Origin of the sequence: Bradyrhizobium canariense (assembly GCF_900105125.1) — a bacterium.
GTDB classification, from domain to species: Bacteria; Pseudomonadota; Alphaproteobacteria; order Rhizobiales; family Xanthobacteraceae; genus Bradyrhizobium; species Bradyrhizobium canariense_A.
This window is the reverse complement of the sequence record NZ_LT629750.1, coordinates 6,073,238-6,186,478: the sequence shown is the minus strand read 5'-3', so window position 1 is coordinate 6,186,478 and position 113,241 is coordinate 6,073,238. Positions and strand designations below refer to the sequence as shown.

The window sequence follows — 113,241 nt, the reverse complement described above, 5'->3', positions numbered from 1 at the left end:
GCCGCGGCGCTTGGGCGCGTCCGGGGCATCGATCGTCGCGGCCGGCGACATCTTTTTAGTTTTTTGTACCATTTCGCAATAAATCCCTTGACCCGATTTATATTATGCGGAATGGTATAAAAATCAACCCTGGCTCGAATTTCTGAATTGGCGCGCGACGCAAAGCCGGATTTCGCTTTTTCCGATCGCGCACTGCCCGAGCCAAACCGCCAAGGAGGCACACATGGACCTGTATTTTTCCCCGCTCGCCTGCTCGATGGCGACCCGCATTGCGCTGTATGAAGCCGGCGCCGAGGCCAGATATCTTGAGGTCGATCCGAAAACCAAAATCGTGCAGAACGACGGTTCGGATTTTCGCGAGGTGAACCCGCTCGGCCTGGTGCCGACGCTGCGCACCGATGACGGGCTGGTGCTCACCGAAAATGCCGCGATCCTGCAATATGTCGCGGATCATTTTCCTCAAGCCGGCATCGCCACCGGACCCGGCATGGAACGCAGCCGGCTGCATCAGTGGCTGTGCTTCATCGGCACCGAGCTGCACAAGGGATTATTCGTGCCGGTGCTCGACAAGAAGGCACCGCCAGAAGTGAAATCCTATGTGCTCGGCAGGAACCTGTCGCGGCTCGACTATCTCGAGAACTACCTCAAAGGCCGTGAATTCCTGCTCGACCATTTCAGCGTCGCTGATGCTTACCTCGTGACCGTCATCAACTGGACCATGGCGACGCCGCCGATCGAGCTTGCGAAATGGCCTGTCGTAAAAGCCTATTACGAGCGCCTGCGCGCACGCCCCAGCATCGCCAGGGCGATCGGCGAGGAGTTCGAACTGTATAAGGCCGAGCTCGCCCGCCACAAGGCGGCGGCTTAGGCCTAAGCGGAGGATTTCGCGAGCGGCTTGCTTTCTTCTCCCCCTCCCCCTTGCGGGGAGGGGTCGGGGGTGGGCGTTAACGGGTGATATCTCGCTTGTGGCTACCGCCCTCCCCCGCAAGGGGGAGGGAGCCCGCGTCTCATCTCAAATTCAAAACGGGCTCTCGCCCAGCCCCGGCACGTTCGCCGGCCTTGGGCCTGGCGCGGGCCAGTGAAAGCGGCGATCTTTTTCAGCAATCTCGATGTCGTTGATGCTGGCTTCGCGCCGGCGCATCAGGCCGTGCTCGTCAAACTCCCATTGCTCATTGCCGTAGGAGCGATGCCACTGCCCAGCGGCGTCGTGCCATTCGTACTGAAAGCGCACCGCGATGTGATTGCCGTCGAACGCCCAGAGATCCTTGATCAGGCGATAGTCTTTTTCCTTCTCCCATTTGCGGGTGAGGAAGGCGACGATTGCGGCGCGGCCCTGGAAAAACTCCGAGCGATTGCGCCAGCGGCTATCCTCAGTATAGGCCAGCGCCACGCGCTCGGGATCGCACGAGTTCCAGGCATCTTCGGCCATGCGGGCTTTCTGGGCGGCGGTCTCTCTGGTGAACGGCGGAAGCGGCGGACGCGACATGGTGACCTCCGGATTTTGATAATCTACCGCGAGTGTATCGCCGTGGTGCGGCGAGTCGAGGGCATCCCGCCTATCGGCCGATAACTATAGCGTTTCAAGCGAAGTGGGCACCGGTTCGCGTGAAGAAAACGCGTCAAACAAAAGCCTAGATCAGATCGGCCTTCATCAGCAGCCGCAGCGATTTCGGTATCGGCTGCGCCCTCCCCTCGCTGATAAAGGCGACGCGCACCTGCGCTTTGACCAGCACGTTGTCGCCGCGCCGGACCTCCTGCGCGAGCGTGATCGAGGCCCCCTTCACCGCGATCGGCCATGTCACGATCTCGAGCACGTCGTCCATGCGCGCGGGCTTCAGATAATCGATCTGCATCGAGCGCACCACGAAGGCGAAGCCCGGTGTCTCCTCCTGCGCCTCGGCAAACAGCGTGTGCTGATCCGCGCCCATCAACCGCAGATGATTGGTACGTCCACGCTCCATGAAACGCAGATAATTGGCGTGGTAGACGATGCCGGAAAACACTGGTTTGACGATATCGCAACAGAATAAAAACGACCTGATTTCACTGGGGCGCTGGAAGGCCATAGCATGAACGAGGGGTAGATTTAACTTTGCCCTTCCATGGCGAGTCGCAGGGACTTTGGGATGCGCCGTGCTTTTTCGCCTGAGATAGCCGTAGTTCCTCCGATTCGTCGTTCGCGGCTCGGCCTCTCGGTTTCTGTGAGTTCATCTGCGACGGCCCCGTTTGCCGCAGGGGCGAGTGGTGGATTTCCAGCAGAAACTGGCAGCGAAGCGAACTTCTGGACGGGATGGCTGGCCCCGGCCCTTGAAATGTTCACCCTGCGTTCCCACTACTAAGTGCTGCATTCATAAGGTGGGGACACGGAATGAGGCAGCTTGAAGTCGAGAATCAACTTCGCGACGTAGTCAGCCGCATCATCGTTCAAGTCGAGTTGGCGACCTCCCAGGGTCGAACCGACATCAACTTGGCGCTGGAGGACGCGTTCATCCCCATCCTGAAGTCAGTATATAACCTCCCGCATCTCACCAATCTGAACCGGAAGCAGAAAAACTTCCCCGGCATCGATCTCGGCGACGATCACGATCGGGTGGCATTCCAGATCACTTCGACGACCACGCTGGAAAAGGTGAAGTTCACAGTTCAGCAGTTCATGGACCGCGCCTACTACAACACGTTCGACGAACTGTTCATCCTCATGCTCGGGAAGAAGCAGTCGTCCTACAGCCAGGCATCGGTGAATGGGCTGCTTACTGACCAGTTCGCCTTCAACTGCAAGAAGCACATCATCGACCTCGGTGACATTCTCGGTCAGGTGACCGCTCTGCGGCTCGCGGCGCAGGAGCGAGTGCTGTCAGAGTTCAAGCGCATCCTGGGCGAAGTCGACGCGTACATCAGCTTCAGTTCGGAGAGCATTGCGGCACCGACGGCCATCACGTCCAACCTACAGATGATCAAGCTCCCCGAAGCGGTTTACGTGGCCGAGCTGACCATCGACGACAAGAAGGTGATCGCGCAGGGGAAGGCGAAGCTCAACTACGGGGGAAAGGCGCGGAGCAGGAAATCGGTCGTCAAGATGGCGCTACTACTGAATGACGTGGAGACAGATGCGTGGGTCTGCCACGACAACAAGCTCTTCTCGTTCCACGACATAGAACAGTGCGGCCTGATCAGCGTGGTGGACGCGGGCTCGGTGGAGCGGCTGAACGTATCCGACTTGGCCGAGTCCCCCGAATTGGACAACGTGAACATCCTGAAGCAGCTTCTCTCGGCCGAAACGCGGGAGCAGTTGAAGCAGCGCCACGTGCGCATGCACAACAAGGACGGGTTCTTCTTCTTCGGACCGACCGAGGAGGGACAGCTTGAGCGGAGGGAGACTTGGATCGGGAAAAGGACCGCGATCCGCCGCGTGTTCGAGGTCAAGTACCAGCGCAAGGATCCGTCCAAGGTCGCGCACCAGAAGCATTTCTCGTTCGACCTGACGTTCACGAAGCTGGGGGACGACTGGTATGCGCAGATCGTGCCGAGTTGGTACTATTCTTATGACGGCTACCGCCAATCGCGCTGGCACGATGAACTGTTGTCGGCGCAGAAGCGTCTTGAGCACAATGCAACCGTCCGAAACATGGTTCGTTTCGTGGCCTATTTCCTGTCCGGCGCCAGCAAGAACGAGGACGAGGACCACGGGCTGCGCTTCCTATCCCTCGTTGAATTCAACGTGCAGGACGCCGACGAGGCAGAGCCAGTAGGTGACGACGATGAAGACGATACCAAAGTGGCGGGAGGAACGGCGGCATGAAACTCACGACGCTACCTGAACCGCTGCTCGAATTCGGTACCGGCACGCACGTCTGCCCCCGAACGGGAATCGAGCACTTGGGCGTCTACGACAAGCGAGACGAGTTGCGTCGAACCGAACTGCGGATCGGCGTGGTCGGACGCGGAGAAGGAATCGACCTCTTGGACGATTGGCTCGAGAGGTGCCGGGATGGAATTGAGCGCAAGGAGGGGTCCAAGCTGCTGAACCTGTTTCGGGGCTTCGGCGGCATCAATCAGGACTACGGATTCCTGACGAGGATCATCAACTCTCCGCAGTACACCCGCACCATCAAGAAGTCGGATATCTCGGCAGTAGTTAAGCTCGCGTCCCGGGCGGAGCGAGTGGAGAAGGCCGTTGAACTCTACTACGAGCAGATTCGCTTCCTCGCCGAGAACAGATCGGTGGACGTGATCGTCTGCGTGATGCCGAACGAAATGTTCGACTCCATCACGACGACCTCGGAGAGCGACGACGATAATTCGGGGGATAGCGAGCTTGAGCACAACTTCAGACGCATCCTGAAGGCCAAGAGCATGCACCTCGGCACCCCGCTGCAATTGGTGCGCGAGAAGACCATCCTCATTACCAAGCAGGCGGGAGATCAGCAGGACCCAGCCACGAAAGCATGGAACTTCGTCACGGCGCTCTACTACAAGGGCAACAAGACAATTCCTTGGCGGCTCGTCGAGGACACGGCGAAGCTCCGGTCGTGCTACATCGGCATCGGTTTCTACAAGAGCCGCGACGGAGAGACGGTATCGTCGAGCTTGGCGCAGGTCTTCGACGAGTTCGGCCACGGGATCATTCTTCGCGGTACGCCAGTGTCGATCGACAAGAAGAACCGTCACGCGTACCTGAGCGAGGATCAGGCCTACGAGTTGCTGCGCGACGCGCTGGACGAGTATGACCGAGCGCTTGAGCACATGCCGGCTCGGATCGTGATCCACAAGTCGAGCCAATTCCGCGAGAGCGAGCGCAAGGGTTTTCTCAGGGCGCTCGACGAGAAGGGCATCCGGGCGAAGGACTTCGTCGCGATAACGGACACGGATATCAGGCTGTTCGGTAACAAAGATTATCCGCCAAAGCGCGGGACGCTGATGACAATTTCTGAAACTGAGGGAGTGCTCTACACTCGAGGTACCGTCGACTTCTACAAGACATATCCCGGCATGTATGTCCCGGCCCCGCTAAAGATCACGGCGTACGAGCAAGATTCCTCCCTTGAGAGCCTTTGCGATGAGATACTGGGACTGACCAAGATGAACTGGAACAACACTCAGATGGATGGTCGTCTGCCCATCACACTGGAATGCGCGCGGAAGATCGGAGACATCATGAAATACGTCAGCCCGACTGAGAAGCCGCAGGTCAGCTATAGCTTCTACATGTAGCGATTCCGGAGGCTCCAGGCGGCCCCTCTTCCGCTCGGACTCCTTGCGTCCGCTTCCGATAGGGCCGCGTGGGCATCCGGCAGGGTTGCAGCGTACGATACCATCCACGGCAATAGAGACAACCGAACGCCCACATCAAGCTAAGCTTATGAGTCACTTTGACGAACTACCGCGTCGTGACCGAAATCACGAGATCGAGGACGAGGCGATTGCGGCCTTCCAGATGCGACTTACCCACAGCGGCGCTTTCATTTTGCAGGCACCGGACCGCAAGGACTACGGGACCGACTGCCAGATCGAGGCGATGGCTGATGGGCAGGCCACCAATGCCCGGGTCCACGTCCAACTTAAAGGAACCGAGAGTGCACTGAACGCTGACGGTTCGCTCAGTGTGGAGGTGCGCCGTACTAACCTCAACTACCTGCTTATGCAGCCCTACAGCGTTTACGTCGCGTATCACGCGCCGACGGGCTCCTTACGCATCCGCACGGCGGAAAGCGTTGCTCGTCAATATGAACATGGCACGACGAACTGGACCGACCAGCAGTCAGTGACAGTCTCTTTCGTTGAAGAGCTGACAGTCGAGCGCCTTGGCCAGCTCGCGGATCTCGCCCGTTCCGGGGCGAAGTCGTCACGCGATCGGCGCGTAGAGCAAGTCAGCATGGCCGCGGCGGAACTGTCTAATCACGTTCTGAAGTCTCCGCCGGAAGTTCACGTTCCCGAGGAGCCGGCCCTGGCGCGCAAGCTGCTTGTGCAACTCTACGAGAAGAACGCAGACGAGGCGATTAGCGCCGGCTTCGCTAAGTTCGCGGCCGTTCTTGGCACCGGCAGTGACGAAATGGGCATTTGTTACATGTCCGAGATCAACCTAGGCATGGACGGCATGAGCCGCCGCCCAGAGCGGATCAAGGAGGCCATCAGCTTTTTCCGGACAAGGCTCGCCGACGATCATCCCCAGCGCGGCGACCGACACTACACGATCGGAAACGCCTTCCACGCTCTCCGTAATGAGCAGGAAGCAAGGCGCGCTTTCGAAACCGCGCTGGCCGACCCGGCGCTCGCTGCGTCACCCGAACTGGCGGCTCAGATCCACAAAAACCTTGGCTCCAGTTACGCGCTGCTCGGTGACCATGAACAGGCGGTGGATCACTACCGCGAAGCTTTACGGTTGAATTCCGACCTTGCGGAGGTCCACAACGCGCTGGGCACCCACTATGTCCGCCTGGGCAAATACGAGGACGCCTTGCGTCATCTCGACCAGGTCGTCTTCTCGGATCAAAAGCAGGGCCGGATCTCTGCGGTCACCGGCTGGCGCGCCAACGTCCTTTTCAACCTTGGCGACGGCCGTGCAGCGTTTCGCGAAATCAATGGCCTGGTGGCTCAGGCCGATCGCCACCGTTGGATTTGGCCCTGGTGTCGCCGTCTGGTCGCTGGCTCTGGGCGCGCGAGTGTGGACAACGCCCGCCAAGCCGCGCCTTTCTGGCAACGTTATGTAAGGGCGAACCCCGAGGACCCCGCCGCGAGGTGGGAGCTTCTCATGACAATGTTCTATCTGCGCGGCCGAGGGGAGAACATCGGAAAGAGCTACGGCGAGTTCCGCGAGGAATTTGATCGCCACATTGTCCACATCGACTCCGAGAACGCCGCGCTGCCTTGGGATCGTCTGGGCCACTGGGCGCAGGATGAGGAGGACTGGGCGGAGGCGGAGCGCTGTTTTCGTAAGGCCTATGAATTGGCGGGCGGCGATTACGGCTATTGCCTGGCGATTGCCCTCAAAGCTCTGGAGCGGTTCGATGAGAGCGTGCCGCTACTGCTGGAGCAGGCCCAGATCGTTCAACCGGACGCCATGAGCTGGTTTCAGCTGGCTGCGGCTTACGCCAGCCTCGATAGATGGAGAGAGGCGATCGAGGCCTACGAAAAGGCGCTTGCGCTCGATCCAGACTATGCTGTTGCGATGTTCGATCTTGGTGGCGCTCACTGGAACAGCGGTGACGCGGCAACGGCAGCGAAGGTTTGGACGGCGGCGATGGAGCGTTTCCCTGACCACGAACTCAGCGCCAAGCTTCAGTGCGATTTCTCGTTCTTGTTTGGTAATCCAGCGGCCGGCCAACCCGGCGATGGCGCTCGTTAGAAGGGGAAGTCTCGCGGTGGGACCGTTCCCGACTCATGCGCGTCACTATCGCCCATTCACGCGCATCCAGCCTTCCCGGTGTGGGTCGACAGAAACGACGGCGTGGTCTGTCAGTCCGCGAGTCTCGGCGAAGCGCCTCGCTTGCTCGGCATCCTGCGTCGCGTGGACGAGCTCGCCTGCATCGTCAAAAACGCCGTGACACAGGAAGCGTCCGGGGTTGTTGGGATCGATCGAACCCAAGATCCGGTCGGCCATGTTCCAGCCTGAGAAGAAGGTTGCCGTACCCGTCCCGCCGGCGATACCGCTGCTGACCACGCCTATGAGGTTGCCGGTCTCGTTGAACACCGGGCCGCCGCTCATGCCGCCCGGCCATTCGGCTGCGACTCTGATTACCGGCCAGGGGCGGCCGCGCGCCCCGTCCGCCGGCTCCACGTCCGTGATCTCACCGAAGGACCCATATAGGTATTGGGAGATCGGCCGTTCCTCGCGGCCCTCTTCGTCGAGGTTCGGGAAGCCGAGTGCGAGCACGCGCTCGCCGCGCACAGGCCGCCACCGCCGCAGATCGAGCGGCCAGTACGGAGTGCCCTCGGAGGATTGCGTCGCAGGGCGGATTCTCAACACGACCAGTTCCGTCAGATTCCGAAGACGCGGCGTCTGGAACGGCGGGGCCTCGACGCCGCAGAAGGCATACGATCCAGCCAGTGGTCGCCAAGCGTCCGCGCGTAGTCCGATCAGGCCGAACCCTGTTCCTTCGACCTCGAGCGCTGCAAGCCGCAGCCCCGGTCGAAGCGCCGCCCCGGTACCGGCTTCGTCAACCTCGAAGAGATCCTCCAGGACGTGGAATGCGGTGAGACAGCGGGACCATGGGTCGATACGAAAGGTGGTGCCGTGGCCGACCGGGCGGTCGTCGGATCGCCTCGGATCGAAGCCGAACAGCGGCAAGACCCTGGCGCGGATGTCTGGGGCCTGGACGAGAAAGAGCCCTCGCTCGTCCACCTCGCCGGCTCCGGGCTCGATCGGGAAGCTCATGCATCGGCTCCACACGCATCCGAATGGCTCGACTGCAACTGGAAACGCCAATGCGGCGGCGGCGCCTTACTGGGACAGCCAGCCCTGATGGGCGGCTCGCACCATCCCGGCCCGTGCCGCACCCGACGCAGAACGATTTGTCCGTTGCGAAGGGTCAACGCCGTTGAAGCCATTGGACGGTCAATTCCTGATGTTGCTTGCCATCCTCCCAGCTCAGGGTCACCCAATTCGTTGATGTTGGATACGAGATCAGGATTCGGCTGGGTCGATATCTGGCACCGGCCAAGGACGGATACTTGCTCAGATCAGGCGCTTCGAGCAGCAACTCGAAGCGAAAGCCCATGATGTTAATCGCGAACGCTTTAATATCATCCTGCTCGTCGGTCAGCGGCTGGAACTGAAAGCGCGGCATGTTTTCCATGATGTTGCCGCTGTTCATGGTGCAGAACAGCCCCGCCCCTGCGGGCCAATGCCGGGAGTCGTCAAGCATGTCGAGAATTGCCTCATCTCGCGAGAACGCGCCCGACAGTCGTTGTCTTCCACGTGCCAGGTTCCGGGACACGGCAGCTGCTTTGGCGGTTTTCAAAATCCAGCGTTCGAGGTCATGCCCGGATAGAATGGCGTGTCGCGACCCGGCATCGTGTTCGAGATAAGATTTGAGGGAGGCGAAGAAGTAATGTGCAGAGGCATCGAGCGGGCTAAGCGCGCTGTTGTGCTTGGTACAGAGGCATTTTGTCTGGAGAGGCGGCATGATCTTCGTTTCGCCCGCTTCCAGCCACGGAACGCCTGAGATCGAGAACTCACCGTCGCCCATCAATACGCGGCAGACGGAATCCGAAATGATATGCTCGGCCGAGATGGGGGGAACGCATGATCCCAGCTCCTTCATGTAACATTTTTCGACACGTCCCGTGGCAGGCAGCGCTTTGAGTCCAAGGACTGCGGACGGCTTGTGCCAGCCCTGCCCGTTGAAGCAACAAAGGCGCGCGGTCTTCCCCGAGCTGCATGGACACGGCCCGTTTAAGACGGCTTCCCTTTTTCGCCTCGCTTCACCCATGGCTGCGCATTGGAGATCGAAATGTGATTGGGCGTGCCCCGGCAAGCCAGGTTTTGATCATGAGATTTCTGCATAGTCAGGCTTAGCAAATTTGCAAATCTATAAACTTGCCGTTGGTTTGAAATATTGCTATATTGCTTAGTATGACTGAGCATTCAGGCGGGAAGCTAAACCACCTTGAACATACCCTCCCGGAAGGCCTATTGGTCGATGCTGGGTGGATGACGAAACATGGCTATTCGACAGGTCTGCGCAGCCAGTATGTCTCGGCTGGCTGGCTGGTTCAGCCGACGCGTGGAACTTTCAAGCGTCCGCTTGGCACTCTGACATGGCAGAAGGCCGTCATATCGCTTCAGACGCTGCTTGAGCGCCCCCTGATCGTCGGAGGGCGAACCGCGCTCGAATTGCAGGGCTTCTCGCACTACCTCCGGGCTGAAGGGCCGACCGTCGTTTATCTGTATGGTCCCACTGCTCCGCCCAGCTGGCTGTCCAAGCTTCCGCTCAAGGAACGCTTCACATTCCGCAAGAGCACAACGCTCTTCAAAGCCGATCCGGTGACGAAGGGGCTCAAGAACTTCGCCTGGAATGTCCAGAACAATACCGGCGCAGCCGCCGATGAATTCCAGGCAGGCCCATTCAAGCAGATATGGGGCCAGGGCGAATGGCCGCTCACCGTCTCATCGCCCGAGCGCGCGTTGCTCGAACTGCTCGACGAGCTGCCGAATAGCGAGAGCTTCCACCAGGCTGACATGCTTGTTGAAGGCTTGCGCAACCTCAGTCCCCGCAAGCTGCAAAAGCTGCTGGACGATTGCCGAAGCGTGAAAGTCAAAAGGCTGTTCTTCTGGTTTGCCGACCGGCACAACCATTCATGGCTGAAGCAAATAGACCGTGACAAGGTCGATTTGGGGAAAGGAAAGCGCATGCTGGTGAAAGGCGGAAGGCTCGATCCGAAATATTTGATCACCGTGCCGGAGGATCTCAGTGCCCCTATCTGAACGCTATCGGCATCAGGTTGCGCTGCTGATCGAGACCTTGCCATTCGTTGCGGCGGAAAAGGATTTTGCTCTCAAAGGCGGGACTGCGATCAATCTATTCGTGCGCGATATGCCGCGTTTGTCAGTCGATATCGACTTAACCTACCTGCCTGTCGCCGGCCGGCCGGAATCGCTGGCCGCGATCGATGCGGGCATGAAAAGAATGGCTGTCGCCATTGGCAAGAGAATTCCGGGCGTCAAGGTGAATGAGGTCGTGAACCGCGCGGAAGGCATCGTTACCAAGCTGACACTTCAAAGGGCTGGCGCTCAGATCAAGATCGAAGTCACTCCCGTCCTTCGTGGTTGCGTCTTCGATCCCGAGATGAGATCCGTGCTTCCGAACGTCGAGGAGAGCTTTGGTTTTGCAGAGACACAAGTCGTCTCGTTTTCCGACCTCTACGCGGGAAAAATCGTCGCCGCCCTTGACCGCCAACATCCTCGCGATCTTTTTGACATCCGCGATCTTCTGGCGAATGAGGGCATCAGCGACGACCTGAGGCGCGCTTTCATCGTCTATCTCATCAGCCATGACCGGCCTATTTCGGAGGTTGTGGTGCCGCGGCGAAAGGATATCCGCAAGGAATTCGAGCACGGCTTCGAGGGTATGACCTCAGATCCGGTCTCGCTGGATGAGCTATTGAAGGCACGCGAGGATTTGATCACCGAGGTATCTGGAAAAATGCCGAAGCAGCATCGAGAATTTCTGATCGGATTCAAACGCGGGAAGGCAGATTGGGCTCTGTTGGGCATCGATGGAGCAGCAGAGCTTCCCGCCGTTCGATGGAAGCAGGTCAACCTCGATAAGCTGCATGCTGCAGATCGCGAAAAGCTTGTGGCTCAGTTGATCGCAGTTCTTGAGTGACCGCCATGGCTGCTCTCACGACGTCTCAAGAATTCCTTCGCATTTCGCAAATGCTCACGAACCTGACCGTGTCGATCCCGATTGCTCTCATAACGGCATCGCGGATCGATGAAATCGAGACACGATCGGCAAATGAGCCGACGCTCGCATCTCTGAACAATGAGCTGCGAAAGAAGCTGAAGGCGGTTCAAGGTCCGCAAGACCACACGTCGATGGCGCAGGCCTACGAAGTCTACGCCGAAGCCTGTTTCTGGCTGGAAATGGCCGACCGAGGCGTGCGTCTCGACCGGACGCCGGGGACGGGACAGCTCAATCAAAAACGTCCCGATTTCGTCCACGCTCATCCGGCGGGACACGTGTACTTCGAGGTCAAAGCGCTAGAAATAGCCGACCCGTCCACGCGCCACAATCAAATCGCTTACGACGCGCTGGACAGTACAGCCGATCTTGACGCACGGGCTCGTGGGCCGGGCGTTCATTTCGGCAATCCTGTCGAAATTTCCGGACCTCTGCCTGGCACCAGCCTGGCCGAGCGCCTTGACGCAACCATCGAAAAAATCACGAACAACGTAAAGGGAGATCAAATACATTATGGGCCGACCGTGCTTGTGGTCGATCTTGGACGGTTCAATACCATGCCTTACGGCCCCTCAAGCTTGCTGCCCGTATTCTTTCACGATTGCCCGCCTGCCGAGAGCTGCGTCAGTGGGGAGCTATGGCAGATCGGGTTTGGGACTCCTGGTGAGCAACTTTTTTCGCTGCCTGAGTTCGATGGGAAAAGTAATCTTGCCGGTCACCAGACCCGAAATGGCATTTTTCGGGAGTATCCCGGGCTGATGGCCATCACCTTCGTACATCCCCGGTGGAACCAGAAGTCCGAGCTGCTCACCTTGTGGAATGTTGGATTCGACCAAAGCGTCCTAAAGAACCCTTGCGGTTTGAGCGAGTCGGATATCGATGACCTACTTTATAAGTTCTCCGACGGCGTGAACGACTCCAGCAATGAGCGAGGCTGGTATTTTCGGGTAATTCCCCTCCGGCCCTAGCTGCGGAGGCGTGTGGTGCTTGACGTTAGCAGGCTTTCCGTAAACCCAACGAGCTGCTCAAGCGTATCGATGAGTGCGACCTGAAGCGGGAGAACGTTGATGCGCGCTTGGGGCTGCTGGGCGACGGCAGCGAGAATGTGATCCCGTTCGACCACCCGAAGTTCGGTGAGCTTTACCGTTCGGAGGTTAAGAAACTCGTCAAAGCGCTCAAGATCAACCGAAAAGTGATAGAAACCCGTGCCACCTTACGTAACTTGATTGACTGCACTGTAGTGCATCCAGGTCGTAAGCGGATGGGCACGCAGTAGGGCTGTGGAGTATGCTCGGTCGCTATAGGATAAAGCAGGAGCCGTCGTCGTATAATAGCGTAGAGAACACTGGTTTGACGATGTCGCAACAGAGGCCCAGCGGATTACTTTCGTTGGGTCGCTGGACGGCTAAGGCGTGAATGAGGAGCAGATTTATCTATGCTCTTCCGTAGACACCGTGACTAAGAGATCGTCTGCGCGCCTGACCGTTGCCCTCCGAAGGCAAAGGTCACACGTTCGAATCGTGTCGGGCGCGCCAGTTTTTTCTTATTTTGTTTTGCAGCTGGATAAGCGTGCCTGGACTGAAACTCCAGGTCTGCGTCATTCGAGTACGTAAGCGACTGGATGGAAAATCGGAAGCTACACAGCTCAATAATCCTGGTGCACAAAATGCCCACTCGCGATCCCACTCGGCCGGCCGGATGTCAGTTGTTGAGGGCCCTGCAGACGGGATTTGCTCAGCTTGAGTTCTTCGCTTTTTGACCCGTTGCTGCCGTCACGGTGCCAGAACATGGCTTCCAAGTCCGCCAACGGCTCCGAGGAAGGACCGACGCGAATTACGGTTTGCTGTCTGCATAACTTACGACCTCCCGGGTAAATTTGGATAAGCACTATTTGCAGGCTTTTCACGAGGCTTTACTCTGGCTGCCCAACCCGTTTTGCGGCCAGCGGTGTCCAATCGCCGATGGGGACGAAAGCGGCCCAGTAGTAGGGGTGCCGGGTCGCTGGGTTTGCGATCATCGCCTTCTGTGCCTCGCGCAGCGCCGCTGCGCGCCCCTCGCCCTTGAGCAGGCGCTGATAGTAATCCACCATCAGCCCTTGCGTCTGGGAATCGGCCACTTTCCACAACGACACAAGTTGCGCCTCTGCTCCGGCGAGCACCAGCGCTCGGCGAAGCCCGTACACTCCCTCCCCCTCTTCTACCTGCCCCAGCCCGGTCTCGCAGGCCGAGAGCACCACCAGTTGGGTGCCACGCAAATCAAGTTGCGCGGCTTCCGCCGCGGTGAGAATGCCATCGTCGCTCTCGCCAGAGCGCCGCGCGTTGGCCCCGGCCAGGGCGAGCCCCGAACGCAGCAGCGGGTTCTCGCCCAGCGGCAGGGGCGGCGTCTCGGTGCCGAAGCTGACTGGCTGAAGGACCCCGGCCGCCACCTGTTGATCGCTCAAGAAGAACCCGTGAGTGGCCACATGCAGGATGCGCGGACCGTGCACCCCCTTGAGCTTCTCCTCGGTGGCATTGGCTCCGGTGAGCAGCTCCTGCACATCGAGCTTGAGCAGTCCTTGCAGTGCTTTGGCCTCGTCTGCGGTGCCCGCAAGCGGCGTGAACACCAGGCCGCTGCGGTCCAGATCGCCCGAGCGGTACAAGCCGATATCGCGCGGCGGACCGCTTGTGCTCTGACCGTAGTCCGGATCGGCCATCACGACGGGACTGCCGCGTGCAGGTACTGGCGCCGCCAAACTCAACAGGTCGCGACCGCTGGTGAGGTAGGTAAGTTCAGAGTGCTGCGCGACATACTCTCCGTGCTCGTCTATGAGCGCCGCGAAGGGCAGCAGGTTCAGTGCCCCGTCGGGGGACAGGAGCAGCCGATTGATGCCCGAGAGAGAAGACTGCAGCGGATTGATGAGCTTCCCGAAGAGTTTCTCTCCCACCTCCTTGTAGGAGGTGCGTGCCGGATCGCTCAGCGCGACACGGAAGTCGCTCACGAGGGTGTCGATGTCCTGCGCGGCGCCGAGGTCGATCGCCGCTGGATCGCCCTCACGCCGCAGCACATAGGCGACATAGCGCGGCGCGCCCCATTGTGTCTTCTCGTCCTTCATCTTGGGGTCAAACGGATGGAAGCGAAACCACTCCACCAGCGCTGCGTCAGCCGGCAGCCTCTGGCGCACCCTCTCGAGGGTGATCGGAGCCACCGCTTGGCGAAACGCGGTGCTGCGGGCAGAGATTTCCCCTTCCAGCCGCTCCTGCTCGCGGGCAAGAGTGTCCAGGCGCTCGCGGTACGCCGAAGCGGAGAGATTGCCCGGCCCACGGAAGGTGAGGGTCGAGAGCTGCTGCGCTACCGCGGCAAGCTCATCAAAAAGTGCCAGGTCCTTGGGGTCAACGCTGCGGCGCAGCAGAGCGACGCTGTCGGCCATCGCATCGAGCACCCGGCCTTTGTACTGCAGCACCGCCGTGAGCCCCAGCGCCTTGGCGCGTGGATCGGCCACCATTACCGAGAATGACGCGTCGAAATAGGCATCGCCGCGACGCTGCTGAAGATAAGCCCGCTTTCGCGTCTCGTCACCGCTGAGCAGGAAGCGCACGGTATTGATCTCAGAAATGCCCCGCGCACGCTCGAACAGCGGCTCGGCGTTCGCATAGGCACCCACGACCTCATTCAGTCCGGCGAGATTGTTGAGCAAGCTTGCAGTGTCGGGATGCTCGGGGCCGAGCGCCTTCTCAGTGATCGCCAGCGCACGCTGGTAGAGCGGCTCGGCCTTGGCGTAGGCGCCCATCGCAGAATACAGCGCAGCGAGATTGTTGAGCGAGAGCGCCGTGTCGGGATGCTCGGGGCCGAGCGTCTTCTCAGTGATCTCCAGCGCGCGCTGGTAGAGCGGCTCGGCCTTCGCGTAGGCGCCGGTGGCCTCGTATAGCAAGGCGAGATTGTTGAGCGAGCGGGCCGTGTCGGGATGCTCGGGGCCGAGCGCCTTCTCGCGAATCGCCAGCGCGCGCTGGTAGAGCGGCTCGGCTCTGGGGTATGCGCCGGTGGCGCGGTACAGTTCGGCTAGATTGTTGAGCGAGTTGGCGGTGGCGGAATGCTCGGGGCCGAATGCTTTCTCGTCAATGGTGAGCGCACGCTTTAAGAGCGGCTCGGCCCTGGCGTAGGCGCCGTTCGCTTGGTACAGCTCGGCAAGATTGTTAAGCGAGAGGGCGGTGTCGGGGTCCTCCGGGCCGAGCGCCTTCTCAGTGATCGCCAGCGCGCGCTCCAAGAGCGGCTCGGCTCTGGGGTATGCGCCGGTGGCGCGGTACAGTTCAGCTAAATTGTTGAGCATGCTGGCGGTGTCGATATGCTCCGGGCCGAGCGCCTTCTCAGTGATCGCCAGCGCGCGCTGGTAGAGCGGCTCGGCCTTGGCGTAAGCGCCCATCGCAGTGTACAGCGCAGCGAGATTGTTGAGCGAGACCGCCGTGTCGGGATGCTCGGGGCCGAGCCTCTTCTCAGTGATCTCCAGCGCGCGCTGGCAGAGCGGCTCGGCCTTGACGTAAGCGCCTATCGCTTGGTACAGCTCGGCGAGATTGTTCAGCGAGTCGGCGGTGTCGGCACTCTCGGGGTCGAGCGCTTCAGTGATTGACAGCGCGCGCTGCGCAAGTGGAATGGCTTGCTGGTATCGCCCCGTTGCATAGTACTGCAAGACTTGCCGGTTCAGGCGCTGCGCTTCGGCGAGGTCGCCTTGTTGCGCGTCCGCCGTGGACAGGACCCAGAGCGCGAGCACAAAGACCACAGCGATGCGCCAGTGCAAGCCCTTCATCGAGCCCCCCGTCATTTATAGTTATTATACCTATATACGGTATCATTGCCCGTATTGCTCGTGCCGCTTTTGACGAGATTGCCTGCACAATGTCGACAGTCGAGCCCCCGGCGATATCCGAGCTGTCCGCGCTCGACTATCGCCCCGGCCGGCCGCCGACACCGCCGACCGGACGCTCAGAAATCGCTCCTCGTGGCGAATGATTATAGCTAACGTGCGTGTGTCTGAATAAACTCAAACATCTTCTTTACCAGAGGATTGTTACAGTCGAACTCAGAACTGCCCTCAATCGGTTCAGAGAGTAGAATGCGATCCTCGGCCGTAAGATCATCCTCCCCGAGTCTCTTTTCGATCAGCCCCCTGAGGAAGGCACGCTCCCTAGCAACAAGCACGTGGCAACGCGCATCCACATCCCGCGAAATGGCTAATAGTAAATCAGCATCCGACAGCGCGAGCGCGGTGCGAGGGAATAGTAGCCCTGCCGCGACGACGAATATGCAGAGGCGAAGCCACGCTCCAAAATTGCGAGGATGCTCGACTAACACGTCCACCTCCTTTGGCAAGGTTTCATGCTGAAAAATGCACCTGTACGCGCATAGCGGCAAAGCCTATCCCAGCTGAGGCAGCATGTCTGGTATTCACGCCTAATCTTTTTACAACGCGGGAGGACGACCCGATCCGCTTCGAGGTTCGCGTGCGCCCTGCCGCACTGAACGCGGTCCGACCCTGGCAGAGTATCGGTGGCAGCGTTGGTGCCCAGGGAGCTTCACCGAACCCTTGGCATGGCCGACCAGAGCCGCGATCGTCACCTCGGTAAAGCCGAGATCTTTGGCGATGCTCGCGAAACTGTGGCGCAAGACGTGGGGAGTGATATCGGATACGCGATCGTGTCCCAGGGCGCGGTGTCGTCGTATGAAAGCGCGGGAAACACTGATTTGACGATGTCGCAACAGAAGCCTAACGGGTTGCTTTCATTGGGTCGCTGGACGGCTAAGGCGTGAATGAGGGCAGATTTATCGATGCCCCTCCATAGCAAGCCGCAGCGCCTTCGGGATGCGTTGCGCTTTTCCGCCTGAGATAAACGCCACGCGTACACGCGCCGTGACTAAGAGATCGTCTGCGCGCCTGCATTCCTGCAACAAGTCAATCGACGCGCCCTTCACCTCTTGCGGGACCGTGACGATGTCAAGCAGATCGTCCAAAATCGCCGGTCTTAGAAAATCGATTGTTATCGAACGGACAACGAAGGCAAAACCGGGCGCATCGTTCTCTGCTTCTTTGAGCAGCGCTTGTTGACTGGTTCCGAGCAGGCGCAAGTAATTCGTTCTGCCGCGTTCCATGAAGCGCAAAAAATTAGCGTGATAAACAATTTGGCCGGAGTCTGTATCTTCAAAATAGACGCGAACCTGCATGTGATGGCAGCCGTCGCGAATTTCGCCATCAAGAGAGGCTGTCACAAGTGCGATTCCCATTGCTGCGGTTGCGAGAACCAACTCTCTTGCACAGAGGCTCTTTTCTGAGCAAGCATCAAAATCTTGGGCTTGGCTCCTGCCGTCGTGCCGATCGGGTCGGCGAGTTGAAGACCCCACGCCCTGGAGCTCGTCGGCCGCTGCGCGTCAAAGAGAAAAGCCCACGCTTCAGGATCGTGGGGTGGGTTCGAGCGCCAGAGGAGCCTCAGCTGATTGAGACGCTACCGCGCCGTTAAAGCGCCGTATGGCGCTTGAGCTTCGGCGCCTCCACCCGGGCGACGCCCGCGCTAACCGACCGCCTAACCTCTAGGAACCTTTGTCTTTTCCCCTCGCGGGGCTCGTGTACAAATTGTTGTTGCTTCTCGGCGAGAGACCCCCTATATCTATCTCATCGATTGCAGTGAGATAAATGAAGATCATCGCCCTTCCTATGCTTCGTCCCGGTGTCGACCCCATCCTTGCGGGCCGTCTTTCTGGTCAACGCGCCTTCGTCGCGGCGCTCGAACAGTTTCCCGAATTGGCGGAGGCCGCCATCGTCCTCCTCGACTTCGGTGGCGTTGAGCTCGCCACATCCTCCTATCTCAGCGAGGTGCTGGTGCCGCTGCGCGATCATCTGCGGCTCCGCCGTCAGCCGGGCTACACGGTCGCCGCCAACTTGAATGAAAAAGTCCGCGAAGAAATCGAAGAGATGTTGCGGCGCTCGGGTGACGCCTTCATGACCTGCACCACGGATGGAGCAGGGACGATCTCCGGCGTTCAGCTCTGCGGGCGGCTCGATGAGAAGCTGCAGGAAACCTTGAAGCTCGTAAGCCGCAGGCGCGAGACCACCGCGGCGCAACTGCACGAAGAAACCCGTTCGGTCGATGCCGTAGGTGCGACCGCCTGGAATAACCGCCTCGCATCCTTGGCATCGAAAAGCCTCGTGGTGGAGATCTTGCAGGGCCGTACCAAGAAGTACCGGCCTGTTCTGGAGGTTGCCTGATGGGGCTGGATTTTATTCGCACCGCGGCGCCGGGCTTCAATCGCGTGCTCGACCGCCGCCTCGTCGAACTGAATTCGCCGACGCTGTTCAGCCGTGACGTGCCGGTGTTCTCGCGCACCGCGCGCGCCGACATGCGTGACGATGTCGCGGTGACGCTCGGCGAAAAAGTCATGCTGCGTGTGATCAATAACAAGGTGATCGTGCAGCGGCTGAACGCTGTCATCGCCGAGTGTCCCAACGCGCCAGCCGAACTTGTTGCGATCCTGCGCTCGGGCGCGGGCATCGCCGAAGGCGAGATTACGTCCGTTCAGCCCATCAGCCAAACCTTGGAGGTAGGCATTTGCGAGTAACCGCCCGTCCGCAGGAACAGCCGGTCACCCCAAACCTCCGCCGACAACGTCGCCGCTGGGATGAGGGCGAAGCGTTGCCGATGGCCCTGGGCTGTCTCGACTGTCCCGACCTTGGCACCTGCGGCGGCATCCGCAAACGGCAAGCCGCTTTCTCCTGTCTTGATGATTGCTGCGGCAATCCCGACACCTGCGACGGTATGTGTCCCAATAATCCGATCGGCTTTCGGGACCGCATGCGTGAGATCAAAGGCTTTGAGCTCGATAATATTCCGCGGGCCTCCCCTTGTCCGGCCCCGGAACTGCCCGCCTACATTCCTTACATCTATCACGGTAACCGCCGTGCCAAGCCGCTCGACATCGAGGCGGTAGCGTTGCCGCTTCGCTGCTTCCACCGTCCGGACGGGTGGCTGCGTTTTGCCAGCCACGCCGAGGTCGAAGCAACGTTCGGCATTGGCCCGCACACGCGCATCGTGCTGATCGGAAGCGGCCGCGATAAGTCCATCGAAGCATGGTGGAAACTCAGTGAACGGCGCATCCCGATCCTCGCGGGACTGCGCGCTCTTGGCGTCGCCCTGATCACGGGACCGAACTACTCCATGTTCACGGACGAGGTGCGCTATAACGACATGCACGCGATGAAGCGCATCGGCACGGCCTGGCAGGAGATCATCGCTGCCGGCGTTCCCGGGGGGTATCACCTCAATGCCCGAACACCGAAAGATTACCAGCGTCTCGCCGCGTTCATCGCCGAGCGGTCGGAAGTGACCGACGTCGCATTCGAGTTCAAGACCGGGGCGTCCTGGCGGAAGCGGCTGCCGTTTCACGTTCATGAGTTGACGCAGCTTCCCAGCCGTGCCGGGCGGTCGCTCAATCTCACCATGATCGGCGGCCTGACGGTGTTGCCGGCCTTAGCCCCCGCTTTCAATCGTGTGACCTACATCGATACGTCGGCGTTCATGGCCGCGATGCACCGGCAACGCCTCTATCTTAACAACGAAGGCAAGATGAAGAAGCTGAGCGAACTTACGCTGATCGGCCAGCCGGTCGACAGTCTCCTGGTCGAGAATATCGCCACCATGCGGGCGCGCATCGAAAGCCTGCTTCCCTAACGGGCCGTTCGCCATGATTGACACCCGATATCAATGGGTCGCCGAACTCGAGAGATTGAGCCCGATCATCAAGACGTATGATCTGACAAACACGACCCTGAAAAAGAACACTGTTTACGTCGACCGGACATCGAACCAGTCGGATCGCACCCGCGATAAAGATGCTTTCAATGTCGCTAATTCACCGCCGCACAATGCCATCATCGTCGACGCGGTAGCGGCGTTGCAAGGGAAGATGCCGGATGACGCGATCCGCAGCCTGCTCGGTGAACTGACTAGCAAGAAGACGTATGGCGCGTTCAGCGAACTCGTCGCTTACAAATGGTTGAACGATGCAGGCCTGCCGTTCACGGCACAGGCGCCGATGACGGGGGCCGACGTTGTCAACCCAAATGGCACCGCCGCCGACGGCCAAACGACGTTCCCTTCCGGCAAAATCGCAAACCTCGACATCAAGGGGTTCGGCTTTGTCGAGCATAAAACCGAGATCTTGCAGAAGCGATTGGCCGACGAATTTCCCAAAGACGTGGTTCAGTTCGGTGGCGATTGGAGCTTATCGATCGACACGCTTCAGGATCTGCTCGACTATAAGGGCTTTTCCAGTCTGGTGGCCGAGCTTCAAAGCTCCGGTCAGGCCAAGCGCGGCGCATTGGAGTTCAGCGTTCAGAAGAAGCAGCGCATGAATGTTTCTACCCGCTCGATCAATCTCACGACAATGGCGCAGTTGAATGAAGGCTATCCCTATCGTTTCACCGGCCAATTCACGCGACACCGCCCGTTCTTCCTTGTCTTCATAATCCATCCGTGGTTTGGCGGTGGTCAGCTCAATAAGAATTTCGCTGGTACCACAGACCACGTCGCCAAGACGCTTGCGGCGGGGGCGTTTCAGTCGTTCGTCAACGATATGACGCTAGTCGAAGGCATCACGCACGCGGAGGCGTCGGCGCTTCTGTCGGGCTTAGTGTTCCTCAACGGCTGGCCCGCGACGGGTACTGACGCGCCGCCGTCGAAGCCGTTCTGCCGCGTGTATCTCAATGGCGGTGCAAAACATCCGCTTGAGGTCTCGGATTTTGACCCGTTCATAAAGGCGTTCGGTGACGGCATGCTTGTTGAGCGCATCGACCCACCGCCGCAGCCAAGATCCTGGCGCGGACTAGCCGCGGGGCTGCTCCTCGTTGTCGCAGCCGTAGCGGTTCTCCACTATCTCGCGGCTCAACATCAGTGACGCGTGTCCGAGCCCGGCATCATTGGCTGGCACCGCACGGCGGCGAGAAATCCTTTGAACGGCGCCTTTTGGGCAAGGCGGGCGGTTTTCAACTCAGGTTGCGGGCCGCTGATGAGCAATGCGTGATCGCCCGAACGAAACCGCAAATCGGCATTCAAATGGGCAAGACCGAGAAACAGGTCGCGAAAGCCGTTTCCGTGGCCGGACTTGCGCCCATAACGCGATACGTTTTCCTGAAGCGCGGTGTGCATGGCAAGGCCATGGTCGGTGAGGTCCGCAAATTCCTCGTCTTCGCGCAAGGTCGCAAGAATCCCATAGCCCGCGTCGGCCGCAACAAATTCAAAGGAAGAAGCGCGGGCCTGGAAGGCAAGAATGCCTGTCGATGACGCGCCAGAATGCTCGTGAATGTTGGATTCCATCTCACGCAGCGCTGCCGTCAAGCTTTGCGCGACGGGCTTGACGAGGCCCGACGTTTCGGCCGCCATTCGTGCGGCGATCAGAAAGCGGTTTCGCTGCAGATCGTCGGCCTCCACGCGCGGATCGAAGGTCGTGCGCATGAATCCGCGTGTCCGTGTCTCATCGAGCCAAATGTTCTGATGGCTCACGAGCGCGGAGCGAAGATCCAGCTGTGTGATGGAATCGAGCCACGGCGTTTGCAAGAGAGGGCCCGTCCGGCCGGTGCTGGCCTCCATCATCAGCTCAATCAGCGGGCACACGTCGTTCGGCGCGTAGCGAACCTGCGGAGCTCCTTTGAGCCGGCCACGTCCATGGGCGCCCACGAGGTCGTCAACGACATCAAAGGTCAGATTGGCGCGCGGCAAAGGTTGGCTGGCAAAGTGCACAAAACGCTCAGAATGGAAGGTAAATATCCCAAAATAGGCGGGTATAATATGCGAGTCGCGTCCCAAGCCGCGAGTCCATTTGGACGGTTGTGCTCAACCAAATGCAGGCCCGCCGGCGCCCGTAAGCAGGAAATCCAGACTTAAGATATCCTTAGCATCGAAGAATCTTGGGGGGACTTTGACAGTTGCCACGGTAGCGGCGCCGGCCATATGGCGCACCGAAAAGACCGTTCTGGTTTCCGGGCATACGGTGCACGGGCAACGGCCCAGCCCGGTCTCGGACGGGTTTGTGGCTCCGGCCATGCCGCCAGCCATCCGCGTCCGGCCAGAGGCGCTTGCAGCAGCGATGGGGCGAACGCTCACGCTACGTCGGGCGCCTGATGCGATGCTTGCCCAATGGGCCCGCTCGCAGCTCCTGCAAATAGAATATCTCGTGCGGGATGGATCTTCCTTCGCGCTCTCGCCGGACATCATGGCGCTTGGCGATGCGGACCGGTCCGGCTTTGCTGGACGCGTTGGCGCTGGCGTGACCGACGTTATGATGAATGCTCTCGGATACGTCTGGCGCGACAACGGCGTCGCATTACCCGGTAGCGCCAATCCGCACGCCGACTTCATCTATGCTGGCGGCGCCGTCGCCGCCCATGGCGTGGTGCTAGCCGAGGCCCACGGTTCTTTTGCGCTAGCGGTGACGAGCGCCGACATGAAGCGAGAGGCCAAGCAAAAGTATTTTCGCCAAGTGAAACCGCACATCGGCCAATTATGCGCGCATGGAAAGGTCGTGCACGGCTACTCCGTGGCTTTCGGCTCTAATCCTGTTTCCTCCGACACGTTCTTACATATCGCCGAGACAGAGATAGCAAAGAAAAAGTCGAAGCCCGCTCCGCCGCCTGCCGTTTCCCAGGCGGGTGCGGGGTCTGCGCCTGCCTCCGTTGTTTTCGCCGCGCATCGGTCGAACTTCTTATTGATGGGCGCTCCGCAGATCGTCGCGTGGATTGACTGGCTCCGGGGTGCTGGCAATCGACCCGACGACGAGATCGTCACAACATTTCTGACGTTCGGACTTGGCGGCCGGCGGTTCTGGGTTGCTGCCGAAAGTCTGTTTCCCTTCGTCCGGCCCTGGCTGCTGCTGGACGAGTTCGAATCCGTCGCCGGCCGATTGCCGCCAAGCGAGTACGGTCACTGGTTCCGGCGGCTTCAGGGTAGTTTTTTCAATGTGTTCGCGATGGAGGAAGTTGCCGCGAAGTCATTCCTCTCTCTTCTTTCCGGAATGATAGGCGGCCAGGCGGCCCCGTTTCCCAGAGTTGTTGATCTACCAGCGACCGAGCCGTTCGGCCTAGTTCCGGGATTTGACAGCCCTTCGCGCGATGATGGATCACGGTATCCGTTCGTGCTCTTTCGGGATGGATTGGCGCTGCTTTCGAGGCTCACGAGGACCTCGGCACCCGACCGGTTCACGTGGTCGCCGCGGCATGGATTCGGTTGACACTTCGCCCACGCGGCTCGGGCCTTGCGGCTTCGATCCCTACTTGAGCCGCGCTACCGCGCTCCAAAGCTTTGATACGGTGCCTACAAAAGGCTGGGTTTGGCGAGCCGCCGGAATTCACGCGGCGCGCGTTTGACGTTTACTTCGAACGCTGGCGACCAACTTTCACCGGCGCAGGTTTCCACGCTCGGGTGAACTCACGCGTAGCACGATCATATGTCGCGAAGTCATTCACCGCATTGGCCACCACCAACGCGCCCGTGATCGTTGCCAGCAATTGCGAGGCCTCATCCGACGAGAGGCCCTCCTGCACGAGCTTCTCATGACACATCTTGAAGAACTTCTTTACTTCCGCTGACACTTCCGACGGCAGATCCATGGTTGATGCACCGAGCACGGCGCATGGACACATGCGATCCTCTGAGTGCAGAGTCCCTCGGAACGCTTTCACCCAAACCTTCACCGGGTTTGGCTCCTTCTGGAGCTCCCGTTCGATCAAATCCGCCGTCTGTGCGGTATAGCGCTGGATGACGGCAGCCGCGAGATTCTCCTTGGTCGGGAAATGATAGTGGACACTAGAACTCTTGACGCCCACGTCGACTGCAATCTCTCGAAAACTGAAACCGCTGAATCCGCCCTTCCGCATTCGCCGCTCGGCGGCGTCCATGATGGCGGCGGCGACGTCACTCATTGGGTCTGCTCCCGTGGCTACCTCTCGATAGGTAGGGCTTAAAGAGACCAAAAACAATGCCCGTCAGTCTATCTATCGATAGGGCACAATGCTATGCAAGATAGCGAACGTCTGTCGCAAGCCTAATCTTCGGGTCCTTGGCCGGGCTTCGGCCCGTCGATCGCGGAAGACATCCCCTCCCTCGGCACGAATCTCAGGCAAGCTGGGTAATCAAGATGTTCTCGGTGATCTTCGAAGTCCATCCCAAGAAAGAACAATTCGACCTTTACCTCGCTCTTGCGAAAGACTTGAGGCCGATCCTGCAGGCCATCGACGGGTTCGTCGACAACGAGCGCTTCGAAAGCGCGCGCCGGCCGGGGTGGATCCTGTCGCATTCCACGTGGCGAGACGAAAAGTCCGTTGTGAGATGGCGCACCGTAGCCAAGCACCACGAGACTCAACAGCGCGGCCGCGACGACGTCTTTCAAGATTATCATTTGCGGGTTGGCGAAATCGTGGCGGATACGGCGCCTCCCGACGGCGTGCCTCTGGTTGAACAGCGTTTGGACGAGACGGAGGTCGGCGCCGGGAAATTTGCAACGCTTACCGAGGTTTTGCCGGCACCGACTAGATCGGGATCGCTGGCTCTGTCGGAGCTCGCTGACCGCTTGTCGCTCGATCGAAGGCACCCGGCCCTGATCGACCACGACGTTTTCTCAAGCATCTACAATGCGGGAAAGCTTGCATTGTTGGCGAGCTGGCGCGACCGCAACTCCGCTGAGCAGTTTGAACCACAGCTCCCTACCGAGGCCAACGCTGTTCGTCATCGCGTCGTGCGCATCGTGCGTGACTACGGCATGTTCGATCGACGTGAAAGCCCACAATATTATCCTGACGTTCCGCGTGGCCTGATGACGCACCGATAGGTTCCGTCGGAGGAAGGTCGGCAATCCGTCCGCCGCCCGTCACGACGTTGTTCCTCTCTATCGATAGATCAGGCTTGACGCATCCAGTTTCCAGAGTTAATTCTCGGAAGCTCATCAATCTATCGATAGGTAGAATAACCGGGAGAGTTGCCATGCGTTTTCAGGACAAGGTCGCGATCGTTACAGGAGGCAGTTCGGGCATCGGCAAGGAAGTGGCGACCCGATTTGTCGCTGAAGGTGGATCTGTCGTCATCATCGGACGCGATGCCGCCAAAGCTGAAGCCGCAGCCAAGCAAATCGACGCGACCGGAAAGCGTGCTATCGCCCATGTGGGCGACATTTCCCTGCCGGCGACCGGACAAGCAGCGGTGAAGGCAGCGCTTGATCGCTTTGGCCGCCTAGACGTCCTGTTCAACAACGCCGGCATCTTCGGGCCGAAGCCATTCCTCGACGTCACCGAAGATGAATACGATCGTTTCCTGAACATCATCCTCAAGGGCAAGTTTTTCATCGCACAGGCGGCCGCCAAGACCATGAAGGCTGCGGGCCGCGGCGGCGCGATCGTGCAAACTGGCTCCATGTGGGGCCTGCAGGCGATCGGCGCCACGCCGTCATCGGCCTATTCAGCGGCCAATGGTGGCGTCCATGCGCTGGTCAAGAACCTCGCGATCGAGCTGGCGCCCGACAAGATCCGCGTGAATGCGATCGCGCCCGGCGTGATCGAGACCCCGGTCTTCAGCACATTCCTGACGCCGGAGCAGGTGAAGACCGTTTTGCCGACCTTCAATGCGATGCACCCTCTTGGCCGCAACGGTCAGCCCGCAGACGCGGCCGAAGCGCTCCTGTTCCTTGCCTCGGATCAGGCGAGCTTCATCACCGGGGTCATCCTTCCGGTCGACGGCGGCATCATGGCTGGCAGGCAGTGATCGCCTGCGGTCGGGGCAACATCCGACCTTAGTGATCCGTCCCGCGCTCGACCCGCGCGGGACCGCCTTCCTCTTCACGCCCCTCCCTTCCGTTTCCAGCGCAGCCTCATCACGAACGGAGAATCCCAGTGGGTATAAACGTTCAAAAGAAGCTCTTCACGCCCGTGCAAATCGGGCCGATCACACTGAAACACCGTGTCGTCATGCCGCCGATAAGCCGGCTACGGGCGCAGCCAGGGACGGGCATTCCGAGCGACTTGCAGCTCGATTATTATACGCAGCGTGCGTCTGACGGCGGGCTGATGATCACGGAAGCGACAGCGATCGCGGCGTCCGCGCGAGGCTACTATCACGCGCCCGGTCTCTACGCCGACGAGCACGTGGCAGGCTGGAAACGCATCACGGATGCAGTTCACGCCAAGGGCGCATACTTCTTCACCCAGCTTTGGCATGCCGGCCGCACGACACATGTCTCGATCACGGGATCGCAACCGGTCACGGCGTCCGTCGATCCGACCTACTGGGCTGATCCGAGCATCGTCGTCGATACGCCTGATGGGTTTCGCCAGACGTCGCCGCATCGCGCGCTGGAGACGGCGGAAATCGCCAGCATCCTCGATCAATATCGCGCCGCCGCGCGCAACGCCAAGAAAGCGGGTTTCGATGGTGTCGAGCTGATGGCGGCCAACGGCCACCTGATAGATCAGTTTCTGCAGAACAACACCAACAAGCGGAGCGACCAATACGGCGGTACGGTCGAGAATCGAATGCGTCTTCTGGTCGAAGTCGTCCAGACGTTGAGCGAAGTCTGGGGCGCGGATCGGGTCGGGGTTCGGCTCGCGCCAAGCGGGACGTTCAATGGCATGGGCGACAGCAATCCCCGTGCGCTGTTCCGCTCGGTGGCAGAGCGGCTCGACGGCTTCGGGCTCGCGTATCTTCACCTCATCGAACCGCGGGTGAAGGGCGGTGAGACCATTGCCGAAGCGCAGGCGCCGGTCGCAGCCCAAGAATTGAGCAAGATCTTCAAGGGACCAGTCATCGCAGCCGGTGGATTCAATCCGGAGACGGCCGAGGCAAGCGTGGTCAATGGCGATGCGAGCCTAATCGCCTTCGGCCGTCACTTCATCGCGAATCCCGACTTGCCCAGGAGGATCGAACTCGGCTTGCGGCTGAACCCATATGACCGCAGCACCTTCTATGGCTACACCGCGCGCGGCTACACCGACTATCCCACCTACGAAACGTCCTTACAGGCTCTGCTTCCCACTTCCTGATTGAGCCTTCGAAAGCCCTGCCGATCGTCTGCGCGTCGGCAGGACCTCTTGTCGCTGATCTACATAGCCAAGCTCATCGCGCAGGTCGCGGAACAGCGGAATGGATGGTTTCGTGCTCAGGAATGGCGAAAATAGCCTCGGTATTGCAGCGGGACAGCTGCAGACTGATGCTATGCCACCGTCTCCGACGGCTCGGTTCTCTGGCCGGAAGCTGCGCATGTTGCTTTGTTGTGCCGGCGCGCCCTTTCTCATCATGCTCGACACCAACATTGTCGCGGTCTCGCTGCCATCCATTGCGCGCGACCTGCACGGCGGATTCACCGATGTCGAATGGGTTGTCAGCGCCTATATCCTTCCGTTCGCGGCACTGCTGATGCCAGCAGGCGCCTTGGCCGACCGTCTTGGGCGGCGGCGCATGCTGCTTATCGGGCTGTCGATCTTCACATTCGCCTCTTTTCTCTGCGGTGCGGCACCTAATCTCGCTACGCTAAACGGCGCGCGCGCATTGCAGGCGGTCGGCGCCGCGCTCCAGCTGACTTCGTCGCTGGCCGTTGTCGCACACGGATTCGAACCTCACGAACGAGACCGCGTCTACGCGATCTGGGGCACCGTAATGGGTATGGCACCGCCTCTCGGTCCGATCCTCGGCGGCCTCGTTACGTCCTATTTGGGATGGCGATGGGCGTTTTACATCAATTTGCCGTTGGGCGCCGGATTGATCGTCCTCGCCCTGACATCGGTCGCGGAATCTCGCGACCCGAAAGCGTCAGGCTTGGACTATCCAGGAATCATCCTCTTTGGCGCCGGTCTTTTCAGCGTCGTGTGGGCTCTGATCGATGCAAATAGCATCGGCTGGGAGAGTGCGCCGACAATCATCAGATTAGCAGTGGGCACGGTCCTGCTTGTGGCGTTCGTTTTTGCCGAACGCAAACACCCACGCCCGATGATCGACCTGTCGATATTCCGCGATCCGACCGTCACCGGAGCAGCCGTCGCTATGCTGGGTTACGCGACCGCAGCACAAGTCATGATGACGATCCTTCCGCTCTATCTCCAGGATGCGTTTGTGCTTTCGCCGGCGATCGCAGGTCTCGCAATGATACCTTTCGCATTGCCGCTGCTGATCGGTCCCAGCGTGGGCGGCAGGCTCGCGACGCGCATGTCCAGCCGTGCGATCCTGAGCTTCGGTCTCGGATTGGTCGCGCTTGGCAATGCGATCGCGGCAGCAGCCGTGCTGTCGGACCTCGCATATTGGACGGCTGCGATCGGCATGTTCATCACGGGATCCGGCGCGGGCCTGCTCAACAGCGAGACGGCGAAAGCTCAAGTCAGCTCCGTTCCGCCAGAGCGCGCCGGAATGGCCTCCGGATTGGCAAGTACGACGCGGTTCATTGGCATCGTCGCCGGTGTCGCGGGGCTGGGCGCAGTGCTCGCGGGCGTGGCCGAGGCCAACCTTCGAAGGCTTGGAAGGTCGCTCGTGCTCGATCAGAGGATCGATTGGCACGACCTGAGCCTTCGGATCGTGGGCGGCGACGCGAGCGGTGCTTTGTCTGCTTTATCAGATCCGATTCGAATCGCCCTCCAAGGCGCGGTGCACGCCAGCGTAGCAGCCGGCTTCGGTGCTGCACTCTCCGTTGCTGCGGTCGTCGCAGTTTTTGCAAGCCTGGCGAGTTGGCGGCTCATCCGGGCGGCTGGAACGCGCTCATCCTAGAGCGGGACACGCAGCTTATGTTTGCCACCGACCTGCGGGCGCCGCGCTTCGTGACAGCGTCGTCATAGGTGGCGGGGTCGATGTGCAAGTCGAGCAGGAGGTCCGGGTACGCCGACCAAAGGCAGTTCGACTGCCTCACCTGCCTGCGACAAGCCGCCGACGCTCCATCCGCTTAAGTCACCATGGACTACGAATGAAGGGTGGCGAGGTAGGCGTGGATCTGAGCTACGGCCGCGGCACCCTCGCCGACGCCGGCCGCCACGCGCTTCACCGATCCGCGCCGCACGTCTCCGATCGCAAAAACACCGGGGCTGCTGGTTGCCAACGGCAATTGCGGATCGCTACCGGTGGCAACGAAGCCCTTGTTGTCCAGGGTGATACGCCGATCGAGCCACTGGGTGTTGGGATCGGCACCGATGAACAAGAACATGTGCCGTGCGTCGACCCGGCGACTGTCGCCGCTCTCACGGCAGGTCATGTCGATGCTTTCCAGTGTACCATCTGCCGTACCCGACAATCCGGTGACGGCGGTGCGGACCCGCAAGTCGATGTTGGGCGTCGCCTTGATCCTGTCGATCAGGTAGCGGGACATGGAGGCATCGAGGCCCGACGAGCGGACAGCCAGGTGTACCTGGCGCGCGTGCGCGGCGAGGAAGACAGCCGCCTGCCCCGCAGAATTGCCTCCTCCGACGAGAACGATATCGCGGCCCTCGCACAGGGCCGCCTCGATCGTCGTCGCCCAGTACGAGACGCTGGTTGCCTCGAAGCGGTCGAGGTTTTCGATCTCTGGCCGCCGGTAACGCGCGCCCGACGCGATCACGACCGTCCGTCCACAAATTGAAACGCCATTGTCGAGTGCCACGCGGTGCAACGGTGGCTGCGAGCAATCGAGTTCGACGACCGAGACCGGCACCGCAAATTGAGCACCGAATTTCTGAGCTTGAAGAAATGCGCGCGCCGTAAGCGCCTGGCCGGAGATGCCGGTCGGAAATCCCAGATAGTTCTCGATCCTCGAGGATGCGCCCGCTTGGCCACCGAACGAGCGGCTATCGACAACCAGAACGGAGAGCCCCTCCGATGCCGCATACACGGCAACAGCGAGGCCTGCCGGGCCCGCGCCAACGACGATCACGTCGTACGTCGTTCCAGGCTTGATATCGGGAACGATTCCCAGCCCTACTCCCGCCTCAGTATCGCTGGGCCGCCGCAGCACCGTCCCGTTCGGGCAGATCAGGATCGGCAAATCGGCCGCCTGCACGCCGAGGCGCTCGACAAGGGCTTTACCTTCAGTACCACCTGCATCGATCAGCGAGTGCGGGTAGCTGTTCCGGGTAAGCAGGCCCCGAAGGCGAACCGTCGCCGGCGATCCCGCTTCTCCAAGGATGACCGAGCCAACGCTGTCCCCCTCCAACAGCGCGGCGCGCCGCAGGATGAAGGCCCGCATCATCAGTTCGCCGATGTCCGCGCTGCTGATGAGCAGAGCTCGAAGATGAGGGAGATCGAACGGATAGGCCGTGCACCCGTTCGGTCCCGCGCAGACCATGGCCAAGGAGGCATGCCCGGCAAGGTCACTTACTTCTCCGCTGAACTGACCCGGTCCGCCGGTGGCAAATATCCCCTCCCGGCCCAGACCATCCCGTCGGCTCGCAACGATGCCCCCCTCGACGACCAGCCACACGGCCATGTCCCGATCGCCGACATCGAGAAGCTTTTCGTCCGGTGCAAAACGCCGCTCAGGACCGCTCGCGAAACGAAGAGCGAACTGTATCTGAGCTGGAGTCAGCGTCGGAACGATTTGGGCCAGTCGGTCTTCCAGCAGCATACCAAGTGCCTCGCTGATGGGGATTCGGCTCGTGCGACGCCGAATCGTACGGGTCGGATTGGTCAGCCGACCCAATGGCCGCGCAGCAGCCGATTGAATGCGTCCGCCCGCTCCTCGGGAAAGAAAAGCCGCGCTCCGGGCAGTTCGACGGGCGGTCTCGCTCCTGGGATCGCTTCGGCCAGCCAGTGCGCCCATTTCACCGGAAAGTAGACATCGTCCGTGGCCCAGACGATCAGCGTCGGAGCCTTGAGCTGCCGCAATCGGGGCTCGATGGCCAAAGTGTGCTTATTGTCGAATGCGCCGACGAAACGCTCCAGATCGTGGGTACGCTGCTCGTTGCGCAGGTGTGGCCGCAGGTAGATTTCGATATCTTCGTCCGTGACGGCTTCGGGATGCTCGTAGGCCGGGCCAAGCGCCCCTGGCGAGCGATAGATCGATTTGTCGCCGAGCATTGCGTTGAGGGTTTTGCTCAGCCCGCCGGCAGAAACCATTTCCACGAACGGTTTGAATGCTTCAGGCGGCCAGTTGTCATGGGTATCGCAGTTGGTGAGCGTCAGCATCCGCACCCGATCCGGATTGAGCGCGGCGAAGATCTGGCAAATCCCTCCGCCGCTGTCGTTTCCGACCAGATCGACCTGATCTATATGCAGCGCGTCGAGCACTTCTTTCAGCATATTCGCGTTGGCGGTCACAGATACGTTCTGAGCGGCTGCGATTTCCGTGTCGCCGTGCGCAAGCAGGTCGACCGCGATGCACCGCCGAAAATCTGAAAGCGCGCCGAGCTGGTAGCGCCACATGTGCTTGTTCAGCAGCACGCCGTGCACGAAGAGAGCGACCGGTCCCGATCCCACTTCCACGTAACCGATTCGGCCTGACGGCGTGTCGACGTGGCGAACGGCCGGCGTATCCTGTTCGTTGCTCATGAGCTCCTTCTCCGCTCTATCGATAGGTAGAGAAAGGGATAACTCTGGAAATCCCTGCCGTCAACGTCTATCTATCAGTAGAGATAGGAAATGCAATGAACGAAACGGCAGAGCGCCTGATGGACCTGGCCGAGGCTCGCATCCGCGAGGCGGGCTACCGGGGCTTCAGCTTCCGCGATCTCGCAGCCGAGATCGGCATCAAGAGCGCCAGTGTCCACCACCATTTTCCGACCAAGGCGGGAATGGCCGCTGCGGTCGCGCGCCGATACGGGGATCGCTTCTTCGAACTGGTCGCGCGGCGGCATGATGAGAGCGGCGACCAGGTGATTGCGATCTATCGATCCGCGTTTCGCAGCGCGATCGAACGGGATGGCCGGATGTGTCTAGGCGGCATGCTTGGAGCTCAAGCGGGCGGTCTACCGCCCGAGATCGTGCAGGAAATCGAGATGTTCTTTCGACGCTGCATCGACGACCTTTCGAGCAGAATTGGCGGAGCGAATGCTGTGGGTCGGGCTTTCCATGTGATGGCGGCGTTGGAAGGAGGCCTGATTCTTACGCGTGCCTATCACGATATCTCTGCGTTCGATCAGGCGACTGCGGGGCTTACCGGGTCCACATTCGCAGTCGCCTGATGATCGCGCGAAAGCGTGCTGTCATGATCCCGGCTTCGGGCTGAAGCGACCTCACCATCGCCGCGGACGTTTTATCTAATCACTTCGCCCATCTATTCGCCGATCTGACAACCGCAATGGTGGAACGCTAATCGCTCGAGGAGTTTCGGCCAGGGCGAAACGTACGCAAGGTCACGGAGTAGCGCAGAACGTCCATCGGCGCGATGCTGTGCTGCCAGCTGTTCCGCACCGGGCCATGGAGCAAATACACTGATCGTGGTTGGACATGCGCGGACCGGCGCTCCCAGCCCTCCCCCGCCCTCCGACGCAGCCGCAATGTGCAAGGCGCGAGAAACGACACTGCGACGATATCTTCATACGACGGTCGGTCGCGGTGCCAGCCGATTCCAGCACCCGGCGCATACTCCGTCACCATGAACTGCTCAAACGCCTCGGCCGGCACGCCACTGATCTGGCTTGCAACGTCGGTGAGCGGCAGAAGGTAATCGGGAATGCTCGCATCGGCGCGCGGCTCCTGGCCTGCGAAGACATATCTGTGCCCGAAGGTGTATATGCGGCGATTGCCCTGATGTCCGTGAAATTCAAAGGGCTTCAGGGGCAGCTTTTTAAATCGCTGAACGAGGCTCTTTTCGTCGGCGGTCGATATTACATACGGGATATAGCGGAAACCGGCAGGCAGCTCGGGATCCCCGAACAGGTCGCCCATGCCACTGACGGGGCTGCTGGTGTATTTCTTTGCTAAAGCGCGTTTCACGGGCATCGAATCTGGAGATTCTTCTTGGAGGCTCGACTTGTGGTGAGCGGACGGCTTGCCGCAGGGCGACCGCGCCACCGATCGGCGCCGAGAGGGTCCGGGCAAGAAAGGAATGCCTGTCTCGTCAGGCTTCGACAAAATTCATTGGCCCAAGGAAGTCCATCTTGCCGACGTCAACGCCGCCGTTGCGGAGAACCGCGTACGTCATCGCAATGTGGAAGTAGACGTTCGGAATCGTTATCTGAAGCAGATAATCCTCGCCACCGATGACCTTCCCGGGAACCCACGAAAGGCTGACTTTGCGGCCTTCTGCGCCTTCGTATTGTGTCTTGCCTACGCTTTCGGCGAAATCGACAGTTTTCCGAACGCGAGCGCGCAGCTCTTTGAGGGTTTGCTCATTGTCTTCGTGCTTTGGAGGCGTCTGCCCGGAAAGCCACGCGGCGGCGGCTTTGACATAGTCGCAAGCGCTCTGCACCTGGTAGATCAAGGGCTTCATGTCGGGCGCGAGACGGCCGTTCAACAGCACACGGACGTCAAACTGCTTGGCAGCGGCAAATTGCTCGGCCTTGTCGAGCAAGACCTCTACAGTTTTCAAGGACTGGACGCACTGCGAAACGACTTGATGATACACAGGATTCTTCCTTCTGGATTTTACGCTCGTGGCGTGTTGCCGTCGTCATAGACCGGCTCATTGATTGATGTGATTTTCCCAGTCCGCTGGGACGCGCCCCTTTGGTCCAGGCGAAGGCTGGTCGAGGGGCCGAGACCGCGGCAACGCGAGACGAAGATGAGGATATCTGGGCAAACGGCGCTGCGGAAGTTGGCCTATCTTCGCGGCGCAAATTTACTCACAATCCTTGCAAGGGCGTCGCGGGTTTGGCCGACCTCCAGAGGTCGCATGCAGATTACGAAAAGAGCTTGCTTGCCTTCTTCTGGAGAGCCTCCATCGCCTCGATGTACGGAATCGGCCCATAGCTCACGCGGGCGACACCTAGTTTCGCGAGCTTGTCATTCGATGGGACGCCTTCCATGACCATGACGTTGACCGGCAGCTTCGCTTCCTCAGCAATCCGACGGATATGGTCGGCCTCGGTCAGCCCGGGAATGAAGAAGCCGGACGCGCCGGCCGACGCGTATGCCTTCGCTCTCTCCAGGGCTTCGTCGACATCGCCGCTGTTACCTAAGAACACATCGGTCCGCGCATTGATAAAGAGAGGAACGCCCTTGTGTTCGGCAGCATGTCGGATCGCCGCAATTCGCTTCGCCTGCCGATCAACGTCGTAGAGCCCTTTCCCCTTAACCACGCGGTCCTCGAAATTGATCCCGATGATTCCCAGATCAAGCAGCTTGGAGATGTTCGAGGCTAGTTTGCGATCATCGTCGCTGTAGCCGCCTTCGAAGTCGACGGTCACGGGCACGTCAACTGCCGCCACGATCCGCTCGACGATCTGCTCGGCAAGCGGAAGCGGAAGGTCCTCGCCGTCCTCATACCCCTGCGCAGTGGCGACAGACCAACTGCTCGTCGCGATCGCCTCCGCACCGGTCTCGACGATCGTTTTCGCACTGCCTGCATCCCACGCGTTATAAAGTATCACTGGCGTCCCTTTGACGTGAAGGGCCGCAAATTGTTTAGCTTTCTTGATCTGGCTCACTGTCATCCTCCGTTCAATAGATTGCACGATGGTGAAATCGCAGACAGACTTGGACTCGAAGTCTTGCTTGCGTACGCCGGCGACCGTGACCCGCCGCGCAGCACTGAGCGACGGGCCACGATCAACTGCCACGCGCCGCTGCGTAATATATCTATCGATAGATCGATGGTTTGATACGACTCTTGTCCATCTCTGTCAACCTCTATCTATCGATAGAACATCGCTTGAGTAGCTCTCTCGCCCGCCCAGAAGTCTTGCTGCCAAGGGTGATGAACGACATGGCTGCGCTGGATATTACCGCCTCCCCAGGGGTGGCAGTCCGCTCTATCGCGTCGAAGCGGTGCGCGCGATTGCCAGGCCAGATGCGATAAGAGGCCGCCTAAATCGGTGTCCTCGTAATAGACGCGGACCTGCATGTGATGGCGACCGTCGCGGATCGCGCCGTCGAGATGCGCCGTCATCGGCAGACCGATATCGGTCACTGCTCGTCCTCCGCGCTGCCAAACAATCCGAACTGCGCCGGATCGCGGGCGGGTTCAGCAAGGCCGAGATGGCGGAAGGCATGCGAGGTCAGAAGCCGACCGCGCGGCGTGCGCTGCAGATAGCCGCACTGGATGAGATACGGCTCGATGATGTCCTCGATCGCATCGCGCGGTTCGGACAGCGCCGCCGCCATGGTCTCCACGCCCACCGGACCGCCGCCGTAATTGATCGCGATGGTGGTGAGATAACGCCGGTCCATCGCATCGAGGCCGGCGGCATCGACCTCCAGCGCGCGGAGCGCGTTGTCGGCGATCTTGCGATCGATCGAGACCGCGTCCGCGGCCGAGGCGAAATCCCGCACCCGCCGCAACAACCGTCCGGCGATGCGCGGCGTACCGCGGGCGCGGCGCGCAATTTCGTTGGCGCCGTCAGGCGTCATGCCAATGTTGAGTACGCGCGCGCCGCGGGTGACGATCCTCTCCAGCTCTTCTTCGGTGTAGAAATTCAGCCGCACCGGAATTCCGAAACGGTCGCGCAGCGGATTGGTCAGGAGACCGGCGCGCGTGGTGGCCCCGACCAGCGTAAACTTTGCTAACTCGATCTTGACCGAACGCGCCGCCGGGCCTTCGCCGATGATCAAATCAAGCTGAAAATCCTCCATCGCGGGATAGAGCACTTCCTCGACCGCGGGACTGAGGCGGTGGATTTCGTCGATGAACAGCACGTCGCGTTCCTCGAGATTGGTGAGAAGTGCTGCGAGATCGCCCGCCTTGGCGATCACGGGACCGGACGTGGCGCGGAAACCGGCGCCAAGTTCACGCGCGACGATTTGCGCCAGCGTGGTCTTGCCGAGCCCGGGAGGACCGACGAACAGCACATGGTCCAGCGCCTCACCTCGCTTGCGCGCCGCCTCGATGAAGACCGAGAGATTGGCGCGCGCCTGCTGCTGTCCGACAAATTCCGACAGCAATTGCGGACGCAGCGCGGTGTCGCCGACATCGTCGGCGCGGCGCTCGGGGGCGACAATGCGGGAGGGCGTGCTCACTTCGCCAGCTCCTTCAGGCCGAGCCGGATCAGTTGCGCGGTCTCCGCATTCTCGCCGGCGCTTCGCGAGGCGGACGCAATGGCGGCGGCCGCCTGCGGCTGGCCGTAGCCGAGATTGACCAGCGCCGAAATTGCATCGGTGACCGGACGCGGCGCGCGTTGATCGTCGATCGCGCCGGAAAGATGCACCAACGCCGGGTCGACATTGGCGAAGGCCGGCGCCTTGTCCTTCAGTTCGGTGACGATACGCTCGGCGACTTTCGGGCCGACGCCCGGCGTGCGCGTCACCGCGGCCTTGTCGCGCAGCGCGATCGCGTTCGCTAGCTCCGCCGGTGGCAGGGTTGAGAGCACGGCAAGCGCCACTTTCGCGCCGACGCCCTGCACGGTCTGCAGCAAGCGAAACCATTCGCGCTCGATGTCGCTGCGAAAGCCGAACAGTTTGATCTGGTCCTCGCGCACATAGGTCTCGATCGACAGCACCGCGGCCTCGCCGGGCGACGGCAGCGTTTGCAATGTCCGCGCCGAACAGTGCACCTGATAGCCGACGCCCCCGACGTCGACGATCACGTAATCCTCCCCATAGCTGTCGATCAGGCCTTTGAGCTTGCCGATCATAGGCTCATGACCTTCATCCTGAGCGCCGCGCTGGCGCGGTGATGCGCGTGCGTGATGGCGATGGCCAAGGCGTCGGCAGCGTCGGCGGATTTCGGCTCGGCCTTCGGCAGCAGAATCTTCAACATCATCAGAATCTGATTCTTGTCGGCGTGGCCGACGCCGACCACGGTCTTCTTCACCTGGTTCGGGGCGTATTCCGCGACCGATATCCCGAATATCGCCGGCGCCAGCATCGCAACGCCTCGCGCCTGTCCGAGCTTCAGCGTGGCAACGCCGTCCTTGTTGACGAAAGTCTGTTCGACCGCAGCTTCGGCCGGCTGGAAGTCGCCGAGCACAGTGGCGAGCCCCTCATGGATCGCCAGCAGGCGGCTCGCCAGCGGCAGGTCGTCCTGTGGTTCCACCGAGCCGCAGCCGACAAAGGTCAGCCGGTTGCCGTCGATCTCGATCACGCCCCAGCCGGTGCGGCGCAGGCCCGGATCGATGCCAAGGATACGGACGGGATGGCGAATCGGCGGTGATGTCATGGGCTTTTATAACCCATGGTGAAGTCTCGAGCCTAGCGCAGGTGGTCCGCTATCAACCGCGGTGCTGGCCCTGATTCGTCATTGCGAGCGCAAGCGAAGCAATCCAGAAATCCGCCCGCGGAAACAGTCTGGATTGCTTCGTCGCTTACGCTCCTCGCAATGACGGCGTCCTACCCGCCCATCTTGGCGACCAGCGCGTCGGAAATCTCGAAATTGGCGAACACGTTCTGCACGTCGTCATGTTCGTTCAACAGGTCCATCAGCTTCAACAGCTTCTCGCCGGTCTCGTCGTCCACCGCGACCGTATTGTGCGGCTTCCAGGTCAACGCGGCCTTGCGCGCTTCGCCGAACTTGGCTTCCAGCGCCTTGGCGACGTCGCGGAAGGTCTCCTGCGACGCATAGATCTCGTGGCCGCTTTCGCTGGAGGCAACGTCGTCGGCGCCGGCCTCGATGGCCGCATCCAGCATTGCGTCGTCAGATGCGACGCTGGCGTCATATTCGATGACGCCGGTGCGATCGAACAAGAAGGCCACCGAACCGGTTTCACCCAGATTGCCGCCGGATTTGGTGAAGTAGGATCGGATATCGGAGGCTGCGCGGTTGCGGTTGTCGGTCAGTGCCTCGACGATCACGGCGACGCCGCCCGGGCCGTACCCCTCGTAGCGAATCTCGTCGTAATTATCGCCCTCGCCGCCGAGCGCTTTCTTGATCGCGCGCTCGATATTATCCTTCGGCATGTTTTCCGCGCGCGCTGCGACCACCGCCGCGCGCAGGCGCGGATTCATCGCGGGATCCGGGGTTCCAAGCTTCGCAGCTACCGTGATTTCCCGCGCCAGCTTGCCGAACAGCTTCGACTTCTGGGCGTCCTGCCGCCCCTTGCGGTGCATGATGTTCTTGAATTGGGAATGGCCGGCCATGCGAGGTCTCTTGGATTCGTCTTGGGGATGCAGGGGTGGAAAGCGCGGCCTTATAGGCCGGGATTCCGGCAAAATCAAAGATTTGCCCAAGCCTTCGGTATACCGGTAGTGCCTTCTGCCTGAGAATGAGGCAATTGTTAACCATGAGTTCACGCCGAGATGCGACGATCACGGTCGCAACGGCATCACCTTAGGGGTGCGCGAGACCGGCAAGTCCGTCCGCGTCAATGGCCGCCGCAGGCGGAAGCTTCCGCAAAGCGTACAGGCTTGATGACGCCTGCAGTCAAAAGTTCTGAACCGCGTATCGACCTGGAGAGGTCCTGCAATGCCGGTTACGCAGTTCGTGAAGTTGGACGATGCCGCCACGGTGCCATCCGATAGCGAGCGTCTGGTCGATCAGCTTTCGAACCGGATTGGCGGCCTTGGCGTCGAGCTCGCCGACGTGGCGGGAAACCTGCAGGAAGTCGCGGGCCGCGTCTCCAGCCAATCCGATCGTTTCCGGCATCTGCAGAAGACTGCGGAGACGATGGTTTCCGCCAATCACGACATCGCCACAGCGTCGGGCGCGGTGCAGTCCGCCACATCGGCGGCCGTCAGCGAAATCACACAGTCGCGCGCTGCGGTGGAGACCGCGGTCCAGCATATCGCCGCCTTGATCGAAGCCGTCGGCCGCATCGAGCGCCGCCTTGGTTCGGTCGGAACCGCGCTCGCGCAGGTCGCCAAGGTATCCGGCTCGATCGAAGCGATCGCGAAGCAAACCAACCTGCTCGCCCTGAATGCGACCATCGAGGCCGCCCGCGCCGGCGCGGCGGGAAGAGGCTTTGCCGTCGTCGCCAGCGAGGTGAAGAGCCTTGCCGAAGCGACGCGCCAGGCGACGCATCTGATCGGCGACACCGTTCGCGATCTCGACGGCCAGGTCGGCAATTTGATCGGCGAGAGCGGCGACGCCTCGCTGCGGGCCAAGAGCGCCGGCGAAGGCGCCGAGCAGATTCAGAACATCATCATGCGGGTGCAGACCGGCTTCACATCGGTCGGTCATGAAATCGATGGCGTCGCCAAGGCAGCCACTTCCAATCTCTCCCACTGCGATATGGTGATTTCCGAGCTCAGCCACCTTGCCAAGGGCGTCGATCTGTCATCGACCGATCTCAAGCAGGCCGACGACCGGGTCGCGAGGCTGCTGGACCTTTCCGAAGGGCTGATCTCGCTGATCGCCGACAGCGGGGTGGAAACTTCAGATGCACCGCTGATCCGCATCACCGTCGATACCGCAAAGCAGATCGCCGCTGCGTTCGAGGCGGGTCTTGCGCGAGGTGACATCAGCCTCGCGCAGTTGCTGGATGAGAACTATCGCGAGATTCCGGGCACCAATCCCAAGCAATACCTCACGGACTATGTCGCGTTCACCGACCGGATCTTGCCGCCGATCCAGGATCCGATTCAAAAGATCGCCCCCCGGATCGTCTTTTGCGTCGCATGGGCAAAGGGCGGATATCTTCCCACGCATAATCCGAACTATCGCCTGCCGCAGGGCGCAGACCCGGTTTGGAATAATGCGAACTGCCGCAACAGGCGGTTGTTCAACGACCGCGCGGTACACAAGGTAGCTGACAATACCAAGCCGTTCCTGTTGCAAACCTATCGCCGCGATATGGGCGGCGGCAATTTCGTCCTGATGAAGGACGTCTCGTCGCCGATTTACGTCCGCGGCCGCCATTGGGGCGCGTTCCGCATGGGCTTTCGGCAAACCTGAGCAAGAAAAATCAGATGCGAACAATCGCCGGGCGAATTTCTCGGAAAGAAAAATTGCGCGCGTAATCGCTTTCACGGCCGATTCAAGTCAGCGTTGCAAAGATATCTGCTTCTTTGCGTCGCGCAGCGGGATATAATCCAATCGCATTCTCTCGATCAGCCCATGGCGACTTTCGCCACGGCGGCCGCTGCCCGCGGTCGTTGCAATGGAGGTTATGATGACAACCACGCTGACGATCAATGGCGAGACGAAGTCCTTCGACGCTCCCGCCGAAATGCCGTTGCTCTGGGTTCTCCGCGACATCCTCGGCATGACCGGCACCAAATTTGGCTGCGGCATTGCCCAATGCGGCGCCTGCACGGTTCATATCGACGGCAAACCGGTGCGTTCCTGCATGCTGCCGGTCAGCGCGGTGCGCGATCGCGCCGTCACCACCATCGAAGGCATCGGTGCATCGGCCGCCGGCGCGAAAGTGCAAAAGGCCTGGCTTGATCTCGAAGTGATCCAGTGCGGCTATTGCCAATCGGGCCAGATCATGTCGGCCGCGGCGCTGCTGGCGGCCACGCCCAATCCGGATGATTCCGACATCGACGCCGCGATGGCCGGAAATATCTGCCGCTGCGGCACCTATGTGCGGATCCGTGCAGCCATCAAGCAGGCTGCTTCCGGTCGCCAGTCGTAGGAGGGCACAATGACAGTCGCAGCGAAAATATCCGACACAGTCTCACGGCGTGCGCTCCTTACCGGCGGTTTGGCAGGCGGTTTCCTGCTCGCCTTCCATCTCCCCGTCCGTGCTCTTCCCCCTGCGGTCAACGAGCCGGTGCAGCCGCCCGACGTGACCGATGGCAAATTCGCGCCTAACGCCTTCATCCGTATCGACGACGCCGGCCATACCACGCTGGTGATGCCGCAGGTCGAGATGGGACAGGGCGTCTACACCGCGGTGGCGATGATTTTGGCCGAAGAGCTCGATGCAGATCTGGCGCAGGTGACGCTGGAGCCCGCGCCGCCGAACGACAAGCTCTACGGCAATCCGACGTTCGGCATTCAGGTCACCGGCAATTCCAATTCGATCCGGGCGTTCTGGAAGCCGCTGCGCAACGCCGGCGCCAGCGCGCGCGCCATGCTGGTGCAGGCGGCCGCGCAGCAATGGCAGGTCGAGCCGGCAAGCTGCACGACGTCGAAAGGCGAGGTCACGCACACCGAAAGCGGCCGCAAGCTTTCCTACGGCGCGCTGGCGACGGCGGCGAGCAGCCAGAGCCCGCCAAAGGATGTCGCGCTCAAGGACCCCAAGGATTTCGTCTTCATCGGCAAGCCGCTGAAGCGCTTCGACACCCCCGACAAAGTCAACGGCAAGGCCGTCTACGGCATCGACGCGATACTTCCCGGCATGAAGTTCGCGACGTTGGCCGCATGTCCCGTATTCGGCGGCAAGGTCGGCACCGTCGATGACACCGCCGCCAAGAAGGTTCCGGGGGTGCAGCAAATCGTGGTGCTGGACGATTTGGTCGCGGTAGTCGGCGATCACATGTGGGCGGCGAAGAAAGGTCTCGATGCCCTGGTTGTGACCTGGAACGAAGGCGCCAACGCCCGCATCAGTTCGAAAGACATTTGGGAAGATATCCGCGCGGCCAGCGAAAAGGACGGCGTCGTCGCAAGATCCGACGGCGACATCGCCAAGGGCCTTGCCACCGGCGACAAGGTCGAAGCGTCTTATGAGTTGCCGTTTCTCGCGCATGCGACGATGGAGCCACTGAACTGCACCGTTCATTTCAAGCAGGATTCCTGCGAATTATGGACCGGCACGCAGATCATCTCGCGCGTTCAGTCGGAAGCGGCGAAAGCGGCCGGGCTTCCGGTCGAGAAAGTGATCGCGAATAATCACCTGCTCGGCGGTGGCTTCGGCCGCAGGCTCGAGCCCGACATGGTGGTTGCAGCCGTTCGCATCGCCAAGCATGTCGATGGGCCGGTCAAGGTGGTCTGGACCCGCGAGGAAGATATCCAGCATGATATCTATCGCCCGGTCTATCGCGACACGATTGCGGCGACGCTGTCGGACGGCAAGATCGTCGGCTGGAAATATCGCATCACCGGATCGGCTGTGATCGCACGCTGGCTGCCGCCCGCCTTCCAGAAAGGCATCGACATCGATGCAGTCGATAGCGCCGTCGATATTCCCTATGACATTCCCAATCTCCACGTCGAATATGTTCGGTCCGAGCCGCCTGCGGTGCCGACCGGGTTCTGGCGCGGCGTCGGTCCCAACAACAATGTGTTTGCGATCGAATGTTTCATGGACGAGCTCGCGCGCAAGGCGGGCAAGGATCCGGTCGCGTTCCGCCGTGACATGCTCGGTAAAAACCCGAGGTTGAAGGCCGCACTCGATCTGGTGGCCGAGAAATCCAATTGGGGCCAGCCACTGCCTGCGCGGGTAGGACGCGGCGTGTGCGTACAGCCGTCGTTCGGCAGCTTTATTGCAACCGTGGTGGAAGCCGAAGTCGACGAACAGGGCGAGGTGCATCTGCGGCGCGTCACGTCCGCTGTCGATACCGGCATCGCCGTCAATCCCGACACCATCATGGCGCAGCTCGAAGGCGGGCTGATCTTCGGCCTCACCGCCGCGCTCTATGGCGAGATCACCATCGACAAGGGGCGAGTCCAGCAGTCCAACTTCAACAACTACCGCATGCTGCGCATCGATCAGGCGCCGAAGATCGAGGTGCACGTCATCAAGAGCGGCGAGGCGCCCGGCGGCATCGGCGAGACCGGCGTCACGGCGAGTTCGCCCGCGCTGCGCAATGCCATCTACGCCGCGACCGGGGTTGCGCTGCGAAGATTGCCCATCGACCGCAGCCTGATCGCGGGGAAAAAAGCATGAGCGCGACCGCGCGGATCCTGCTCAGCGTTGCCGCGATTGTGGTGGCAGCGCTGGCGATCGGACTTTGGGTCATCCGTGGCCCAGGCCCGATGGCATTTTCGGACGGCCCGAAAGTATCACTGGCGGACTATAAAGCCGCCAATCCGACCGGCACACCGGTTGCGCTCGCCAAGGCGAGCCTTGTTGAACGTGGCGCCTATCTCGCACATGCCGCGGATTGCATGGTTTGCCACACCACCCAGGGCGGCCAGGAATATGCCGGCGGCCTCGGATTCAAGCTGCCGTTCGGTACGCTTTATTCGACCAATATCACGCCGGACAAAGACACCGGCATCGGCAATTACAGCGATCAGGACTTCCTGAACGCGCTGCATCGCGGCGTCCGCCGCGACGGCGCGCGGCTTTATCCGGCGATGCCGTATACGTCCTACACTTACATCAGCGACGCCGATGCGCTGGCGATCAAGGCCTATCTGTTCAGCCTGCCGCCGGTGCGCGCGGCCGCTCCCGCCAATACGCTGACGTTTCCGTTCAACCAGCGCTGGGGCATGATGTTCTGGTCGGCGGTGTTCAATCCGGACACGCGGTTCGAACCCGACACATCGAAGAGCCCGGAATGGAACAGGGGCGCTTATCTCGCGGAAGCCCTGGCGCATTGCGGTGAATGCCATACGCCGCGAAATCTGGCGTTCGCGCTCGACAACCGCAAGAAATTCGGCGGCGCGCTCACCGCGGGCTGGCGTGCCTTCAACATCAGTTCGGACAAGGCCACCGGCATCGGTGCCTGGCGCGACGACGATCTCATCGCTTATCTGTCGACCGGACATGCGGCGGGTCATGGCACGGCGTCGGGGCCGATGGGCGAAGCGGTCGACCAGAGCTTCAGCCAGCTAGCGCCGGAAGATATCCGCGCCGTGGTGGCCTATCTGCGCAGTGTGCCCCCGACACCATCGCCCGATCTGCCGGCGACGCTGGCGCCGCCTGCGCCGGCTTCGCACAAGGACGGCGTCACGGCGGATGCGCGCGGCAAGATGGTGTTCGCGGGCGCCTGCGTTTCCTGCCACGGCTGGACCGGCGAAAGTCCGGTCTCACCGTTTGCCACGCTCACCGGGGCCTGGGCGGTGAACGATCCCGGCGCGACCAATGTCGCGCAGATCGTGATCGCCGGCACCAGGCGGAATACGCCGGACGGCGCGCTCTCGATGCCTGCCTTCGGCGACGCCTATTCCGACGACGAGATCGCGGCGGTCGCTAACTATGTGACGGCGCGCTTCGGCGGCAAGGGATCGAAGCTCACGGCGCAGGACGTCACTGAGCTACGAAAGCAGGTGTCGCAGTAACCGAGGCTGACGGAGCGCAGGTTGCGCGCCACAGCGTCGGCGAAGGCGTCATTTCCGATTCGATTTTCAAACAACGGAGAAGACAGGCATCCGCCATCTCGCAGCGCGAAGCGCCCGAGTTGTTGCAAAATCCTCTCCCTCGATGACAGAGGGCGCAGGGAAAGCCGGGTGCCCGCTGCACCCGCAGCCCCGTGCGCAAAATAAAAAGCACACGAGTTCGTCGCCACAGGTTCACCGGAGCACCCGGCCTTCCCTGCGCAATGGTTTTAACGGCTTACTCCGCGCTCTCCCCGGTGACCGGGCTTTGTTGTCACCGTCATCGGCGTGATGCGGAACGCATCATCGCCAACTTGACGCCAGCGTCGGGGCGTCAGGACCACACGGCTTCGCCGTCCACGCCAACAGCGTTCGTCTCTCGCGGCTGCCGCGTCCACCGCATCCCGCACCCAACGTCCGTGACGATCGCGATACGCCCCTCTTGTGGGTGCGGGATGGCGCGGGTTGTTAAGTTGATTTGGGTCGGACCGGAACGAAAATATTTTTGCGAAAGGGGCTGGACACCGGAATCGCTGAACAACCTGTCTGCAAATCAACCCGTAGCAACCATTAAATACGATCGTCATTCCGGACGACGCGAAGCGGCGATCCGGAATCTCGGGATTCCGGGTCTGGTCCTTCGGACCATCCCGGAATGACGAAGGCTAGATCCAGGACCGTCGGGCGCAATAGCGTCAGCGTATTGCGCTGCAAGGGAATTTGAATTGGCGGAATACGCCAGCGCTATTCCGCCCTACGAGTTGGTCGCATTTTCGGTCAGACTCTCAGGGCATCCAGAACCCCGGCATCGCCTCTTCCAGCCGGCCACCGATCCGCACCGGTGCGATCCGCAGCGCCAGACCGGTTGTATCATCGGTCTCGACCGCGACACCGCTGAGTGTTGCTGTGCCCAGTGCCGGCTCAAAACGCCCCGACGGAATGCCCGAGGTGAAGCGGCGCAGCGGCTCTTCCTTCTGCATGCCGATGATCGAATCATAATCGCCGGTCATGCCGGCGTCGGTCATGTAGCCGGTGCCGCCCGAGAGGATCTGATGGTCGGCGGTCGGCACATGGGTGTGGGTGCCGACGACAAGGCTGGCGCGGCCGTCGCAGAAAAATCCGATACCTTGCTTCTCGCTGCTCGCCTCACAGTGGAAATCGACCACGATCGCATCGGCTGCCGCACCGAGCGGACAGGCCTCCAACTCGTGGTTGATGGCGGCAAAGGGATCATCGAACGGTGTCATGAAGACGCGGCCCATGGCATTGATGACGAGTGCGCGCTTGCCGCTTTTGGTGTCGATCAGCGCGGCGCCGCGGCCGGGCGTGCCCTTTGGAAAATTCGCGGGACGAATGAGCCGGGGCGCGCGCTCGATAAAGACCAGCGCCTCGCGCTGGTCCCAGGAATGATTGCCGAGTGTGACGGCGTCGGCGCCGGCGTCGAGGAATTCCTGGTAGATCGCCTCGGTGATACCGAACCCGCCGGCGGAATTCTCGCCGTTGACGACGACCAGATCGAGCGCCCAGTCGCGGATCATTCCAGGCAGATATTCCGAGATGGCAGTGCGACCGGCCCTGCCGACGACGTCACCGACGAAAAGAATACGCAAGCTAAAAACTCCGGAAATCGAACATTCGTGTTTCCGTTAGCACATAATCCAGTGCGACGTCGTGCGACAACGCCGGGACGGCCTCGATTTCCTGCGCGGCAAAGGCAAGACCGATACCGATGACGGCTTTCACCTTGCGCAAATGCGCGAAGGTGTAGTCGTAATGACCGGCGCCGTAGCCGATGCGGTGACCCAAACGGTCGAACGCGGCCAGCGGCACCAGCATCACGTCGGGAATGACTTCGGCGGCAGCAGGCGACGGCTCGAGGATACCGAGCGATCCGAGCTGCATCCTGTCGTTGGGGGACCATGCGCGAAATGTAAGCGACTGGCCGCGTGCCGTTACAGCCGGCAGTGCCAGCCGCGCGCCCTGCGCGGCGACTTTCAGCATCAAGGGGGTCGGATCGATCTCACTGCGGATCGGGGAATAACCGGAGACGATCATGTCGCGCACGATCTCAAACGGCATGCCACGCTCGGCGACAGACTGGGCCGCGGCGGCACGCTGCTGATCACTCAACGCATCGCGCGCCGCAAGCGCTGCGGCGCGCAGATCGGCCTTTGACCGGGTCGAGGGAGTAGCGGCCATACAGCGTTATATTCCGCTGTCATCACCGGCGAAAGTGGCCTTCACCTCACCCGCCTCGCAGGGAGGCTAAAAGAACCGCCACAGGAAAAAGAAAAGTGCGAAGCCACGATGGCCGTTGGAGCGCTCGATCCCGGAGTTCCCTACGAAAGTAGGTGGGCACCATATGTCCGGATCCACGGACCCGGCCAGGGACAGTTCCCTAAAGGATCGATAAGGCCCCGGGGATATATGGCTCCTGACGCGCGACGCAGCTTCGCCCCGCCAATGTAGCTACGATTAGCTCGATCCGCCAGCGCTTAAGACAAGCCGCGGTCAACCAATCGCGACGCCGCCGCCGATGGTGCGGTTCAGCACCTGCGTGGTTTTCTCGATACGGTCGGCGGCCGCGTTGAGCGCCTTGGCGACCGCGGTTTGCACCACCTTGGCGCGATCGGCCGATGTGGAGCGGGCATCGCGCAAGGCTTCGAGCTCTTGCTCAAGGCTAGCGATGCGTTGGTTGGCATCGAGCAATTCGTCGCTGGCCATCAGCGCCGCCATCACGGTGAGGCGGGAGTCGCCGATTTCGCCGAACTTGCCGCGCAGCGATCCGATCCGATCCTCAAAGCCTTCTGCGAGGTGCAGGAGCCGCGCCTCCTGCCCTTCCTCGCAGGCCATGCGGTATTGCCGGCCATTGATGGTGACGTTGACGTGGCTCATCAGAGTTCTCCAGCATCGATCACGGCGCGGATCGTCTCGATCGCCGCATCCAGCCGTTCGCCGATCTCGCGGTTGGTGCGCTCCAGCCGGCGCGTTTTCACCAGCGATCCGTCGAGTTCGTCGGCGAGCCGCGAGCGATCCGCACCCAGCGCCTGAATCCGGCTTGCCAGTTCATTCTCGTCACGATCGGCCTCGCGACGCCGCTCGACCGCGCTTTCCAATGCATCAAGCGCCGTCATCAGCCGCCGCGTCGCGGCGTCAATGTCCACTGAGGATGGCTCGGCAGCGCCGAAACCGTTGGAGGGACGATCGCTCATGCGGTCAGTGCAGGCCTTTTATGAGCAGCCGCAGGGCGACAAAATCCCACGGCTCAGCAAGCGGTTACACGGCGAAATTTACGTGGCAAGCGAGGCCAACGCAACGCCGCCGCAGAACTATGCACCGCAAAGCAACTTTTCGGCCGGCCCGGGCGTTTCATCGCCTTGGACTCCGGGAACACAGGTGCTATCCAGCCCCTGACTTTCCGTGGTCCTCACACCCGTATCGCAACCAAGCATCTCATTTTAGGCGGATTTTCATCATGACGCAGGTCGATCACACCCGTATGGCCAACGCGATCCGCGGTCTCGCGATGGACGCGGTCGAAAAGGCCAAATCGGGCCATCCGGGCCTGCCGATGGGAGCGGCCGATATCGCCACCGTGCTGTTTACGCAATTCCTGAAGTACGACGCCGCCAACCCGGCGTGGCCGGATCGCGACCGCTTCATCCTGTCGGCCGGCCACGGCTCGATGCTGCTCTATGCGTTGCTCTACCTCACCGGCAATTCCGAGATGACGCTCGATCAGCTCAAGCATTTCCGCCAGCTGGGATCGCTGACGCCGGGACATCCGGAAAATTTCCACACCAAAGGTGTCGAGACCACGACGGGGCCGCTGGGCCAGGGCCTTGCGACCTCGGTCGGCATGGCGCTGGCGGAGAGGATGCTCGCGGCCGAGTTCGGCAAGAAGATCGTCGATCATCACACCTATGTACTTTGCTCCGACGGCGACCTGATGGAAGGCGTGTCGCAGGAAGCGATTGCGCTGGCCGGGCACTGGAAGCTCAACAAGCTGATCGTGCTGTACGACGACAACGGCATTTCGATCGACGGCCCGACCTCGATCTCCGACTCGGTCGACCAGGTGAAGCGATTCAAATCGGCCGGCTGGGCGGCTGAGCTGATCGACGGCCAGGATCAGCATGCGATCGCCGCTGCGATCACGCGCGCGAAGAAGTCCAACAAACCATCGCTGATCGCCTGCAAGACCACGATCGGCTATGGCGCGCCGACCAAGGCCGGCACCGCCAAGGCCCATGGCGAGGCGCTCGGCGCCGAAGAGCTCAAGGGCGCCAAGGAAAAACTCGGCATTTCGCTCGAGCCCTTCTCGGTGCCCGACGACGTGTTGCAGGCCTGGCGCGCGGCAGGCAGCCGCGGCGTGGCTGCGCGCAAGGAGTGGGAAACACGCTTCGGAGAATTGTCCAATCGCAAGCAGTCGGAATTTGACCGCCGCTTGCGGCATGAGCGCCCGGCCTCGCTGGCGAAAGCGATCAAGGCGCACAAGAAGTCGCTGCTGGAGACGCCGCAGAATATCGCCTCCCGCAAATCATCCGAATCCGTGATCGACGCGATCGCGGAAGCGATGCCGCTCGAATTCGTCGCGGGCTCGGCCGACCTTACCGGCTCCAACAACAACAAGGCAAAAACGGCGGTCGACTTCTCGGTCAAGATGCCGAAGGGACGCTTCATCCATTACGGCATTCGCGAACACGGCATGGCCGCGGCCTTGAACGGCATCTTCCTGCATGGCGGCTTCGCGCCGAACGGCGCTACCTTCCTTTGCTTCACCGACTATGCCCGGCCGGCGATGCGGCTTGCGGCATTGATGGGCACCGGCGTCGTCTATGTGATGACGCATGACTCGATCGGTCTCGGCGAAGACGGACCGACCCATCAGCCGGTCGAGCATCTCGCGGCGCTGCGCGCCATCCCCAACATGCGCGTGTTCCGTCCCTGCGACGCGATCGAGGTGACCGAATGCTGGGATCTGGCGCTGAACCGGATCGACGGCCCGACCGTGCTGGTGCTGAGCCGCCAGAACCTGCCGCAATTGCGCACCTCCACGCCCAACGACACCCCCTGCAGCCATGGCGCCTACGAGCTGGTCGCGGCACAGGGCGAGGCAAAAGTGTCGTTCTTTGCTTCCGGCTCCGAGGTCCAGATCGCGGTCGACGCCCAGAAGCAGCTCGCCGAGCGCGGCATCGCGTCGCGGGTGGTGTCGGTGCCTGCGCTCGAGCTGCTGTTGTCGCAGCCGGCGGACCGCCAGCAGGCGATCATCGGCAATGCCCCGGTCAAGGTCGCGATCGAAGCGGCAGTGCGTTGGGGCTGGGACGCCGTGATCGGCCGGGATGGTGAATTTATCGGCATGCATGGTTTCGGCGCCAGCGCGCCCGCCAAGGACCTTTTCAAGCACTTCGGAATTACCGCCGAGGCTGCGGTTAACGCTGCCCTGAAACGCTTGGGGTGATGGTTGAGATTGCCCGAAAAAAAGGCTACCTAACGGTCATATAGTCCGTTCTCGCCCGGCTGAACCGGGCGATCCGCATCAAGCATCTCCGTGGATGAACCATCTCCGCGGGGATGATGTCAGCTATTAGAGGAGAAGCGCGAGATGGCAGTCCGGGTCGCAATCAACGGGTTTGGCCGCATCGGCCGCAATGTGCTTCGGGCCATCGCCGAGTCCGGCCGCAACGATATCGAGGTGGTTGGCATCAACGATCTCGGCCCGGTTGAGACCAACGCCCATCTCCTGCGTTTCGATTCCGTGCATGGCCGCTTCCCGGGCACGGTGACGGTGGAAGGCGACTCGATCAGCGTCGGTAACGGCAAGATCAAGGTTTCCGCCGAACGCGATCCGACCAAGCTGCCGTGGAAAGAACTCGGCGTCGACATCGTACTGGAATGCACCGGCATCTTCACCGCGAGGGACAAGGCCGCGGCGCATCTCACCGCCGGCGCCAAGCGCGTGCTGGTATCGGCGCCCGCCGATAATGCCGACGCGACCATCGTGTTCGGCGTCAATCACGACAAGCTGACCAAGGACCATTTGGTGGTTTCGAACGGTTCGTGCACGACGAACTGCCTCGCGCCCGTGGCAAAAATCCTGAACGACACCGTCGGCATCGAGACCGGTTTCATGACCACGATCCATGCCTATACCGGCGATCAGCCGACGCTCGACACCCTGCACAAGGATCTCTATCGCGGCCGTGCCGCGGCGATGTCGATGATCCCGACTTCCACCGGTGCGGCCAAGGCGATCGGCCTGGTGCTGCCGGAGCTGAAGGGCAAGCTCGACGGCGTCGCGATCCGCGTGCCGACGCCAAACGTCTCGGTGATCGATCTCAAGATCGTGGCGTCGCGCAAGACCGACGCCAAGGAAATCAACGAGGCGATGAAGCGCGCGAGCGAGCAGCAGCTCAAGGGCATTCTCGGCTACACCACCGCGCCCAATGTCTCGATCGATTTCAACCACGATCCGCACTCCTCCACGTTCCACATGGACCAGACCAAGGTCCAGAACGGCACGCTGGTGCGGGTGATGTCCTGGTACGACAACGAATGGGGTTTTTCGAACCGGATGGCCGATACCGCCGTCGCGATGGGAAAACTGCTCTAGAACAAGTCAATCGTCATGCCCGGCCTTGTGCCGGGCATCCACGTCTTCTTGCACGGTCATTCCGGGATGGTCCGAAGGACCCGACCCGGAATCTCGAGATTCCGGGTTCGATGCTTTCTATTGCCCGGAATGACTACTTAAATGCCAGGGACAAGAGTTCGAGTCCGTCCATGTCCAAATCATTCCGCACCCTCGATGACGTCGACGTGAAGGGCAAACGCGTGCTGCTGCGCGTCGACCTCAACGTGCCGATGGAAAATGGCCGCGTCACCGACGCGACCCGGCTCGAACGCGTCGTTCCCACCATTACCGAGATTTCCGGCAAGGGCGGCAAGGCCATCCTGCTCGCGCATTTCGGCCGGCCCAAGGGACACGACGCCAAGGATTCGCTGAAGCCGGTTGCCGCCGCCCTTTCACAGATCATCAACAAGCCGGTTGCTTTCGTGGAAGATTGCATTGGAGACGCCGCCGAAAAGGCGGTCGCGGCGATGAAGGATGGCGACATCCTGTGCCTGGAAAATACCCGCTTCCACAAAGAGGAAGAAAAGAACGATCCGGCCTTCGTCGCAGCACTGGCGAAGCTCGGCGACATCTGGGTCAACGACGCGTTCTCGGCGGCCCACCGCGCGCATGCCTCGACCGAGGGCCTCGGCCACAAGCTGCCGGCCTACGCCGGACGCACCATGCAGGCCGAGCTTGACGCGCTCGGCAAGGCGCTGGAAGCGCCGACCAAGCCGGTGATTGCGGTGATCGGCGGCGCCAAGGTTTCCACCAAGATCGACTTGCTGGAAAATCTCGTCACCAAGGTCGATGCGCTGGTGATCGGCGGCGGCATGGCCAACACATTCCTGCACGCGCAGGGCGTCGGCATCGGCAAGTCGCTGGCGGAAAAGGATCTCGCCGCGACCGCGCTGCGGATTCTCGAAAAGGCAGAGGCTTCGAACTGCGCCATCATCCTGCCGGTTGACGCCGTCGTGGCGTTTCACTTCGCTGCCAACTCGCCGTCTCATGCCTATGGCCTCGACGCGATTCCGGCTGATGGCATGATCCTCGATGTCGGCCCGCGGTCGATTGCGCGGATTCATTCGGCGATCGACGACGCCGCAACGCTGGTCTGGAATGGTCCGCTCGGCGCGTTCGAGATGACGCCGTTCGATCGCGGCACCATGCAGGCGGCAAAGCACGCCGCCGATCGGACCAGGGCTAAGAAACTGATCTCGGTCGCCGGTGGCGGCGACACCGTGGCGGCACTGAACCAGGCCAGGGTGGCCGGCGATTTCACCTATGTTTCGACCGCGGGCGGCGCGTTCCTCGAATGGATGGAAGGCAAGCCCCTCCCCGGTGTCGAGGTTTTGAAAGTAAAATAGTTTATCGGGCGTCGCCCCAACGCGGAGAACAGAATTCATGGCTCGCATCACGTTGCGTCAATTGCTCGACCACGCGGCGGAGCACGACTACGGCGTGCCGGCCTTCAACATCAACAATATGGAGCAGGCGCTCGCCATCATGGATGCCGCCTCCAGCCTCGATGCGCCCGTGATCATCCAGGCCTCGCGCGGCGCGCGGTCCTATGCCAACGACATCATGCTCAAGCACATGATGGATGCGGTCACCGAAATCTATCCGCAGATTCCGGTTTGCGTGCATCTCGATCACGGCAATGGGCCCGACACCTGCATGACCGCGATTCAGGCCGGCTTCACCTCGGTCATGATGGACGGCTCGCTGAAAGCCGACGGCAAGACGGCGGCCGACTGGAATTACAATGTCGGCGTCACCAAGACCGTGACCGATATGGCCCATCTCGGCGGCATTTCGGTGGAAGGCGAACTCGGCGTGCTCGGTTCGCTTGAAACCGGCATGGGCGACAAGGAAGACGGTCACGGCGCGGAAGGAAAACTCTCGCACGACCAGTTGCTCACCAATCCCGACGAGGCCGTCAAGTTCGTCAAGGAGACCAAGGTCGACGCGCTGGCGATTGCGATGGGCACCTCGCACGGCGCCTACAAATTCACCCGCAAGCCGGACGGCGACATTCTGGCCATGAACGTCATCGAGGAAATTCACCGCAAGCTGCCCAACACGCATCTGGTGATGCATGGTTCATCCTCGGTGCCGCAGGATTTGCAGGACATCATCAATGCCAATGGCGGCAAGATGAAACCGACCTGGGGCGTGCCGGTGGCCGAGATTCAGCGCGGCATCAAGAACGGCGTCCGCAAGATCAACATCGATACCGACAACCGCATGGCGATGACCGGCCAGATCCGCAAAGTGCTGAAGGACAATCCGGAAGAGTTCGATCCGCGCAAATATCTCAAGCCCGCGATGGAAGCGATGACCCGGCTGTGCAAACAGCGGCTGCAGGAATTCAATACCGCAGGGCAAGCCGGCAAGATCAAGAAGGTGCTGACCACCGCCGAAATGGCCAAGCGCTACACCAAGGGCGACCTCGATCCGAAAGTCGCATGAAATTCAAGGAGGCGGGCTTGATCCCGCCCCTTTTTTTGGCCGCAGTCCGGGGGCAACTAGTGCCGCCGATTTGAAGTTCCCGCAGAACAAGCTGCAAATTCGATCCAGGAACTTCAAATCGCGAAGCGGCACTAGAATTATGGATTTGCTAGTGCCCATTACTTTCCGAAGTTCGTGAAAGGTGGGCGCTGCGATGGATCACGAACTTCGGAAAGTGGGCACTAGCCGCGTCATGGCCACCAAACCCGTTCCGCCGCGCCCCGTGCCACGGCTTTATCTCGCGACCCCCGTCGTGGACGATCCGTCACCGCTGGTGGCAAGCCTTGCGGGCGTGCTCGCAGGCGCCGATGTCGCTGCGGTCCTGCTGCGGCTGAAGCCGACTGACCAGCGCACCATGATCGCACGCGTCAAGGCGCTCGTGCCGGCTGTCCAGGACAGCGGCGCTGCGCTTTTGCTTGACGGCCATGTCGAACTGGTTGCCCGTGCTGGCGCTGATGGCGCGCACCTCACCGGCATCGCAGCCATGGAGGATGCGCTGCCAAGCCTGAAGCCGGACCGTATCGCCGGCGTCGGCGGGCTGACCACCCGGCACGATTCCATGGCCGTTGGCGAAGCCGGGGCGGATTATGTGCTGTTCGGCGAACCCGACGCGAACGGGCAGCGGCCCTCGATTGAGGCGATCGCCGAGCGCCTGCAATGGTGGGCCGAATTGTTCGAGCCGCCCTGTGTCGGCTTTGCGGAGTCGCGCGAAGAGGCCCGCGAATTCGCGGCAGCCGGCGCTGATTTCGTCCTGGTCGGCGATTTCATCTGGGCCGATCCGCGCGGCCCGGCGGCGGCGCTATCGGACGTGGAACAGACGATCAGGCAGGCCCACGCCGCTTCATCCGGAAAAGCCACGGCTGAGCAGGAATAGCGCCCGCACATGAAGAGACTGCGTCCCATAGCGATCCTCGCAGGCAGCCTGATGCTGGCAGCAAGTGGCGCAGTAGCGCAGGTCTCGCTGACGCCTCCCGGCTCTGAGCCGCCGCCGGCAGCCAACAAGCCTGCTGCCAAACCGCCAGCAAAACCGCGCGAGGTTGCCAAGGAAGCCGTCAAGAAGCCTGCAGCGGCGACGCCGAAGCCGGAAGCTACTCCGGCGCCGGCCGCCACCGCGACGCCCGCGCCCGACGATCCCCATGTCGATCTGGTCTACGGCGCTTTTCAGCGCGGGCAGTACAAAACCGCGTTCGATCTTGCCACCAAGCGCGTGCAGGAAAAGGGCGACCCGAAGGCCATGACGATGCTGGGCGAGCTCTATTCCAATGCATTTGGCGTCAAGCGCGATTATGCCAAGGCCATCGAGTGGTACAGGCGCGCCTCCGACGCCGGGGACCGTGAGGCCATGTTCTCGCTCGCCATGCTTCGCCTGTCCGGGCAAGGTGGCCCAGACGGCGGCGCCGAAGCCGCGAAGTTGCTGGCGTCCTCGGCCAAGCTCGGCAGCATGAAAGCCGCCTATAACCTCGCGCTGCTCTATATCGACGGGCAGACGCTGCCGCAGGATCTCAAGCGCGCCGCTGAATTACTCCGCGAGGCGGCCGATGCCGGTAATCCGGAAGCGCAATATGCGCTCGCGACATTCTACAAGGACGGCAACGGGGTGCCGAAGGACCCCGAAAAGTCGGTGCGGCTGCTGCAGGCGGCATCGCTGGCCGGCAATACCGACGCCGAGGTCGAATATGCCATCGCAATGTTCAACGGCACCGGCACGCCGCAAAACCGGCCTGCCGCGGTGGCGCTGCTGCGCAAGGCTGCCCGGGAAAACAGCCCGATCGCCCAAAACCGCCTCGCCTGGGTGCTGGTGAACGGACAGGGCGCGCCGGTGGACAAGATCGAGGGGCTGAAATGGCACCTGATCGCGAAAACCGCCGGAAAAGGCGACCCGATGCTCGACGAGGCCCTGGCCGATCTCAGCCCGGGCGATCGGGCCAAAGCTGAAGCCGCGGCGCGCAGATGGCTCGGCACCAAATGATCCGCCTTGACGCCCGCACAACCGCAGGGCACCCAGTCTCACCACTCCCGCGCTAGAACTTCAACAAGCCGAGATCATGCTGCATTCAGCCCTCATCAACGTCATGGTCAAAGCCGCGCGCCGCGCCGGCCGCAGCCTCAATCGCGATCTCGGCGAGGTCGAGAACCTCCAGGTGTCGCTGAAGGGACCGGCCAATTTCGTCACCATGGCGGACAAGCGCGCCGAGGAGATGATCTACACCGATCTGGCCAAGGCGCGGCCGGGTTACGGCTTCATCGGCGAGGAAGGCGGCACGCGCGAAGGCGCCGACAAGAGCCACACCTGGATCGTCGATCCGCTCGACGGCACCACGAATTTCCTGCACGGCATTCCGCAATTTGCGATCTCGATCGGCCTGCAGCGCGAGGGCACGATCATCGCGGGCGTCATCTACAATCCCGCCAATGACGAGCTCTACATCGCCGAACGCGGCAAGGGCGCCTTCCTCAACGAGCAGCGGCTGCGCGTCGCTGGCCGCCGCAAGCTCGATGAATGCGTGATCGCCTGCGGCCTGCCGCATATCGGACGCGGCGATCATGACCTGTCGCGCAAAGAAATGGCCGAGATCCAGAACAAGGTCGCGGGGCTTCGGCGGTTCGGCGCGGCGTCGCTCGACATGGCGTTCGTCGCCGCGGGCCGCCTCGACGGTTATTGGGAGCGCAATCTGCAGCCGTGGGACATGGCGGCCGGTCAGATCCTGGTGCGCGAGGCCGGCGGCGTCGTCAGCGGCATGGCCGGCGACGATGATCCGCTCAAGACCGGGCACCTCATCTGCGGCAATGAATTCGTCCACGGCGAGCTGGTGAAGATTCTCAAGCCGCTGGGCAAGTAGCGCCTACGCCGCCTTCATCCGGTAATGGCTGACGCCCCATTCGCTGCCGCCGGCGTAACCGAACAATCCTGATGTGGCGAGGAAGAACCAGCGCCAGCGCCGCATCCATAGCGCGGTGTCGCTGCCGTAGACCGGACGCAGGATGCCCTCGATCTGCTCGCGGCAAGAATCGAAATTGGCAAGCCAGCCGAGCGCGGTGCGCCGGTAATGCGTACCGCTCCAGCACCATTCCTTCTCGATCGCGAACAGATCGGCATATTGGCGGATCAAATGATGGCTCGGCATCACGCCGCCGGTGAAGAAATGCTGTGCGATCCAGTCTTCGCCATCGGCGCGATCGAACAGATAGGCGCCGGCCCGATGGGTAAAGATATGCGCGTCGCGGTGCGCGAGCACAGCCGCTGGATCGCGGCGCGAATAATGAGATCCGGCAGCGGCACGCGCCCCGCGGTCACGATCATGCTGGATACGAAGCTCATGCGGCCACTCCTTTATGCGGCGGCAACGGAAAGAACATGCTGGTACGCGACTGATAGTCACGGTAGCGCTCGCCGCGCGAGCGCAGCATCTGCTGCTCGAGCGGCGGGATGCCGGTGACGTGGACCAGGATCCAGTACATGAAGATCGGGGCCAGCAGCGCCGCCCAGCCCCAAGGATAACGAAGCGGGTCACCGGCCGAGATCGCGATGACCGGATAGGCTAGCCAGCCGAACCATTCGAAGAAATAGTTCGGATGCCGCGACCACCGCCACAGCCCGGCGTCGCAAACCCGGCCGTTGTTGGCGGGGTTGGTGCGGAAGCGCTTGAGCTGCGCGTCGGCCAGCGCTTCGCCAGATATGCCGACCACCAGCACCAGCGCGCCCAGATAATCCTGCAGCCGAAGCGCCGATTGAGGAAACCGCGCCGCAACAAAAATCGCAAACAAAAGCGGGATCGATCCTAATCCCTGATTTTGCAGGAACACGAACATCTTGCGCGATGAATCCGCGCCCCATTCGCTGGCAAAGGCCGCATAGCGCGGATCATCGGTGATCCCGGCGGTTCGCACCGCGATATGCGAGCCGAGCCGGATCGACCAGATCGCCACCAATGCCGCGACCAGCCATTGCCGCGGGTTTGGCCCGGCTCCGGCTATCGGCCACAACGCGCTGGCGGCACCGACGAGGCCGAGCGAGAACGTCCAGATAGTATCGACCCAACCGGAATTGCCGGTGCGCTGCTGCACCACCCAGGCACCGGCCATGAGGACCGACATGGACAGCACGATCGCGGCCAAGGCTTCCAAATAAAATAGGGCCTCTAAATAAAAAAGATTCATGCCAACGTTCCGGCTAAGCGTCAGAGACCTCAAAGATTTATGAAATACGCACAGGGTCTAAGCCCGGTTTCAGGTGCAAGTTCCCTGTTCCCGCCATGAACGGAGTGCAATTGGCTTTTTTCCCCGCGCCGCTGTGCCATATTGGTGCCCGAAAGCGCTTCCCCTGCAACAGGTGACGATCAGCCAATGTCTTCAGGCCCCTCTTCCCGCTCTGCGATGGAAATCGAACTGACCAAGTTGTCATCGCCACGAATTTTCCTGGTGCGGATGCTGGTATTTCTGGTGCTGTGCGCCCTCGTGATGGTGGTGCTCTACAAGCAGATCGTCATCGCGTTCTTCGCCAATCCGGGCCTGAACGCACTGATCGGGCTGGTGCTTTTGATCGGCACCATCCTGGCATTCCGCCAGGTAATCCGGCTTTATCCGGAAGTGGCCTGGGTCAACAATTTCCGCATCGCCGATCCCGGCCTTGCCATGGACCGGCGTCCCACGCTGCTGGCGCCGATGGCGGCGATCCTCGGTGGCGAGCGTACCGGGCGGATGACGATCACGCAGCAGACCATGCGGCATCTGCTGGACTCGATCGCAACCCGGCTCGATGAGGCCCGTGACATCTCCCGCTACATGACCGGCCTTCTGGTGTTCCTCGGGCTGCTCGGCACGTTCTGGGGCCTGATCGAAACGGTCGGCTCGGTCGGCAAGGTGATCGACGGATTGAAGGTCGGTGGCGACGCCGGCGCCTTGTTCGACACGCTGAAGGAGGGCCTCGCCGCGCCGCTCGGCGGCATGGGCATTTCGTTTTCGTCGTCGCTGTTCGGCCTCGCCGGCTCCCTGATCCTCGGCTTTCTCGATTTGCAATCGAGCCAGGCGCAGAACCGCTTCTATACCGACCTCGAGGACTGGCTCGCGACCACCGTGCGGGAATATTCTTCGGGCGAGACCGCCGTCAACGGCGCGAGCGGCGATCTGCACAACGCACTCGAACGGTTGCGTTCGAGCGTAGAGGAAAGCGGCGCCAATCGCGGCACCACGGTGGCGATGGCCAATCTCGCCGAAGCCATTCAGGGGCTAGTCGCGCATATGCGGACCGAACAGCAGATGATCCGCGAATGGGCTGACGGCCAGGGCGAGCAGAACCGCGAGATCAGGAAATTGCTCGAGCGGTTGGCGCGCGAGCCCGAGAAGAACTAGTACGAGATCATTGATGTCGACTTTGAGGACGAACGGCGTATGCAGTCTTACCTCTCCCTTAGGGAGAGGGGGTGCACTGCGTTCGTCGAAGTGCGATCGACCACGAACCTAGCAGAGGACGACGATGGCCCTTGCACGTGCACGCCGCAGCGAATCCGCGTTCAACTATTGGCCGGGTTTTGTCGACGCGCTGTCGACGCTGGTGCTTTCGATCGTGTTTCTGCTTTCGGTGTTCCTGGTGGTGCAGTTTTTCCTGTCGCAGCAGATCAGCGGCAAGGACAAGGCGCTGGAACAGCTCAACGCCAGGATCGCGCAGCTGAATGACATGCTGTCGCTGGAAAAGCTCGGCAAGCTCAATCTCGACGACCAGATCTCGCAGTTGCGCGCGGGGCTGTCATCCGCCGAGGGTGAGCGCGACCGCGTCAAAGGCCTGTATGAGGGCCTCGCCAACGCCGGCAATGATGCCGCCGGCCGAACCACCGAACTCAACAAGGCGCTGGATTCCGAAAGAGGAGTTTCGACCCGCGCACTGGCGCAGATCGAAGTGCTGACCCAGCAGATCAGTGCGCTGCGACGGCAGCTTGCGGCGCTGGAAGAAGCGCTCGACGCCTCGGATAAACGCGACAAGGAATCGCAGGGACGAATCGCCGATCTCGGACAGCGGCTGAACGTCGCGCTGGCGCAGCGGGTGCAGGAATTGTCGCGCTACCGGTCGGAGTTCTTCGGCCGGCTGCGCGCCATCCTGGGCAACCGGCCGGATATCCGTGTTGTCGGCGACCGTTTCGTTTTCCAGTCTGAAGTATTTTTCGACACCGGACAGGCGCAATTGCTGCCCGAAGGCCGCGCCGAACTCGACAAGGTGGCGAACGCATTGACCGATCTCGACAAGCAGATTCCGAGCGAGATCGCCTGGGTGCTGCGGGTCGATGGCCACACCGATGCGCGACCGATCACCAACAGCCCGTTGTTCAAGTCGAACTGGGAATTGTCATCGGCACGCGCGATTGCGGTGGTGCAGTATCTGATATCGCTCGGCGTGCCGGCACAGCGGCTGGTCGCGGCCGGCTTTGCCGAATTCCAGCCGCTGGACACCGCGCAGACCGAAGATGCCTACAAGCGCAATCGCCGCATCGAGCTGAAGCTGACGGAAAGATAGTGGTGATATCGTCGCGTCTCTCACAACATCGTCATGGCCGGGCTAGTCCCGGCGATCCACGTCTAGTTGTGGCCCCGCAAGGAAGGACGTGGATGCCCGGCACAGGGCCGGGCATGACGGCTCGGGTTTCGGCTTGAGTCCTTCCTTCACCCTTCGTCCCTATCGCACCAAGGACGAAGACGCCACGATCGCGCTGTGGCAGCGCACCTGGCAACAAGCCTATCCTTCAATCGATTTTGCCGCGCGTGTGGCCTGGTGGCGCGAACGCTGGCGGGATGAGCTGGTGCCGAACGCCGCGATCGTTGTGGCAGAGCAGGCCGACGTGCTGATCGGATTCGTGACGATCGATGATTCCGGTTATCTCGACCAATTGGTGGTCGCGCCAGATCACTGGGGCTCGACGCTCGGCGATGCGCTTGTCGACGAAGCAAAACGCCGGTCACCAGAGCGCGTCACGCTGCTCGTCAACCAGGACAATGCCCGCGCCATCCGCTTCTACGGGCGCAACGGCTTTGTGCATGCCGGCGAGGACGTCAATCCGACGTCAGGCCGGCCAGTGTTGCGGATGGAGTGGAAGGGAAGCTCGTCATTGCGAGGAGCGTAGCGACGACCTGTCCGCCGTAGCTTTTTAGCGAAGGCGGAAGCAATCCAGTTTCCCTGCTCTGGATTGCTTCGCGGAGCCTGTCATCGGGCGCGCATTCGCGCGACCCGTTGGCTCGCAATGACGGCTTATATCCCCTCGAACTGCAGCCGGGCCAGCCGGGCGTAGAGTCCGTTGGCGGCGACCAGCGAGGCGTGGGTGCCCTGCTCGACGATGCGGCCCTGCTCCATCACCAGGATCCGATCACAGGACAGGACGGTCGCGAGGCGATGGGCGATCACCAGCGTGGTGCGGTGGCGCATCAGTTCTTCGAGCGCGGTCTGCACCAGCGTTTCGCTTTCCGCATCGAGCGCAGAGGTCGCTTCATCGAGCAGCAGCAGCGGCGCGTCGCGCAGGATCGCGCGTGCGATCGCGATGCGCTGGCGCTGGCCGCCCGACAGCGTTACGCCACGCTCGCCAAGTTGCGCCTCGAAGCCGCCAGGCAGGCGGCGGATGAACTCGGTGGCATGCGCCAGATCCGCGGCGCGTTCGATCTCGGCGTCGGTGGCTTCCGGCCGGCCGAAGCGGATATTCTCGCGCGCGGTCGTGGCAAACGCCACCGACTCCTGCGGCACCAAAGCGATGCGGGCGCGCACGTCATGCGGATCGGCTGACCGGATCGGCACGCCGTCGATCGTGATGGTTCCGGATGCCGGATCGTAGAATCGCAGCAGCAGATGAAACAGCGTGCTCTTGCCCGCCCCTGAAGGGCCGACGATCGCGACCTTCTCGCCGGCGCGGACCGAGAATGAGACGCCATCGACCGCGGCAGCATCCGGCCGGGTCGGATAGGCGAAGCGGACGTTGTCAAAACTGACGTCGCCGCGCGCCGGCATCGGCAGCGCGCGCGGCGACGCCGGCACGGTGATGTCGGATGTGACGCGCAGAATTTCGAATAATCTTTCTGCGGCGCCTGAGGCAGCGGAAACCTCGCCCCAGACCTCGCTGAGCTGGCCGAGTGCCGCCGCGGCAAACGCTGCGTACAGAATAAACTGGCCGAGCCGCCCCGGCGTGATGGCGCCGCTCAGCACATCGTGCGACCCGATCCACAGGATCACCACGACGCTGGTAAAGACGATGAAGATGATGATCGCGGTCAGCACCCCGCGCGCGCGGGTGGACGTCCGCGCCGCGTCATAGGCCTGTTCGACTTCGCTGCCGAAGCGCGCATTGGCCAGCCGCTCGCCGGTATAGGCCTGCACGGTCCTGATGGCGCCGACCAGTTCGGACGCATAGGCGGACGCTTCGGCGAGCGTATCCTGCGCGTTACGCGACAATCGCCGAACCCAGCGGCCGAACGCCACCAGCGGCAGCACGATCAGCGGAATCGCCAACAGCACGAACCCCGAAAGCCGGGGGCTCGTGAACACCATCATCGCGGTGGCGCCTAAAAACAGCAGCAGGTTGCGCAACGCGATCGACGCCGAGGCGCCGGCCGCGGACTTGATCTGGGTGGTGTCGGCGGTGAGCCGCGAGATCAGTTCGCCGCTGCGCGCGGAATCGAAGAAGGCCGGCGACAGCGAAATCAGATGCGCGAACACGTCGCGCCTGAGATCGGCGACGATCCGCTCGCCGATGGTCATTACCAGATAATAGCGCGATGCGCTGGCCAGGGCGAGCACCGCGACCACTAGGATCATCACGCCGAAATAGCTGTTGATCATCGCGATGCCTTTCGGGGTGAACCCGAAATCGATCATCCGCCGAACCGCGACCGGCACCACCAGGGTCGTGATCGCGGCGACCGTAAGCGAAACCACAGCCAGAATGGCGCGCCAGCGGTACCGCGCGATATAAGGCGCCAATGCCAGCAGCGGGCGCAGCCGCGCGCGGTTCTTGGCCGGCGATTCCGTCAGCACCGTTTCGATGGAAGATGCCTCTGCCGGCGCCGGATCCTGCAACGGCGTTTCGCCGTCGCTGCCGTCAAGCCGCTCCACTGCACTCATGAGTCTGACCTATCGCTTTGGCTAATCGCCGCCCCCAGATAGGCCCCGGCGCCTGCGCTGGCAAATCCGTAAGAGACCGGAAGAGAGATGGCTTCAGTCCCATTAGTTGGCTTGTTTTGGCGGGCTGGCTGCGTTATAGAGCCGGCCAAATCCGCAACCCTGAGATCTCTTGGACAGGCGCCGGCGCGCCGAAGGATATGCCATGAAAGCCGAAATTCACCCGGATTATCATACGATTACGGTCGTGATGACCGATGGCACCGAGTATCAGACCCGCTCGACCTGGGGCAAGGCGGGTGACAAGCTGAACCTCGATATCGACTCCAAATCGCATCCGGCCTGGATCGGCGGCTCCCAGCAGCTGCTCGACCGCGGCGGCCGTGTTTCGCGGTTCCAGAAGAAATTTTCGGGCTTCCTCAAGAAGGATTGAGAACCTCTTCAATCACCTTCTTTTGAGCCAAACGCAAAAACGCCCCTGGTCAGGGGCGTTTTTATTTGTCCCGGGTCATTTTGTCTCATTACGAGCAGCAACGCGACGAAGCCATCCGGGGTCCAAGGAAGGTCCGGATCGCCTTGTCACTTCGTTCTTCGTGATGACGATGAAGATAGAGCTTACTGCTCGAACGCTTCCTTGAGGCGATTGAGCTGCGGCACCAGCGGATTACCGATCGCGGCGCGTTCGGACCCCGTGGCGTGCATGGTGCTGTCGAGACGGCGCACCTTGGTTTGCAGGGTCATCGAACGGGCGATCAGGTCCTGCAATTGTTGCGGCAGTTTGTCGATCATGTCCGAGGCGCCGGGATCGGCGGCACTGAGCCGGACCTTGGTCTTTTCGCGATTGGCCTGGGTCAGCGTCATCTCGCCTTCCTTCACCGCACGGTGCAGCAAAAGCCATGACGCCAGTTGCATCAGGCGCGTGGTCAGCCGCATGCTCTCGGTCGCGTAAGTAAGGCTGACAGAACGATCGAGCGCCTTGGCCTCGGCGCGGCCGATCCCGTCGAGATAGGCGGCGGTCTCCTCGACCAGATCCATGCCTTCCCGGAACAGAGTACCGAACGCCGCGGAATTGGTCAGCCGCTCGCTGAATTGCACTAGAGCGGTTTCTCCTTGCGAACGGTCCGACATGGTTAACGCCTCACGCCACTGATTACACCACCGGTTTGGAAAGCGCCGGCTTATGATGAACAAATCATTGCGCGAGCGTGGGCGAGAGTCCAGCCACAAGACTTTTTATGGTTTCCACGAGGTGCGGTCATTCAATGACCAATGCCCAAAAGCCCCGTTTCGAAACACTTTGGCGACGATGCAGGCTCGCCAAAAAAAGAGCCGCCGTTTCCGGCGGCTTTTGAAGTTGATAACAGGGAGGCGTCAAACAGAGTGGACAGGAGCCACTCGGTGTCCAAAAGAGGACGATCCAAGTCATAATCGAGAAAGCTTAACGGGTCGTAAACGAACGATTTTCTTTAGGCTTCGTTTGCCATGTCGGCCATTGGCCGAGTGCGCAGGCACCGTGACGCAAATTTGCGCCACGGTCGTCGCGCGAACGCCGAGGCCCATCGGCTTGATCAGGACGATGCCGGACCAGGACGACGCCGATTACGATTTGAAAAAACTATTCGCGGCGTCCTTGGAGGCGCGCTTCTTGGTCGCCGCCTGCTGCAGCCGTTCGATCTCCGAGGTCATCAGCGCAATGCGTTCGTTGAGTTCCTCGACCGACAACAGCGACAGGTCCTGCCCGATCTCGTGCGTGATTTTCTTTCTCGGCTTGTCGTCGTCCTCGATCGCCATGCGTCGTCCTCCTCCAGCGTTTCCGAGCGAAGCGGCTACCGGTTCGCGTGCAGAAAACGCGTCAAAACAAAAGACCGGGTTCGAGAATATGCTGAGGCGGTTGCCAGCCGGAGCATGGCTGGTTAATGCAGGTGCGGCCTCCCGAATTCCCGCGTTTCGCAAGGACAAATCATGGAAAAGCTGCCCGCGCAAATGACCGTCATCGGCATCAGCAAGCCCGGCGGCCCGGAAGTGCTGCTGCCTGAGAACCGCGCCGTGCCGGCGCCCGGTCCGGGCGAGATTTTGATCAAGGTCGCGGCTGCGGGCGTGAACCGGCCCGACGTCGCGCAGCGCTCCGGCAGCTATCCGCCGCCGCCGGGCGCCAGCGACCTGCCCGGCCTTGAAATATCAGGCGAAGTGGTTGCGATCGGCAGCGGTGCAAGCAAGCACAAGATCGGCGACAAGGTGATGTCGCTGGTCGCCGGTGGCGGCTACGCGCAATATTGCATCGCGCAAGATGCCCAGGCGATGGCGGTGCCGTCGGCGCTGTCGATGACCGAAGCCGGCGCCATCCCGGAAACGCTGATGACGGTCTGGCACAATGTGTTCGAGCGCGGCGCGCTGAAAGCCGGCGAGACGCTGCTGGTCCATGGCGGCTCCTCCGGCATCGGCACCATGGCGATCCAGTTGGCCAAGGCCTTTGGCGCCACCGTGATCGTGACCGTCGGATCCAAGGAAAAGGCCGACGCCTGCTTAAAACTCGGCGCCGATCACGCGATCAACTACAAGACCCAGGACTTCGTCGCCGAGGTGAAGACGATCACCGATGGCAAGGGTGTCAATGTCATCCTCGACATGGTCGGCGGCGATTACATCGATCGCAACTATGACGCGGCCGCGACCGACGGACGCGTGGTCCAGATCGCGTTTCTGAGCGGCCAGCCCAAGGCAACCGTCAACTTCGCCAAGCTGATGGTGAAGCGGCTGCACCATACCGGTTCGACGCTGCGCCCCCGTAGTAATGCGGATAAGGCGGCCATGGTCGCAGCCATCGAGGCCAAGGTCATGCCGCTGCTGCGCGAAGGGCGCATCAAACCGCTGATGGACAGCACGTTTCCGCTGGAAAAGGCCGCCGACGCACACCGGCGCATGGAGAGCAGCGAACATATTGGCAAAATTGTGTTGGTTGCCTGAGACTCGTGAACGCATCGTTACTGGAAACCCTTTGATTTCCTTCGCTTTCATGTCATTTATCGCCGCAACATTGGGCAACTCACCTCGCCCATAGCGGCTGTTGATAGCGGAGAACTGATTTGCGTCTGATCAGGTGCCTTGCGCTGCTCGCGCTGGGCCTCATGACGTTTGCCGCCACGACGCCGGCGCGCGCCCTCGACGCCGTCAGCGTCCGCAGTGACGCGCCCGCGATCGACCTCACCGGCGTGCTCGAGCATCAGCACAGCGACAGTGACCGCATTCAAGTTTCGACGGCGCCCGGCACCGATGGCATCGTTCGCCGCATCGAAGTTCGTGCCCGCGAAGGCGGACAGAACTGGGTGGTGTTCGCGCTCGCCAACAACACCGACGACCAGCTCGATCGCCTGATCGTCGCCCCTCACTACCGCATCGTGTCGTCGGGACTGATATGGCCCGATCTCGGATTGTCGCGCATCGCAACCATTACACCGTCGACCGGCGACCGTCCTGAACGCCAGGAAAGTCCGACCGCGGACGTCTTCCGCATTACGCTCGACCCTGGCGCCGTGATCACCTTTGTCGCGGAATTGCGAACCGATAAATTGCCGCAGCTCTATCTGTGGGAACCCGACGCCTACAAGGACAAGGTCAACTCGTTCACGCTGTACCAGGGCATCGTGATCGGCATTTCCGGTTTGCTGGCGCTGGTGCTGACCATCCTGTTCGTGGTCAAGGGCAGCATCATGTTTCCCGCTGCCGCGGCGCTGGCATGGGCGGTGCTGGTCTATATCGGCGTCGATTTCGGCTTCTGGGGCAAGGTGCTCGACATGTCGAACAACGCCGAGCGGGTGTGGCGCGCGGCGGGCGAAGCGATGCTGGCTGCGACGCTATTGGTGTTTTTATTCGCCTATCTCAATCTCAGCCGCTGGCACGTGCGCTATTCCCACATCACCGTCGGCTGGCTTTTCTTTCTCGGTTCGCTGGTGGCGCTGGCGCTGTTCGATCCGGCGGTCGCCTCGGGCATCGCTCGGATGTCGCTGGTGCTGATCGCGTTCGCGGGCTTCGCGCTGATCGTCTATCTGTCGACCCATGGCTTCGACCGCGCCGTGCTGTTGATCCCGACCTGGTTCCTGCTGGTGGTCTGGGTGGTCGCGGCCGGCATGGCGGTCGCCGGCAGCGTGACCAACGACATCGTCGGCCCCGCATTGCTCGGCGGCCTGGTCCTGATCGTGATGCTGATCGGATTTACGGTGATGCAGCACGCTTTTGCCGGCGGCGGCGCCACCACCGGCGTGGTCTCCGACGTCGAACGCCGAGCGCTGGCGCTGACCGGCTCCGGCGACCTGATCTGGGACTGGGACGTCTCGGCCGACAAGGTCTTCACCAGCCCCGAGACCGAAAGCCTGCTGGGCCTGAAACGCGGCACGCTGGAGGGCCCCGCCGCGAAATGGCTCGAGGTGCTGCATCCGCTCGATCAGGATCGTTTTCGCGCCGCGCTGGACAGCGTGCTCGACCAGCGCCGCGGCCGGCTGGTGCAGGACTTCCGGCTGCGCACGCCCGACGGACATTTCATGTGGTTCGCGTTGAAGGCACGACCGGTGGTCGGTTCCGATGGCGAGGTGTCGCGCGTGGTCGGCACGCTCACCGATGTGACCGAGATCAAGAACGCCGAAGAACGCCTGCTGCACGACTCCGTGCATGACAACCTCACCGGCCTGCCAAACCGTCAGTTGTTCATCGATCGCCTCGGCGCGGTCGCCAATTTGTCCAAGACCATGCCGAGCCTGCGGCCGACGCTGATGGTGATCGACCTCGACCGCTTCAAGCAGGTCAACGATTCCGTCGGCATCGCGGTCGGCGATTCCATTCTGCTGACGCTGGCCCGCCGGCTGACCCGCATCCTGAAACCGCAGGACACCCTGGCACGGCTGGCCGGTGACCAGTTCGGCCTGATCCTGCTGTCGGAACAGGACCCGGCGCGTATCACCGCCTTCGCCGAGACCATCCGCAAGACCATCCGTGCGCCGATCGCATTCAATGATCGCGAGATTTTTCTAACCGCTTCCATTGGCCTTGCGCTGAGCGATCCGCAGACCCAGCTGTCCGACGAGATCATCAAGGACGCCGAGCTTGCGATGTATCATTCCAAGCGCATCGGCGGCGACCGTATCGATGTCTACAAACCCGCGATGCGCGCGCGCAAGACCGACCGGCTGACGCTGGAATCCGAATTGCGACGCGCCATCGAGCGTGAGGAAATCACTATCCTGTACCAGCCGATCGTGCGGCTGGAAGATCGTTCGATCGCCGGCTTCGAAGCCCTGGCGCGCTGGGATCATCCAAAACTGGGACGGATGTCGCCGTCGGAATTCATCTCGATCGCCGAGGAGATCGGCCTGATCGTCGATCTCGGCATGTTCGTGATGGACCAGACGGCCAAGCAACTCGCGATCTGGCAGCGCGCGATGCGCTCGCGCGACCCGATCTTCGCCAGCGTCAACGTCTCGTCGCGGCAATTGCTGCGGCACGATCTGATCCACGATATCCGCACCGTGCTGTCGCGCTCCTCGGTGGCGCGCGGCACGCTGAAGCTCGAGCTGACCGAATCGCTGGTCATGGAAAACCCGGAACACGCAGCCCAGATGCTGACGCGGATTCGCGAACTCGGCACCGGGCTGTCGCTGGATGATTTCGGCACCGGCCATTCGTCGCTGGCCTATCTGCAGCGCTTTCCGTTCGACACCATCAAGATCGACCAGTCGTTCGTGCGCACCACCAGCCGCGGCACGCGCCCCGTGATCCTGAAATCGATCATCGCGCTGGCGCATGATCTCGGAATGGACGTGGTGGCCGAAGGCGCGGAGACCGATTCCGACGCGGTCGAGCTCTATCAGCTCGGCTGCGAATACGCGCAAGGCTTTGCCTTCGGCGAGCCGATGGATGCCGACGCCGCGATGCGGCTATTGACCGAAGAACGGCTCGAGGCGGCGAGCTAGTACGCTCGTCATTGCCGGGCCTGACCCGGCAATCCATCCGTTTCGAAAGATGCATTTAGCGAAGATTGATGGATACGCGGGTCAAGCCCGCGTATGACGAAGGTGCCTCACTTCATCCGCTTGAACCGCACGCCCTTGCCGTCCGCAAGCCGCGTGGCGATGTAGCCGCCGGCAAGGCAGGCCTCGCGCTGTGGCATCTTTTCCTGGGGGCTGCGCAGCGTTTCCCACCATGATGCCCGCTGCGCGGCGCGCGGCAGCACGGCATCGATGAGTTCCTCGATCTGGTCGAAGCTCAGGACGAATTCGGCCAGGGTCTGCTTTTTCAGATAATCGCGCAGCGCGTCGTAGTCGTTCACTTGCATTCCTGGTTGTAAAAGGCATTCGAAAAATGTCGCGCGGTTTGAGCAGTATGCACCCCGTCCCGGCAACCCATCGTTAACTTATTACCGCATCGTTGTCGTCACTTAAGCCGGTCGCAACGATTCCGGACGTATCTGGCGGGATCGGGAGCGAATAATGAGATTCGGACGGCGCAGGAACGAGGCCAGCCGGCCTTGGCGGCTATCAGCCAAGTTGCTGATCGCGTCCTCCGTGGTCACCATCATCGGCTTCTCCGCGATTTGCGCCAGCGTCCTGCTCGACATGCGTCGCGGCGAGGAGGCATTGGCCCGCCAGACGCTTGAGAACCTCGCATCCGGCATCGACGCCGACATCGGCCGCAACGTCGAGCTTTATGACCTGTCGCTACGCGCGGTCGCGAGCAGCATGGTGATGCCGGAGGTCAAGGACCTCAGCAAGCCGATCCGGCACCTGATCCTGTTCGACCACGCGGCGACTGCAAAACATTTTGGCGCGATCCAGGTGTTCGACGCCGACGGACAACTGACCGTCGACGCTTCGACGCTGGATCCTGTTCCCGAAAACCGCGCCGACGAAGAATTCTTCAAGGTGCATCGCGACCGACCCGATACCGGGCTGTTCATCAGCCGACCGATGCTGCATCGCGGCTCTTATGCCATCGTGCTGAGCCGGCGCATCACCGGAGCCGACGGGCGCTTTCTCGGCGTGGTCGCGGGCTCGATACGCTTCAGTTATTTTCACGAGATGTTCGGCCGTCTCAACCTTGGCCTGGCAGACACCATCACCGTGGTTCGCCGCGACGGCACCGTTATCATGCGGGTGCCGTTCGACCTCGATGTCATCGGCAAAAACATCGGAGATGTTGCCGGCGTGAAACGAGCGCTGTCCGAACCGAGCGGATGGTATTCAGGCCAGAGTGTGATCGACGGGATGTCGCGGCTCTATGTCTGGCGCGACGGCACCAAGCCGCTCGTCGTTCTGGTTGGCAAGCCATGGAGCAGCATTCTCAACCTCTGGCGCAAGGAGGCGATCCGGATCGGCGCGATCATGATGGCGCTGGTCCTGTTCATGCTCGCCGTGACCCTGTTCCTCGCGCGCGAAATCAGCCGCCGCGCGCAGGCGGAGGACAAGCTCGAGGAACTCGCGACAACCGATGCGCTGACGGGCCTGAAGAACCGGCGCAAGTTCGACGCCACGATGGATGACGAGTGGCGGCGTGCGACCCGCCAGCAAACGCCGCTCGCGCTCCTGATGATCGACGCCGACCATTTCAAGGCCTACAACGACACGTTCGGACATCAGGCCGGCGACCAGGTGCTGATCGGGATTGCCATCTGCATCTCGGATTCGGTTCGTCGCGCCGGCGATTGCGCCGCGCGATATGGCGGCGAGGAATTCGCCGTGTTGTTGCCGGGGCTATCATCCCCGGAAGCACTGGTGGTCGCCGAAAAGATCCGGCTGAAAGTCCAGCAATGGTCCGACGAGTCGGAAATCAACACCGTCAGCATCGGCATCGCCAGTCTGACGCCTGGCGCAACGATCGACTGGTCCGAGCTAGTGGGGGCTGCCGATAAAGCGCTTTACGCGGCCAAGGCCAATGGCCGTAACCAATCCGTACTGGCCAGCATCCCGAAGCTTTCGCTGGTGGCCTAGGAGTTACTTTACTTCTTCAGGTATTTCTTCATTTCCGCGCGCAGGCCGTCGCGCAGATCGTCGCGGGCCATGCCGAAGGCGATGTTGGCGCGGAGAAAGCCGGCCTTGGAGCCGCAATCATGCCGCTCGCCCTCGAACTCGACGCCATAGAAGCTCTGGGTTTTTGCCAGCCCGATCATCGCATCGGTGAGCTGAATCTCGCCACCGGCGCCGCGCTCCTGCGTTTCCAGGATCTTGAATATTTCCGGCTGCAGGATGTAACGCCCGGTGATCGACAGGTTCGACGGCGCGGTGCCCTTTGGCGGCTTCTCCACCATGCCATTGACTTCGAACAGCTTGCGGTGCGCGTGGCGTTTGCCGACCCCGCAGATGCCGTATTGATGCGTGAGATGTTCGGGCACTTCCTCGACCGCGATCAGGTTGGATTTATCGCCGAGATTGGCCGCGGCCTCGATCATCTGCTTGAGACAGCCCGGCGTGTTCAGCACCAGTTCGTCCGGCAGCACGACGGCGAACGGCTCGTTGCCGACGATGTCGCGGGCGCACCACACGGCGTGGCCGAGCCCGTGCGGCGCCTGCTGCCGCGTGAAACTCATGGCGCCCGCCTCGGGCTGGTCGCGTGCCAGAATCTCCATCTCGGCCTTCTTGCCGCGCGCCACGAGCGTGGCGTCGAGCTCAAACATCCGGTCGAAATGATCCTCGATCACGCCCTTGTTGCGGCCGGTGACGAAGATGAAATGCTCGATGCCGGCCTCTTTGGCTTCATCGACCACATATTGGATCAGCGGTTTATCGACGATGGTCAGCATTTCCTTGGGCATCGCCTTGGTGGCGGGCAGAACGCGGGTGCCCAGGCCGGCGACCGGAAAGACAGCTTTGCGAATTTTCATGGGATATCGTGGTGCCCTAAAAAAGCATGCAGAGAAGGGGTTTAATGCAGCGTTGGTACCCGGTTTACGGCTGGGAACAAAGGCGGATATGTGGTTTCCTTTGCCGCAGCGTTAAAAGTGATGCCAACTTGGCGCCTATCCTGACAACAAAATCTCGCCTTTGTTAAGCTAGTGGAAACCGCGACAGGGCCTGCTGAAAGCGGGATGTCTACGGCGGTGCAGGTGGAACATGATGCGACGGACGGGAGCATTGGCGAACAAGCGAACGGTTGCGGTCATCCTTGCGGCAACATTGCTGCTCGGCGGCGAGGCGCGCGCGCAGTCGTCGAGCGGCGGCGGGCCGTTAAGCTTCTTCGGTAACATTTTCACCGGATCGTTTTCCAAGGACAATCCGTCAGCAGCGCAACCGGCGCCTGGCAATGGCGGAACTCAGGCCTGGAGCGGCGAGGACGGCGCGTCCGGCCATCCGCTGATGACCGCCAGCGCCATCCGCGAGGCTGCCGCGAATTTCGACAATTGCGTCGCCTCGATGTGGCCCGATGCCGCGCGCCGCAATATTTCGCAGGAAAGCTTCCAGCGCTTCACCGCAGGCCTGACGCCCGATCTGCACATCATGGATTTGATGGATTCGCAGCCGGAATTCAGCAAGTCGATCTGGGACTATCTCGACATTCTGGTGAACGACAATCGTCTCGCCAAGGGCCGCGAAATCCTCGTCAAATACAAACCGCAATTCGACGAGGTGGAAAAGGCCTACGGCGTCGACCGCTATGCGATCGCGGCGATCTGGGGCATCGAATCAAATTACTCGACCCAGATCGGCGACCGCAGCGTACTGCAATCCACCGCAACGCTCGCCTGCATCGGCCGCCGGCAGGCTTATTTCAAGGATGAATTCCTCTCGGCGCTGGAGATCCTGCACCACGGCGACCTGCGCCCGGAGCAGATGCACGGCTCCTGGGCCGGCGCGTTCGGCCCCACCCAGTTCATGCCGACCGCCTTCAAGCGCTACGCCGTCGATGCCGATGGCGACGGCCGCCGCGATGTGGTCGATGACCCGGCCGACCTGATCGCCTCCACCGCCAACAACCTCAAGAAAGACGGCTGGCAGGCCGGTGAAACCTGGGGCTATGAGGTCGTGGTGCCGCCGGGCTTCAATTACATGCTGGCGGACCGCGCCAAGGTGATGACGCTGGCGCAATGGGAGCATCTCGGCCTCAAGCACGCCGACGGCAAGCCCTTCCTGCACCCGGCCGAGAAGGCCTATCTGCTGGCGCCGGCAGGCGCCGAAGGCCCGGGCTTCCTGATGCTGCAGAACTTCCGGGTGATCATGAAATACAACCCGGCGGAAGCCTATGCGCTGGCGATCGGTCATTTTGCCGACCGTTTGCGCGGCGGCGCGCCGTTCGTGCAGCCGTGGCCACGGCAGGAACGGGAACTGTCACGCGCCGAGCGGCTGGAACTTCAGCAATTGCTGGTCGAGCGCGGCTTCTATCGCGGCACCCCGGACGGCCAGTTTGGTGGCGAGACCCGAAATGCCCTGCGCAGTTTCCAGGCCTCAATCGGGGCGCCAGCGGATGGATTTGCCTCCTCCGACGTGTTGGAACGGCTCAGGGGACACTGATTCCGGTTCCGGAAGGCCGCTCAGTAACCCTGAATACGACATTTGCGCAGTACCCTTGACGGCGGTAGCCTATGCCCGGTTTATGCTTGCAGAATATGCCCGCTTGCAGCCCGATTCCGCTATTATAGCGGCTGCCAGATCTTCATTTCCGATTGATGCGCATGGCCAATCCGAAGTCCTTTTTCCGGGTGTTTACCGAAAGCGGCCCGCTGATCGCGCTGGCCATTGCAACTGCGCTGTTGGTCGGCGTGGTCGGACCGGCGTCCGCACAATTTTTCAATTTCGGCGGGCCACAGCGGCCCCCACCGCCGCCGCGGGGTGGTGGCGGTTTCTTCGGCAATGGCGGCGGAGGCTGGTTCGGCGGCGATCTGTTCACGCCGTTCCAGCAGCAGGCTCCAAAGCGCGTCGTCCGCGAGGATTTTTCGAAGGCGCCGCCACCTGAGAAGCGCGACACCGTGCCGGAACGCAACATCCTGGTGCTCGGCGATGCCATGGCCGACTGGCTGGCCTATGGTCTCGAGGACGCTTACGCCGATCAACCTGATATCGGCGTGCTCCGCCGACACAAGACGGTTTCCGGTCTCATCAAATATCAGCCCAAGGGCGATCCGGCCGACTGGGCTGCGGCGGCCAGGGGCATTCTCGCGACCGAGAAGCCCGACGCCATCGTCGTCATGCTCGGACTGAGCGACCGCGTCGCGATGCGTGAGCCGGCCGCGGAGAAATCCGACGGCAAATCGCCCGATAAAAAGAACGACAAGAAAGACGCCCGGGCCAAACCCGCTGATGGCACCAAGCCGGATGGCGCCGCAAAGCCGGACGATAAAGCGGTCGACACCGAATTAGCTCCAGAGGACGCCGACAATGGCGATGCGCCGCCGGCGATCGCACCGGAGAAGAGCACGCGCTCGCCGAACGGGATCTATGAGTTTCGCGAGGAACGCTGGGTCGAGCTCTACACCAAGAAGATCGAGGAGATGATCGCGGTCCTGAAATCCAAGGGCGTGCCGGTGGTGTGGGTCGGCCTGCCTGCGATACGCGGCCCGAAGGGCACATCGGATATGCTGTTCCTGGATGCGCTCTATCGGGATGCCGCCGGCAAGGCCGGCATCACCTATGTCGATGTCTGGGACGGCTTCGTCGACGAGGCCGGCCGTTACCTGCAACAGGGCCCGGACTTCGAAGGCCAGATCCGGCGCTTACGCTCCTACGACGGCGTGTTTTTCACCCAGGCCGGCGCGCGCAAGCTTGCGCATTATGTCGAACGCGAGGTCACGCGGCTGCTGGCGGCGCGTTCCGCGCCGATCACGCTGCCAACGGAGCCAGCGACACCCGATGCCAACGCGCAGCCCGGTCAACCGGCGCCGCGTCCGCTGGCGGGACCGATCCTGCCGCTGGTGGCCTCTTCGGTCGGTACCGACCAACTGCTCGGCGGTCCTGGCTCGCGGCCGGCCGCGGTCGATCCGCTCGCCGCGCGAACGCTGGTGAAGGGCGAGCCGCTGGCGCCACCTGCGGGCCGTGCCGACGATTTTATCTGGCCGCGGCGTGAAATCGGACGCGAACAGGCAAAGGGCGAAACGCCGGTTGCAGCCGTGACGCCTGATGGGACGGTGGCTGCCGCTCCGGCCGGTGCTCCCACCGCGCCGCCAAAGCCGAAGAAGGTTCATCCCGCCCAATCGGGTCAGAATTTCTTCGGGTTTGGGAATGCGCAGCGCCAGCCGCAACCGGCTCAGCCGCAAGGTCCGCGCCTGCTGCTGCGTCCTCCGGCCAACGTCGGCCGTGCGGCGTGGGCGCCGGACTTCTTTACGCGGTAGCGGCATCCTTCCGCGAACGCGTCATTCCAGCACGGAGCAGCCGCAGCCTCGATTCCCGGTCCACGCGAAGGCGCACGTCCCGGGATGACGGTGGATGTCTGTCAGCCGTAATAGCGCCATCGTGGCGGCGGCCGGCGTGGTGGCCGCGTCATCAACAGCGCCAGCGCAAAGCCGATACCGCCCGCGATCAGAAGCGCGCCAAGCGGATTGTCCTGCACTTTCCTGGCCACGGCTTGCGAACCGTCGCGCAACGTATCGCCGCTGTTTTCGTAAGCGTCCTTGGCGTAGCCTGAGGCCGCATCGCTGACGCTACGTGCAGCATCCTTGGCTTGGCCGTAAAGGTTCTGCACCGTGCCTGCGGCTTCGCGAGCACGCCCGGACGCCTGGGTTTGGGCGTCGCCGGTCGCTTCACCGAGAGCACCTTCAGCCTTGCCGGCAAAGTCCTTTGCCGAACCGGCAATTCGATCCTTGTCCATCGCGCTCACTCCTTGTTTCCTTGGGGGTAACCGACGGGCGTCGTTCCAGTTCCGTGAGCTACAAAATCAGCCCGCCGTCGACCACGATGGTCTGACCGAGGACATAGGACGCGAGCGGCGACGCCAGGAACAACGCTACGCCTGCCATGTCGGCCGGCGTTCCCAGCCGCTTCAACGGTATCCGCTCGATGGCGCCTTCGAGCCGCTTCGGATTCGCGGTCGTCACCTTTGTCATTTTGGTATCGACGAGACCGGGAGCGATGCCGTTGACGCGAATGCCATCTTCTGCCCAGGCCTGCCCCAGCGTACGGGTCAAGCCGACGGCGCCGGTCTTCGAGGCGTTGTAGGCCGGATTGCCCTTTGTCGAATGATACGCCGCCGTCGAACTGACGATGATCAGCGAGCCCTTCGCCGCGCACAGCGTCGGATGAAACCGGGTGGCGCAAGCCATCAGGCTGATCAGATTGACTTCCAGCACTTTTCTAAACCCGGCCATCTCGAATTCACCGCGCCGGTAAATCACTGCGCCCTGCGCCAGCACCAGCACATCGAGCCGCTCGAAGGGCGTGCTAAAATTCTCGATCGATTTGGGATCGTTGACGTCGAGCTGGAAGTAATCGAGGCCTTCGAGGTGCGATCCCTCTTCCGGCGAATAATCAGCCGCGCTTGCGCGCGTGCCGCAGACATGCACCTCGGCACCTTTGGCCCGAAACGCTTGCGCGATACCGTTGCCGATACCGCTGGAGCCGCCGACCACGAGAACCTGCTTGCCGCTGAAATCCAGTTCGTTCATCGCCCTGCGATCCCTTGTTGCTGCCTCGTTTGACCTCTCTCGCGGATCGGGGCAAGCCTTGTCAATCCAGCCCCCCATCTCCCGCGAGCCGTCGATGTCCCATTTCAAGCAGCTTAGCCGGCGGTGAAGCGATTGACCGTTCTCGATCCCGGTAGACGGCGGGCTAATGGCGCGAAATGCATGACCGGCTGCACCGGGGCGTGTTGACATCAGGTCACGCCGGAGTAGCTTTTTGCGACGTAAGAACGTCGGCAAAAAATATCGACAAAAACGCAAAAAAAGCACGACAAAGACATTTGGGAGGCATCCATGCCTGTCGCTATCCGCCGGCTTCATCGGCATTTCGTCGGCGAAGTCAGTGGCGTCGACCTTAGACAGCCGCTGACGCCGCAAGAGGCCGCCGATATCGAAGCCGGCATGGACAGATATGCCGTGCTGATTTTCCACGGCCAGGACATCACCGACGACCAGCAATTGATATTCGCGCGTAATTTCGGCGAGCGCGAGAACGCGCGCGGCGGCACCGTGACCAAGAAGGCGGATTACCGGCTCACCTCCGGCCTGAACGACGTCTCCAACCTCGGCAAGGACGGCAAGCCGCTGCCGCGCGACCACCGCACCCATTTGTTCAATCTCGGCAATTGCCTGTGGCATTCCGACAGTTCGTTCCGGCCGATCCCGGCCAAGTTCTCGCTATTGTCGGCGCGCGTGGTGAACCCCAAGGGCGGCAACACCGAATTCGCCGACATGCGCGCGGCCTATGACGCGCTTGATGACGAGACGAAGGCCGAGATTGAAGACATGATCTGCGAGCACTCGCTGATGTATTCGCGGGGTTCGCTGGGGTTCCTCGACTACACCGAGGAAGAGAAGCAGATGTTCAAGCCGGTGCTGCAGCGCCTGGTGCGCACGCATCCGGTGCATGGCCGCAAGTCGCTGTACCTGTCGTCGCATGCCGGCGGCATTGTCGGCATGACGGTGCCGGAAGCACGGGTGTTGCTGCACGATCTCAACGAACACGCCACGCAGCCGGAATTCGTCTACGTCCATAAATGGACGCTGCACGACCTCGTGATGTGGGACAACCGCCAGACCATGCACCGCGTCCGCCGCTACGACCAGTCGCAACCACGCGACATGCGCCGCGCCACGGTCGCCGGCACGGCGCCAACCGTTGAGCAGCAGGCGGCGGAATAGTTTGGCGCAACGACGATCATAGAAAATACCGTCATCGCCGGCGCAACGGCGATGCAGTAAGCGTGGACGTCGGTGAAAGCTGGCGGTTACTGGATGCCCGCTTTCGCGGGGTATGACAGTGGGATTTACGCATGTCCCGCTTCAGCGGACAGCATGCTTGGATCGACTCCGATCTTGCGCAGTGCGCGCTGGTATTTTTCCTCAACGTCGCCGCCGAAGATCAGATCCGGATCGGCATCACAATGCAGCCAGCCATTATGCTGGATTTCGTTTTCGAGCTGTCCCGCCGCCCAGCCGGCATAACCCAAAGCGAGGATCGCGTGTTTCGGCCCCGAGCCCTTGGCAATCGCCTTGAGGATATCGACGGTGGCGGTCAGGCAAATGCCGTCGTCGATCTCCAGCGTCGCATCCTCGATAAAGAAATCGCTCGAATGCAGCACGAAGCCGCGGCCGGTCTCGACCGGACCGCCTTTCAGCACTTTCATGGTCTCGGCGTTTTCCGGCAGCTTGATCTGGTCGGCCTTGTCGATGATGTCGAGCTGCACCAGCAATCCGGGAAAATCGATACTGCCCGCCGGGCGATTGACGATGATGCCCATCGCGCCCTCGGACGAGTGCGCGCAGAGATAAATCACCGAACGTTCAAAGCGCGGATCATCCATGACCGGCATGGCAATCAGCAACTGGCCGTCGAGATAGCCGCGCCCTACCGGAATATCGCCGCTGCCGGCGCTTTTTCGGCGAACAGTCCTCGGTTTTTTGCCTTGTGGGTCCATCCGAAAGGACTCTCTTGCTGATTCACATCCTGATATTGGGTGGCGGCTCTGTCAATCAAGCTTGAGCCGCCTTTAGTCATACATCACAAGCAATTCAATGGTTTGCCCTCTTTCTTGCCTGTAAAGACGTCGAATGATCACGATAGTTCCCATGCGTGCCGCGCTCGGCTTTGTTGCAACGCTATTTGCGTGTTCCCTGGCGATCGAGGCCCGCGCCGAGGATGCTTCGCCGTGGCTACGCGACGGGCATTCCGCGGTCCGATTGCTCGCGGGCTCACGCAGCGGCGCAGTGCTGCTCGGCGGCATCGCCTTTCAGCTCCAGCCGGGATGGAAAACCTACTGGCGGACCCCAGGTGATTCCGGCGTGCCTCCGCGCTTCGATTTCTCGAAGTCAGAGAACATCGAAGCCGTGACCATTCTGTGGCCGGCGCCCACGAAGTTTGATGATGGCGCAGGCGGCCACTCCCTCGGTTACCACGATCAGATCGTGCTGCCGCTGCGCATTGTGGCGAAAAATGCCGACAAGCCGGTGACGCTTCGCGCCGCGATCAATTATGCGGTCTGCGAGAAGCTCTGTATTCCCGTTGAGGCTGATACGGAGCTGGCTTTCAACAGTGTGGCGAGCACCGAGGACAGCGCGCTGTTCGCGGCCCTCGACACCGTGCCGAAGCCCGCCAATGTCGGCGATCCTAATCCGCTCACCATCCGCGACGTCAAGCGCGACGGGAAATCAACCGTGCTGGTTGACGTGGTCGCCCCGGCAGATGCCAAACAGGTCAATCTGTTTGTCGAAGGGCCGACACCGGATTGGGGACTGCCGGTTCCGAAATTGCTCGAGCAAAGCCCGCCCGGCGTCAAGCGCTTCAGCTTCGAGCTCGACGGCCTGCCTCCGGGCACAAACCCCGAAGGGGCAGCGCTCAAGCTGACACTGGTCGGCGGCGAGCACTCCTACGAGTTCAACATCAATCTGGAGTAGGGATTTACGTCGTCCCGGCGAACGCCGGGACCTACGTCGTGGCCGTCATATTCGGGTCACCAAGGCAGACACTTTCGTTACACGATCACGGCCTGTGGTTGCGGATCCGCTTTCGCGGGGACGACGCAAGTTACGCACCGCCCAACCGAATCTTAACGAATCGTTGCTAGGCCGGGCGAGCGCCGCAATTGCCCGGCGTCTCCTTGGATTTTGCTTCGTGGCCGTGATGGATGCGCAATCCGCAGCAACTTCTACCGGCGTGATCGCGCGGCTGCGTTCAATGTTGCGCGGCCTGCTTGGCGGCTCGAGCGAAGCGTCGGTGACCAAGCGCCTCGCCGGCACCATCTTCATCATCCGGGTCCTCAGCGCAGGCCTGGCCTATCTGTCGCAGATCCTGCTCGCGCGCTGGATGGGCGGTTCGGACTACGGCATCTACGTCTATGTCTGGACCTGGGTGTTGCTGCTCGGCAGCATGATGGACTTCGGCATCTCGGCATCGGCGCAAAAGATCATTCCGGAATACCGCACCCGCGGCGAACATGCCTTGCTGCGCGGCTTCCTCTCCGGCAGCCGCTGGATGACCTTCCTGGTATCGAGCGCGGTCTCGGTGCTGCTCGCCGGCATCGTGAAGGGACTGTCGCCGTGGATGGGCGCGGGCGAGATCGTTCCGCTCTACATCGGCTGCCTGACGCTGCCGGCCTTCGTGGTCGCCAATACCCAGGACGGCATCGCGCGCTCGCACGACTGGATGCGGCTCGGCTTGATGCCGCAATTCATCATCCGCCAGGCGCTGATCATCGGATTTACCGCGGGCGCGTTGGCGCTCGGCTTCCATCTCGGCGCGACCGTTGCGATGCTGGCCAGCGCAGCCGCAGTGTGGATCGCCATGATCGGGCAGATGATCGTGCTGAACCGCAGGCTCGCTGGCCATATCGAGCCCGGACATAAAGCCTACGATTTCCGCGGCTGGCTCGCCGTCTCGCTGCCGATCCTGCTGGTCGAGAGCTTCTATCTGCTGCTGTCCTACACCGACGTATTGGTGTTGCAGCAATTCCGTTCGTCGGAAGAGGTCGGCGTTTACTTTGCTGTCGTGAAGACGCTGGCGCTGGTGTCCTTTATTCACTACGCGATGTCGGCGACGACAGCGCACCGTTTCGCCGAGTATCACGCGCTTGGCGACAGAGCGCGGCTATCCGCCTACGTCGCTCATGCGATCAAATGGACGTTCTGGCCGTCGCTGGCGGCGACCATTGTGCTGCTGGCCCTGGGCAAGCCATTGTTGTGGTTGTTCGGATCGCAATTCGTCACCGGCTACGACATCATGTTCATCGCGGCCATCGGACTTGTGGTGCGCTCCGCGATCGGCCCGGTCGAGCGGCTGCTCAACATGCTCGGCCACCAGCATATCTGCGCGCTGGCTTATGCACTGGCCTTTGTCATGAACGTCGTGCTCTGCGTCGTTTTGGTGCCCCGCTTCGGCGGCCACGGCGCTGCCGCGGCAACCTCGATCTCGCTGACGTTCGAGACCGTGCTGCTGTTCTGGATCGTGCGGCAGCGGCTCGGGCTGCACGTGCTGGCGTTCGGGAAGCGCTGACCCCGCTTCACGACAGAGGGGTCAGCAGAAACGCCTACTCCGCGGTCCAGCCGCCGTCGATCGAGAGGTTGGCACCGGTGATTTGCGCCGCGTCGTCGCCACATAGGAACAAGGCCAGGGCAGCGACCTGCTCGGAGGTCACGAATTCCTTGGTCGGCTGCGCGTCCAGAAGCACGTCGCGGATGACCTGCTCCTTGGTCATGTTGCGAGCCTTCATGGTCTCCGGGATCTGGTGCTCGACCAGCGGCGTCCAGACATAGCCCGGGCTGATGCAGTTGCAGGTGATCTTGAAAGTCGCAACTTCCAGCGCCACCGTCTTGGTGAGGCCGGCGATGCCGTGCTTGGCCGACACATAGGCCGACTTGAACGGCGAGGCCACCAGCGAGTGCGCCGAAGCCGTGTTGATGATGCGGCCCCAGCCGCGCTTCTTCATGCCGGGCACGGCGGCGCGGATACCATAAAACGCCGACGACAAATTGATCGCGATGATCGCTTCCCACTTCTCGGGCGGAAAATCCTCGATCGGCGAGACGAACTGGATGCCGGCATTGTTGACTAGAATATCGACCGAACCGAAGGTCTTCTCGCCCAGCGCGACCATTTCGGCGATCTCGGCAGGCTTGGTCATGTCGGCGGGCGAATGCACGGCCTTGACCTTGAAGTCGGTCTCGATACCGGAGCGTTCCTTCTCGATGTCGGCGGGCACACCCATGCCGTTGAGAACGATATTGGCACCCGCAGCCGCGAAGGCGCGCGCATATGCCAATCCGATGCCGCTGGTCGAGCCGGTCACCACCGCAGTCTTGCCTGTCAACGTACCCATTATCGTCGCTCCTGTTTGCCATCAGGGGGGTTGGTACCATCCCCCGTCAGATCGTAAGTCACCATGGTTTCACCGGCTTGAGGCCGTTCTAGCCATTCTTCATGACGCATTGACAAATGAACGTCACGGACGCCCGCGTCCCAGTGCTCGACCATGCCAACATGGGAAAAATCATAATCCTTGGAGGATGATTCATAATTTTTGCTGCGGTAGATCAGGTGCACCACGGTGACGGTGTTTTCCTTGGCGGCCTCACGCAGGATCGCCACCGATGGATCATTCTTCAGATCCTCGGGCAATTTGCCGATCAGCTCGCGTACCGCCTTGCGGGCGTTGTGAACCTGCTTGTTCTTGTCGGTATTCATCCGCGTACGGCTGGAAAAACGGATATCCTTCTCACGCTCCGCCGCCTCCAGCAACGAGACCGGCAATGGCCCGCGCGCGCTGAACAGGTCGACTTGGAAGATCAGCAGGTCCTGTCTGGTTTCTTCATCGAGCACGTAGTCGAGCGGTGTGTTGGAAGCGATGCCGCCGTCCCAATAATGCTCGCCTTCGATTTCGATGGAAGGAAATCCCGGCGGCAGCGCGCCGGACGCCATGATGTGCTCCGGGCCGATTTTCTTGCCGAGCTTTTTGAACTCGATATTGTCGAAATATCTGAAGTTACCGGTCGTCACACTCACCGCGCCGACACTGAGCCGGGTCTTGAGATCGTTGATCCGGTCAAAATCGACCAGATGCTCCAGCGTTTTGCGAAGCGGTGACGTATCGTAATAGCTCAGGGATTGCGAGCTGCCCGGCGGCCAAAGCGGCGCCGGCGGAACTCGCGGGGTAAAGAAGCCGGGGACGCCGAAGGTCGCAATCAAGGCGGCGCTGGTCTCGTTGAAAACGGTGCGCCCGCGATCGGTTTTTATGATCGGATTCCACGGCACTGGCGACGACACCAGTTGCCAGAATTCCTTCAACCGCGGCACGCGCTTTTCCGGCGGGTTGCCGGCGATGATCGCGGCGTTGATGGCGCCGATCGAGATGCCGGCAATCCAATCAGGCTCGAAATCGTGATGACACAGCGCCTGATAGGCGCCGGCCTGATAGGAACCGAGCGCACCACCGCCTTGCAGGACAAGCACGCGCCGCGCCTTGGCGGGTGTCGCGGCCGGAGCTGGGTCCGAAATATCCGTCATTACTTCCGATCAAATATCAAAGGACCACGCACCGTGGCTCCTGTTCTTGATGCCGTCAATCCACGACGAGCCCCATTGGGATCACGCCGAAGTCATCGCGCCTCGGTTGATGCAAGAATGAGCGTCCAGAACACCTTGTATTTGGTATTCGGAGCATAAGTCGCCGCAATGCCCATTTTTGTTACACCGTTTTTGAGCATATTTTCCCGGTGCGGCGGTGAGTCACGCCAGCCCGAGAAGGCTTCGGCCATGGTATGATAGCCGGCTGACACATTTTCGACCGCTAGCGTCGCCGGATATCCGGCCTCGCTCAGGCGCTTGGGTAACGGCGCCCGGACATCGTGGTCAAGCTTGTTTTTGTTCGCCATCGCCTGTGACTGCGATTCCGCAAGCCTTGTGAGTTCGGGGTCGATCACCACGCTGCCTAAGCCATTATTCTGTCGATATTGCGAAATCATCGAAGCTGCAACCTGCACATCAAGCCTCGCGCCCGGATCGGCCATGTTGACATACATGGCTGGCTGTTCGGTGGTGGTGTTTTCAGCTGCGCAGCCGCCCAGCAATAATGTTACGAGAATCGCCGCCGCCGCGCGCATGAATCAGCCCCAAATTGAGGGGCCGTTGTTGCATACCAACCGTGGCTGAATGGTGAACGCGAGAACGCCGATCGGGCCGTTTCGGGCTAATCTTGCGCGGCGAAAATCCGGTAACGCCGCGGTTGCAACCCAACGAGATCACCGGGTTGAAGCTGCCGGTCCCGGGGCGCATCGATCTCGATGACGGTTTTGCCCTCGCCGCCGCATAGCGCGACTTCAGCCCGCTGGATCGGACCGAACGTCCGGACATGGCGAACCGCGCCCTCAAGCGAGCCGCTGCCGGCCGGACCGACCTGCATGTCATGGCGGCGGATAAACAGTTTCGAGGCCCCGCAAGCAACGCCGTCCGCAGCGATGTTCAACGCCCGATCGCCCAGCCGCACGCAACCCCGACTGACCTGCACCGGCAGCACGATCGATTCACCGATGAAGCCATGCACGAATGCCGTCGCCGGATCATCATAGACCTCGCTCGGCGTGCCGATCTGTTCGATGCGGCCCTTGTCCATCACCACCACGCGGTTGGCGACTTCGAGCGCTTCTTCCTGGTCGTGGGTGACGAAGATCGAGGTGACGTTGATTTCGGAATGCAGCGAACGCAGCCACTGCCGCAGTTCCTTGCGCACCTTGGCGTCCAGAGCGCCGAAGGGCTCATCGAGCAGCAGGATACGCGGCTCGATCGCAAGCGCGCGAGCCAGCGCGATACGCTGGCGCTGGCCGCCGGAGAGCTGGTTCGGGTAGCGATCGGACAGCCAGTCGAGTTGCACCAGATCCAGCAACTCCTTCACGCGCGCGCGAATGCTCGCCTCATCCTTGCGAACGGCGCGCGGCTGCACCCGCAGGCCGAACGCGACATTTTCGAACACCGTCATGTGGCGAAACAGCGCGTAATGCTGGAACACGAAGCCGACATGGCGCTCGCCGGCACCGCGGCTGAGCGCATCCTGGCCGTCGAACGAAACCTCACCGGCATCAGGCCAGTCGAGGCCTGCGATGATCCGCAGCAACGTGGTTTTGCCGGAGCCTGACGGCCCCAGCAGCGCCAGCAATTCGCCGTTGGCGACTTTGAGGTCGACATTGTCGAGCGCGGCAAACGCGCCGAATTTCTTCACGATATTCTTGAGTTCAATCGTCACGCAGCAACTGCCCTTCATCCAGACGCCGCTCAAGAACGGTCTTCGCCACCAGCGTGATCAGCGCCAGCATGGCCAGCAGGGAGGCGATCGCGAACGATGATACGAACTGGTACTCGTTGTAGAGAATCTCGACCAGGAGCGGCATGGTGTTGGTCTCGCCGCGGATGTGGCCGGAGACAACCGACACCGCGCCGAATTCACCCATCGCGCGCGCATTACACAGCAGCACGCCATAGAGCAGGCCCCATTTGATATTGGGCAAAGTGACGCGGAAGAAGGTTTGCAGGCCCGATGCACCGAGCGAAGTCGCGGCTTCCTCCTCCTGCGTCCCCTGCTCCTGCATCAACGGAATCAGCGCCCGCGCCACGAACGGAAACGTCACGAAAATCGTGGCGAGCGCGATGCCGGGCACCGCGAACAGCACATGGATGTCATGAGCCTGCAGCCACGGCCCCCAATAACCCTGCGCGCCGAACAGCAGCACGAACACAAGACCCGAGATCACCGGGCTCACCGAAAACGGCAGATCGATCAGCGTGATCAGGAAGGTCTTTCCGGAAAAGTCGAACTTGGCGATGGCCCAGGCCGCGATCACGCCGAACACCAGGTTGGAGCCGACGGAAATCGCAGCCACCAGCAGCGTCAACCGGATCGCCGACAACGCTTCCGGATCGGACAGTGCGGCAGCATAGGCACCGATGCCTTTTGAAAAGGCCTGGGCAAACACGACAACCAAAGGCAGCACGACAAAGATGGTGAGGAAGACCACCGCGATCGCGATGATGACCAGGCGGATCGGTCCCGGCTCGGTGCGCAGATCGCCGCGCGGTGGGCTGAACGAGGTTTGTTGCGCGTTCACAAGCATCGCAAGCGTCCCAAAGGCGCAAGTGCGCCCCCTCCCCCTAAGGGAGAGGTGAACCGAATTCCTTGCCGCGCCTGCTCCGAATTCATCGATCAAGCTCTAATGCGCGGGAATTCGGGTTTGCGCCCAGCGCTGCAACCGATTGATTGCGAAGATGATCAGGAATGACGCCCCCAGCATGACGACGGCGATGGCGGCTGCATCCGCGGAGCGAAATTCCGAGAGCCGGATCACGATCAGCAGCGGCGCGATTTCTGACACGTTCGGCAGATTGCCGGCAATGAAAATGACCGAACCGTATTCGCCGACGGCGCGCGCGAACGCCAGCGCGAACCCCGTGAGCAGCGCCGGGATCAGACTCGGCAGAATCACCCTGAACACCGTGTGCCACCGATTGGCGCCAAGACTGGCGGCGGCTTCCTCGATCTCGGGATCAAGGTCGATCAGCACCGGCTGCACCGTCCGCACCACGAAGGGAATGCCGATGAAGATCATCGCGATGAAAATGCCGATCGGCGTGAACGCGACCTTGATGCCAAGCTCGGCAAGGGGCGCGCCGAGCCAGCCCTTTTGCGCGAACAACGTACTCAGTGCGACACCCGCGACCGCGGTCGGCAACGCAAACGGAATATCGACAATGGCGTCGAACAGACGCCGGCCCGGAAAGCGGTATCGCACCAGCGCCCAGACGATTACCGTTCCCATTACCAGATTGACGATCGCGGCGGCAAAAGAAAGCCCGAACGAAATCTTCAGTGCATTGAGCGTACGGCGGCTGGTGACAATGCCCCAGAATTGATCGAAGCTCAGCTCAAGCGTCTTGAGAAAGAGACCCGCGAGCGGGATCAGGATGATGACGGAGAGCCATGTCAGCGTCAGCCCCATGGTGAGACCAAACCCTGGCAACGTGCTGCGCCGTCCTGCCGCTATGCTCACGAAGTCCCCTGCTCTCGCGACTTACGGATCAATTTTTGTAGATCTGGTCGAAGATGCCGCCTTCGCTGAAATGTTCCTGCTGCGCCTTGGCCCAGCCGCCGAACACGTCGTCGATCGTAAACAACTCCACCTTGGCGAATGATGTCTCGTATTTCTTGGCAATTTCGGGATCACGCGGCCGGTAGGAGTTCCGCGCGGCAATTTCCTGGCCTTCCTTGCTGTACCAGTATTTCAGGTAGGCCTCGGCGACCGCGCGGGTGCCCTTCTTGTCGGCAACCGTATCGACAACTGCGACCGGAGGCTCGGCGAGGATGGACAGCGGCGGCGAGACGATCTCGAACTTGTCCTTGCCGAATTCACGCTGCGCGAGGAACGCCTCGTTCTCCCACGCCAGCAGCACGTCACCGACGCCGCGCTCCACGAAAGTGACGGTCGAGCCGCGTGCGCCGGTGTCCAGCACCGGCACGTTCTTATAGATGTCGCCCACAAATTGCTTCGCCTTGTCGGCCGAGCCGAATTTTTTCAAGGCGTAACCCCAGGCGGCCAGATAATTCCAGCGCGCGCCGCCGGAGGTTTTCGGATTTGGCGTAATGACGCTGACGCCGGGTTTGACCAGGTCGTCCCAATCCTTGATGCCTTTGGGATTGCCCTTGCGCACCAGGAACACGATGGTCGAGGTGTAGGGCGAAGCGTTCTGCGGCAGACGCTTCTGCCAATCGGTTGAAATCAAGCCCTTGGCCGCAATGGCGTCGATATCGTAGGCGAGCGCCAGCGTCACCACGTCGGCCTGCAAACCGTCGATCACTGCGCGCGCCTGCGAGCCGGAGCCGCCGTGTGACTGCTTGATCTCGACGCTCTTGCCGGTGTCCTTTTGATAGGCCGCCGCAAACGCCTTGTTGAAATCAACATAGAGTTCGCGGGTCGGATCATAGGAAACGTTGAGCAGCGTTACATCTGCGGCGAATGCTGAACCAGCCCACAGCAATCCCGCGACAGCAAACAGAATACGACGCACCATCTTGGTCTCCGTTCGGCCTGATGACAGCCTTGTCATCGAGCACACTCGGTGAAACTCGTGGCGAAGCGGCTTTAAGTCAACGAAACCGCATTCCGTTGTTTGTGGTGCAGCAGTGACATTGTTCCAAGAAGTCTTTGTTTCCAGAAAATCCCGTTCTAGGAAACCTTGGCGACGTGGATGCCGCATTCCGTCTTGGCGCGGCCGCGCCAGCGACCTGCGCGCGCATCTTCATCCGGAGCGGCACGGCTGGTGCAAGGCACGCAACCGACCGACAAATAACCCAGGGCCGCGAGCGGGTGCGGCGGCAATCCGGCAAGCGCATAGATCGCCGCGATCTCCTCGCGCGAGACGTTTGCGAACGGGTTGAATTTCAGCCTGGAACCGTCGTCTTCGACCACCGGGATCGCGGCGCGGACGCCGCCCTGAAAGCGCTTGCGGCCGTTGATCCATGCGCCGAACGGCGCCAAGGCCCGCGCCAGCGGCTCGACCTTGCGGATACGGCAGCAGGCATCGGGATCGGAGAACCACAATTCGCGGTTCGCATCCTCACGCGACAACGTCTCCTCGAGCGGCTTGATCGAGCGGACGTCACGCAGGCCTAGCCGCGCGGTCAACGTATCGCGATAGGCCAGCGTCTCCTCGAACAACTGTCCGGTATCGAGAAAGATCACGGGGATCGCCGGATCGACGTCGGCCATCACCTTGAGCAGCGCGGCCGACTCGGTGCCGAACGAAGAGACCAGCGCAAGACGCTCACGGCCGACCGCCTGCAGGGCCGCGGCGATCACTTCTGCCGGCGAGGCGTCACGAAGCGCGTGGTCGAACTGTTCGGCCGGCGGCAAATCCGACGAACGTGCCGTCTGTTTCGGCGACAGCGGATCGGCAAGTGTGCTCACTGGCTGGCGCTCTCCGAATGACGCAACTGCATCCGCCGATTGAGGGCCGTGACGCGGCCATCGCCGGTTGGCTGGTAGAACACCGAGTAACGCTTGGCGGTGGCGGCGAACGCTTCCGCGTCGCTTTCCTTCTTCACCTCGAACGCATCGAAGCCGGCCCGGAGCATGAACACGAACTGGTCACGCAGCACCTGGCCGGTGGCGCGCAACTCGCCGCGATAGCCGTGGCGTTCCCGCAGAAGCCGCGCCTGGCTGTAGGCGCGGCCATCGCGGAAGGTCGGAAACACCAGCGCAACAGTACCGAGCCGGTCGAGCCAAGGCACGAGGTCATCGATATCGCGATTATTCGGCCAGATCACGCCGGTTTTTCCGGCCCGGCGCAACAACGTCTCCGGATCTTCGAGAAACCGCGCCGCCGAAATCAGGATCGCACCGTCGCCCGGCAGCTCGGCACCGTCAGCCACGTGGACAAAGATGTCGTCGGCTATTTTTCCGTTCTTAACGAGTGGCATAGACGCGCTCCCTGAAAGGTTCGACGCCGAGGCGCTTGACCGTATCGACGAAAAGCTCGTCGGGCCGCGCACGCAGCGCCAGATAGGCCTCAACGATATCTTCGATCACGTCGGCGACTTCGCCGTAGCGCACCGCGGGGCCGATCAACGTGCCGACCTGGGCATGCTCGTCGGCGCGACCGCCGATCGTGATCTGATAGAATTCCTCGCCGTTCTTCTCGACGCCGAGGATGCCGATATGGCCGACGTGGTGATGGCCGCAGGCATTGATGCAGCCGGAGATGTTGATGTGCAGCCGCCCGATCAGGTTGGCGGTGTCGTGATTGGCGAAGCGCCGCGTCAACTCCTGCGCGATCGGAATCGAGCGCGCATTCGCCAGCGAGCAATAATCCAGTCCCGGGCAGGCGATGATATCGGAGACCAGATTGATGTTCGGGGTCGCGACGCCGATCTTGTCGAGCGCGCGCCACAGCACCGGCAAGTCGCGCCTGGCGACATGCGGCAGCGCGAGGTTTTGTTCGTGACCGACGCGAATTTCACCGAAGGAATATTTCTCGGCGAGGTCGGCGATCGCATCCATCTGGTCGGCCGTGGCATCACCGGGCGGTCCGCCCACCGGTTTGAGCGACAGCGTCACGATCGCATAGCCCGGCATCTTGTGCGGAAACACCGAGTTCTTCCGCCATGCCTCGAATTTCGGGTCATGCGCCGCCTTCTTCAGCTCATCGGGCATATGCGGCAGGTTTTCGTAAATCGGATAGCTAAAGCGCGAACGGACTTCCTCGACGACGGCCTCATCCAGCGTCAGCGCACTGTCGCGGATCTGCAGCCATTCCTCCTCGACTTCCTTGGCGAATTTTTCGATGCCAAGCTCGTGCACCAGGATCTTGATGCGGGCCTTGTAGATGTTGTCGCGGCGGCCGTACTGATTGTAGACGCGCAGGATCGCCTCGACATAGCTCAGGAGGTCGCGGCCCGCCACGTAGGGTTTGATGGTCTTGCCGATGAACGGCGTGCGGCCAAGCCCGCCACCGACCAGCACCTCGAACCCGGTCTCGCCTTCGGCGTTCTTGAGCAGGCGCAGGCCGATGTCATGCACCTTGATCGCCGCGCGATCGTGTTCGGATGCGGTAATCGCAAACTTGAACTTGCGCGGCAAAAAGGAAAATTCCGGATGCAGCGTCGTATATTGCCGCAACAGCTCCGACCAGATGCGGGGGTCCTCAATTTCGCCGGGCGCCACGCCGGCCCATTGGTCGGAGGTGACGTTGCGCGTGTTATTGCCCGACGTCTGCATCGCGTGAATGCCGACCTCGGCGAGATCGGCCAGCGCGTCCGGCAATTCGGCGAGCTTGATCCAGTTGAACTGGATGTTCTGCCGCGTGGTGAAATGGCCATAGCCGCGGTCGTAGCGGCGCGCGACATGCGCCAGCCGCCGCAACTGCGTCGACGACAGCGTTCCGTAGGGAATCGCCACGCGGAACATATAGGCATGCAGTTGCAGATAGACGCCGTTCTGCAGCCGAAGCATCTTGAATTCGTCCTCGGTCAGCTCACCGGACAGCCGGCGTCTCACCTGGTCGCGAAATTCTGAAACACGCTCGTTGATCAGCGTGCGGTCGAGTTCGTCATATGCATACATGGCAAGCTGGCCTTATGCCGGAACCGGAAGGTCGATGGTGACGCCTTCAGACCGGATGTGTTCACGCAGGTTACCGGGCTTGATCGCGCCGGTGCTCTTGATTTCAACCGGCGCGATATAGGCGCCGATGGCGCCGACGTCATCGGCGACGGATTCAGCAAGCAGCTCACGCGCCTCGTCGGAGGTACGAACAACAGCGGCATCCGCCAGATCCGGCGACCAGCCGTGCTCGGCGGTGCGATAGATCACGGCGCCATCCCAGGCGCGGTTGGCGGTCACCATCGAGGGACCCGTTAGTTTGATTTTTTTCTGTTCCAGGGGAGAGGTCATTCGGCAGCTTCCAGTAGTTTTGAGATCATCTGATTAAGGTTCTGATGGCGCCATGGCGCGGAGTGCGCGACCACGTCGCCAATCACGAGAATCGCGGGACCGCCGTCGATACGCCCGACAAGATCGGGCAGTTCATTCAGCGTTCCGACCGCGGCCTGCGCATCGGGCCACGTTACGCGCGCGAACACGCCGGCCGGCGTTTGCGGCGAGCGGCCCGCGGCGAGAAGCCCGGCGCGAACCGATACTGCGGCGGTCATTCCCATATAGACGACCACCGTCATCTTTTCGTCGGTCAGCGTCGACCAGTCAACGGTTTCTGCGTCGCTCGCCTTGTGCGCAGTGAGGAAGGTGATGCGCAGCGCCTCGTGGCGGAAGGTCAGTGGCACTTCGAATTGCGCCGCAGCGCCAAGGCCCGCGGTAATTCCCGGCACGATCGAGTAAGCGATGCCGGCCTCGCGCAGTGCTTCGACTTCCTCGCCGCCGCGGCCAAACACGAAAGCATCGCCGCCCTTGAGGCGCACCACGCGCTGGCCTGACTTCGCCGCCGCGATCAGCAATTTGTTGATCGCATCCTGGCCGATGCCGGGCTTTCCGACCCGGCGGCCGACGGGAACACGCGACGCATCGCGCCGCGCGCGATCGAGAATTTCCGGCGAGACCAGTTCATCGTAAAACACCACATCGGCATCCTGCAGCGCGCGCAGCGCCTTGATCGTCAGCAAATCCGGATCGCCCGGACCCGCGCCAACCAGCGTCACCCTGCCCTCGGCTTCGCCCGATGCGGTCGCGCCGGCGAAAGCACTGGGGTCGGCAATAGATACTAGCGCCTGTTCGGCCTCATTGCTTCGTCCGGCGAGAACCAGCGCGCCGATCGGGCCATCGACCACGCGCTCCCAAAAGCGGCGCCGCAGTTGCATCTCCGGAATGCGGCCGTGCATCGATTTACGCCGGCGGCCGATAAAGCTTGCGAGATCACCGATCCGCGCCGGCAACATCGCTTCGATGCGCTCGCGCACGCGGCGCGCCACGACCGGCGAAGCACCGCCGGTTCCGACCGCAACGACCACGTCACCGCGATCGACGATGGCGGGAAAAATGAAAGTCGAATGCACGAGATCGTCCATGACATTGACGGGCAGACCGGCGGCCTTCGCCCGCACCGACATCGCAGGACCGATATCGCCGGCACCGGCGCACAGGACGGCGATCACTCCGCGGAGATCGGCGGTCAGAGGATCGCCTTCGGCGTGCTCGATGCGCGCGGCATCGGCCGCATCCAACCCGCTCACCTCATGATTGCCGTCGGTCGCAAACCATCTGATGCGCGCGCCGGCCGCTGCCAGCAGGCGTAACTTCGCCCGCACCAGATCGCCGGCTCCAACGACGAGTACGGGTCCGGCTTGCAGATCGAGAAACACCGGCAGGAATCGCATGCGCTACTCTCTTCCCCACTTCTGGGGTTGACTGGAATTATTTTCTATATATGTCTCATTCAATGCCCGCAAAGGGAAAATTATTTCTTCTCTATTGCAGCGCAACTATAGAATTTTCGCCTCCAGCGGCCAAGGGTCAGAGATGCATCTTCTCGACAACACTTCAGCGGGAGACCGGTTGCCTCCCACGGGCCTGAATGAAGCATCTTCGGTGCGACAAATTCTGGCCGAAGCGCGCGTGCCCGCCCCCTCCATGGACCATCTCGACGAGCTGGAGGCGCAGAGCATCTACATTTTGCGCGAAGCCTTCGCGCGGCTGAAGAAACTGGCGCTGCTGTGGTCGCTGGGCAAGGATTCCAATGTGATGATCTGGCTGGCACGGAAGGCCTTCTTCGGCCGCGTGCCGTTTCCTGCCCTGCATGTCGATACCGGCAAGAAATTTCCGGAAATGTACGCGTTTCGCGATTGCTTTGGCAAGGAATGGGGGCTCGACCTCAGGGTAGAACCCTGCCCGCCGATCGACGCCGTTGATCCGACCTTGCCGCCGGCCGCGCGATCGGCGGCACGCAAGACCGAAGGGCTGAAGCTCGCGCTCGCCAAATATGGATTCGACGGCCTGATCGCCGGCATTCGCCGCGACGAAGAGGCCACGCGCGCCAAGGAGCGCGTATTCTCGCCGCGCGGCACCGAAGGCGGATGGGACGTGCGCGACCAGCCGCCGGAATTCTGGGATCAATTCAACGCCTCGCCGCCGCCGGGCGCGCATCTGCGTATCCACCCGATCCTGCATTGGACCGAGGCCGATATCTGGGCCTATACCAAGCGCGAAAACATCCCGATCATTCCGCTTTATCTCGCCAAGGACGGCAAGCGGTACCGCTCGCTCGGCGATCAGGACATCACCAATCCCGTAGCGTCGACCGCGTCGAACATCGAGGAAATCCTGATCGAACTCAACGGCACCAAGGTGCCGGAACGCGCGGGCCGCGCGCTCGATCACGAAACCGAAGACGCTTTCGAACGATTGCGCGTTGCCGGTTATCTCTGACGGACATTGAGTTGAGTGATCAGATGAACATGATCGTCCCCGCAACGGTATCCGCAACACCCAACGGCACCACCCGGCCGCAGGTTCGCATCGTCATCGTCGGCCATGTCGATCACGGCAAGTCCACGTTGGTCGGACGCCTGCTGTTTGAGACCGGCAGCCTGCCCGAGGGCAAGCTCGAGATGCTCAAGGCCGTCAGCGCCCGGCGCGGCATGCCGTTCGAATGGTCGTTTCTGCTCGACGCGCTTCAGACCGAACGCGACCAGGGCATCACCATCGACACCACGCAAATTCGTTTTCGCACCCACTCCCGCGATGTGGTGCTGATCGATGCGCCCGGCCACGCCGAGTTCTTGCGCAACATGATCACCGGCGCCTCGCAGGCCGACGGCGCGGTTTTGATCATCGACGCGCTGGAAGGCGTGCGCGACCAGACCCGGCGCCATGGCTACCTGCTGCATCTGCTCGGCGTCAAACAGGTCGCCGTGGTCGTCAACAAGATGGATCGCGTCGATTTCAGCGCGGCGCGCTTCAAGGCGATCAGCGACGAGATTTCCGCGCACCTCACCGGCCTTGGCGTCACGCCGAAAGCGATCATTCCGATCTCGGCGCGCGACGGCGACGGCGTTGCCGCGCGCACGCCGAATATCCAATGGTATGATGGCCCCACCGTGGTCGAGGCGCTCGACGCGCTGGAGCCCGCGCGGCCGCTGGAACAGCTTGCGCTGCGCTTGCCGGTACAGGCGATCTACAAATTCGACGACCGCCGCATTGTCGCCGGCCGCATCGAGTCCGGCAGCCTCAGTGCCGGCGACGAAATCGTCATCATGCCCGCGGGCAAGATCGCCAAGATCCGCAGCGTCGAGAGCTGGCCTGTCACCCCGGTGAAAGGGAAACAGACCGCGGGACGATCGGTCGGCATTACGCTCGACCGCGAACTCTTCGTCGAGCGTGGCGACGTGATCGCTCACACCGGACACAGCCCGCGCGATACCAGGCGAATCCGCGCGCGCATCTTCTGGCTGCACGACAGGCCGCTGTCGACAGGCGACCAGGTCCTGGTCCGCCTCGGCACCAGGGAAAGCCGCGCGACCGTGGTCGCCATCGAGAAGGCGGTCGATCCCGGCGAACTCTCCAACGAGGAAACGAAATCGATCGCGCGCAATCATGTCGGCGAAATCGATATCTCGCTGGCGCAACCGATCGCCGCCGATCCCTATGGCGACAATCCGCGCACCGGACGCCTCGTGATCGAGGTCAATGGCCGGATTGCCGGCGGCGGCCTCGTGCTGTCGGTCGATGCCGGACAACGCGCCGTTCCCGTCGATATCGTGCCGGTGGAATCCGCACTGCGGCCCGACGAGCGCTCGGCGCGCTACCGGCATAACGGCGCCGTGGTCTGGCTCACGGGCCTGCCCGCTTCCGGCAAATCGACGCTGGCGCGCGCGCTCGAACGCCGGCTGTTCGGCAAGGGCGGCTCGCCGATCCTGCTCGACGGCGACACCTTGCGCGCCGGCCTCAACAGCGATCTCGGTTTCTCGCCGAAAGACCGCGCCGAGAACATTCGGCGGCTGGCTGAAGTCGCGGTTCATCTTGCCCGCAACGGGCATGTCGCCATCGTCGCCGCGGTATCGCCCTCGGCGGAGGACCGCGCGGCGGCGCGCCGTATCGCTGACACGGCGTTCCGCGAAGTCTATGTCGCGACGCCGGCGGAAGTGTGCGAGAGCCGCGATCCCAAGGGCCATTACGCCAAGGCGCGCGCAGGCTCGCTCCCCGCGTTCACCGGTATCGGCAATGATTACCAGCCGCCGGCGGCGAGCGAACTGACCATCGATACCTCGACGCGCTCGGTCGCCGAGGCCACCGACGCAATCGAGCAGATGCTGACGAAATCCGGCATTCTGTTCGACGAACCGGTGGATCTGGCCGCCAACATCTGAGCGCTTCCGTAAGCCCTTATGTTAGGCACTGAGGAGCCGCCAAGGGTCTTCTCATGGCCTTCGCTTTAGCGGTAAAAGGCTGTTATGGCTGCGCTTTGCAGCGTTTCTGCTGTTTTCGTTCCGAAAGCAGCGTGTAACCCGCCGTTTTCGCGAGAAAAGTCCATCATGAAGCGTATCGATGCCCACGGATTGAAGGTCGCCACCGTTCTCCATGATTTTATCGCCAAGGAAGCCGCCCCCAAAACCGGGATTTCTCCCGACGCGTTCTGGGCCGGGCTCGCTGGCATCATCAGGGATCTCGGGCCGAAAAACCGCGAATTGCTCGCATTTCGCGATTCCTTGCAGGCAAAGATCGACGGCTGGCATCGCGCCAACAAGGGCAAGCCGTTCGACATGAACGCCTACACGGCGTTCCTCAAGGAGATCGGCTATCTGTTGCCGGAGCCGGCGACGCATAAGGTCGAAACCGCTGATGTCGACGAAGAGATCGGCAAGATTTGCGGACCGCAACTCGTCGTGCCCCTCACCAACGCCCGCTATGCGCTGAACGCCGCGAACGCGCGCTGGGGCAGCCTTTACGACGCATTTTACGGCACCGACGCGATACCGCACGAAGCGAACGAAAGCGGCAAGGGCTACAACAAGGCCCGTGGCGACAAGGTCATCGCGAAAGCGAAAGCGTTTCTCGATTCTGCCGTGCCGCTGGCGACCGGAAGCCACACCGACGTTACCTCTTACAGCATCATCGCCGGCCAGCTCGCCGTCAAACTGAAGAGCGGCAACGCGACCGCGCTGAAATCCAACGGCCAGTTCGCCGGCTATCAGGGCGATGCGGCAGCGCCTTCCGCGATCCTGTTGGTCAACAACGGCATGCATATCGAGGTCAGGATCGATCGCGGCCACACCATCGGCAAGGATGATCCGGCCGGCGTGGCCGACATGATCATCGAATCCGCCGTCAGCACCATTCTGGACATGGAAGACAGCGTCGCTGCGGTCGATGCCGAGGACAAGGTGCTGGTCTATCGCAATACGCTGGGGTTGATGGACGGCACGCTGTCGGCTGACTTCGAGAAGGGCGGCAAGACGCTCAAGCGCTCGCTCACCCCCGATCGCGTCTACAAGACGCCGGACGGAAAAGAACTCAGGCTGCACGGCCGCAGCCTGCTGTTGATGCGCAATGTCGGCCATCACATGTTCACCGACGCCGTCCTCGACGATAAAGGCGAGGAGATTCCCGAAGGCATCCTGGATGCCGCGGTAGCAGGTCTGATCGCGATCCACGATCTCAAGGGCAACGGCAAAATGCGCAACAGCCGCACCGGGTCGGTCTATATCGTCAAGCCCAAGATGCATGGCCCCGACGAAGTCGCGCTGACCTGCGAGCTGTTCGGCCGCGTCGAGAAGATGCTGTCGCTGGCTGAAAACACCATGAAGGTCGGCATCATGGACGAGGAACGCCGCACCACGGTCAACCTCAAGGCCTGCATCCAGAATGCGCTGAAGCGCATCATGTTCATCAACACCGGCTTCCTCGACCGCACCGGCGACGAGATCCACACCTCGATGGAAGCGGGTCCGATGATCCGCAAGAACGACATGAAGGCCCAGCCCTGGATCAAGGCCTATGAAGACTGGAACGTCGATATCGGCCTGATCGACGGCCTGCCCGGCCATGCCCAGATAGGCAAGGGCATGTGGGCCGCGCCGGACAAGATGGCGGACATGCTGGCGCAGAAGATCGGGCATCCGCAGGCCGGCGCCACCACCGCATGGGTGCCGTCGCCGACCGCCGCGACGCTGCACGCGCTGCATTATCATCAGGTCAATGTGCTGGCGCGCCAGCAGGAACTGGAGAAGGGCGGCCCGCGCGCCAAACTGTCCGACATCCTCACCATTCCGGTATCGCAATCGAACTGGGCGCCCGACGATGTGAAGCAGGAAATCGACAACAATTGCCAGGGCATTCTCGGCTATGTCGTGCGCTGGATCGATCAGGGCGTCGGCTGCTCCAAGGTGCCTGACATCCACGACGTCGGCCTGATGGAAGACCGCGCCACGCTGCGCATTTCGAGCCAGCATCTGGCCAACTGGCTGCATCAGGGCGTCATCACCGAGGCCCAGGTGATGGAATCGCTCAAGCGCATGGCGGTCGTGGTGGATGGCCAGAACAAGGGCGATCCGCTCTACCGGCCGATGGCGCCTTCCTTCGACGGGGTCGCGTTCAAGGCCGCCTGCGACCTGATCTTCAAGGGACGCGAGCAGCCGAACGGCTACACCGAATACATCCTGACGGCACGGCGCCGGGAAGCCAAGGCGGCCGGCTGAGCTCGCGCCACGCCCGGAACGTTTGAGTTGCCCGTCCGTTGAACAGCTATCTCACCTCAAAAGGAGATGGCGATGGATTGGAACCGGGTTGAAGGAAACTGGAAGCAGTTCAAGGGCGCCGCCAAGGAAAAATGGGGCAAGCTCACCGACGACGATCTCAACGTGATCGAGGGTCGGCGCGAGCAGCTCGAAGGCAAGCTGCAGCAGCGCTATGGCTTCGCCAAGGATCAGATCCACAGGGATGTGGATGACTGGTTCAAGACGCTGAAATAGAGCAATAGATTGCTACGAGAATTAAAAAGCCCCGGCCATCGCCGGGGCTTTGGCTCGTCGATAGCTCGCTAGAACACCGCGATGTATTTCAACAGCGAGATGACGCCGAGGATGATGACGACCACCCGGCAAATCTGCTTGGCGCGCCCATCCAGCGGCAACATGTTGATCAGATAGAGAATGAGAATAACGACGAGAAATGTGACGAGTGCGCTGACAATCATCGATAGCCCCCAAGGATGGCGTTAGAAATGTCTTAACGCTTAGGATGTCCGTCCGGTTCCACCTGGGGAACCCTCAATTTTCCGGAAAACCGAATATCTTCAACGGCCTCCATTTTACGGCAGTAATACTGTCTAAATTTTTACCTTTTCTGGGCCAAAAGCATGGAAGCTTTGGGGGGTTCCATGCTGAATCGTCTGACCGTATCCGCGCTTTTGAAAATCGTAATCCTGGCGACCTCCGTCTGCGTGGTGGTCGGATTCTCGCTCAACGCCTGGGATTCCTGGGGGCGCCTGCAGACCGCCAATCGCATCTCGGTCATCGCCGACGTCTCGGCAGATCTGTTCCAGGCCATGAACGACATGCGCGGCGATCGCACCTCGACGCTGCGGGTGCTGAATGCCGACCAGCCCATGAGCAGCGACATCGAAAAATATATTCGCGGCCTTCGCGACGAGGAGATGCCGAACATGGCCCGCGCGCTGGCCGCGCTCGCCACGGTGGAATACTCCCAAGGACAAGCGTTGACGGCCGAGTTCGATCGCCTGTTCAAACTCCTTACGGCCGAGCAGAAGGAATTCTGGGAAGAGATCGGCAAGCCGCTGGCCTCGCGCCGTTCCGCACTGGGCAAGGAGTATATGGCGAACACGAATTTGCTGCTCGACCATCTCGATAAATTGTCGGGCGCGCTCGCAGCATCGGTCAACCATGACGACGCCGCCATCGACCAGTTGCTGGCGATCAAACAGACCGCGTGGCTGCTGCGTAACACGGGTGGGGAAATCTCTTTTCTGGTTTCGAGCGGACTTGGCTCCGGACACGTCGGACCCGATGCGCGCGAGACCTATACAAAGCTCGTCGGCGGCACCGACACTGCATGGAAAGCGCTGGAACTGACGATCTCCGGGATGCAACCGATTCCGGCGCTGACCAGCGCGATGGCAGCGACCAAGATCGCTTATTTCGATAAGGATTATGCCGGCCTTCGTGACCGGCTGATGGCTTCCTTGATCGCGGGAGAAAAGCCGGAAATGCCGGCCGACAAATGGAGCCCATTTACCGTGGAGAAGCTTGGAGCGGCCGTCGCCGTCGCCAACGCGGCGCTCAACTCGACCAAGGAGCGCAGCGCCACTTTGCGCGTCGGGGCGCAGCACTCGCTGATCCTGCAGCTCGTGCTGCTCGCGTTCGCCATCGCGTTGACCATCGGCGCCATGATGGCCGTCAGCCGCCGCGTCATCAAGCCGCTGCACAATATGCGCGACGCAATGCTGAAAGTCGCGGCCGGCGACCTCACCGTCGACAGCGGCTATGGCAACCGCCAGGACGAGATCGGCGCGCTGGCTGGTGCACTCGAAACTTTCAAGCAGCAAGCTGTCGACAAGCTCAGGATCGAAGCGCAGGAGCGCGACCGCAACGCCGGCGCGGTGGCGCGTCAGCAGGCGATCGAAGCCCATGTCGGCGAATTCGAAAGCCTGGTACGTCACACGCTGCAGCAACTGGGTGACGCGTCCGGCCAGATGCGGACAACCTCGTCGGGCCTGTCCACGGTCTCACGGCAAACCAACGAGCGCGTCGAAGTCGCGCAAAAAGCCTCCGGCGAGGCCTCGATGAGCGTCGAGAGCGTCGCTTCCGCCTCGGAAGAATTGAGCGCTTCGATCAACGATATCAGCCAGCAGGCGGCGCATGCGGCCGGGATCGCGAGCCGCGCGGTCAATCAGGCACGGGAGACCGACAGCACCGTCCAGGGACTGGCGAAGTCGGCCGGCCGGATCGGCGAAGTGGTCGGTCTGATCAACACCATCGCCGCCCAGACCAATCTGCTGGCGCTGAACGCGACCATCGAGGCGGCGCGCGCCGGCGAGGCCGGCCGCGGTTTCGCGGTGGTGGCTTCGGAAGTCAAATCACTGGCGAGCCAGACCGCCAAAGCGACCGAAGATATCTCCGAACAAATCGCCGACATTCAAAAAGTGGCCGGCGACGCCATCGACGCCATCAAGGGCATCGGCAGCATCATCGGCGAGGTGAACGAGGTCGCAACCGCGATCGCAGCCGCGGTCCAGGAACAAGGCGCCGCCACCCAGGAAATCTCCCGCAGTACGCAGCATGCCGCGCAAGGCACCAAGAACGTTTCGGACAACATCACCGGTGTGAAAGCCGACGCGGACGCCGCGGCCGCAGCCGCCGAAAATGTGAAGGTCGCCTCCAAGACGCTGGAAATTCAGAGCCAGCAACTGGGCAGCCAGGTCACGCAATTCCTGGGCAAGATCCGCGCGGCCTGATGGCGGTCGCGGGCCAACTGATCAGGCGGCGCTGCTATTCCGACGCTACGATCGGCACCCGCTGATACTTCGCGCGCACCGATGCCGAGACCGGCGAGAAATTCAGCGAGGCGCCGCGTTTGTCCGCGCCTCGGCCGGCCACCATCAGCCCGTTGACGCCGGCGACGATGTCGCCCTTGCGAAGCGTCGGATCGCTCTCGATGTTAACCGGCGCGAGGCCGAACTGGTCCTTGCCATTGCAGGTGCAGCCGGCGACAATTTCATTGCGGTAACGAAACGCATTCGGCAATTCGGAATAAGGCTTGCCGCTCTCGGTTGCGGCGTTGTCGATGCTGCTGCCATAGACGAGTTTGGTCTCGCTCGCCGGGCAGAAATTATTGCACGACGCCGCCTTGCTTTCATTGTCGGGCCCCGTGATCGGGAAATAGCGCCCGTCGCAGCTACGCACGCAATAGGCCTGACCGCCGACATAGCGCGGGCGAGCCTCGCTCGACGAAGAGGAGGATGCGTTGCCGTCGCCCTCATTGCCGAACGGCAGCCGGATCACGGGGGCGTGCGACCGGCCGCCGCCGAATGCGCCAAACAGCGCCGACAGAAAGTCCTCTGCCTGCGCGGCGGTCGACAAGCCCAGGATCGTCACCAGGGTACAAACCAGCGCCGCCACGCCTGATCTCGACCGCTTGCCTGATCTCCTGCTCATGTTCGGCTCCCGAAGCAGGTTGCGGATCTCAGTTGATCGACGGTGAGAGATTCATGGCCTCGCGACCCGAGGGCAGCCTCGTGATCGCGGGGCGGGCGGCCGTTGCCGCCGCACGCACCGGCATCGCAGCCCTTGCTTGGAGATGCGGCCCGCTCTTCGGCAGCACCACGACCTTGGTGCCGACATCGACCCGGCTGAAGAGGTCTGCAACATCTTCATTGGTCAGGCGGATACAGCCGCTCGATACGAACTTGCCGATGGTGGTGGGATCGTTGGTGCCGTGAATGCGATATTCGCTGGCGCCGAGATACATGGCGCGAGCGCCGAGCGGATTGCCGGGGCCTCCGGCCATGAAGCGCGGCAGATAAGGCTGGCGGGCGATCATCTCGGCCGGCGGATGCCAATCCGGCCATTCGGCCTTTCGCGAGATGGTCTGCGTACCCGCCCAGGTAAAGCCCTGCCGGCCGACGCCGACGCCATAACGAATGGCCCGGCCCTGACCGAGCACGTAATAGAGCGCGGTGTTGCCGGTATCGATGATGACGGTGCCGGGTGCTTCCCGGGTGTCGAGATTGACGATCGCGCGCCGCAGCCGCTCCGGCAGCACGTTCGTCGCGCCGCCATCGCCGTCATCGGTCAGCGCCGGTTGGCCGGGCGCAACCATGATGTTGTCTGAAGGAAAGGAGGTCTGCGGTGAAGACGCGTAACCGAGCACCTGTGCGTTCGCGGCGCCTGGAAGGATGACTGGCGCCAGCACCAGAGCACCGGCGAAGACGAATACGCCGGCCATGCGACTTGACGGCCTGCGAGTGGCTGCGAATGGCTGTGTCATGTGCTGCCCCGTTGGATACGCATCACGGTGATGCTCCGATTTCAACCAACGCGATCGAGGTTTCGCGGTTCCATCCGACTCGGCCGAAGACATCGCCTGTCAAGCGGCGGGCGCTTCACGTTTCTGCGATGGAACTTTCATTGCGATCGTGAATTCAGCTGACAGCGCTCGGTTCGCAAGTTTCCGGTATCGGCTGCCCCTCGTTTGAGGGAGGGAGATTCTTTGTGCGTGTCCTTCCCAGTGAACGTTTGCTTTCCGACGAGCGGGCGAGCGCCCCCCTCCCCGACAGCAAAGGTACACAGCCGCCGGTCATTCGCCGCGCCGAAGCCGTTGCGTTTGCGCTCGTCGCGCTCCTGGTCATTTGCATCGTTGCGGTTCTCTATGCCGCCAAGGCGTTCTTTCTTCCCGTCGTGATGGCGTTCGTGGTCGGCACCATGTTGTCGCCGGCCGCAAGCGCCCTCGAGCGATATCGAATTCCTCGTCCCGTCGCGGCCGTCATGATCGTGGCCACGGTGGGTGCTGCCGCAACCTTCATGGTCGGCTTGATATCATCGCCTCTGATGGATTGGAGCACGCATTTACCGGAGCTGGTCTCGCGGCTGAAGGACAAGCTGCATGTGTTCGATCGCCCGCTCGCGCTTTGGCAGGACCTCCAGAGCATGGTTGGCACGCCGCCCGCGCTGACATCGTTTCAAATGCCGAAGTTCGAGTGGGTTCAGCCCACGCTTGAATTTCTCTCGCCGACATTCACCGAGTTTCTGCTCTTCTTCGCCACGCTGGTGCTGTTCATCGCGAGTTGGAAGGACTTGCGCCGCGCGCTGATCATGACCTTCGGCGATCACGAGGCGCGGCTGCGAACGCTACGCATCCTCAACGAAATCGAAGTGAATCTCGGCAACTACCTGCTGACCGTGACGATGATCAATGCCGGGGTCGGCATCGCCACCGGCCTGGTTTGCGCGATCACGGGAATGCCCAACCCGGCCGGGCTCGGCGCCCTCGCCGCCACGTTGAATTTCTTTCCCATCATCGGCCCGGTTGCCATGTTTGCAATCCTTGTCGCCGTGGGTGCCGTGGTTTTTCCGACCATCAGCGGCGGGCTGATCGCCCCGCTGCTGTTTGTCGGAATCACCTTTATGGAAGGCCATTTCATCACACCGACCATCATTGGCCGGCGGCTCGCCCTGAATGCGCTGGCGGTGTTCATGGCGCTGGCATTCTGGACCTGGCTGTGGGGGCCGATGGGCGGCTTTTTATCTTCACCGCTTTTGATCGTGGCGCTTGTGCTCAAGGAGCATCTGATGCCGGGCGATGCGCCGCAACTACCGCCGGATTGATCGATCGGCAAACGGGAACTTCCGGGAACCCGGCGCGTTGGCCCTGACACCTTCAGTCCGAGGAGCTTTTGATGTCGAGTACGGATGGCGAAATCGGAATGAAAAATCTGACGGATAAAGCGACCTATGAACGCCTCGAAAAGGATGTAGCAGCCGTGAAAAACGATATCGCAGCCTTGGCCGATCAGATCACAGACGTGCTCAACAGCTTCGCCGGTAGCGCCAAGAAGCAGGCGCGCCGCGGCTACAAGCAGGCGCGGGCCAACGTCGATTCGGCCGTCGACGACATGTCGGATCGCGGGGCCGCCGTTATGGACGCGGCCCAGGACGCCGCCTACTCGATCGAGGAAACGCTGGAAGACGCCATCACGCAGCGTCCGCTCGCGACCGTGGGCCTGGCGCTCGGCATTGGCTTCCTGATCGGCGCGACTTGGCGCAGGTAGGCGTGGCTCAGGTAGATATGGCGCAGCCTGGATATGGCACAGCTAAACGGCACGCCGCAGTTCGCGATGGCCACGCAGCTTCAATCCGCCATGACTTAGTTTGAACGGCGGCGCGCACGGCGCCGTCGTCCCATTTTTCGGCATTATTTTGCACCGGGGCCTGCGATGTTTCAGCGCATGATTGACGACTTCAAGGAATCGACGGGGACAGCGATGCGGCTGACGTCGCTCGCCGCGGCGGTCGCGATGGCCCTGTTCGTCACGACGTCGTTTCTGTGCGCCGCCGCCTTTATCTTCGTGCTTCGGAAATATGGCCCGGTCGAAGCCTGCCTGACCGGGGCTGGCATCTTCTTCGTGGTCACGCTGATCGCAGCCGGCTGCTACATGGTGCGTAAAAATCAGGTCAAGGCCCGCGCCGCCGAAACCGCGAAGTCAGCGGTGCACTCGGCGCTGGCCGATCCGATGCTGGTTGCAGCCGGTCTTCAGGTCGTCCGGGCCATCGGCATCAAGAGGCTTATTCCGATTTTGGCTGTCGGCGGCCTGGCGCTGGGACTGATGGCCGCCCGCAGCAGTGCGGGCGCCTCGGACGACGACGAGGAGCCTAAAGCTTGACCCTCGGGGCCTAAACCTTGCCGGCCGTAAGCTCGACAGCTCAGGTAACGCAGCGGCCGGGCTCGAGCTGCTTGGCAACCTCGGTCAATACGCTGACCATCGGTTCGCAAGCTACCGCTGTCTTGCCGCCACCAGACTTGATCAGAGATGGCGCGGGAGAGCGGTCGCGGGCTTCGTGGGCGACCGGCACACGAACGAGAACCGAGGTATCGTAAAGACCATTCAGCCGCAGCGAGATCGTTTGCGTCTGCATTGCCGAAGTAGGCCCACGGGCAGCACGGTCGGCTTTGCCGGCGCGGTTGATAGCGGCCGCGGAGGCCTCCACCGAATTGAGCGGACCCGGCGGATTGGACTGGCCGAGATCCCGGCCCGAGGCAAACTGGATCGCGCCGAACGTCAGTGAAAGAGCGATCGCGCCGAAAATTCCCTTAAAGAAAATTCCCTTGGATATCTGTGACATGGTTACACGTCCCTCGCCCCATGGCGATCAAGGGAACAACGCGAGCCGGCATGGCAGGGTTCAGTCGGGTGATGATCACTTAACCGTGTACGAAAATATTTTTAAGTCGCGGAACGACTCAGGGGAGCTGTGCGTCATTCCGGCAGCCGGTTATTCCCCCTGCCCCATTGACCGGCGACGTGGGGCGCGGCTGTGGTGATGCCAGCCGCGCCCTGCTTTTTTATCTGCCTGTTTTTTATCTGATTGATATTACTTGAACTTTGAAGAAATTAGCCCGCCAACTCCGTCTGCAGGTCACATTCCTCAACATACGCCTGCCTTGAAAAGCGTCAGCCAAGATTGACGCGCGGTTCCCCTGAGTGCAGCAACGGCGATATTGCACTCAGATAATGGCTCCCCGAATTGCGTGATTTTCTCGAGATCGTCGGACTTTCGATCAGCGTTAGTCTGGCGGCGACGGTGATCGCGACGACGATCAGTCTGCCGATCGGGACCGCGCTCGCCATTTTCCCTTTTCCCGGACGGCGAGTGATTGTCGTTTTGATCAATGCGTTCTTTGGTCTGCCGCCGGTCGTGGTCGGCTTGATTTTATATCTCGGGCTGTCGCGTTCGGGGCCGCTCGGCTTCCTTGAATTGCTCTTCACTCCCGCCGCCATGGTGATCGCACAGGCGATTCTCGCCACTCCCATCATCATGGCGCTGGTCCATCGCGCCAGCGAACGGGCCTGGGCGCGCTATGGGGACGAACTGATTTGCGACGGGGCATCACGAATCCAGGCCATTCCGCAGATACTTCTCATCATTCGCGCCGAACTGGTGACGGCCGTCCTGGCTGGCTTCGGCCGGACCGTTTCGGAGGTCGGCGCGGTGATCCTGGTCGGCGGCAATATTCGCGGCTTAACCAGAACGATGACGACAGCCATCGCACTGCAAACAAGTCAAGGCGACCTACCGTTGGCGCTGGCGCTTGGAGCGGTGTTAGTTGGGATCAGCATTTCAGTCAGCGCGACGGTTTTCGCACTGGCGGGACGGGCGAGAACAGCCGGGAGTGATGAGATATGACGAGAATTAGCTTCCTATTGGCGCTCGTTGCGGCGATTTTTTCCATCGATTCCAGTTCGGCCGCGGAACCCTCCATCGTTCTGGCGTCGACCACTTCGGTCGAAAGCTCGGGACTTCTGGCGAACATTCTTCCGCAATTCACCGCGAAGACCGGGATTGCGGTCGATGTCGTGGCGCAGGGCACCGGCAAGGCGCTCGATACCGCGCGGCGGGGCGATGCCGATCTGTTGCTGGTTCATGATCCCGAAGCCGAACAGCAATTCATGGAGGAAGGCCACGGCGCGACACGCCGGCAAATCGCATGGAATGATTTCATTATCGTCGGGCCGTCGGCCGACCCGGCCCATATCAGTGGCGGCAACGACAGCGTCGCGGCGTTGAAGGCCATTGCCTCCGCGCAAGCCCCCTTCGTATCGCGTGGAGACAAGAGCGGCACCAACGCGGCGGAGCTGCGGCTTTGGAAAGCCGGGCAAACGCCCGATGCCTCCAGGGAAAAATGGTATCGCGATATCGGCGGCGGAATGGGCCAGGCGCTCAATGCCGCAAGCGCGATGGACGCCTATACGCTTTCCGACCGCGGCACGTGGCTCAGCTTCAAGAACAAGGGATCGCTGGTGATCGCGATCGAGGGCGACTCCCGCCTGATTAATCGATATGATGTCATCGAATTGAGCCCGCAAAAACACCCGGGCGCAAAACTAGCCACAGCCAGGATTTTCGCCGATTGGCTGGTCTCGCCCGAGGGCCAGCAAGCCATCGGCGCCTACCAGATGAACGGACAAAAACTGTTCAACCCGTCCGCGGACTCTCCGAAGTGACGCACTTGCCGTTCTCGACGGACGGTTACCAACCGGCCGCTGAGCAGCCTTGATCCCGGTCAGGTTCGGCGCGTGACCCACGGCACGCGCCGAACCGTCGTTTTAAGCTACCGATCTAGTGTTCTGACTCAGTCGGTTGGTTCCCAGCCTTGATTGCGTCAAGGACATCGAGGGCGCGGCGCTCTTTCTTCAGGATTACCTCGGCCGATTTGGTCCATACGAAGGGTTTGGGATCGGCATTGTGGTGCAGGAGGTAGTCGTGGATCGCGGCTTCCAGCTCGGCCACGTTGGCGAAGGCGCCGCGCCGTATTCGCTTCCTCGTGAGTTCCGCGAAAAAGCGCTCGACGAGGTTCATCCACGAGGCGCTCGTCGGCGTGAAGTGCAGCTTGAAGCGGGGATGCTTGGCGAGCCAGGCTTTCACCTCGCCTGTCTTGTGCGTCGACGAGTTGTCGAGCACGACGTGCACGTCGAGGTGCTTGTGCACGGCCCGATCGATCCGCCGCAGGAAGGCAATGAACTCGCGGGCGCGATGGCGCGGCTGGCAGTCGCCGATGACGAGCCCGCTCTTCACGTCCATCGCCGCATAGAGCGTCGTCACCCCGTGCCGCTTGTAGTCGTGCGTCATGGTCGCGGCGCGGCCCTTCTTGAGCGGCAGCCCTGGCTGGGTTCGGTCGAGCGCCTGGATCTGGCTCTTCTCATCGACGCAAAGCACGAGCGCGCGATCCGGCGGGTTCATGTAGAGGCCGACGATGTCGGTGACTTTCTCCTCGAACTGCGGGTCGTTGGAGACCTTGAACCGGGCCGTCAGATGCGGCTTCAGGCCTGCCTCGCGCCAAATCCGCTGCACGCTCGAGTGGCTGATGGCAAAAGCCTTGGCCATTGTGCGCACACTCCAGTGCGTCGCGTCGGGTGGCGTCTCGCGCGTGGTCTTGGCCAGCACCTTGGCCTTCAACGCAACCGGCAATGGCTTGCGGCCCGGCGGTCGCGTCTTGTCGCGCATCAGGCCATCGACGCCTTCATCGGCATAGTGCTTCTGCCAGCGCCACACGCACGGCTTCGACTTGCTCGTCGTCCGGCAAATCGCCTTGACCGTCTCGCCGTCCGCCGTCGCCAGCACGATCCGCGACCGCCAGACGACCTTCACCGGCGTGTTGCGATCCGCGACCAACCGCTCGAGCCGCGCACGATCTTCAGCCGCGATCTTGATGTCTGTCTTCATGCGCAAAGCTTTCATGATTTGCCGGGCCATCGAAATCCAGCGTCATTGACAGAACACTAGTGCGCGCGCCCCTCGGCTGGCGGAGAAAGACAAGGTCCGCCGGTGACCCATCCGCGGATTCCCTGACGACCTTTGACCATCCCCGCGGCAGGGAACGAATCTCTGCACGAGCCAAAGTCTTGACTTTGCCGCAATCACGCAACATGTAATGTTACATGAGACGAGATAGCAGATTGTCGGGGGTGCTCCACGTCCTGCTGCACATGGCAGAGCACAGCGGCCCCGTGACTTCCGAAGTGCTGGCGAAGGCGATTGACACCAATCCGGTGGTGGTCCGTCGGATCATGGCTGGCCTCCGCGACCAAGGATATGTCCGGTCGGAAAAAGGGCATGGCGGCGGGTGGACGCTGGCCTGCGACCTATCGAAGGTCACAATGCGCGACATCTATACTGCGCTCGGCAGCCCCGCGCTTCTCGCCATGAGCAACCGGGCGGAGACGCCCGGCTGCCTCGTCGAACAGGCGGTTAATGCCGCCCTCAATCAGGCATTCGAGGATGCGGAGGCGCTACTGCTCGCGCGTCTTGGGCAAGTGACGCTGGCCATGCTGAGCGCCGATCTTCACGAGCGCATCATTGCCCATGGCGGATCTCATCATCTGGAGAATGTCCATGTGTCGTGACGCAATCATCACCGGCGGCTGTATTGGCTTGACATGGGACCATACACGCCATGTCGCCGAGCAAGTCGCGCCGCTAATGCCGTACGCAATCCCGGGACGGCCAGTCGCCCTGTGCGACCTGGAACCACTCGAGTTGGCAGCGTGAGCGAGCGGATGGCTCCATTCTCCGATCCTCAGGCGGTGGCTCGCTACGCCGATGGACCACCGCGTTTCGTGCCCGGCTACAACGCCATGCAAAGCATGACGACGCTCCTGCTTGCTGAGCGTGTCCCGGAAGATGCTCGAGTGCTGGTTCTCGGCGCCGGAGGCGGGCTGGAGTTGAAGGTATTTGCGCAGGCCCGTTCGGGCTGGACCTTCGACGGCATCGACCCGTCTGCCGAGATGCTCAAGTTAGCCGAACAGACTCTTGGGCCACTCGCGTCGCGCGCGCGTCTGCACCAAGGCTATATCGATGGCGCGCCGCAGGGACCGTTCGATGCAGCCACCTGTCTGTTGACTCTGCACTTCATGGCCCTCGAGGAGCGGCGACGTACGGCTATCGAAATCCACCGCCGCCTCAAGCCCGGCGCGCCTTACGTGATTGCCCACCTTAGCTTCCCGCAGGGTGAAGGCGAGCGCGCGCTCTGGCTGTCGCGACACGCCGCATTCTTGATCGCCTCCGGTCTCGACCCCGACAAGGCGGCGAACGCTCGCATGGCGATTGACACGCAAACGAACATTCTCACGCCAGAGCAGGACGAAGCGATCCTCCGTGAGGCCGGCTTCTCGAATGTCAGTCTGTTCTACGCCGCCTTCAGCTTCCGCGGTTGGGTGGCCTACGCCTGATGCGTGCCGGCTTCATCAATGCCGGCGAGCAGATGCGCAAAGCTTGCATGATTTGCCGGGCTATGGGAATCCAGCGTCAGTGACAGAACACTAACCGTTAGCGCGTGACGGCTTCGCCATCCTCTTTGATGAAGGAGCGGACCGGTGCTTCGAGCAAATCGAAGACCATTTCGGAGGGACGGCAAAGCCGCGTTCCCTTGGGCGTTTCGACGATGGGACGATTGATCAGGATCGGATGGGCCTGCATCAAATCCAGCAGCTGATCGTCGGTCCATTTCGGTTCACCGAGACCCAGCTCCGCATACGGCGTCCCTTTTTCCCGTAACAATGCGCGCACTGAAATGCCCATCGCGCGGATCAATTCCAGGAGCCGTGCCCGACTCGGGGGACTCTTCAAGTACTCAATGACGATCGGCTCCTCGCCGCTCGCCCTGATCATTGCCAAGGTGTTGCGGGACGTGCCGCAGCCCGGATTGTGATAGATTGTCACGGTCATAGTTGCGCCTCTCGATTAATTGACGGGCCGTCGCCGCTGGCGCGCAGCAGCCAACTCATGAGCATCAGCCCGGCAACCGCGCCGCATAATTCGGCCGCGATGAAGCCGGGAAGGTCGACAGGGCGAATACCGGAGAACGTATTCGTCAACGACCGGGCGATGGCGACGGCCGGATTCGCAAACGACGTTGACGCCGTAAACCAGTATGCAGCCGTGATATAGAGACCAACGAGCCACGGGACGGACGCCCGCTCGAAGCGGATTCCGGCCAGGATGATTGCGACCAGACCGAATGCGGCAACGCCTTCTGCAAACCATTGCGCGCCGCCGGTTCTGATCTTCATCGATGGATCCAGGAGCGGTAACGCGAACATCGCGTGAGCTACCATCGTCCCGGCAATGCCACCGATGATTTGCACGGCGAAATATGACGATGCTTCGTGCAATGTCAGATCGCGCTTTAGCGCGAAGATCAGCGTGACTGCCGGGTTGAAGTGCGCGCCCGATATCGGGCCCAAGGTCGTAATCAGGACGACGAGCATCGCGCCGGTCGCAATGGTGTTGCCAAGCAACGCAAGCGCAACGTCTTTGGTCAAGCTCTCGGCCATGATACCGGAGCCGACGACGGTCGCGACCAATAGCGCCGTTCCAAGCGCTTCGGCCGCCAATCGCCGCGACAGATCGAAGCCGGGCATTAGTTGGGCGTAGGTGCGCAACACGCGGATGGTTTTTCATGCGCGACCCGCACGACGTTCTCGCCCGTTCCGTCACCATAGGTGATGCTTTCGCCGGTGGTCAGAAAGGTTTCCCACGCAATGCCCGAGGGATCGTCGATCCAGGACTTTTCCGATTTGGCGTAGCAACAGGCCGTCTGGCCTTGCTCGATGATGTTGCCGCCTGCGTCGCGAAGACGGGCGTAGACCTCGTCCAATTCTTGAGCGTTCTCCACCTGGATTCCGAGATGATCGAGTCCCGGCTGCCGGCCGCGCGTTGAGATTGCGAAATTAACGCGCGGATCGTCCAGCATCCATTTCGCGTAGTCGTCTTTGACGACTGACGGTTGCGCGGCAAATAGCGCGGAATAGAAACCAATTGAATTCGAAATGTTGTCGACGGCAACGTGGACATGAAGACGTTTCATCGCATCTCCCCTTTAAACAGTGACTTTGGTTCGTTTCGGCTTGCAAACGGCTGCGGGCGCGCATTGCTCCGGCGCACCGCCGCAACAGTTCTCGGTGAGAAAAGAAAGCAGCGAATTCATTTGATCGTATCGCGCGGCATAGATCATCGAGCGACCGGCGCGGCGCACGGTCACGAGCCCAGCTTGACGCAACCGGTCGAAGTGAAACGTGAGCGTATTGGGCGCGAGATCGAGAGCCGTCGCCACGCTTCCGGCCGGCATGCCCTCCGGTCCCGCCTTGACCAGCAGGCGATAGACCTCAAGGCGATTATCTTGCGCGAGTGCGGCCAGCGCCGCGACGGCATCCGAGATTTCCATATTTCAACGAATATCGAAATAAACGGCGGTCGTCAAATTATTTCAATGATAATTGAAATGGATCATGAAAATGCGCCGGCGCGCCCTAAGGCGCGCCGTTCTGTTCGAATGCGATAACTTTGCTAAATCAGGAAGCCGCCGCCCGAGGCGCGCGATTGCGCGAATTGCGCTGGAAGAACAGCGCCTGGCTTGCGACCGCCGACACCATCGCCGGCTGGAACGGCTTCGAGATCAGGAAGGCCGGCTCGGGGCGCTCGCCGGTCAGGAAGCGCTCGGGATAGGCGGTGATGAAAACCACCGGCACCTCGAATGTCTTCAGCAATTCGTTGACGGCGTCGAGGCCCGAACTGCCGTCAGCGAGCTGGATATCCGCCAAGATCAGGCCCGGCTTCTTGTTCTTCGCCAACGCCACGGCATCGGAGTGGGTACGGGCCACGCCGATGACGTTATGCCCGAGATTCTTGACCAGGCTTTCGAGATCCATCGCAATGAAGGTCTCGTCCTCGATGATCAGCACATCGGTGGCGATTTCCGCCGCCATTTCCCGCCCTGCCGTATCGGCGAGTTTGCGGGTCTCGACCACGTCGGTGCCGAGAATGAATGCGACTTCCTCTTCGGAAAAACCTTCCAGCGACAGCAGCAGGAAGGCCTGGCGCGGTAGCGGCGTGATGTTCGAGAGCCGGCGTTCGGAAGGCATCGGCAGCGTCGCGACGTCGGAATCGTCGTTGAGCGACACCGAATTCCAGATTTGGGTGAACAACCGGAATAGTCCGGCTCGCGGGCCGTGTTGCTCATCGAGCAGCGACGGGTCCTGGAGCAAGGCTTCGAGCATGGCGCCGACATAGGCGTCGCCCGACGCCTGGTTTCCCGTTAACGCACGGGCATAGCGCCGCAATAACGGTAAATGTTCGGCAACGAGCTGTGATCGGGACATCCCCACTCCATCGATTGTCTTGGGTCAAACTGTCTGATGGGGTGACCCGGGTTCCCCTGACGTGCCTGATTACGCCCGAACCCGCGAAAAGTTCCCAATAATAGTTCCCGAAAGCCGGAACTTTCCGGCGAACTTCGCATTAGGTCCACCGTAGAGATGTGCCACAAGCCTCAAAGACCAAGGATAACTCTTGAAACTTCAGGGACTTAACTCTCGGGGAAGCGTGGATCAGGTCATGAAAGATGTAAAGTCCAAGAATGCCGCAACCGGCAAGCCGGGCGGCCTCAATGCCGAGATTCAGTCGAGGATCGGCCACCAACTCCGCGCCATGTATGACGATGTTGTGAGACAGGGGGTACCAGATCGCTTCGCAGAACTTATTCGAAAGCTTGATGCATCCGAGCCCAAACCCCAAGTAAGTAATACGGGCGAACAAGATGACGGGAGGAGCTAATGCCCCTCACAGAATCACTTCGCGACGACATCCTGGCATCGGTTCCCAGTCTGCGAGCATTCGCGATCTCGCTTAGCGGCAATGGCGATCGCGCCGACGATCTGGTGCAGGAAACACTGCTGCGCGCGCTGGCCAACATCGATTCATTCCAGCCCGGCTCGAACCTGCCGGCATGGCTGTTCACGATCCTGCGCAACCTGTTCCGCTCCGACTATCGCAAGCGGCGACGGGAGGTGGAGGATGCCGAAGGCAGCTACGCCAAAACTCTGAAAACCCAGCCGGCGCAAAACGCGCATCTGGAGTTCGAAGAGTTTCGCGCAGCGCTCGAAAAGCTGCCGCAGGACCAGCGTGAAGCCCTCATTCTGGTCGGCGCCTCCGGCTTCTCTTATGAAGATGCCGCGGCAATCTGCGGCTGTGCGGTCGGCACCATCAAGAGCCGCGTCAACCGCGCGCGATCGAAACTCAGTGCGTTGCTTTATGTCGACGGCGCCGAGGATTTTGGGCCCGATGAAACGGTGCGCGCCGTGATCGGCGGCAGCGGCGGCTAACCTAGCCGTTGCTCTCGG

At 61.6% G+C, this 113,241-nt stretch carries 110 protein-coding genes, 1 other RNA gene and 2 pseudogenes (1 of these 113 running past the window's edge); 57 read left to right on the top strand and 56 right to left on the bottom strand.

Translation table 11 applies throughout. The features are described from left to right. Nucleotides 1-72, bottom strand: the 5' end (the start) of a protein-coding gene (locus tag BLV09_RS29255; RefSeq protein ID WP_146689873.1) for a TetR/AcrR family transcriptional regulator. The gene continues 585 nt to the left of window position 1, outside the view; the window shows 72 of its 657 coding nt (coding positions 1-72); its start codon is at nucleotides 70-72; its stop codon lies off the left edge, out of view. A gap of 151 nt (nucleotides 73-223) precedes the next feature. Here BLV09_RS29255 and BLV09_RS29250 point away from each other — a divergent pair, with 151 nt between their 5' ends. Beyond that, complete coding sequence (locus BLV09_RS29250) at nucleotides 224-868, top strand: glutathione binding-like protein (protein WP_146689872.1); 645 nt, start codon at nucleotides 224-226, stop codon at nucleotides 866-868. Nucleotides 869-1,018: 150 nt separating this feature from the next. On the opposite strand, the gene BLV09_RS29245 is transcribed toward BLV09_RS29250, so the two are convergent. Then, complete coding sequence (locus tag BLV09_RS29245) at nucleotides 1,019-1,486, bottom strand: DUF1348 family protein (RefSeq protein ID WP_146689871.1); 468 nt, start codon at nucleotides 1,484-1,486, stop codon at nucleotides 1,019-1,021. 145 nt (nucleotides 1,487-1,631) lie between these two features. Continuing rightward, nucleotides 1,632-2,066 carry a YbgC/FadM family acyl-CoA thioesterase gene (locus tag BLV09_RS29240; protein ID WP_146689870.1) on the bottom strand — a complete coding sequence of 145 codons (435 nt, stop codon included), beginning with the start codon at nucleotides 2,064-2,066 and terminating at the stop codon, nucleotides 1,632-1,634. Nucleotides 2,067-2,368: 302 nt separating this feature from the next. On the opposite strand from BLV09_RS29240, the gene BLV09_RS29235 reads away from it, so the two are divergent. From BLV09_RS29235 to BLV09_RS29225, 3 genes are all read left to right on the top strand, one after another. Beyond that, the gene (locus BLV09_RS29235) at nucleotides 2,369-3,799 is read left to right on the top strand and encodes an SMEK domain-containing protein (RefSeq protein ID WP_146689869.1); all 1,431 of its coding nucleotides are present in this window, start codon (nucleotides 2,369-2,371) and stop codon (nucleotides 3,797-3,799) included. Beyond that, complete coding sequence (locus BLV09_RS29230) at nucleotides 3,796-5,211, top strand: argonaute/piwi family protein (RefSeq protein WP_146689868.1); 1,416 nt, start codon at nucleotides 3,796-3,798, stop codon at nucleotides 5,209-5,211. Before BLV09_RS29235 ends, BLV09_RS29230 begins: the two co-directional genes overlap by 4 nt. A 148-nt stretch (nucleotides 5,212-5,359) precedes the next feature. After that, complete coding sequence (locus BLV09_RS29225) at nucleotides 5,360-7,342, top strand: tetratricopeptide repeat protein (protein ID WP_146689867.1); 1,983 nt, start codon at nucleotides 5,360-5,362, stop codon at nucleotides 7,340-7,342. A gap of 45 nt (nucleotides 7,343-7,387) precedes the next feature. On the opposite strand, the gene BLV09_RS29220 is transcribed toward BLV09_RS29225, so the two are convergent. Continuing rightward, the gene (locus tag BLV09_RS29220) at nucleotides 7,388-8,371 is read right to left on the bottom strand and encodes a S1 family peptidase (RefSeq protein WP_146689866.1); all 984 of its coding nucleotides are present in this window, start codon (nucleotides 8,369-8,371) and stop codon (nucleotides 7,388-7,390) included. A 154-nt stretch (nucleotides 8,372-8,525) separates the two neighbouring features. Then, nucleotides 8,526-9,260, bottom strand: coding sequence for a hypothetical protein (locus BLV09_RS38270; protein WP_244548842.1), 735 nt, complete (start codon nucleotides 9,258-9,260; stop codon nucleotides 8,526-8,528). A 311-nt stretch (nucleotides 9,261-9,571) separates the two neighbouring features. On the opposite strand from BLV09_RS38270, the gene BLV09_RS29210 reads away from it, so the two are divergent. The 4 genes from BLV09_RS29210 (at nucleotide 9,572) to BLV09_RS29195 (ending at nucleotide 12,678) form a co-directional block, all read left to right on the top strand. Next, on the top strand, nucleotides 9,572-10,423 hold the full coding sequence (locus BLV09_RS29210) for a type IV toxin-antitoxin system AbiEi family antitoxin (protein WP_146689865.1): 852 nt from the start codon (nucleotides 9,572-9,574) through the stop codon (nucleotides 10,421-10,423). Next, complete coding sequence (locus BLV09_RS29205; RefSeq protein WP_146689864.1) at nucleotides 10,410-11,324, top strand: nucleotidyl transferase AbiEii/AbiGii toxin family protein; 915 nt, start codon at nucleotides 10,410-10,412, stop codon at nucleotides 11,322-11,324. Before BLV09_RS29210 ends, BLV09_RS29205 begins: the two co-directional genes overlap by 14 nt. Nucleotides 11,325-11,329: 5 nt before the next feature. Beyond that, nucleotides 11,330-12,370 (top strand): hypothetical protein, encoded by a 1,041-nt coding sequence (locus tag BLV09_RS29200; RefSeq protein WP_146689863.1) that lies wholly within the window; start codon nucleotides 11,330-11,332, stop codon nucleotides 12,368-12,370. Nucleotides 12,371-12,477: 107 nt separating this feature from the next. Then, nucleotides 12,478-12,678 (top strand): hypothetical protein, encoded by a 201-nt coding sequence (locus BLV09_RS29195; RefSeq protein WP_244548841.1) that lies wholly within the window; start codon nucleotides 12,478-12,480, stop codon nucleotides 12,676-12,678. A 636-nt stretch (nucleotides 12,679-13,314) separates the two neighbouring features. Here BLV09_RS29195 and BLV09_RS29190 read toward each other — a convergent pair. Continuing rightward, nucleotides 13,315-16,179: a CHAT domain-containing tetratricopeptide repeat protein gene (locus BLV09_RS29190; protein ID WP_197684988.1), complete on the bottom strand. Its 2,865-nt coding sequence runs from the start codon at nucleotides 16,177-16,179 to the stop codon at nucleotides 13,315-13,317. A 209-nt stretch (nucleotides 16,180-16,388) separates the two neighbouring features. After that, nucleotides 16,389-16,724 carry a hypothetical protein gene (locus tag BLV09_RS29185; RefSeq protein ID WP_146689861.1) on the bottom strand — a complete coding sequence of 112 codons (336 nt, stop codon included), beginning with the start codon at nucleotides 16,722-16,724 and terminating at the stop codon, nucleotides 16,389-16,391. A 237-nt stretch (nucleotides 16,725-16,961) separates the two neighbouring features. Between BLV09_RS29185 and BLV09_RS37500 the strand changes: the two genes are divergently transcribed. Further along, nucleotides 16,962-17,180, top strand: coding sequence for a hypothetical protein (locus BLV09_RS37500; protein WP_167558565.1), 219 nt, complete (start codon nucleotides 16,962-16,964; stop codon nucleotides 17,178-17,180). Between the two features lie 12 nt (nucleotides 17,181-17,192). Here BLV09_RS37500 and BLV09_RS29175 read toward each other — a convergent pair whose 3' ends face one another. Next, nucleotides 17,193-17,651 (bottom strand): YbgC/FadM family acyl-CoA thioesterase, encoded by a 459-nt coding sequence (locus tag BLV09_RS29175; RefSeq protein WP_244548840.1) that lies wholly within the window; start codon nucleotides 17,649-17,651, stop codon nucleotides 17,193-17,195. Between the two features lie 406 nt (nucleotides 17,652-18,057). Here BLV09_RS29175 and BLV09_RS29170 point away from each other — a divergent pair, with 406 nt between their 5' ends. Genes BLV09_RS29170 through BLV09_RS29155 form a run of 4 tightly spaced genes read left to right on the top strand, consistent with a single transcriptional unit; the run spans nucleotide 18,058 to nucleotide 21,314 of the window. Next, nucleotides 18,058-18,630, top strand: coding sequence for a hypothetical protein (locus BLV09_RS29170; protein WP_146689858.1), 573 nt, complete (start codon nucleotides 18,058-18,060; stop codon nucleotides 18,628-18,630). Then, a complete protein-coding gene (locus BLV09_RS29165; protein ID WP_146689857.1) occupies nucleotides 18,630-18,980 on the top strand; it encodes a hypothetical protein in 351 nt (116 codons plus the stop codon). Before BLV09_RS29170 ends, BLV09_RS29165 begins: the two co-directional genes overlap by 1 nt. Then, nucleotides 18,971-20,089, top strand: coding sequence for a hypothetical protein (locus BLV09_RS29160; RefSeq protein ID WP_167558911.1), 1,119 nt, complete (start codon nucleotides 18,971-18,973; stop codon nucleotides 20,087-20,089). Before BLV09_RS29165 ends, BLV09_RS29160 begins: the two co-directional genes overlap by 10 nt. A gap of 55 nt (nucleotides 20,090-20,144) precedes the next feature. Beyond that, nucleotides 20,145-21,314: a hypothetical protein gene (locus tag BLV09_RS29155; protein ID WP_146689855.1), complete on the top strand. Its 1,170-nt coding sequence runs from the start codon at nucleotides 20,145-20,147 to the stop codon at nucleotides 21,312-21,314. Here the strand turns inward: BLV09_RS29155 and BLV09_RS29150 are convergent. Beyond that, on the bottom strand, nucleotides 21,308-22,156 hold the full coding sequence (locus BLV09_RS29150) for a hypothetical protein (RefSeq protein WP_146689854.1): 849 nt from the start codon (nucleotides 22,154-22,156) through the stop codon (nucleotides 21,308-21,310). The two genes, BLV09_RS29155 and BLV09_RS29150, sit on opposite strands and share 7 nt — an antisense overlap. A gap of 301 nt (nucleotides 22,157-22,457) precedes the next feature. Between BLV09_RS29150 and BLV09_RS29145 the strand changes: the two genes are divergently transcribed. After that, entirely contained in the window at nucleotides 22,458-23,642 is a 1,185-nt protein-coding gene (locus BLV09_RS29145; protein ID WP_146689853.1) for a hypothetical protein, read from the top strand. 139 nt (nucleotides 23,643-23,781) lie between these two features. Here the strand turns inward: BLV09_RS29145 and BLV09_RS29140 are convergent, their stop codons facing one another. Then, complete coding sequence (locus BLV09_RS29140) at nucleotides 23,782-24,333, bottom strand: TetR/AcrR family transcriptional regulator (RefSeq protein WP_146689852.1); 552 nt, start codon at nucleotides 24,331-24,333, stop codon at nucleotides 23,782-23,784. A 215-nt stretch (nucleotides 24,334-24,548) separates the two neighbouring features. Here BLV09_RS29140 and BLV09_RS29135 point away from each other — a divergent pair, with 215 nt between their 5' ends. From BLV09_RS29135 to BLV09_RS29120, 4 genes are all read left to right on the top strand, one after another. Continuing rightward, nucleotides 24,549-25,238 carry an antibiotic biosynthesis monooxygenase family protein gene (locus BLV09_RS29135; RefSeq protein ID WP_146689851.1) on the top strand — a complete coding sequence of 230 codons (690 nt, stop codon included), beginning with the start codon at nucleotides 24,549-24,551 and terminating at the stop codon, nucleotides 25,236-25,238. Nucleotides 25,239-25,390: 152 nt separating this feature from the next. Then, on the top strand, nucleotides 25,391-26,164 hold the full coding sequence (locus tag BLV09_RS29130; protein ID WP_146689850.1) for an SDR family NAD(P)-dependent oxidoreductase: 774 nt from the start codon (nucleotides 25,391-25,393) through the stop codon (nucleotides 26,162-26,164). A 128-nt stretch (nucleotides 26,165-26,292) separates the two neighbouring features. Continuing rightward, nucleotides 26,293-27,438 carry an alkene reductase gene (locus BLV09_RS29125; RefSeq protein ID WP_349536696.1) on the top strand — a complete coding sequence of 382 codons (1,146 nt, stop codon included), beginning with the start codon at nucleotides 26,293-26,295 and terminating at the stop codon, nucleotides 27,436-27,438. 217 nt (nucleotides 27,439-27,655) lie between these two features. Next, on the top strand, nucleotides 27,656-29,149 hold the full coding sequence (locus BLV09_RS29120) for an MFS transporter (protein ID WP_197684987.1): 1,494 nt from the start codon (nucleotides 27,656-27,658) through the stop codon (nucleotides 29,147-29,149). Between the two features lie 187 nt (nucleotides 29,150-29,336). Here the strand turns inward: BLV09_RS29120 and BLV09_RS29115 are convergent, their stop codons facing one another. Both BLV09_RS29115 and BLV09_RS29110 read right to left on the bottom strand, forming a co-directional pair. Next, a complete protein-coding gene (locus tag BLV09_RS29115; RefSeq protein ID WP_146689848.1) occupies nucleotides 29,337-30,971 on the bottom strand; it encodes an FAD-dependent oxidoreductase in 1,635 nt (544 codons plus the stop codon). Between the two features lie 62 nt (nucleotides 30,972-31,033). Next, complete coding sequence (locus BLV09_RS29110; protein WP_244548839.1) at nucleotides 31,034-31,795, bottom strand: alpha/beta fold hydrolase; 762 nt, start codon at nucleotides 31,793-31,795, stop codon at nucleotides 31,034-31,036. A 194-nt stretch (nucleotides 31,796-31,989) separates the two neighbouring features. Here BLV09_RS29110 and BLV09_RS29105 point away from each other — a divergent pair, with 194 nt between their 5' ends. Then, nucleotides 31,990-32,526, top strand: a complete 537-nt coding sequence (locus BLV09_RS29105) for a TetR/AcrR family transcriptional regulator (RefSeq protein WP_244548838.1) — start codon at nucleotides 31,990-31,992, stop codon at nucleotides 32,524-32,526. A gap of 127 nt (nucleotides 32,527-32,653) precedes the next feature. Here the strand turns inward: BLV09_RS29105 and BLV09_RS29100 are convergent, their stop codons facing one another. From BLV09_RS29100 to BLV09_RS29065, 8 genes and pseudogenes are all read right to left on the bottom strand, one after another. Further along, the gene (locus BLV09_RS29100; RefSeq protein WP_244548837.1) at nucleotides 32,654-33,286 is read right to left on the bottom strand and encodes an alpha-ketoglutarate-dependent dioxygenase AlkB; all 633 of its coding nucleotides are present in this window, start codon (nucleotides 33,284-33,286) and stop codon (nucleotides 32,654-32,656) included. 118 nt (nucleotides 33,287-33,404) lie between these two features. After that, the gene (locus BLV09_RS29095) at nucleotides 33,405-33,911 is read right to left on the bottom strand and encodes a DUF1993 domain-containing protein (protein ID WP_146689846.1); all 507 of its coding nucleotides are present in this window, start codon (nucleotides 33,909-33,911) and stop codon (nucleotides 33,405-33,407) included. A 274-nt stretch (nucleotides 33,912-34,185) separates the two neighbouring features. After that, entirely contained in the window at nucleotides 34,186-34,932 is a 747-nt protein-coding gene (locus BLV09_RS29090; RefSeq protein WP_146691350.1) for an isocitrate lyase/PEP mutase family protein, read from the bottom strand. 362 nt (nucleotides 34,933-35,294) lie between these two features. After that, nucleotides 35,295-35,393, bottom strand: a pseudogene (locus BLV09_RS29085) (acyl-CoA thioester hydrolase); the annotation flags it as partial. A gap of 17 nt (nucleotides 35,394-35,410) precedes the next feature. Further along, entirely contained in the window at nucleotides 35,411-36,460 is a 1,050-nt protein-coding gene (gene ruvB, locus BLV09_RS29080) for a Holliday junction branch migration DNA helicase RuvB (RefSeq protein ID WP_146689845.1), read from the bottom strand. Continuing rightward, entirely contained in the window at nucleotides 36,457-37,074 is a 618-nt protein-coding gene (gene ruvA / locus BLV09_RS29075) for a Holliday junction branch migration protein RuvA (RefSeq protein WP_146689844.1), read from the bottom strand. Before ruvA ends, ruvB begins: the two co-directional genes overlap by 4 nt. Then, nucleotides 37,071-37,598: a crossover junction endodeoxyribonuclease RuvC gene (gene ruvC / locus BLV09_RS29070; RefSeq protein WP_146689843.1), complete on the bottom strand. Its 528-nt coding sequence runs from the start codon at nucleotides 37,596-37,598 to the stop codon at nucleotides 37,071-37,073. The genes ruvA and ruvC overlap by 4 nt, the downstream gene beginning before the upstream one ends. A gap of 170 nt (nucleotides 37,599-37,768) precedes the next feature. Then, entirely contained in the window at nucleotides 37,769-38,515 is a 747-nt protein-coding gene (locus tag BLV09_RS29065) for a YebC/PmpR family DNA-binding transcriptional regulator (RefSeq protein WP_146689842.1), read from the bottom strand. A 325-nt stretch (nucleotides 38,516-38,840) separates the two neighbouring features. Here BLV09_RS29065 and BLV09_RS29060 point away from each other — a divergent pair, with 325 nt between their 5' ends. The 4 genes from BLV09_RS29060 to BLV09_RS29045 all read left to right on the top strand — a co-directional run bounded on the left by BLV09_RS29060 (nucleotide 38,841) and on the right by BLV09_RS29045 (nucleotide 44,486). Further along, nucleotides 38,841-40,268 carry a methyl-accepting chemotaxis protein gene (locus tag BLV09_RS29060; protein WP_146689841.1) on the top strand — a complete coding sequence of 476 codons (1,428 nt, stop codon included), beginning with the start codon at nucleotides 38,841-38,843 and terminating at the stop codon, nucleotides 40,266-40,268. Nucleotides 40,269-40,485: 217 nt separating this feature from the next. Beyond that, nucleotides 40,486-40,950 carry a (2Fe-2S)-binding protein gene (locus tag BLV09_RS29055; RefSeq protein WP_100387434.1) on the top strand — a complete coding sequence of 155 codons (465 nt, stop codon included), beginning with the start codon at nucleotides 40,486-40,488 and terminating at the stop codon, nucleotides 40,948-40,950. A gap of 9 nt (nucleotides 40,951-40,959) precedes the next feature. Next, complete coding sequence (locus tag BLV09_RS29050) at nucleotides 40,960-43,146, top strand: xanthine dehydrogenase family protein molybdopterin-binding subunit (RefSeq protein WP_146689840.1); 2,187 nt, start codon at nucleotides 40,960-40,962, stop codon at nucleotides 43,144-43,146. Further along, nucleotides 43,143-44,486, top strand: a complete 1,344-nt coding sequence (locus BLV09_RS29045) for a c-type cytochrome (RefSeq protein WP_146689839.1) — start codon at nucleotides 43,143-43,145, stop codon at nucleotides 44,484-44,486. Before BLV09_RS29050 ends, BLV09_RS29045 begins: the two co-directional genes overlap by 4 nt. Before the next feature lie 821 nt (nucleotides 44,487-45,307). On the opposite strand, the gene BLV09_RS29040 is transcribed toward BLV09_RS29045, so the two are convergent. From BLV09_RS29040 to BLV09_RS29020, 5 genes are all read right to left on the bottom strand, one after another. After that, nucleotides 45,308-46,132 (bottom strand): TIGR00282 family metallophosphoesterase, encoded by an 825-nt coding sequence (locus BLV09_RS29040; protein WP_146689838.1) that lies wholly within the window; start codon nucleotides 46,130-46,132, stop codon nucleotides 45,308-45,310. A 1-nt stretch (nucleotide 46,133) separates the two neighbouring features. Continuing rightward, nucleotides 46,134-46,721, bottom strand: coding sequence for a 5-formyltetrahydrofolate cyclo-ligase (locus BLV09_RS29035; protein ID WP_146689837.1), 588 nt, complete (start codon nucleotides 46,719-46,721; stop codon nucleotides 46,134-46,136). 96 nt (nucleotides 46,722-46,817) lie between these two features. Then, a non-coding RNA gene (gene ssrS, locus BLV09_RS29030) (6S RNA) lies at nucleotides 46,818-46,978 on the bottom strand. A 55-nt stretch (nucleotides 46,979-47,033) separates the two neighbouring features. Next, entirely contained in the window at nucleotides 47,034-47,417 is a 384-nt protein-coding gene (locus BLV09_RS29025; protein WP_146689836.1) for a cell division protein ZapA, read from the bottom strand. Then, entirely contained in the window at nucleotides 47,417-47,734 is a 318-nt protein-coding gene (locus BLV09_RS29020; RefSeq protein ID WP_100385624.1) for a DUF4164 domain-containing protein, read from the bottom strand. The genes BLV09_RS29025 and BLV09_RS29020 overlap by 1 nt, the downstream gene beginning before the upstream one ends. A gap of 263 nt (nucleotides 47,735-47,997) precedes the next feature. Between BLV09_RS29020 and tkt the strand changes: the two genes are divergently transcribed. From tkt to BLV09_RS28985, 7 genes are all read left to right on the top strand, one after another. Next, a complete protein-coding gene (gene tkt / locus BLV09_RS29015; RefSeq protein WP_146689835.1) occupies nucleotides 47,998-49,983 on the top strand; it encodes a transketolase in 1,986 nt (661 codons plus the stop codon). Between the two features lie 144 nt (nucleotides 49,984-50,127). Then, nucleotides 50,128-51,135 carry a type I glyceraldehyde-3-phosphate dehydrogenase gene (gene gap, locus BLV09_RS29010; RefSeq protein ID WP_146689834.1) on the top strand — a complete coding sequence of 336 codons (1,008 nt, stop codon included), beginning with the start codon at nucleotides 50,128-50,130 and terminating at the stop codon, nucleotides 51,133-51,135. 170 nt (nucleotides 51,136-51,305) lie between these two features. Further along, nucleotides 51,306-52,502: a phosphoglycerate kinase gene (locus tag BLV09_RS29005; RefSeq protein WP_146689833.1), complete on the top strand. Its 1,197-nt coding sequence runs from the start codon at nucleotides 51,306-51,308 to the stop codon at nucleotides 52,500-52,502. A 37-nt stretch (nucleotides 52,503-52,539) separates the two neighbouring features. Further along, complete coding sequence (gene fba, locus BLV09_RS29000) at nucleotides 52,540-53,607, top strand: class II fructose-bisphosphate aldolase (protein ID WP_146689832.1); 1,068 nt, start codon at nucleotides 52,540-52,542, stop codon at nucleotides 53,605-53,607. 232 nt (nucleotides 53,608-53,839) lie between these two features. Next, a complete protein-coding gene (locus BLV09_RS28995) occupies nucleotides 53,840-54,520 on the top strand; it encodes a thiamine phosphate synthase (RefSeq protein WP_146691349.1) in 681 nt (226 codons plus the stop codon). 9 nt (nucleotides 54,521-54,529) lie between these two features. Next, complete coding sequence (locus tag BLV09_RS28990) at nucleotides 54,530-55,615, top strand: tetratricopeptide repeat protein (protein WP_146689831.1); 1,086 nt, start codon at nucleotides 54,530-54,532, stop codon at nucleotides 55,613-55,615. Nucleotides 55,616-55,691: 76 nt separating this feature from the next. Continuing rightward, nucleotides 55,692-56,486, top strand: coding sequence for an inositol monophosphatase family protein (locus tag BLV09_RS28985; RefSeq protein WP_146689830.1), 795 nt, complete (start codon nucleotides 55,692-55,694; stop codon nucleotides 56,484-56,486). A gap of 3 nt (nucleotides 56,487-56,489) precedes the next feature. Here BLV09_RS28985 and BLV09_RS28980 read toward each other — a convergent pair. Both BLV09_RS28980 and BLV09_RS28975 read right to left on the bottom strand, forming a co-directional pair. Continuing rightward, nucleotides 56,490-56,861, bottom strand: a pseudogene (locus BLV09_RS28980) (SAM-dependent methyltransferase); the annotation flags it as partial. A gap of 100 nt (nucleotides 56,862-56,961) precedes the next feature. Continuing rightward, the gene (locus BLV09_RS28975) at nucleotides 56,962-57,741 is read right to left on the bottom strand and encodes a DUF1295 domain-containing protein (RefSeq protein WP_433994363.1); all 780 of its coding nucleotides are present in this window, start codon (nucleotides 57,739-57,741) and stop codon (nucleotides 56,962-56,964) included. Nucleotides 57,742-57,990: 249 nt separating this feature from the next. On the opposite strand from BLV09_RS28975, the gene BLV09_RS28970 reads away from it, so the two are divergent. From BLV09_RS28970 to BLV09_RS28960, 3 genes are all read left to right on the top strand, one after another. Further along, on the top strand, nucleotides 57,991-58,995 hold the full coding sequence (locus tag BLV09_RS28970) for a flagellar motor protein MotA (RefSeq protein WP_146689828.1): 1,005 nt from the start codon (nucleotides 57,991-57,993) through the stop codon (nucleotides 58,993-58,995). Between the two features lie 124 nt (nucleotides 58,996-59,119). After that, nucleotides 59,120-60,151, top strand: coding sequence for a peptidoglycan -binding protein (locus tag BLV09_RS28965; RefSeq protein WP_100385614.1), 1,032 nt, complete (start codon nucleotides 59,120-59,122; stop codon nucleotides 60,149-60,151). A 133-nt stretch (nucleotides 60,152-60,284) separates the two neighbouring features. Beyond that, complete coding sequence (locus BLV09_RS28960) at nucleotides 60,285-60,755, top strand: GNAT family N-acetyltransferase (RefSeq protein WP_146691348.1); 471 nt, start codon at nucleotides 60,285-60,287, stop codon at nucleotides 60,753-60,755. A 125-nt stretch (nucleotides 60,756-60,880) separates the two neighbouring features. Here the strand turns inward: BLV09_RS28960 and BLV09_RS28955 are convergent, their stop codons facing one another. Beyond that, nucleotides 60,881-62,737 (bottom strand): ABC transporter transmembrane domain-containing protein, encoded by a 1,857-nt coding sequence (locus tag BLV09_RS28955; protein WP_100385613.1) that lies wholly within the window; start codon nucleotides 62,735-62,737, stop codon nucleotides 60,881-60,883. Between the two features lie 202 nt (nucleotides 62,738-62,939). Here BLV09_RS28955 and rpmE point away from each other — a divergent pair, with 202 nt between their 5' ends. After that, entirely contained in the window at nucleotides 62,940-63,167 is a 228-nt protein-coding gene (gene rpmE, locus BLV09_RS28950) for a 50S ribosomal protein L31 (protein ID WP_100387432.1), read from the top strand. 182 nt (nucleotides 63,168-63,349) lie between these two features. Here the strand turns inward: rpmE and BLV09_RS28945 are convergent, their stop codons facing one another. Next, a complete protein-coding gene (locus BLV09_RS28945; RefSeq protein WP_100385612.1) occupies nucleotides 63,350-63,862 on the bottom strand; it encodes a DUF1465 family protein in 513 nt (170 codons plus the stop codon). 471 nt (nucleotides 63,863-64,333) lie between these two features. Then, entirely contained in the window at nucleotides 64,334-64,525 is a 192-nt protein-coding gene (locus tag BLV09_RS28940) for a DUF1192 domain-containing protein (protein WP_100385611.1), read from the bottom strand. Nucleotides 64,526-64,696: 171 nt separating this feature from the next. Here BLV09_RS28940 and BLV09_RS28935 point away from each other — a divergent pair, with 171 nt between their 5' ends. Beyond that, the gene (locus BLV09_RS28935; protein ID WP_146689827.1) at nucleotides 64,697-65,698 is read left to right on the top strand and encodes an NAD(P)H-quinone oxidoreductase; all 1,002 of its coding nucleotides are present in this window, start codon (nucleotides 64,697-64,699) and stop codon (nucleotides 65,696-65,698) included. 119 nt (nucleotides 65,699-65,817) lie between these two features. After that, nucleotides 65,818-68,694, top strand: a complete 2,877-nt coding sequence (locus tag BLV09_RS28930; protein WP_100385609.1) for an EAL domain-containing protein — start codon at nucleotides 65,818-65,820, stop codon at nucleotides 68,692-68,694. Between the two features lie 107 nt (nucleotides 68,695-68,801). Here the strand turns inward: BLV09_RS28930 and BLV09_RS28925 are convergent, their stop codons facing one another. Further along, nucleotides 68,802-69,050 carry a DUF7662 domain-containing protein gene (locus tag BLV09_RS28925; RefSeq protein ID WP_100387431.1) on the bottom strand — a complete coding sequence of 83 codons (249 nt, stop codon included), beginning with the start codon at nucleotides 69,048-69,050 and terminating at the stop codon, nucleotides 68,802-68,804. Between the two features lie 160 nt (nucleotides 69,051-69,210). On the opposite strand from BLV09_RS28925, the gene BLV09_RS28920 reads away from it, so the two are divergent. Then, entirely contained in the window at nucleotides 69,211-70,707 is a 1,497-nt protein-coding gene (locus tag BLV09_RS28920; protein ID WP_146689826.1) for a sensor domain-containing diguanylate cyclase, read from the top strand. Nucleotides 70,708-70,715: 8 nt separating this feature from the next. Here the strand turns inward: BLV09_RS28920 and galU are convergent, their stop codons facing one another. Further along, nucleotides 70,716-71,597, bottom strand: a complete 882-nt coding sequence (gene galU / locus BLV09_RS28915; RefSeq protein ID WP_146689825.1) for a UTP--glucose-1-phosphate uridylyltransferase GalU — start codon at nucleotides 71,595-71,597, stop codon at nucleotides 70,716-70,718. Nucleotides 71,598-71,826: 229 nt separating this feature from the next. Between galU and BLV09_RS28910 the strand changes: the two genes are divergently transcribed. Next, on the top strand, nucleotides 71,827-73,221 hold the full coding sequence (locus BLV09_RS28910) for a lytic murein transglycosylase (RefSeq protein ID WP_146689824.1): 1,395 nt from the start codon (nucleotides 71,827-71,829) through the stop codon (nucleotides 73,219-73,221). A 161-nt stretch (nucleotides 73,222-73,382) separates the two neighbouring features. Continuing rightward, the gene (locus BLV09_RS28905; RefSeq protein WP_146689823.1) at nucleotides 73,383-75,035 is read left to right on the top strand and encodes an SGNH/GDSL hydrolase family protein; all 1,653 of its coding nucleotides are present in this window, start codon (nucleotides 73,383-73,385) and stop codon (nucleotides 75,033-75,035) included. 101 nt (nucleotides 75,036-75,136) lie between these two features. Here BLV09_RS28905 and BLV09_RS28900 read toward each other — a convergent pair whose 3' ends face one another. Continuing rightward, nucleotides 75,137-75,511, bottom strand: a complete 375-nt coding sequence (locus tag BLV09_RS28900; RefSeq protein WP_146689822.1) for a CsbD family protein — start codon at nucleotides 75,509-75,511, stop codon at nucleotides 75,137-75,139. Between the two features lie 58 nt (nucleotides 75,512-75,569). Beyond that, nucleotides 75,570-76,304, bottom strand: a complete 735-nt coding sequence (locus tag BLV09_RS28895) for an SDR family NAD(P)-dependent oxidoreductase (protein ID WP_146689821.1) — start codon at nucleotides 76,302-76,304, stop codon at nucleotides 75,570-75,572. A gap of 309 nt (nucleotides 76,305-76,613) precedes the next feature. Here BLV09_RS28895 and BLV09_RS28890 point away from each other — a divergent pair, with 309 nt between their 5' ends. Then, a complete protein-coding gene (locus tag BLV09_RS28890; RefSeq protein ID WP_146689820.1) occupies nucleotides 76,614-77,501 on the top strand; it encodes a TauD/TfdA dioxygenase family protein in 888 nt (295 codons plus the stop codon). Between the two features lie 125 nt (nucleotides 77,502-77,626). On the opposite strand, the gene BLV09_RS28885 is transcribed toward BLV09_RS28890, so the two are convergent. Then, the gene (locus BLV09_RS28885) at nucleotides 77,627-78,277 is read right to left on the bottom strand and encodes a YqgE/AlgH family protein (protein WP_146689819.1); all 651 of its coding nucleotides are present in this window, start codon (nucleotides 78,275-78,277) and stop codon (nucleotides 77,627-77,629) included. Nucleotides 78,278-78,410: 133 nt separating this feature from the next. Here BLV09_RS28885 and BLV09_RS28880 point away from each other — a divergent pair, with 133 nt between their 5' ends. Beyond that, nucleotides 78,411-79,253, top strand: a complete 843-nt coding sequence (locus BLV09_RS28880) for a protein-disulfide reductase DsbD domain-containing protein (protein WP_146689818.1) — start codon at nucleotides 78,411-78,413, stop codon at nucleotides 79,251-79,253. 217 nt (nucleotides 79,254-79,470) lie between these two features. Further along, a complete protein-coding gene (locus BLV09_RS28875; protein WP_167558910.1) occupies nucleotides 79,471-80,847 on the top strand; it encodes a flippase in 1,377 nt (458 codons plus the stop codon). A 34-nt stretch (nucleotides 80,848-80,881) separates the two neighbouring features. Here BLV09_RS28875 and BLV09_RS28870 read toward each other — a convergent pair whose 3' ends face one another. From BLV09_RS28870 to cysG, 12 genes are all read right to left on the bottom strand, one after another. After that, nucleotides 80,882-81,670 (bottom strand): 3-hydroxybutyrate dehydrogenase, encoded by a 789-nt coding sequence (locus BLV09_RS28870; RefSeq protein ID WP_100385600.1) that lies wholly within the window; start codon nucleotides 81,668-81,670, stop codon nucleotides 80,882-80,884. Beyond that, nucleotides 81,670-82,854 carry a DUF3734 domain-containing protein gene (locus BLV09_RS28865; RefSeq protein ID WP_146689817.1) on the bottom strand — a complete coding sequence of 395 codons (1,185 nt, stop codon included), beginning with the start codon at nucleotides 82,852-82,854 and terminating at the stop codon, nucleotides 81,670-81,672. The genes BLV09_RS28870 and BLV09_RS28865 overlap by 1 nt, the downstream gene beginning before the upstream one ends. A 92-nt stretch (nucleotides 82,855-82,946) precedes the next feature. Continuing rightward, on the bottom strand, nucleotides 82,947-83,450 hold the full coding sequence (locus tag BLV09_RS28860) for a CAP domain-containing protein (RefSeq protein WP_146689816.1): 504 nt from the start codon (nucleotides 83,448-83,450) through the stop codon (nucleotides 82,947-82,949). Between the two features lie 86 nt (nucleotides 83,451-83,536). Continuing rightward, nucleotides 83,537-84,586: a sulfate/molybdate ABC transporter ATP-binding protein gene (locus BLV09_RS28855; protein WP_146691346.1), complete on the bottom strand. Its 1,050-nt coding sequence runs from the start codon at nucleotides 84,584-84,586 to the stop codon at nucleotides 83,537-83,539. Continuing rightward, complete coding sequence (gene cysW / locus BLV09_RS28850; protein WP_146689815.1) at nucleotides 84,576-85,451, bottom strand: sulfate ABC transporter permease subunit CysW; 876 nt, start codon at nucleotides 85,449-85,451, stop codon at nucleotides 84,576-84,578. The genes BLV09_RS28855 and cysW overlap by 11 nt, the downstream gene beginning before the upstream one ends. Before the next feature lie 96 nt (nucleotides 85,452-85,547). Continuing rightward, nucleotides 85,548-86,384: a sulfate ABC transporter permease subunit CysT gene (cysT, locus tag BLV09_RS28845; RefSeq protein WP_146689814.1), complete on the bottom strand. Its 837-nt coding sequence runs from the start codon at nucleotides 86,382-86,384 to the stop codon at nucleotides 85,548-85,550. 28 nt (nucleotides 86,385-86,412) lie between these two features. Continuing rightward, nucleotides 86,413-87,402 carry a sulfate ABC transporter substrate-binding protein gene (locus BLV09_RS28840; protein WP_146689813.1) on the bottom strand — a complete coding sequence of 330 codons (990 nt, stop codon included), beginning with the start codon at nucleotides 87,400-87,402 and terminating at the stop codon, nucleotides 86,413-86,415. A 155-nt stretch (nucleotides 87,403-87,557) separates the two neighbouring features. Beyond that, on the bottom strand, nucleotides 87,558-88,277 hold the full coding sequence (locus tag BLV09_RS28835; RefSeq protein WP_146691345.1) for a phosphoadenylyl-sulfate reductase: 720 nt from the start codon (nucleotides 88,275-88,277) through the stop codon (nucleotides 87,558-87,560). Nucleotides 88,278-88,294: 17 nt separating this feature from the next. Further along, on the bottom strand, nucleotides 88,295-88,810 hold the full coding sequence (locus BLV09_RS28830; protein WP_100385593.1) for a DUF934 domain-containing protein: 516 nt from the start codon (nucleotides 88,808-88,810) through the stop codon (nucleotides 88,295-88,297). After that, entirely contained in the window at nucleotides 88,797-90,452 is a 1,656-nt protein-coding gene (locus tag BLV09_RS28825; protein ID WP_100385592.1) for a nitrite/sulfite reductase, read from the bottom strand. Before BLV09_RS28825 ends, BLV09_RS28830 begins: the two co-directional genes overlap by 14 nt. Nucleotides 90,453-90,464: 12 nt before the next feature. Continuing rightward, the gene (locus tag BLV09_RS28820; RefSeq protein WP_146689812.1) at nucleotides 90,465-90,782 is read right to left on the bottom strand and encodes a DUF2849 domain-containing protein; all 318 of its coding nucleotides are present in this window, start codon (nucleotides 90,780-90,782) and stop codon (nucleotides 90,465-90,467) included. Next, complete coding sequence (gene cysG, locus BLV09_RS28815) at nucleotides 90,779-92,215, bottom strand: siroheme synthase CysG (RefSeq protein WP_146689811.1); 1,437 nt, start codon at nucleotides 92,213-92,215, stop codon at nucleotides 90,779-90,781. The genes BLV09_RS28820 and cysG overlap by 4 nt, the downstream gene beginning before the upstream one ends. A gap of 253 nt (nucleotides 92,216-92,468) precedes the next feature. Between cysG and cysD the strand changes: the two genes are divergently transcribed. The 4 genes from cysD to BLV09_RS28795 all read left to right on the top strand — a co-directional run bounded on the left by cysD (nucleotide 92,469) and on the right by BLV09_RS28795 (nucleotide 97,804). Continuing rightward, entirely contained in the window at nucleotides 92,469-93,263 is a 795-nt protein-coding gene (gene cysD / locus BLV09_RS28810) for a sulfate adenylyltransferase subunit CysD (protein ID WP_146691344.1), read from the top strand. A 23-nt stretch (nucleotides 93,264-93,286) separates the two neighbouring features. Next, on the top strand, nucleotides 93,287-95,203 hold the full coding sequence (cysC, locus tag BLV09_RS28805; protein ID WP_146689810.1) for an adenylyl-sulfate kinase: 1,917 nt from the start codon (nucleotides 93,287-93,289) through the stop codon (nucleotides 95,201-95,203). Nucleotides 95,204-95,368: 165 nt separating this feature from the next. Beyond that, entirely contained in the window at nucleotides 95,369-97,531 is a 2,163-nt protein-coding gene (locus BLV09_RS28800) for a malate synthase G (RefSeq protein WP_146689809.1), read from the top strand. Between the two features lie 72 nt (nucleotides 97,532-97,603). Further along, nucleotides 97,604-97,804 (top strand): CsbD family protein, encoded by a 201-nt coding sequence (locus BLV09_RS28795; RefSeq protein WP_167558909.1) that lies wholly within the window; start codon nucleotides 97,604-97,606, stop codon nucleotides 97,802-97,804. A 68-nt stretch (nucleotides 97,805-97,872) separates the two neighbouring features. Here the strand turns inward: BLV09_RS28795 and BLV09_RS28790 are convergent, their stop codons facing one another. Then, the gene (locus tag BLV09_RS28790) at nucleotides 97,873-98,028 is read right to left on the bottom strand and encodes a Thivi_2564 family membrane protein (RefSeq protein ID WP_100385586.1); all 156 of its coding nucleotides are present in this window, start codon (nucleotides 98,026-98,028) and stop codon (nucleotides 97,873-97,875) included. A gap of 183 nt (nucleotides 98,029-98,211) precedes the next feature. On the opposite strand from BLV09_RS28790, the gene BLV09_RS28785 reads away from it, so the two are divergent. Further along, nucleotides 98,212-100,305: a methyl-accepting chemotaxis protein gene (locus tag BLV09_RS28785; RefSeq protein ID WP_100387426.1), complete on the top strand. Its 2,094-nt coding sequence runs from the start codon at nucleotides 98,212-98,214 to the stop codon at nucleotides 100,303-100,305. 34 nt (nucleotides 100,306-100,339) lie between these two features. On the opposite strand, the gene BLV09_RS28780 is transcribed toward BLV09_RS28785, so the two are convergent. Both BLV09_RS28780 and BLV09_RS28775 read right to left on the bottom strand, forming a co-directional pair. Next, a complete protein-coding gene (locus BLV09_RS28780) occupies nucleotides 100,340-101,005 on the bottom strand; it encodes a DUF2865 domain-containing protein (protein ID WP_146689808.1) in 666 nt (221 codons plus the stop codon). Between the two features lie 28 nt (nucleotides 101,006-101,033). Next, nucleotides 101,034-101,837, bottom strand: a complete 804-nt coding sequence (locus tag BLV09_RS28775) for a L,D-transpeptidase (RefSeq protein ID WP_146689807.1) — start codon at nucleotides 101,835-101,837, stop codon at nucleotides 101,034-101,036. A gap of 224 nt (nucleotides 101,838-102,061) precedes the next feature. Between BLV09_RS28775 and BLV09_RS28770 the strand changes: the two genes are divergently transcribed. From BLV09_RS28770 to BLV09_RS28760, 3 genes are all read left to right on the top strand, one after another. Further along, nucleotides 102,062-103,174: an AI-2E family transporter gene (locus BLV09_RS28770; RefSeq protein WP_146689806.1), complete on the top strand. Its 1,113-nt coding sequence runs from the start codon at nucleotides 102,062-102,064 to the stop codon at nucleotides 103,172-103,174. Nucleotides 103,175-103,245: 71 nt separating this feature from the next. Then, nucleotides 103,246-103,617, top strand: a complete 372-nt coding sequence (locus tag BLV09_RS28765) for a DUF883 family protein (RefSeq protein WP_100385582.1) — start codon at nucleotides 103,246-103,248, stop codon at nucleotides 103,615-103,617. 165 nt (nucleotides 103,618-103,782) lie between these two features. Continuing rightward, the gene (locus tag BLV09_RS28760; protein ID WP_146689805.1) at nucleotides 103,783-104,229 is read left to right on the top strand and encodes a hypothetical protein; all 447 of its coding nucleotides are present in this window, start codon (nucleotides 103,783-103,785) and stop codon (nucleotides 104,227-104,229) included. A 40-nt stretch (nucleotides 104,230-104,269) separates the two neighbouring features. On the opposite strand, the gene BLV09_RS28755 is transcribed toward BLV09_RS28760, so the two are convergent. Beyond that, on the bottom strand, nucleotides 104,270-104,689 hold the full coding sequence (locus BLV09_RS28755) for a hypothetical protein (RefSeq protein WP_146689804.1): 420 nt from the start codon (nucleotides 104,687-104,689) through the stop codon (nucleotides 104,270-104,272). 402 nt (nucleotides 104,690-105,091) lie between these two features. Between BLV09_RS28755 and BLV09_RS28750 the strand changes: the two genes are divergently transcribed. After that, entirely contained in the window at nucleotides 105,092-105,751 is a 660-nt protein-coding gene (locus BLV09_RS28750; RefSeq protein ID WP_146689803.1) for an ABC transporter permease, read from the top strand. Then, nucleotides 105,748-106,569, top strand: coding sequence for a substrate-binding domain-containing protein (locus tag BLV09_RS28745; RefSeq protein WP_146689802.1), 822 nt, complete (start codon nucleotides 105,748-105,750; stop codon nucleotides 106,567-106,569). Before BLV09_RS28750 ends, BLV09_RS28745 begins: the two co-directional genes overlap by 4 nt. A gap of 115 nt (nucleotides 106,570-106,684) precedes the next feature. Here the strand turns inward: BLV09_RS28745 and BLV09_RS28740 are convergent, their stop codons facing one another. Then, nucleotides 106,685-107,788 carry an IS630 family transposase gene (locus BLV09_RS28740; protein ID WP_146691343.1) on the bottom strand — a complete coding sequence of 368 codons (1,104 nt, stop codon included), beginning with the start codon at nucleotides 107,786-107,788 and terminating at the stop codon, nucleotides 106,685-106,687. Between the two features lie 215 nt (nucleotides 107,789-108,003). Here BLV09_RS28740 and BLV09_RS28735 point away from each other — a divergent pair, with 215 nt between their 5' ends. Then, entirely contained in the window at nucleotides 108,004-108,468 is a 465-nt protein-coding gene (locus BLV09_RS28735; RefSeq protein ID WP_100385577.1) for an Rrf2 family transcriptional regulator, read from the top strand. Nucleotides 108,469-108,621: 153 nt separating this feature from the next. After that, complete coding sequence (locus BLV09_RS28730; RefSeq protein ID WP_146691342.1) at nucleotides 108,622-109,293, top strand: class I SAM-dependent methyltransferase; 672 nt, start codon at nucleotides 108,622-108,624, stop codon at nucleotides 109,291-109,293. A gap of 97 nt (nucleotides 109,294-109,390) precedes the next feature. Here BLV09_RS28730 and arsC read toward each other — a convergent pair whose 3' ends face one another. From arsC to BLV09_RS28715, 3 genes are read right to left on the bottom strand one after another with little or no spacing between them, the layout of a single operon-like run. Continuing rightward, nucleotides 109,391-109,789, bottom strand: coding sequence for an arsenate reductase (glutaredoxin) (arsC, locus tag BLV09_RS28725; protein ID WP_146689801.1), 399 nt, complete (start codon nucleotides 109,787-109,789; stop codon nucleotides 109,391-109,393). Continuing rightward, a complete protein-coding gene (locus BLV09_RS28720) occupies nucleotides 109,786-110,484 on the bottom strand; it encodes an aquaporin (RefSeq protein WP_146691341.1) in 699 nt (232 codons plus the stop codon). Before BLV09_RS28720 ends, arsC begins: the two co-directional genes overlap by 4 nt. Beyond that, nucleotides 110,484-110,930, bottom strand: a complete 447-nt coding sequence (locus BLV09_RS28715) for an ArsI/CadI family heavy metal resistance metalloenzyme (RefSeq protein ID WP_146689800.1) — start codon at nucleotides 110,928-110,930, stop codon at nucleotides 110,484-110,486. The genes BLV09_RS28720 and BLV09_RS28715 overlap by 1 nt, the downstream gene beginning before the upstream one ends. Between BLV09_RS28715 and BLV09_RS38880 the strand changes: the two genes are divergently transcribed. Beyond that, on the top strand, nucleotides 110,916-111,404 hold the full coding sequence (locus BLV09_RS38880; RefSeq protein ID WP_433994362.1) for a hypothetical protein: 489 nt from the start codon (nucleotides 110,916-110,918) through the stop codon (nucleotides 111,402-111,404). The two genes, BLV09_RS28715 and BLV09_RS38880, sit on opposite strands and share 15 nt — an antisense overlap. 10 nt (nucleotides 111,405-111,414) lie before the next feature. On the opposite strand, the gene BLV09_RS28705 is transcribed toward BLV09_RS38880, so the two are convergent. Next, entirely contained in the window at nucleotides 111,415-112,221 is an 807-nt protein-coding gene (locus BLV09_RS28705; RefSeq protein ID WP_100385571.1) for a response regulator, read from the bottom strand. A 235-nt stretch (nucleotides 112,222-112,456) separates the two neighbouring features. Here BLV09_RS28705 and BLV09_RS28700 point away from each other — a divergent pair, with 235 nt between their 5' ends. Further along, complete coding sequence (locus tag BLV09_RS28700) at nucleotides 112,457-112,675, top strand: NepR family anti-sigma factor (protein WP_167558908.1); 219 nt, start codon at nucleotides 112,457-112,459, stop codon at nucleotides 112,673-112,675. Beyond that, on the top strand, nucleotides 112,675-113,223 hold the full coding sequence (locus tag BLV09_RS28695) for a sigma-70 family RNA polymerase sigma factor (protein ID WP_100385569.1): 549 nt from the start codon (nucleotides 112,675-112,677) through the stop codon (nucleotides 113,221-113,223). The genes BLV09_RS28700 and BLV09_RS28695 overlap by 1 nt, the downstream gene beginning before the upstream one ends. Nucleotides 113,224-113,241: the final 18 nt, after the last annotated feature.

Coding starts and splice junctions, on each gene's coding strand:
- BLV09_RS29250 (WP_146689872.1), top strand. CDS start 224: ATGGACCTGTATTTTTCCCCGCTCGCCTGCTCGATGGCGACCCGCATT.
- BLV09_RS29245 (WP_146689871.1), bottom strand. CDS start 1,486: ATGTCGCGTCCGCCGCTTCCGCCGTTCACCAGAGAGACCGCCGCCCAG.
- BLV09_RS29240 (WP_146689870.1), bottom strand. CDS start 2,066: ATGGCCTTCCAGCGCCCCAGTGAAATCAGGTCGTTTTTATTCTGTTGC.
- BLV09_RS29235 (WP_146689869.1), top strand. CDS start 2,369: ATGAGGCAGCTTGAAGTCGAGAATCAACTTCGCGACGTAGTCAGCCGC.
- BLV09_RS29230 (WP_146689868.1), top strand. CDS start 3,796: ATGAAACTCACGACGCTACCTGAACCGCTGCTCGAATTCGGTACCGGC.
- BLV09_RS29225 (WP_146689867.1), top strand. CDS start 5,360: ATGAGTCACTTTGACGAACTACCGCGTCGTGACCGAAATCACGAGATC.
- BLV09_RS29220 (WP_146689866.1), bottom strand. CDS start 8,371: ATGAGCTTCCCGATCGAGCCCGGAGCCGGCGAGGTGGACGAGCGAGGG.
- BLV09_RS38270 (WP_244548842.1), bottom strand. CDS start 9,260: ATGAAGGAGCTGGGATCATGCGTTCCCCCCATCTCGGCCGAGCATATC.
- BLV09_RS29210 (WP_146689865.1), top strand. CDS start 9,572: ATGACTGAGCATTCAGGCGGGAAGCTAAACCACCTTGAACATACCCTC.
- BLV09_RS29200 (WP_146689863.1), top strand. CDS start 11,330: ATGGCTGCTCTCACGACGTCTCAAGAATTCCTTCGCATTTCGCAAATG.
- BLV09_RS29190 (WP_197684988.1), bottom strand. CDS start 16,179: ATGAAGGGCTTGCACTGGCGCATCGCTGTGGTCTTTGTGCTCGCGCTC.
- BLV09_RS37500 (WP_167558565.1), top strand. CDS start 16,962: ATGGCCGACCAGAGCCGCGATCGTCACCTCGGTAAAGCCGAGATCTTT.
- BLV09_RS29175 (WP_244548840.1), bottom strand. CDS start 17,651: ATGGGAATCGCACTTGTGACAGCCTCTCTTGATGGCGAAATTCGCGAC.
- BLV09_RS29170 (WP_146689858.1), top strand. CDS start 18,058: ATGAAGATCATCGCCCTTCCTATGCTTCGTCCCGGTGTCGACCCCATC.
- BLV09_RS29165 (WP_146689857.1), top strand. CDS start 18,630: ATGGGGCTGGATTTTATTCGCACCGCGGCGCCGGGCTTCAATCGCGTG.
- BLV09_RS29145 (WP_146689853.1), top strand. CDS start 22,458: ATGCCGCCAGCCATCCGCGTCCGGCCAGAGGCGCTTGCAGCAGCGATG.
- BLV09_RS29140 (WP_146689852.1), bottom strand. CDS start 24,333: ATGAGTGACGTCGCCGCCGCCATCATGGACGCCGCCGAGCGGCGAATG.
- BLV09_RS29135 (WP_146689851.1), top strand. CDS start 24,549: ATGTTCTCGGTGATCTTCGAAGTCCATCCCAAGAAAGAACAATTCGAC.
- BLV09_RS29130 (WP_146689850.1), top strand. CDS start 25,391: ATGCGTTTTCAGGACAAGGTCGCGATCGTTACAGGAGGCAGTTCGGGC.
- BLV09_RS29120 (WP_197684987.1), top strand. CDS start 27,656: ATGTTGCTTTGTTGTGCCGGCGCGCCCTTTCTCATCATGCTCGACACC.
- BLV09_RS29115 (WP_146689848.1), bottom strand. CDS start 30,971: ATGCTGCTGGAAGACCGACTGGCCCAAATCGTTCCGACGCTGACTCCA.
- BLV09_RS29105 (WP_244548838.1), top strand. CDS start 31,990: ATGAACGAAACGGCAGAGCGCCTGATGGACCTGGCCGAGGCTCGCATC.
- BLV09_RS29100 (WP_244548837.1), bottom strand. CDS start 33,286: ATGCCCGTGAAACGCGCTTTAGCAAAGAAATACACCAGCAGCCCCGTC.
- ruvA (WP_146689844.1), bottom strand. CDS start 37,074: ATGATCGGCAAGCTCAAAGGCCTGATCGACAGCTATGGGGAGGATTAC.
- ruvC (WP_146689843.1), bottom strand. CDS start 37,598: ATGACATCACCGCCGATTCGCCATCCCGTCCGTATCCTTGGCATCGAT.
- BLV09_RS29065 (WP_146689842.1), bottom strand. CDS start 38,515: ATGGCCGGCCATTCCCAATTCAAGAACATCATGCACCGCAAGGGGCGG.
- BLV09_RS29060 (WP_146689841.1), top strand. CDS start 38,841: ATGCCGGTTACGCAGTTCGTGAAGTTGGACGATGCCGCCACGGTGCCA.
- BLV09_RS29055 (WP_100387434.1), top strand. CDS start 40,486: ATGACAACCACGCTGACGATCAATGGCGAGACGAAGTCCTTCGACGCT.
- BLV09_RS29050 (WP_146689840.1), top strand. CDS start 40,960: ATGACAGTCGCAGCGAAAATATCCGACACAGTCTCACGGCGTGCGCTC.
- BLV09_RS29045 (WP_146689839.1), top strand. CDS start 43,143: ATGAGCGCGACCGCGCGGATCCTGCTCAGCGTTGCCGCGATTGTGGTG.
- BLV09_RS29035 (WP_146689837.1), bottom strand. CDS start 46,721: ATGGCCGCTACTCCCTCGACCCGGTCAAAGGCCGATCTGCGCGCCGCA.
- BLV09_RS29025 (WP_146689836.1), bottom strand. CDS start 47,417: ATGAGCCACGTCAACGTCACCATCAATGGCCGGCAATACCGCATGGCC.
- BLV09_RS29020 (WP_100385624.1), bottom strand. CDS start 47,734: ATGAGCGATCGTCCCTCCAACGGTTTCGGCGCTGCCGAGCCATCCTCA.
- tkt (WP_146689835.1), top strand. CDS start 47,998: ATGACGCAGGTCGATCACACCCGTATGGCCAACGCGATCCGCGGTCTC.
- gap (WP_146689834.1), top strand. CDS start 50,128: ATGGCAGTCCGGGTCGCAATCAACGGGTTTGGCCGCATCGGCCGCAAT.
- BLV09_RS29005 (WP_146689833.1), top strand. CDS start 51,306: ATGTCCAAATCATTCCGCACCCTCGATGACGTCGACGTGAAGGGCAAA.
- fba (WP_146689832.1), top strand. CDS start 52,540: ATGGCTCGCATCACGTTGCGTCAATTGCTCGACCACGCGGCGGAGCAC.
- BLV09_RS28995 (WP_146691349.1), top strand. CDS start 53,840: ATGGCCACCAAACCCGTTCCGCCGCGCCCCGTGCCACGGCTTTATCTC.
- BLV09_RS28990 (WP_146689831.1), top strand. CDS start 54,530: ATGAAGAGACTGCGTCCCATAGCGATCCTCGCAGGCAGCCTGATGCTG.
- BLV09_RS28985 (WP_146689830.1), top strand. CDS start 55,692: ATGCTGCATTCAGCCCTCATCAACGTCATGGTCAAAGCCGCGCGCCGC.
- BLV09_RS28975 (WP_433994363.1), bottom strand. CDS start 57,741: ATGTCGGTCCTCATGGCCGGTGCCTGGGTGGTGCAGCAGCGCACCGGC.
- BLV09_RS28970 (WP_146689828.1), top strand. CDS start 57,991: ATGTCTTCAGGCCCCTCTTCCCGCTCTGCGATGGAAATCGAACTGACC.
- BLV09_RS28965 (WP_100385614.1), top strand. CDS start 59,120: ATGGCCCTTGCACGTGCACGCCGCAGCGAATCCGCGTTCAACTATTGG.
- BLV09_RS28955 (WP_100385613.1), bottom strand. CDS start 62,737: ATGAGTGCAGTGGAGCGGCTTGACGGCAGCGACGGCGAAACGCCGTTG.
- rpmE (WP_100387432.1), top strand. CDS start 62,940: ATGAAAGCCGAAATTCACCCGGATTATCATACGATTACGGTCGTGATG.
- BLV09_RS28945 (WP_100385612.1), bottom strand. CDS start 63,862: ATGTCGGACCGTTCGCAAGGAGAAACCGCTCTAGTGCAATTCAGCGAG.
- BLV09_RS28940 (WP_100385611.1), bottom strand. CDS start 64,525: ATGGCGATCGAGGACGACGACAAGCCGAGAAAGAAAATCACGCACGAG.
- BLV09_RS28935 (WP_146689827.1), top strand. CDS start 64,697: ATGGAAAAGCTGCCCGCGCAAATGACCGTCATCGGCATCAGCAAGCCC.
- BLV09_RS28920 (WP_146689826.1), top strand. CDS start 69,211: ATGAGATTCGGACGGCGCAGGAACGAGGCCAGCCGGCCTTGGCGGCTA.
- galU (WP_146689825.1), bottom strand. CDS start 71,597: ATGAAAATTCGCAAAGCTGTCTTTCCGGTCGCCGGCCTGGGCACCCGC.
- BLV09_RS28910 (WP_146689824.1), top strand. CDS start 71,827: ATGATGCGACGGACGGGAGCATTGGCGAACAAGCGAACGGTTGCGGTC.
- BLV09_RS28905 (WP_146689823.1), top strand. CDS start 73,383: ATGGCCAATCCGAAGTCCTTTTTCCGGGTGTTTACCGAAAGCGGCCCG.
- BLV09_RS28900 (WP_146689822.1), bottom strand. CDS start 75,511: ATGGACAAGGATCGAATTGCCGGTTCGGCAAAGGACTTTGCCGGCAAG.
- BLV09_RS28895 (WP_146689821.1), bottom strand. CDS start 76,304: ATGAACGAACTGGATTTCAGCGGCAAGCAGGTTCTCGTGGTCGGCGGC.
- BLV09_RS28890 (WP_146689820.1), top strand. CDS start 76,614: ATGCCTGTCGCTATCCGCCGGCTTCATCGGCATTTCGTCGGCGAAGTC.
- BLV09_RS28885 (WP_146689819.1), bottom strand. CDS start 78,277: ATGGACCCACAAGGCAAAAAACCGAGGACTGTTCGCCGAAAAAGCGCC.
- BLV09_RS28880 (WP_146689818.1), top strand. CDS start 78,411: ATGATCACGATAGTTCCCATGCGTGCCGCGCTCGGCTTTGTTGCAACG.
- BLV09_RS28870 (WP_100385600.1), bottom strand. CDS start 81,670: ATGGGTACGTTGACAGGCAAGACTGCGGTGGTGACCGGCTCGACCAGC.
- BLV09_RS28865 (WP_146689817.1), bottom strand. CDS start 82,854: ATGACGGATATTTCGGACCCAGCTCCGGCCGCGACACCCGCCAAGGCG.
- BLV09_RS28860 (WP_146689816.1), bottom strand. CDS start 83,450: ATGCGCGCGGCGGCGGCGATTCTCGTAACATTATTGCTGGGCGGCTGC.
- cysW (WP_146689815.1), bottom strand. CDS start 85,451: ATGCTTGTGAACGCGCAACAAACCTCGTTCAGCCCACCGCGCGGCGAT.
- BLV09_RS28840 (WP_146689813.1), bottom strand. CDS start 87,402: ATGGTGCGTCGTATTCTGTTTGCTGTCGCGGGATTGCTGTGGGCTGGT.
- BLV09_RS28830 (WP_100385593.1), bottom strand. CDS start 88,810: ATGCCACTCGTTAAGAACGGAAAAATAGCCGACGACATCTTTGTCCAC.
- BLV09_RS28825 (WP_100385592.1), bottom strand. CDS start 90,452: ATGTATGCATATGACGAACTCGACCGCACGCTGATCAACGAGCGTGTT.
- BLV09_RS28820 (WP_146689812.1), bottom strand. CDS start 90,782: ATGACCTCTCCCCTGGAACAGAAAAAAATCAAACTAACGGGTCCCTCG.
- cysG (WP_146689811.1), bottom strand. CDS start 92,215: ATGCGATTCCTGCCGGTGTTTCTCGATCTGCAAGCCGGACCCGTACTC.
- cysD (WP_146691344.1), top strand. CDS start 92,469: ATGGACCATCTCGACGAGCTGGAGGCGCAGAGCATCTACATTTTGCGC.
- cysC (WP_146689810.1), top strand. CDS start 93,287: ATGAACATGATCGTCCCCGCAACGGTATCCGCAACACCCAACGGCACC.
- BLV09_RS28800 (WP_146689809.1), top strand. CDS start 95,369: ATGAAGCGTATCGATGCCCACGGATTGAAGGTCGCCACCGTTCTCCAT.
- BLV09_RS28795 (WP_167558909.1), top strand. CDS start 97,604: ATGGATTGGAACCGGGTTGAAGGAAACTGGAAGCAGTTCAAGGGCGCC.
- BLV09_RS28790 (WP_100385586.1), bottom strand. CDS start 98,028: ATGATTGTCAGCGCACTCGTCACATTTCTCGTCGTTATTCTCATTCTC.
- BLV09_RS28785 (WP_100387426.1), top strand. CDS start 98,212: ATGCTGAATCGTCTGACCGTATCCGCGCTTTTGAAAATCGTAATCCTG.
- BLV09_RS28780 (WP_146689808.1), bottom strand. CDS start 101,005: ATGAGCAGGAGATCAGGCAAGCGGTCGAGATCAGGCGTGGCGGCGCTG.
- BLV09_RS28775 (WP_146689807.1), bottom strand. CDS start 101,837: ATGACACAGCCATTCGCAGCCACTCGCAGGCCGTCAAGTCGCATGGCC.
- BLV09_RS28765 (WP_100385582.1), top strand. CDS start 103,246: ATGTCGAGTACGGATGGCGAAATCGGAATGAAAAATCTGACGGATAAA.
- BLV09_RS28760 (WP_146689805.1), top strand. CDS start 103,783: ATGTTTCAGCGCATGATTGACGACTTCAAGGAATCGACGGGGACAGCG.
- BLV09_RS28755 (WP_146689804.1), bottom strand. CDS start 104,689: ATGTCACAGATATCCAAGGGAATTTTCTTTAAGGGAATTTTCGGCGCG.
- BLV09_RS28745 (WP_146689802.1), top strand. CDS start 105,748: ATGACGAGAATTAGCTTCCTATTGGCGCTCGTTGCGGCGATTTTTTCC.
- BLV09_RS28740 (WP_146691343.1), bottom strand. CDS start 107,788: ATGAAGACAGACATCAAGATCGCGGCTGAAGATCGTGCGCGGCTCGAG.
- BLV09_RS28735 (WP_100385577.1), top strand. CDS start 108,004: ATGAGACGAGATAGCAGATTGTCGGGGGTGCTCCACGTCCTGCTGCAC.
- BLV09_RS28730 (WP_146691342.1), top strand. CDS start 108,622: ATGGCTCCATTCTCCGATCCTCAGGCGGTGGCTCGCTACGCCGATGGA.
- arsC (WP_146689801.1), bottom strand. CDS start 109,789: ATGACCGTGACAATCTATCACAATCCGGGCTGCGGCACGTCCCGCAAC.
- BLV09_RS28720 (WP_146691341.1), bottom strand. CDS start 110,484: ATGCCCGGCTTCGATCTGTCGCGGCGATTGGCGGCCGAAGCGCTTGGA.
- BLV09_RS38880 (WP_433994362.1), top strand. CDS start 110,916: ATGAAGACGTTTCATCGCATCTCCCCTTTAAACAGTGACTTTGGTTCG.
- BLV09_RS28715 (WP_146689800.1), bottom strand. CDS start 110,930: ATGAAACGTCTTCATGTCCACGTTGCCGTCGACAACATTTCGAATTCA.
- BLV09_RS28705 (WP_100385571.1), bottom strand. CDS start 112,221: ATGTCCCGATCACAGCTCGTTGCCGAACATTTACCGTTATTGCGGCGC.
- BLV09_RS28700 (WP_167558908.1), top strand. CDS start 112,457: ATGAAAGATGTAAAGTCCAAGAATGCCGCAACCGGCAAGCCGGGCGGC.
- BLV09_RS28695 (WP_100385569.1), top strand. CDS start 112,675: ATGCCCCTCACAGAATCACTTCGCGACGACATCCTGGCATCGGTTCCC.